This window comes from Paenibacillus sp. FSL P2-0173 (assembly GCF_038008045.1).
Taxonomy (GTDB): Bacteria; Bacillota; Bacilli; order Paenibacillales; family Paenibacillaceae; genus Paenibacillus; species Paenibacillus polymyxa_B.
Map to the genome: position 1 here is coordinate 230,686 of NZ_JBBOYK010000003.1, position 115,343 is coordinate 346,028.

Below are 115,343 nucleotides of genomic sequence, written 5' to 3' on the forward strand. Positions count from 1 at the left end.
ATAATACTCGGCGAACGCCTAATATGCCAGTGCTATTTCTGTTTTTAGGACATTTATTTCGACAAAATGTGATTAATCACTTCTGTTTCGTGAATTTAAAAGGTACTAAATACCTAGCAGCCGGGCAAGAAATAGGACTGTACATTTGGTAATAACAGCTAAAAAAGGGCCCGATCACAGTGATCGAAGGAAGCAAGGTTCTCCCTCACCTTCTACCGGACATTCTTTGGCAGAAATTATGAAGTGGTCTCCTTGTCGTTCCATCCGTATACTATGCCGAACCCTTTTAAAATTCCACTTAAAATCCAATATTAATTCTTATTGGTTCTGATGCTTGTAGCATTTAAACGGTTAAGCGCCCGTTGCAGAGCTACTTCCGCCCGATGATGATCTATCTGTTCCTGCTTGCTCTGGAGCCGCAGTTCTGCCCGCTCCCTTGCCGCACGGGCACGCTCCACATCAATTTCTTCGGAACGTTCCGCACTCTCAGCCAAAATGACCACTTTATCCTTGCGGACTTCAAGAAAGCCCCCATTGACCGCGATCACTTCGGTTTGACCACCGATTTTAATGCGTATCGGTGCAATCTTCAAGGGAGTGACCAAGGGAAGGTGTCCAGGTAAAATCCCAAGATCGCCTTCCGAGCCGCGAACACTGATGCTGTTTACCTGTTCTGTATAAACCAGGCGCTCCGGCGTCACAATCTCTAGTAAATACGTGCTCACTTGAATCCCTCCTGGAAGCTGTCCGCAGACAGCTCACTTCGTAAGGCTCGGCTATTCTTTGCCTGTTGTTTACAACGTTTTAGCTTTTTCAACTGCTTCTTCGATGGCTCCTACAAAAAGGAAAGCCGCTTCTGGAAGATGGTCATACTTGCCTTCCAAAATTTCTTTGAAGCTTCGTACAGTTTCTTTAACCGGCACATATTTACCTGGGAAGCCGTTAAATGCTTCGGCAACGTGGAAAGGTTGAGAAAGGAAACGCTGGATTTTACGTGCACGTGCCACCAACATTTTATCTTCTTCACTCAGCTCGTCCATACCCAGGATGGCAATGATATCCTGAAGCTCATTGTAGCGGGCCAAAATTTGTTTTACCCCTTGTGCTACATTGTAATGCTCTTCACCCACAACATCTGGAGCCAAAATACGGGAGCTTGATGCGAGTGGATCAACCGCCGGGTAAATACCCATTTCGGAAATTTTACGTTCCAGATTCGTTGTAGCATCCAAATGGGCAAACGTTGTAGCAGGAGCCGGGTCAGTGTAGTCATCCGCAGGCACATAGATCGCCTGAATGGAAGTAACAGAACCTTTTTTAGTAGAAGTAATCCGTTCTTGCAATTGACCCATCTCAGTAGCCAGCGTAGGCTGGTAACCTACTGCTGAAGGCATACGTCCCAACAGGGCCGAAACCTCAGAACCTGCTTGAGTAAAGCGGAAAATGTTATCAATAAAGAGCAACACGTCACGGCCTTCTTGGTCACGGAAGTATTCCGCCATCGTCAGACCTGTGAGAGCTACACGCAAACGTGCACCCGGAGGCTCGTTCATTTGTCCGAACACCATCGCTGTTTTGTTGATAACGCCGGAATCTCTCATTTCATGGTACAAGTCATTTCCTTCACGTGTGCGTTCACCTACACCCGCAAATACAGAAATACCACCATGCTCCTGAGCGATATTGTTAATCAATTCTTGAATGGTTACGGTTTTACCTACACCAGCACCACCAAACAATCCGACTTTACCACCCTTAGCATAAGGAGCCAGCAAGTCGATAACTTTAATACCGGTTTCGAGCATCTCTGCTTGAGTTGTCAGCTCATCGAAAGAAGGAGCTTGACGGTGAATCGGATTTCTAGCCGTTTCACTCATATCAGCACCATTATCAATTGGCGTTCCAAGCACGTTAAATACGCGTCCAAGAGTAGCTTCGCCGACAGGTACTGAAATAGGTGCTCCCAGATCTATGGCTTCAGCCCCACGAACCAAACCATCTGTGGAAGACATGGCAATACAACGCACACGGTTGTCACCTAGATGTTTTGAAGCTTCGAGCGTCAGATCAATTTTGACTCCGCTCTCCAGCACAGTCCCAATATGAATGGCATTCAGGATTTCCGGAAGTTGTCCACGTTCGAACTCAACGTCGACAACCGGACCCATGATGCTCACTACGCGTCCTTTGTTCATCTTTTGGTTTCCCTCCTACAAGCTTGCACAGCCGCAAATCGGAACCACTCTGATTTGTTTTGCGCCCGCAATTTATCATAATAGTGTAGACCCTGCTATAAAACAGTCGCAACAAGCCTGATTAAGACTGAGCGCTTGCCCCTGCAACGATTTCCGTAATTTCCTGGGTAATAGCCGCTTGACGAGCACGGTTATAGGTCAAGGAAAGCTCACCAATTAACTTGGAAGCATTCTTCGTAGCAGATCCCATCGCCGTCATCTTCGCTCCCAGTTCACTAGCTTTACCATCCAGCAAAGCGCCGTAAATGAGCGTTTCCGCGTAACGCGGCAGCAATACTTCCAGCACTCCTTCTGGTGAAGGCTCATACTCATAGTTAATTGAGGATGAAGCTGTAGCTGAATCCGGTGTTGCCATTGGTAACAGACGGTCAACTGTTGGAATTTGAGTCAATGCGTTGACAAAGCGGTTATAGCATAGATAAAGCTCATCAAATTCTTTAAGTTCAAAGCCTTGTACAGCCTTGCTTGCAATTGTTTTGATATCTGCAAAAGCAGGTGTATCCGACAGATCTGTTACCGATTCAGCGATAGGAAATTCACGACGTCTGAAATAATCCCGTCCTTTTCGTCCAATGATGAAAATCACAAATTCATCCTGTGAACGGTGACGTTCAGAAATCGTCTGCGTAACCTGTCGTAAAATATTGGCGTTATAACCACCAGCCAGACCACGATCAGATGTAATGATGAGATAAGCAGTCTTTTTAACCGGACGCGTTTCCAGCATTGGATGCTTGATGTTATTCGCTCCAGAAGCAATACTACTCACAACTTCCTTAAGCTTTTCCGAGTAAGGACGAGCCGACTCCGCTTTCTCCTGAGCTTTTCTCAGCTTGGATGCAGCGACCATTTCCATCGCTTTCGTGATCTGCTTCGTACTCTGCACACTTTTAATCTGACGTTTAATCTCGCGCATACCTTTTGCCATGATTTCACCACCTTTAAGCTCCAGCAAAGCCAAAGCTAACTTCGTAAGCAATCCCTTAGCTTGGGCCAAGTCCAAGCACTTCGTAAGATTCAAATCCAGCCGGACATATGTTAAAGGGCCTGTTATTGAGGGTAAAACATGCCAAGGAAGCCAAAACCCGGAGGGCACGCTTCCTTAGTACATCTTTCATCATAAACAGGCAAATTCCAATGTATTAAACCGACGTGGCGAATGATTTTTTGAATTTCTCGATAGCCGCCTTCAAAGCCGCTTCGTTATCAGCAACCAGGTCTTTCGTGTCGCGGATAGATTGAAGCACGTCTTGATGGTCAGACACCATGAAAGACAGGAAGTCTTTTTCAAAACGTTTTACATCCGCTACAGGGATATCATCAAGGAAGCCTTTTACAGCAGTATACAAGCTCACTACTTGTTGCTCTACAGCAAGCGGTTGGTTAACACCTTGTTTCAAAATTTCCATCATGCGTGCGCCGCGATCCAGACGGGCTTTTGTGGATTTATCCAAGTCGGACCCGAATTGGGAGAACGCTTGAAGCTCACGATATTGAGCAAGATCCAGACGCAGGGAACCTGCTACCTTTTTCATCGCTTTAATCTGAGCTGAACCACCTACACGGGATACAGAAATACCTACGTTGATCGCCGGACGTTGCCCTGCATAGAACAAGTCAGCTTCCAAGAAGATCTGTCCATCCGTGATGGAAATAACGTTGGTTGGAATATATGCAGAAACGTCGGAAGCCTGTGTCTCGATGAACGGCAATGCGGTAAGTGATCCGCCGCCCAACTCATCATTTAGCTTCGCTGCACGTTCCAGCAAACGAGAGTGAAGATAGAAAACGTCACCCGGATATGCTTCACGACCCGGTGGACGACGCAGCAACAGGGACAGTTCCCGGTAAGCTGATGCTTGTTTAGTCAAGTCATCATAAACTACAAGGACATGCTCGCCTTTGTACATGAAATACTCACCCATGGCGCAGCCAGAGTAAGGAGCAATGTACAGCAATGGTGATGGTTCGGAAGCAGATGCCGTAACGACAATCGTGTATTCCAGCGCACCGTGACGACGCAATGTTTCAACAACTTGAGCTACCGTGGATTGTTTTTGACCAATAGCGACATAAATACATTTCATGCCGTTACCTTTTTGGTTCAAAATTGCATCAATTGCGATAGAAGTTTTACCTGTTTGACGGTCACCGATGATCAACTCACGTTGACCACGACCAATCGGAACCATCGCATCAATAGCTTTAATCCCCGTCTGCATAGGCTCATGTACCGATTTACGGGCCATAACGCCTGGAGCCTGACTTTCAACCGGACGGAATTCTGTTGTAGCAATCGGTCCTTTACCGTCTACTGGTTGTCCCAGTGGGTTAACTACACGTCCGATCAATGCTTCCCCTACAGGGACCTGCATGATTTGACCTGTACGTTTTACTTGACCGCCTTCACGAATGTCGGAGAATTGACCCAAAATAACAACACCGACATTGCTTTCTTCCACGTTGAGCGCCAAGCCCAATACGCCAGTGTCGAATTCAACCAATTCACCGGCCATAACTTTTTCCAGTCCGTAGACGCGGGCAATACCGTCGCCGACTTCAACAACAGTGCCGACTTCAACGACCTCGATATCATTTTTATATTGTTCAATCTGACTTTTAATCAATGAACTGATTTCCTCAGGTTTGATACTCAAGTGTGTTCACCCCTATCTTCTATACTCGTCTGTTAAAGGATTTCTCGAGACGATCCAGCTTGCCGGCCAGACTGCCGTCGTACAGTGTATCGCCGATAACCACTTTCAATCCGCCCAGTAGACTCGGGTCCACTATATTTTCCACACGGATTGTTTTATGTTCACGGGTTCCGAATTCCTCGGCTACCGCTGTTTTTTCCTGATCACTTAAAGCATAAGTCGAATACACCTTTGCATGAGCAATTCCCAGCTTGTATGCCTGAATATCGAGGTATCCGGCAAGGAGAGATTCGAACAAATCTGCTCTACTACGCTGAATCAACAGCTTGATCGTGTTAATTAGCGAGGCAGAAAGCTTGCCTTCAAAACTGTTAGCCAGAACTTGAAGCTTGACCGCTTCCGTAATGTTAGGAGAATTAATGAATTTACGGATTTCAGCATCCCCCGATACAGCCTCTACAAAAGCACGTAGCTCCTGCTCGGTTTCCATAATGGTCTGTTCCTGCTCTGCCACTTCAAACAAAGCTTTCGCATACCGTTTGGCTACTACCGTATCCCGGCTCATGCTTTGCCTCCTACCTCTTTAAGGTATTGGTCGACAAGCTCTCCCTGGACTTGGTCTTCCTTGATTTCCTTTTGAATCAGTTTGGAAGCAATTTGTACCGAAGCTTTACCCACTTCGCTGCGCAGTTCGGCAACCGCCTTATTACGCTCGCTTGTGATTTCACGAACAGCTTCGTCTTTCAGGCGGACAGCTTCGTCTTTAGCCTGAACAATAATTTGCTCCGCTTGTTTGTTACCTGTTTGTTTTGACTGCTCGATAATGTCGTACGCTTCCTTACGTGCCTGCTGGAGAGCCTGCTTTTGCTCCTCAACATAAGCAGCAGCCTGTTCACGCGTCTGTGCCGCTTCATTCATTTGCTGTAATACAAGCTGACGCCGCTTCTCCATAACGGAAAAGAGAGGGCCGAATGCATAACGCGTCAGTAACCAGTACAAGATCAAAAATGCAATGATTGTGAAAACGATACTTGTCCAATTTAAACTCAATTGAAGTCACTCCTTTCCGGTGAACGTCGGTTCTGGATCTTTCATGTTCAAACGAACAAAGAAGGCGCGGATGGCTGTGCCTTCCCCGCCAAACCTTGCTTCCATTCAATTAAGCACCTGCGTAGAAAATGAATGCCAGAACGACCCCGATGATTGGCAGGGCTTCGACCAGACCTACACCGATAAACATTACCGTTTGCAACGTTGCTTTTGCTTCAGGCTGACGAGCGATACCTTCAACTGTTTTACTTACGATCAGACCGTTACCAATACCTGCGCCCAAAGCGCCCAAACCTACTGCGATTGCAGCTGCGATATATGCCCAAACTCCCATTTTAAAAATCCTCCTTAGTGATGTGTATTTATATTGTACATGTATTTGCAGTTAAGAGCGAAGCGTACTCCTGAACTTAACTAAAAACCGGAAAACGAGCTTGTCTAATGCTCTTCTTCATGCGTGTCAATGGACTGCGAAATGTATACAAACGTCAGAATCGTGAAGACGAACGCTTGAATACTGCCGACAAAGATACTAAATCCTTGCCAAACAACGAGTCCCAATACGGAAGCAATCCAGCCTCCTACACCAAGTGCTGTCAATTTCAGCAGAACACTGATCAAAACTTCGCCGGCAAAAATATTACCGAATAGACGCATACCATGTGTCAACAGTTTTGAGAACTGCTCAATCAAGTTAATTGGCAAAAAGAATGGAAATGGCTGAACGTAATGCTTGAAGTAAGCTTTGGTATTGCGGAAGATTCCCAGGAAATGAACCAGGACAAAGATCATTAAAGCGAGTCCAATAGATACCCCTGCATCTGCAGTAGGTGATTTCCACCAGCTGATGCCTACATGGGCAGCTTCGCCTGGGTGAGACGCCTGTGCTTGTTCTAATGCTTCTTTGACTGGAATGATTTCATGTCCAAATACTTGGGCACTTTGCGCATTATCGAATTCGGTCACAATCCCGAACGGTAAGCCCAGCATATTCCCCACGAAAATGAACATGATCAGCGTCATCCCCAAGGAGAGGAATGGCTTCCCTTTTTTCAAATCCATCGTGCTGGTAATCAGTCCTTGAACGAATTCTACGACCCATTCCATAAAATTTTGCAGCTTGCTTGGATTGTCCACAGACAAATTGCGCGTTGCAGCAAATGCCAGTCCAAATACAATCGCACAAGTCACAATAAGCATAATAATGACGGACAAGTCAATGTTAAACCCGCCCAATTGGATAATCGGTGATTCATGCAACATGTTTTCTCACCCCTTTCTCAGTTGAGCCATCATTTTTCCTGAAGCGCGAATATGATGCCTATAATTAACAGAAGAAATTGCCCAGTCACCAGGCTTGCCATTACAGCGATCTCATGGAAATAGGCCGGAAATTCTATCGCCAGCACCACTGCCAAAATCGAGGTCCCTAATCGAACGCCAAAGCCAATACCAAACACTCTCTTCTTTCTTTCACCGGCGGCCGCACTCGCAACCTGTCGAATTTTGTAGGCCATATACAGCACATTTAGACAGCTTACTCCCGTTCCCAGAATGATTCCGTGAGCAATGTCACGATGTTGGGGCATGAAGGCGGAGACCAGGAAACACAGAGCCATAATACCAAGCGCTACGATCCATAACATTTTTTGCATACGGGTCATCTCATTCATGGTTATCCCTCAGTACCTTTCCGATCACAAGGGCAATACTTATTGCGCCTACAACCAAGCCTGCGAGAACGCTTACGCCAATCCAAATTCCGGAGCCACCAAGTTTGGCATCAAGCCATTTTCCTGCATAGAAACCACCCAGTGTGCATATCGCCAAATCAATGCCGATCGCGCTCACCAGTCCTATAGCCTTAAAGGCATTTCCGGTGTTATTTCGGTTGTTGTTTTGCTTGGAAGGTTTGACCACTTTTCCATGTCACCCCTGCAATTCCAGTCCATTTTACTTAAATATAAGATACTTTGTCAATTGAGATATTTTAGTGCCCTAAAGTATAAAATCAAACGACAAAGCATCTTAAATTGCTGTATCCCTTGGTAACCGTACAGTTTAACTGTATGCTTGCCTTGTAAAGAATAATTATATCGGACGAACACCTTTTGTGAACATTGTGTGAAATTCTTCAGGACGTTCGGATTGAACACCATAATGGTGCAAAATCGCATTGACAATTCTTACTGATGCTTGGCCATCGCCGTAAGGATTCGCTGCTTGGCTCATAGATTCGTACAACGCGGAATCTGTCAAAAGTGCCTTGGTCCGATTGTACACGTTCTCTTCACTCGTACCCACCAGCTCCAAGGTGCCCGCTTCAATTCCTTCCGGTCTTTCAGTCGTATCACGCAGCACCAGAACAGGTACTCCGAACGAAGGCGCTTCTTCCTGAAGCCCACCGGAATCCGTAAGGATCAGATGTGTATGTGGGTAAAAATTGTGCAGATCCACAACATCCAGCGGATCAATCAGCTTAATACGCGGATGGTTGCCTAAAATCTCAAATGCAGGTTCCTTCACAGCCGGACTCGGATGAACCGGGTAAACAATAGCGATATCCTCAAACTCATCCGCAATTCGCTTAACCGCATTAAAAATCTGACGATGCGGTTCCCCTTGGGATTCCCGGCGATGTGCTGTCATAAGAATCAGGCGTTTGCCCTGAGCCCAGTCCAGTACGGGGTGCTCGTAATCCTGGCGAACCGTATACTGAAATACGTCAGTTACTGTATTGCCTGTAACATATATTCGCGATTCAGGCTTATTTTCCTTCCGCAAATTTCCAGCCGATAAAGAAGTAGGCGAGAAATGCAGATCAGACAGCACGCCTGTGAGCTGACGGTTCATTTCTTCAGGATATGGAGAAAGCTTGTTCCACGTCCGCAAGCCTGCTTCCACATGCCCTACTTCAATCTGCTGCATAAAGGCTGCATAGCTGGCGAGGAAAGTGGTCAGCGTATCGCCGTGAACCAACACGATATCGGGCTTGGCCTCACGCAATACAGGTTCCAGACCTTGAAGTACCCGCATGGAGATTTCATTAAGTGTCTGGCGATCCTTCATTACGTCCAGATCATAGTCAGGGTGAATATTGAAAACTTCCAGAACCTGATCAAGCATCTGGCGATGTTGAGCCGTAACGCATACCACGGACTCGATATGCTCCGGGTGACGCTGAAGCTCCAAAATAAGAGGAGCCATCTTAATCGCTTCCGGACGCACACCAAAAATTGTCATCACTTTGATTTTGGACATTTTCTGTTGAACCCCTTTTCATAATAAATGTCCGCTTCACAGATCTTCCTTATTCAGAAAAACGACCTGTCATAACGTCCATAGATTTTGCCGAACCGCCAAAGGCAGTCTACTTGGTTCCGTACAAGCGGTCTCCCGCGTCACCAAGACCTGGAATGATGTATCCATGATCATCCAGACGCTCGTCCAATGCAGCGACGTAGATGTCTACATCAGGATGCGCATCCTGCACAGCTTTGACTCCTTCAGGAGCAGCAATCAGATTCATCATTTTAATTTGAGTGCAACCTCTCTTTTTCAACACATCAATCGCCGCAATTGCCGAGCCCCCCGTTGCAAGCATCGGATCAATCACGATCAATTCACGCTCAGTTACATCTGTAGGCAGCTTCGTATAGTATTCTACGGGTTGCAGCGTCTCAGGATCGCGGAACAGTCCCACATGGCCTACCTTTGCTGCAGGCAGCAGCTTTACTACGCCATCCAGCATACCCAAGCCTGCACGCAGAATCGGAATAAGACCCAGCATACGTCCTGAAATCACTTTACCTTCTGTCTCAGCAACCGGTGTCTGCACCGTAATGCTTTCCAGCGGGATATCCCGTGTAATTTCATAAGCCATCAATGTTGCTACTTCATCCACCAGCTCGCGGAAATCCTTGGTGTTTGTCCGCACATCGCGGATAAATGTAAGTTTGTGTTGGATCAAAGGGTGATCGCAAACCACCAGTTTCGCCATAATATATTCCCTCCGGTATTATCGTCACGTTCTTTCGCGCCAGCATATCGAACTATCCTGAGTCGAAAGGATCTATGTAACCTATTTGTACAAACCAAATAAGCACAGATGCAATGCGTGCCTGTAAATCCTGTTTATTATAACATTCCCTTGATTGATTTAACACCTGCCACCGCAACCTTTTGTCAAGGGAAAGATATGACATGTAAAATACTTATTAAGACCACTTCACGTGTGACTTTCGTCACATAAAAACACATCAAAAAGGCCCTGACGGCACTTGACCGTCAAAGCCTGTGGACTTTAAGCTTCCTGCCCGACCTATCCCCTTTGCATCCTCATGCAGCGCTATTCTTTTATCTATACTTCAAATTGTCCCATGCTCCCTGAAATTGCTGAAGCATTTCATCCTTCGTGATAACCCCTGCAATATAGGCTTGCATACTACTGCTTAAATCCTGATTCAGCCCCTTCGGGAAGCGTTGGAAGTTCCAGCTCCATATCTTGCCTTCCCTCACGTGCCGAGATATTTCTGCACCTAGATCGCCTGTCGTCTCGTCACTGGACGTGATACTTTTGAAGGCGGGAACAAACTTAAATTCCTTGGTGATATAATGCTTGCCTGTTTCTGATGTGACCAACCAATTGAGGAATTCTTTTGCCTCCTGCTTCACAGGCGAATTTTTGTTGACCACCCAGTTCGAGGCTACTCCGACAGCGAGTCTACCTCCTGTGGAGGGATCATTGTCTATAGGCGCAGGCAGAATACCCAAATTCAAGTTAGGATTAATTCCATCCATTTGCGGTTGCGTCCAGTTCCCCTGGTGCATCATAGCAGCCTTACCTGTCGAAAACAGTGTCACTTGTGTATTGTAATCCGTCGTGAGCGGATTGCGGTTTCCATATTTTATAGTCAGGTCAAGCAACTTCACCCACTGATCGAACACGGGGTTACCGGGGATGCGAGCCGTTCCTTTGTTTAAATCCGCAACATAACTTTCCGGGTTCGGCTGTCTGGCAAACGGGATATTGATAAAATGGTTCCCCAGAACCCACCATTCCGCATACCCGTTAGCAAAAGGTATAATCCCTGCCGCTTTCAGTCGCTTGGCTGCTTCTTCCAGTTCATCTATCGTCTGAGGCAGTTTGGTTATGCCCGCTTTTTTGAACAAATCCTTGTTATAAACAAAGCCAAATCCTTCTAGATTCATAGGCTGTCCATAAATCTTACCGTTAACCGTCATCGGCTTACGAGCAAAATCGTCCAGGTCCTTCACCCATGGCTGATCCGACAAATCCTCCAAGTACTCCAGCCACGTATCGCGGTCCTGGTAGCCCTCATTTGTAAAAATGTCCGGCTGATCGCCTGATGCGAATTTAGCCTTCAACGAAGCACCATAGTCCGTACCACCACCGACAGATTGGATATCCAGCTTGATGCCAGGGTGGGTCTTTTCATATTCAGCCTTCAGCTTGTTTAACGGTTCCGAAATTTCTACTTTGAATTGATAAATGTGTATCGTTTTCGTCTCACTCTGTTGAGCCTTCGTATTTCCACAACCTGCAAGTGTACATGCGAGCAGCACCATCAAGGAGATGACAAGTAACGCTGTTTTTTTCATCGGTTATCCCTCCCATCAGCCTTTGACCGCACCGGCTGCAATGCCAGAAACGATGTATTTTTGCATCACCAGAAAAAACACAACAACTGGCGCGATCCCCAATACCAGTGCTGGCAGCGCCAAGTCCCATTGCTTGGTGTACTGACCAAACAACATATAGGTTGCAATCGGAATGGTGCGCAGCTCAGGATCATTCAAAATGAGTGAAGGCAACAGATAGTCATTCCAGATCCATAAGGTGTTCAAAATAAGTACGGTTACGAACATAGGCAGCAGCAGTGGACAAACGATGCGAAAGAACACCCCGTACCGGGATGAACCGTCCACCCTTGCCGCCTGCTCGATCTCAATAGGTACCGTTTTAATAAAGCCATGAAAAAGAAAAACGGACAAAGGCGCTCCAAAACCCAGATAACATAAGATCAGTCCCGGTATACTGTTGTTCAAGCTCAATACGTTGGACACTTCCATAAGCGGCAACATAATTGATTGAAAAGGGACTACCATCGCAGCCACAAGCAAACCGAATAGGCAACGATTAAAAAGAGTGTCATGCCGAACCATCTGGTAAGCGGCCATTGAGCTGATTAGCAGCAAAAGCGCATTACTGACGATCGTGACAATCAGTGAATTCCCCAGTGCTGTGGGAAAGTTTATTTTATTCCAGGCGTTAGCATAGTTTTCAAAACGGAAGGTTGTCGGCCACGAAGCGGAATGGGCCAAAATGTCGCCAAAGGATTTAACGGAGTTTACGAGCAAAAAATAGAACGGAACCAGAAAGATTAACCCGATCACAATAAGCAATAATTCAGCAGCCCATGTGCCCAAACGATAGTTTGACGTTTTTCCCATTACATTTCGACCTCCTTTTTCTTCGTGAGACGCACCTGAATGCTGGTAATGATCGCAACGACCACAAAGAAAATCATAGCTTTGGCAGTCCCTAATCCAAGTCGATTATTTGTAAACGCTTCATTATATATGTCCAACGCTACAGACTCTGTCGACTTGAAAGGTCCCCCCTTCGTGAGAGCCAAATTCAACTCAAATACTTTAAAGGACCAGGATATCGCCAGGAACAAGCAGACGGTCACCGCTGGCATAATAAGTGGTACTACGATATGACGCAAAATCTGTCTTCGGCTTGCACCGTCGATTTGGGCCGATTCAATAAGGGCATGCGGGACATTATTTAACGAGGATATGTAAATAACCATGAGATAACCTGCATATTGCCATACAAACACAATGACAGTCCCCCAAAAAGCAGTTGGCCCATCACCCAGCCACGGCAGTTTAAAAAAGGAAAGCCCTGTCGCCTCTCCTACCGCAGAAAAGCCTCGTACAAAAATAAATTGCCAGATAAAACCGAGCAGCAAGCCGCCAATCATATTGGGCATAAAAAATACAGTTCGCAGTGCATTACGGGTACGCAGCGGTTTGGTAAGTGCATAGGCTAGGAAAAAGCCAATCAGGTTTGTCAGAATGACACCACATACGGTAAACCGGACCGTAAACCAGAACGCATTACGGAAATCTGGATCATCCCTAAAAATATGAACGTAATTCCCTAGTCCGAGCCATCGGATATTTTCAGATACTCCATCCCAGTTCGTCATGGAATAATACAGCCCCAGCAGGAACGGAATGACCATAATCAAGACGAAAAACAACGCCATCGGTCCCACAAATACGAGTTGCTGCAATAATTGCGCGGATTTTCTTTGACTCAATGCAATCACTCCTTTGTCGTAGATCATGAAGGAAAGCGCGCATAAACCCTTACTGTAATCGCTTATTACCCAAAAATGTATGTTTCGAGTCGTTCGGAAGCAAAAAAAGGCTGTTCTCCTCCGGCTTATGGAAGGAAAACAGCCTTTAACATAAAGATTATGAATATCGATGAATTAGTATTGAGTTCCTGGATAGATCGGGAACTTGTCTGTCAACTCGCCAACCGCTTGGCTTGCTTTGGACAATACAGTATCATCTTTCGGGTTTTTAAGGGTTTCAGCAATGATTTTACCGATTTTGACCATAGCCTCTTCATCCATACCACGAGATGTTGCAGCAGGTGTACCAATACGAATTCCGCTTGTTACGAATGGACTAGTCGGGTCAAAAGGAATCGCATTTTTATTGACCGTGATGCCCACGGAATCCAATACATGCTCCGCTTCTTTACCTGTGATATTCAAATTGCGCGTATCCAACAGCATCAGATGGTTATCCGTACCATCCGATACAATGTTAATCCCCTCAGCCAGCAGTGTTTCAGCCAGCACCTGTGCGTTGCGGACTACGTTTTGCGCATAGGTTTTGAACGATGGCTGGAGCGCTTCACCCAAAGCAACCGCTTTGGACGCGATCACATGCATCAGTGGCCCCCCTTGAGTACCAGGGAAAATAGCTTTATCAATCGCTTGCGCCCATGCTTTGCGAGTCAGAATCAGACCCCCACGCGGACCACGCAGCGTTTTGTGTGTCGTTGTTGTTACAAATTGGGCATGCGGAACTGGACTTGGGTGAATTCCCGCTGCCACAAGACCTGCGATATGTGCCATATCCACCATGAACAAAGCACCTACATCATTGGCAATGGAAGCAAAAGCTTCAAAATCAATAGTACGCGGATATGCACTCGCGCCAGCTACAATCAGACGAGGACGGTGCTTGAAGGCTGCCTTACGCACTTCATCGTAGTCGATGCGGAAGTTGTCTTCGCGTACACCATAGGCAGCAAAGTTATACAACAAGCCGGAAGCGTTAACCGGACTTCCGTGTGTTAAGTGGCCACCATGCGCCAGATTCATACCCAGTACAGTATCTCCAGGTTTGAGAGCTGCCAGATACACCGCCATGTTGGCTTGTGCTCCAGAGTGAGGCTGCACGTTAGCATGCTCGGCGCCGAACAGTTCTTTCGCGCGGTCACGTGCGATGTCTTCAACGATATCTACATGCTCACAGCCACCATAGTAGCGTTTGTTCGGATAACCTTCAGCATATTTATTCGTCAGCACGGAGCCCATGGCTTCCATTACTGCTTCACTGACAATGTTCTCGGATGCGATTAGCTCGATATTGTGGCGTTGTCGTTTCAGTTCAAGTCCCATTGCTTCCATCACTGCCGGGTCACTTTTACGCAGGTGTTCCATCATGATTGATTACTCCCTCTCCATAGTCAATTGTTGGGTATACAAGCAAACGCCTGCTCCTCTGTTGGGTACCTCATCATCAATGCAAAAAAGATTAGTACAAACATGCCGCCATGCCAAATGCTAATCGCAGTTTCCGCCGACTTCTTGCTCCAGACTGTACACCGCCCGTTGTCCGCCAATAAGTGGAGGACGGGTGAACGCTGCTGTCACACGTGCTTCGCCAATCCAGCGAAGGCTTGGGCGAAACGGAACAGCAATGGGTCGCAGATGCATGCCAATCAGCGTTTCGCCGATGTCTATCCCGGCATGAGCCTGCACGTTCGCCGCCAAACACGCGTCGCTCATAGAACGATAGGCGACGGTAGCCATAGAGCCTCCTGCTGTACGAACAGGAACAGCTGCAACCTCCATCAGTCCCAATCGCTCCAGCACAGCCCGTTCAACGACCAGCGCTCGGTTCAAATGCTCACAGCATTGAAACGCCACATCAAAGCCATACTCCCTGCGAACAGACTCTACTCCAGACAACAGTTGCTGAGCCACATCGAGCGCTCCCGCCGTACCAATCCGACTTCCAGCCACTTCACTTGTGCTAACGCCGATAACCAGCAGGCGACCAGCCTTGAGACTGGCTGCTTCTGCGATTTCCCGCACGACAGAAGTGGTCTGTGCTTCCAACGGAATCTCATGATCTAATTGTTCCACCATTGGAACCTCCTTTGGTTGAACAGCCTCTCAGAGACTAGGCACGGTCTCATGCCCCAAGTTCAACACACTCTCTCCTGATCACAATCTGACTATATTATAGCCGATGTTTCAGATTTCGAGCAGAAAAAATGGAAGAATCTTTAATGGAATCAACTCTCAGCTAAAAATCTGGCATAACTTGTATATGAAAAAAAGAGCAGTCCACACCTATGTGGAATTGCTCTTTTGCCCAGGCGACCGGCCGTATATCCGATGCTCCATCGTGGTTAATCCCACTTTTGTCGCCAGTTACATCGGATTCTCATTTTTCCACCTTATCTTAACGGATTAACCGCCAAAAATCAACAGATTCCGTACAAAACAGATGAGTAATACCAATTTTATTCGGAAGATGCCTTTAGCTTGTCCAGCAGCTTATGCAGTGCCGTACGGATTTCCGCAGCTGTGACATCGTAATCTTCTCGCGAACCGCCAAACGGATCAGAAATATCAAAGCCCGGAATCCGTTGGTGTAATTCAATCATTCGTTCACGCTCCTGCGCCGATAGCTCTTGTCCGAGTGAAGCCATCAACTGCTGTGAAGCATATAAACTATCCAACTCCTGTACATCATTCAACACCGCATCCCGGTTCTCCACATATTCCTTAAGCGTAAATACTTTGCCCGCCGTTTGGGGAAAGCGCTGAATTAAGTGCTGTTTATGTCCTTGCGTCAAGGTTAAGATCAGATGCGCCCACCCGGCAAGCCCGTCGCTCAAAGGGGTTGAAGTGATCTGATCGGATATATCATGATCACGTAGAACCGCCTCTGCATGTCGGGATATCGGCGTGCCTTCCATCGCGGCTACTCCCGCAGAACGTACTTCCAGTTCTAGCCCATGCTCAGCAGCCAACTTACGCAGCATCCCTTCAGCCATTGGACTGCGACAGGTGTTCCCTGTGCATACGAATAAGATATTCTTCAACGTTTTCACCCCCCGTATGTTAAAAAATATATAAACAGAGGATTACTATAATTCTAATCCCTTACTATAATCCTGCATTTATTTTACACTGTCTACGCTAAAATCAAAACATAAACATAAAGCCGAATGCCAGCAAAATGGCACCGCCCACTGCTTCTCCATAATCTCCTAGATTGCGGCTGACCTTGCGACCCAACAGCAGGCCCAACATCGCCATTGCTCCCCCGCAAAAACCAAACGCCAGAACGGACAGCACCAGATCACTTTGGAACATACCTAGTGACACTCCTACAGAAAATGAGTCAACGCTCACCCCAAGTGCAAACAGCAAAAGGCCTAAAGGCGAACGATGATCCAATACCTGTACGCCGTCCCCTTTAAAGGAATTATACACCATATGCCCGCCCAAAAGGATGAGTAACCCCCCTGCGAAGTAGGCCGTCACATGACCTAATAAAGAACTCATATAATGGCCTGTGAACATTCCCAGCAATGGCATCAGAATGTGAAAAAAGCCAATAACAGTACTGATGCGCAGCACGTCTCGCAGGCGTATCCCCTTCATGCCGATCCCTACGCCCAGCGATAACGCATCCATTCCTAGCGCTACCGCCATGATCAGAATCGTTACAACCTGCCCGGCATGGGCAGAGGCTGCCAGCATACTCCATCCCTCCATTATCCGTCTGTTCTTGTACACGTTATGCGGACAAGGGGCAAATCAGTACAAGCATACACTGAAAGTGCCCAATACCAAGACGAGGAGAGGAGAAATTTAATATAAGAGGCTCTGATTCGACAGAAGCTACAAGCGGACGATTCGGTGACCTGCCGCTTTAAGCAGGCGGTTCATGACGGCGTCTCCCAATCCTTTCGGCGGACAGGATTCCGCCAAAATGTAGGTGACGCCGTCCTCGTCGCAGCGGCGCAGCACGCCGTACAGGCGCTGCGCTGCCTCATGGAGCGCGTCCAGCTTGCCTAGCGTGTAGACGCGCTCTCCGGCGTAGCCGGCGGCATGCTCGTCGAACGCGAGCACTGCCGTGCGCTCCCCGCGCGCGGAAGCCTCCGCCAGCGCGGCGCTAATCCAGCCCGTCACCTCAACGGACGACGGGCCTTGTACCACGCTCAAGCGGCCTCGCGGCGCGTAGTGCGTGTACTTCATGCCTGGCGAGCGCGGCGCCGGGCTGTCCGCGTCTTCCCCAGGCGTAGCGGCCAACGCCGGGTCCAGCACGACGGCGCGAGCAACCGCAGCGAGCTGCTCGGCCGTCACGCCGCCGGGGCGCAGGATGGTGACGGTTCCGTCGTCACCCGCCTGCACTACCGTGGACTCCAGTCCCACCCCCGTGGGACCTCCGTCCAAAATGCCGCCGATGCGGCCCTCCAGATCCTCCCGCACATGCTGTGCAAGGGTGGGACTGGGTCTTCCCGACCGGTTGGCGCTTGGCGCAGCCAGTGGACAACCCGCTTCAGCGATCAAACGAAGCGCTATCGGATGATCCGGCATGCGCACACCAACCGTGTCCAGCCCGGCTGTCACACGCGATGACAGTGCCTGCGGCACTACCGGCAATACGAGAGTCAGTGGTCCCGGCCAGAACATATTCATCAGCGCTCGGGCTGTATCGTTTATTTCTGCTACCATACCCTCTAATTGATCAACATCAGAAATATGTACAATGAGCGGGTTATCGGAAGGGCGTCCTTTGGCAGCAAATACCGCCTCCACCGCTTTTGTACTACGCGCATCGGCCCCCAGGCCGTACACGGTCTCCGTAGGAAAGGCTACCGTCTCTCCAGCTTGGAGGAGTAAGGCGGCCTCGCGTATGCCCTTTTCCGCCGCAATCCGAGCCTGTTCATCCCAAATTTCGTCAGAAACATCCCCGTCAGTGTTGCTCACAGGAACCAAACATCTTACATCCCACCATTGTGTATGGGAAGACTTCAATGCCTGCTTCAGCTCGCGAATCCCCTGTTCATCTAGCTTTTGCTCAGGTTTTTCCTTTTGCACAAATTCTCCGCGCAAGTCTTGCATTTGATTCGATTTATCGCTCATATCAGATCATCCCATATCTTATTGTCATATACAGGCCAGTGATTTCGCCTGATCCTATAAGGCTACTTTGTAAGATCAGTTCATTTGGCTCTGCCATGTGTATATCTATCGTAAGCTCCATTATAGCATATGGGGAAACTTACACTCCTCAACGTTTAGGCAAACAAGCCACTCACCCAGCTACACAGTCCCGCAAGTGCATCCCACAGAAAAAAACGTACTTCCGGCTCCTTGTCAGCGGCATTCGTCCGACTTTCTCCGTGATCCGTTTTTGCTGATACCGTTTGTGCCGCTGCTTCCCCACTGCCTGCATCAATAAAACATAGCGGAGGAAACAGCACGCACCACCAATTTTGACCTTTTCCTTGCCCCAGCGTAACCCGAAGTGCCTCATAATTCCCTGCCGGGTAGACAAGACCACCGTACATTTTCGTTGGGAAAGGTACGCTCGCCAGTTCCACCTGATGATCATACGCAATGCCGCGACGAGCCAGTTCCATACCTACCAAACGGTCAATTTCAGGTAAATGAGCATCAATCAATGATCTCGCTTGGTCTAAGCTTTGCGGGTTTTCCAGCTCACCCACCCAGGCATTCATCTGCTGTACAATAGCGTCCCGTATTTCGCGTTTAACCAACTGATCCTCCGGGCGATCCGAATTGGCCAAAATACGCAGTCGAATGGAGTCATGTGGAATCACTTCCAGCCCTGCTGTTGCCACTCCTGATGCTAAGGTTCCTCTTGTTCCAGTGGTCATAGCAGCATCCGTCTTTTGACCTTCCCAAGACATCATTAATATCGAAATACAAAATAGTATCATTGCGGCTTGCTTTACCCAACTTCTCATTTTCGTCCCCCCAAACCCAAACTCTATCATGTCTATCAGTCTGTCCGGTTTGGGAGAGTCTAAACCTATGATTCTTGTAAAAGATTCAGGACCACTTTACAGATTTTTTTCAATAATACCCTCAAATCATGCTACACCAAGCTTCTGACCCTCACCGAGGAATATGAAAAAGCCCAGATTTCACAATCTGGACTCTCTCGTTGCACCGTTTCAACTCACACAAATACCAATCATTATCTAGCCACATTCCACCTGTACTAGGCTTTTTTCGCCTTCGTCAAGCTTAGTCTGGAAGGCTGTGGCAGATCATCCTCCAGCTCTTGGCCGTGCACCTTAATACTCATAACCAAGCCGATACTAGCCATGTTAATAAGCAACGAGGTACCACCATAACTTATGAACGGGAGCGTAATCCCCGTAAGCGGCATAATGCCCAGAAACGCACCAATATTCTCAAAAATCTGGTACAGCAACATGGACACAATCCCGACAATAATATACGGTCCGGCGCGATCCCGGCATTCCAGCGAAATCAGGATCATGCGGTGAATCAAAATAAAATATAACAATAGCAGCACTGAAGAGCCTACAAAGCCAAATTCCTCCGCTACGACCACAAAAATAGAATCCGCGTACGTATAAGGAACACGCCCGGACTGTACCGAGGTTCCTTGCAAAAAGCCCTTGCCCATCATCCCGCCAGAGGCTATCGCCAGCTTGGCATTTTTGGTATGATAAGACGCCTTCGCGGTTGCCTCTTCCGGTACCAACCAAGGGTCCAAACGCTCAACCCAGTGACTACGGCCAATCCCCTTCATAAAGGAGTCAATCTCATCGTGAAACGAAATATAAGCTTTGATCCCGCCGCCAACAGCGACTGCAAATACGATGAATCCGATCAACGCATGGGATGCCTTCACATTACCAATCCATAGCATACCGATGACGATGACAATGTAACCGAGCGCATTACCCAAGTCATTTTGTGCCATAACCATGGCAAACGGGACAAAGCTCACCAGTGCGACCGGAAGAACATCCTGAATAAAATACAGCTTGCTCTTGCGCTTTTTGATCAGCATATAAGTCAGAAAAACGATAAGGACCAGCTTGAATACCTCAGCAGGCTGAAGATTCAAGCCACCAATTTTCAAAAAGCCCTGAGAGTTGTTAACCGTCCCGCCAAAAAATCCGAGACCCAACAAGAATATTCCGCCTCCATATACGTACAAGGCTTTTTTAATGAATATCCGAAAATCGACCATCGCTAAACCCAAAATCGCCACAAAACCCAATATATAATACCCGATCATCTTCTGGTAGTCATTGCCGTGCTCTGCCAAGTTCGTAGGGCCCCTACCTGCGCTGTATACCGTTATGATACTAATCGCCATGAGCAAAACCAGAATAAAGATAACCGGACCGTCAATTTTTTTCAATTTCTGAAGCATGATTTCCCCCTGAGCCGTTTCTCGGTCATACTCCTCTTATTCTAAAGGAAAGACTCGCAAAAAGAAAATGCAGCACTACTCCGAGACACCTAGGACATGTCGCTCGATCCCTGCAAGGTCAGGAACGATTATAATGTTCTTCCAATGACCTGCCTGTGCCAGCAGACCAGCCACGTCTCTGGCCTGTCCCATCCCCAGCTCAAACCCGATTAGCCGCGGCGGAGCCTGAAGGAGTCCGAGCTGCTCCAGCATTGCCCGATACGGGCCGAGCCCGTCAGGACCACCATCCAACGCCATCCGCGGCTCATGGTCGCGTACCTCTGGCTGTAAACCAGCGATGTCAGCAGCCGGGATGTACGGCGGGTTGGACACGAGAATGTCCACCGCCGTTCCCACGAACGGCGCCAGCAGATCGCCCTCGCGGAATTCTACGGCTGCGCCGTTCGCAGCAGCATTATGAGTCGCTACTTTTAACGCGGCAGCCGAAATATCCCCTGCCGCCACGCGCCAGCTCGGTCGCTCAGCCGCCAGCGTCACGGCAATCGCACCGCTGCCTGCGCCGATGTCGAGCGCCTGCGGAGCGCCGCTTGGCCACAGCCGATCGCCGTGCTGGAGTATCGCCTCGACGAGCAGTTCTGTCTCGGGGCGCGGAATCAGCACCGACGGCGAAACCGCGAACGGGCGGCCATAAAATTCCTGCCGTCCGATAATATACTGCGCCGGTTCACCCGCAGCTTTGCGGGCTATAATCCGTTCCCACTCCTCCCTGACGGAGGAAGGGAACGAATCACCCAGAGCAGCGTAAAACGCCGTGCCTTCCAACCCGAGCACATGCTCCAGCAGTAAGCGGGCATTGTGCTGCGGCTCCAGAACACCACAGCTTCCTAAAAAAGAAGAAGCCTCAACTAAGGCTTCTCTGACACTCATGTTCCGTTCCGGCGACATCCGATACACACAATCGCGTTCGTTCCCCAAAACTTAAACCTCTTGTTCCATCAAATCAGCCTGCTCTGCAATCGTGAGCGCTGATACGATTTCTTCGATCTCCCCGTTCATCACCTGGTCCAGCTTATGCATAGTTAGTCCAATACGATGATCCGTTACACGGCTTTGCGGGAAGTTGTAGGTCCGGATACGCTCACTGCGGTCTCCAGTACCTACTTTGCTCTTACGCTCGCCTGCATATTTGGCTTCCTCTTCCTGACGCAGCATATCCGAAATACGGGCACGCAAAACTTGCAACGCCTTCTCCTTATTGGAGTTCTGGGATTTGCCGTCCTGACAGGTTGCCATAATACCTGTAGGCATATGTGTCACACGCACCGCCGACTTGGTCGTATTAACGGACTGCCCGCCTGCACCGCTGGAACAGAACGTATCCACGCGAATATCCTTGTCGGAAATTTCAATATCCACTTCTTCTGCCTCAGGCATAACGGATACTGTAGATGTCGACGTATGAATACGTCCACCTGATTCCGTCGTCGGAATCCGCTGTACGCGGTGTGCTCCGCTTTCGAATTTCATTTTGCTGTATGCACCACGGCCGTTAATCATGAAAATAACCTCTTTAAAGCCCCCGAGATCATTCATGTTCGCGTCCATCAGCTCTACACGCCAGCCTTGGGTATCGGCATAACGAGTATACATCCGATACAAGTCGGCTGCGAACAGTGCCGCTTCGTCACCACCCGCTGCACCACGAATCTCGATAATAACGTTTTTATCATCATTCGGGTCCTTCGGCAGCAGCAAAATACGGATTTTTTCATCCAGCTCCCGCTTGCGAACACTAAGTTCATCAATCTCCATTTTGACCATTTCACGCATCTCGTCGTCCAGCTTTTCACCCTGCATGGTTTTTGCAGCTTCCAGCTCTTCAACGACATTTTTATATTCGGTATATGCTTCATAAGCAGGCTGTAAATCAGACTGTTCTTTGGAATAATCTCTAAGTTTTTTGCTATCGTTCGCTACATCCGGATCGCAGAGCAGTTCGCTCAGTTTATCGTAGCGGTCCGCCAATGATTGCAATCGGTCCAACAAGCGATTCACCTCTTCAGTTAAATTAATATGAAACCAGCTTCAATTTCACTGGCTACAGCTCTTTATTATACCAACTAATTCATGAATTAGCTACAAGAAATACTGACTAATTTAGGATTTTGCAAAAATCCACACAACATGCAATACAATAAAAAGTCGCCGCCCTAATATAGGCAGCGACCACATAATCTAGCACATTTCAGAACACAAATACATTGAGTTATCGTCTTTTATATATCCGAATCGAGCATTGTACTCTGGAAATTATATATTAAACATTAAAACGGAAATGCATAACGTCTCCGTCCTGCACTACATATTCCTTACCTTCCAGACGAAGCTGACCACGTTCCTTAGCCCCGTTCATCGAACCAGCAGCGACCAAATCGTTGTAGGATACAACCTCGGCACGGATAAATCCGCGTTCAAAATCCGTATGAATTACGCCCGCAGCACCCGGTGCTTTCGTTCCTTTGTGAATAGTCCAAGCGCGTACTTCCTGCACACCTGCTGTGAAATACGTATACAGGCCCAGCAAGCGATAAGCTGCTTTAATCAGACGATTCAATCCGGATTCAGCTAATCCTAGCTCCTCAAGGAACATCGCCTTGTCTTCGCCTTCCAGCTCAGCAATTTCAGATTCTACCTTGGCGCTGATCGGCACCACTTCTGCATTTTCATCTATGGCAAAATCGCGTACCTTTTGCACATATGGATTGCTGTCAGCTTCCGTTACGCCATCTTCGCTAACATTAGCTGCGTAGAGTACAGGCTTCATCGTAAGCAAATGAAGATCGCGTACAATCAACCGTTCTTCATCCGACAATTCTAAGCTACGCGCAGGTTTATCAGCATACAGCGATTCCTTGATCCGCTCCAACACTTCAACCTCTTGGGTGTACTGCTTGTTGCCACCCTTCATGTTTTTGCGGGAACGTTCAATACGCTTGTCTACGCTTTCGATATCCGCCAGAATCAGTTCCAAATTAATAGTCTGAATGTCGCTGATCGGGTCAATTTTGCCGTCCACATGGGTAATGTTCTCATCTTCAAAGCAACGTACTACATGTACAATCGCATCCACTTCACGAATATGAGCCAGAAACTTGTTACCCAGACCCTCGCCCTTGCTCGCACCGCGCACAAGTCCTGCAATATCAACAAATTCAAATGCCGTTGGCACCGTTTTATTCGGCACAACCAGTTCGGTCAGCTTATCAAGCCGTTCGTCTGGTACTTCAACAACGCCTACATTGGGGTCAATCGTACAAAATGGATAGTTTGCGGATTCCGCACCCGCCTGCGTTATTGCGTTAAAAAGTGTTGATTTGCCCACGTTCGGCAAGCCCACAATCCCCGCTTTTAAAGCCATAATCAGAACAACTCCCGTTTATATAAAATATGCGTTATGCCATCCGTTAGTTTACCAACCCACATTATATATGAGAACCTATACACGCGGCAAGCATACGGTTATGAAATTCAGGATTTTGCTATATCCCTATTTAGATTTCTTTGCTCATCTGGATATCCGTAACCCGGTATCCCGATTTGCGATATACATGCAAAGCTCGCTCATTATGCCCAAATACATGCAAACCGATGCGGACAGCTCCCAGTCTGCGAGCCTCCTTTTCCAAAGCCTCCATCGCCAGCGTACCTAGACCTCTCCCCTGGTATGAATCGTATACAAGAATATCCAGTAGAAAAGCTTCTTTTCCTTGCGCGCCGTCCGTAATATTGAACCAGATATAGCCAGCTTCCTCCTGACTCTGCCCCCCGGCATCGGAAAACATCAACATATACAGGTGAGCATGAGGTGTGTCTAGCCTCTGTGGCAGGTATCGAGCAAAACTTTCTGCCGCACGTTCTGGTGCTTCTTCTACCGTCCATGTACCTGCTTGGATTTTCTCATCCGCATAGTCGGCAAGCGAGCGTTGTTCAAATCGATCATATTGCTCCGCATTCATCGGAACCAATGTAATAAGTCCGCTCATCCGTTTACCTTCTTTCTTAGTCGAGTCGTGTCTTTAAGCCCTTCTATTCCATCTACCCCAATCCCAAACATGACCGTTCGGAGTTCCAGCTCCACCTGCTCCAGGCGTGCTTCCAGTGCTTCGCTGGAGGCAACCGCCGAACCGAGCAAAGAACGCCCGAAGCCTGCCATGTCAGCCCCCAGAGCGAGCGCCTTCGCTGCATCGACACCGTCTCTCAGTCCACCGCTACCGATCAGAGCACCATGTGGCTGAGCAGCTCTAACTTCCACGATACAATCAGCGGTTGAATTTCCCCAATCCGCAAACGCCTCCGCTGCGGCACGACGCACAGGATCAGGATTACGAAATTTCTCCACTTGGCTCCAGCTTGTCCCACCTGCGCCAGCGACATCAATAAAGGCAGCACCCGCATCATACAGTCTCGATGCCGTCTCGCCATCTATGCCCCAGCCTACTTCCTTCACTCCTACAGGCACTGAAAGCTGACGACACAACTCCTCGATGCGCTGAAGCAGGCCGCTAAAATCCAAATTCCCTTCGGGCTGGAAAATCTCCTGCAATCCGTTCAAATGCAGCACCAACATATCTGCTCCGGCAATTTCCACTGCACGGCGACAATCGTCCACGCCAAATCCGTAGTTCAGCTGCACCGCGCCCAGATTGGCAAGGACCGGGATGCTGGGTGCTAGACGGCGAACCGCAAAGGTTGAAGCTAATTCTTCCCTTTCCACCGCAGCCCGTACCGAACCGACGCCCAGCGCCCAGCCGCGTCTCTCCGCTGTCTCTGCTAATCGCTCATTAATCGCTCCTGTCTCGGCGCTGCCGCCTGTCATGGAGCTAATAAGTAGCGGTGTTCGTACAGCCTGTCCTAAAAAGGTAGTATCCAGACGAACCTCGTCAAAATGCAACTCCGGCAGAGCGCAGTGCTTAAAGGCATATCGCTCTAGCCCGCTGGTGATGCCTTGTCCGGCCACATCTTCTTGCAAACAAAGGCGGACGTGCTCAATCTTCCGTTCGCCTGTCCGTGCGGCAGGTAACAAAGAGCCGGATCTATTAAAACCGTCAGGTGCTCCTTTTTCATTTTCTGTACTACTCATTTATGTTCCACCTCATCCAAAGTCACTCTGTTTATTGTATCAAGTTCAAGAAGCACAAATAAGACCGTTCCCGAACACGGTAACCGATCTATTTATCGTCTCTTATATCAAATATCGTAGCCCTTAATGTGGCTATTTTAAGATACTTTCATTGTATCATGGATGGAAAAATATATACACGATCGTGAACATTTTTTCTTTCGGAAACTCTACAGAAAAGCCGCTCCTAATTGAGCTGCCGCTTTTCTGCAAAATGCCTATTCGAAAGGACAATCCCTATCCCAGCAAGATAAAGGTCTTTACAATCTCCTTTATCCCTTCATCGAATCAGGTACAGATGAAATGCTTTCTGCTTGCTCCTTCGTACGCCCATGTCCAAATTTGAATACGAGAATACCACCGATAATGACCAATACTCCGATCAACTTATTAAAGGTAAACGGAATCTTTTCTAATCCCAGCCATCCTAACGAATCCCACAACAGGGCGGTACCTAATTGCGCCGTCAATACAATGGAGATCGCATAGGTCGGGCCAAGTCGCTTCATTCCTTGTACCAGACAGAACACAACACCGACACCAATCATGCCACTGAACCAGTACCACGGCTGCATATGCTGTAAAGCAAATGTATTTTTCCCTTCAAAAATAAGACTCCCGAGTAAGGAAGCCAAGAACCCTGTTCCCAGCACCAATGTTGTTGTGGCCCACGATCCTGTCCGTTCATTCACCTTATTATTGAATATCGTTTGCAGACTGACCAAGGCACCTGCGATAATCGCCAATACAATTCCTAATAACATATTTTAACTCTCCCTTGATGATCCCTGATATTCTTCTGCCTTTATCCTAAATGCTCCTATTACAATGATTCATAAATATTATGTCCTGCCAGTTCACTCAAACCTTTTCTGTCCCGAATGACAATGTAACCTTTGGTCCGTTCAACCCATCCATCTTCAATCATTTTGCGAATGACACGGTTGAGATGTCTATAGCTGGTTCCGATCAAATTCGCCACATCTACCAGACTAGATGCACGTAATTCCTCATGAAAAGCCGTATTCGATTCGTCAAAAGAAACCGATAGCAGGTAGCTCGCCAGCCTGACTTCCACCGGATACATGAGATTGAAACTGGAAAAGTCGGAGTCCAGGCAAAACTTTCGCGTGACAATATCCAATAGAAATTGCAGCAAAGGAGCATAGTCTCTGCCGTATTTGTTCATCCATTGGTGGTGAATACCGATCACATAGATCGGAGACACTGCCTCTACTGTGTTGATAACGTGACTACTCCGAATATATTCAACATCTCCTATGACCTCGATCGGTGTTTTGAAGCAAAGGATCAGGGTCTTCCCTTCTGTAGAACTGGTATAAATCTTGACCTTGCCCTGCACCAGTATATATAGATGTTCGATGGAGTCTCCCTGTGAACAGAGCCTTTCCCCTTGCTCCAAACGATGCAACGACAAATAAGGATGTAGTGGCTCGTAGAGTATGGATTCCAACTCATGCAGCTGCAAAAAATATTTTAGCTGCTCTTGATCCTGAATTTCTCTCATTCCTAAGCTCACCTTCAATTTCTACATACTAAGCTTTCTTTACAAGTTAAAATTCTATTTTAGAGCTTCAGAATAATTACACCCGCGATCATCATACCAATACCTATAAATTGTGGCAGTTTCATCTTTTGCTTCACTATACCGAACCATCCCTTGATATCTACCAAGAAGGTTAAACACAACTGCGCAATCAACAACGCCGAGATCGTGAACGTAACCCCAATATGTTGGATTGCCGTGACTTCACTAAATATAATAATAGCTGCAAAGGCACCGCCCCAAAGATACATTGGCTTTACCTGTTTCATTTCAGCTACATTACCATCCCTTGTAAACATCCAGACTAATGCTGCCAAAATAAAGCCTATTAGCTGAGTAACAGTGGCCGCCGGCCATGTACCGATATCCTGACTAATCCGTGTATTCGCTACCCCCTGTAGCGTAATACAAGCTCCTCCCAGAAAAGCAAACAAGATTCCTCTCATAAATCGTTATTCTCCCCATGTAAATGACTTTTCTATATATTAAAGTATAGGGCAGACTCTCTATAAAGGACATATGTCCTCAATGAATAGTAAAACATACTCCATTTCATTCCATTCAGTATCCGCGTCAATCCTGCACACTTGCGTTAATAACTTGACAGTATCCCATCATAAAACTGCATGTTCCGGCACGATAAAATGGAATGCAGTATTCAATTGAGGAGTTGATCGTCATATGACTACACGTGATCCGCTGCATTCTGTGCCGGAATATCAAAGAAAAACCGGGAAAAAGGGCCGTACTCTTAAAATCGCCATTCTGGTACTTATCCTCTGGCTGATTGCCGTCATGCTGTATCAGACCCATAAACCATTGCCTCCGTTCGTCTCTTATGAGAGTCAGGAGTATTCAACCCATGAGGTAAACTTCTGGACGGATTTGACCTATCCGACCGGGGATGGAAGCACTGCACAGCATGAAGGACAAATTTTGAATCGTATGCTCGGGATCATTGATGAAGCCCAACAATTTATCGTCATCGACCTGTTTCTGTTCAATGACTATAAGCATAAAGGTCAGCACTTCCCCCAAGTCAGCGCACAAATGACCGAGCATCTTATTGCCAAAAAGAAAGCTCATCCGGATATGCCTATCTTTTTCATTACAGATGAAGTCAATACCAACTATAATTCTGCCCCCAATCCTTTGTTGGAGAATATGAAGCGAGCAGGGATTCAAGTCGTGCAGACCGATGTAGACCCGTTGCGGGACTCCACCCCCATATATTCGGCAGTGTGGCGTACCTTTTTCCAATGGTTCGGGCAGCAGGGCACAGGCTGGATTCCCAACCTGATGGCCAGTGACGGACCTGATGTAACGGCTCGCTCCTATCTTAAGCTGTTAAACGTCAAGGCCAATCACCGAAAATTGGTTGCCAACGAACAGACAGCGCTCATTTCTACAGGCAACGTGCACGACGCGAGCGCCTATCACTCCAATGTAGCGCTGGAGGTGAAGGGGCCTATCATCGGAGACATTTTACAAACAGAGCAGGCGGTGTTGGACTTTTCGGGCGGTGGGCAGCTTCCTGCCTATACACCACAAGCCGAACCCAAAGTTCCATCGAGTAAGGACAGCTACCGGATCAAATATCTAACTGAGGGCAAGGTGTACACCTCAGTTCTGGATGGCATTGCGCAGACGAAAAAAGGTGACAGCATTCATATGGGCATGTTTTATTTGGCTGACCGCAAAGTATTGAACAGCCTGCTGGATGCCTCTGCGCGCGGTGTAAACATCCAATTGCTGCTGGACCCCAATGAAAACGCGTTTGGTCAGGAAAAAATCGGCATCCCCAATCGTCCGGTTGCCCAGGAGTTGTCCGATAAATCGGGCGGGAACATTCAAATTCGCTGGTATCATACCACCCATGAGCAGTTCCATACCAAACTGATTTATATCGCCAAGGCACAAGGAGAGCATATCATTTGGGGTGGCTCTACCAATCTGACCCCCCGTAATCTGGATGATTTGAATCTGGAAAATGAATTGTGGGTGGCCGCTCCGGCGGACAGCAAGCTGACCCGACAGGTTGCGGCCTATTTTGATAAGCTATGGAATAATCAGGGGGCTGAATACAGTTTGGATCTAGCAGCTTACGAGGATCATTCAACATTTTGGAAAGATATTATATACCGTCTACAGGATATTTTAGGCTTTACTACATTTTAACTACGGGATACTGCTGCAGCGAATTCGTTTATGCTTACAGCAGCGGTGAAAGCAGCCGCGCGAGAGATTCCATCAAACGTTTGAACAGACGTTTTTTCATGAATTCTTCGCGTACGATCAGACTGGCAGAGTGCAAATCTCGTTCGTAGTCTGTTACCATCTGCTGCACACTGTGCGTTTGAATTAACAGAGCGTTAACTTCAAAATTCAAATGAAAGCTACGCATATCCATATTGGCTGTCCCGATGGTCGCAACTTCCCCGTCAATGATGAGGAGCTTGGAGTGGAGGAACCCTTTTTCATATTCATATACCTTGACTCCAACCTCCAGCAACGACTGGAAGTACGAATGAGACGCGAGAAACGGTAGCCATTTATCCGGTTTTGCGGGAAACAGAATACGCACGTCCAACCCGGACAAGGCAGCCATCCGTAAGGCAGTCAGGATATCTTCATCCGGGATAAAATAAGGAGTGGCAATCCAGACTGATTTTCGGGCGGACGTAATCATGGAGAAAAAGAGATTTTTAAGTACTCTCCGCTCATTATCCGGGCCGCTGGCAATAATCTGCACGCCTCCATCCGTAATGGGTTCAATATTGGGAGACAGATATTCGCTATCGAGCACCGACTCGCCCGTCATGTGAAGCCAATCCTGTAAAAATATAAGCTGCAACGTCCGCACAGCTTCGCCCTTCACAATCATATGCGTATCACGCCAAAAGCCGTAGGCTTTGTTGCGGCTGAGATACTCATCCCCTACATTTAGTCCACCAATTAATCCGATATTACCGTCGATAACTACAATTTTACGGTGATTACGATAGTTTACCCGGCTGGAGAAAAACAAGATCCGAGCACCACCGTATGCAACGACCTCTACTCCTGCATCTCTCATTTCCTTCAAAAATGACTTCGACAACTGAATACTGCCCACCGCGTCGTACATAAACCGAACCTTAACACCCGCTTTGGCCTTTTCGATCAAAATCTTCTGAATGCTGGTACCGATATCATCCGACCGGAAAATGTAATATTCCATATGGATATGATGCTGCGCCTTGCGCAGTTCTTCCAGCAAAGTGGAGAAGGTTTCATCTCCATTGTTCAGAATTTGAGTTTCTGTCGCAAAATAAATCGGGGAGCGGGCCAGTCTGCGGGCCAAACGCATCAACTGCTGCTGCTCATCTGTAAAGCAGGTCAGATCCCGTTTGACTCGCAAAGCATCCTTTTCAATGCGGTCGTAAGCCTGTTGGTCACGCAATGCCTTTTTGTCATACTTGCGACGCTTGAATACATTTTGCCCAAACAAAAAATAAAGAGGAAGTCCAACGACTGGCAGCAATGCCAGCAGCAAAATCCAGGACATCGTGGTGGAGGGATTACGATTCTCCGTAAAAATAATCAGACTGATGGAGATCACTGTCAGAGTGGAAAAAATACTGATGACAGTTCCTTCATTTTTGCCGATGTAATTAAACAAGCCAAAATAATAAATAATAAACACCATAGCCGCGATCAATACGGCCAGTAAGCTTCGCCTCATAACTAACCTCACTTCCAGTGGACTGCATTTGACAGGTATTCTTCATTATATTGTACATGAGCCCCTTATTTCTTCCCACTTTTTTATTAAAATGTTGATAAAAAAATCCAAAGAAAAGCTTTATACAAAACGCAATGATGCTGGGTTGACACTTACTTTTTTTCGTGTAAAAATAAACTAACGAACGTTAGGTAGGTGAAAATAATGGGGATGGAAGAGATTCGAAAGGCCGCTCTTTTTCAGTTTGCCACCAATGGGTATGAGGGAGCCTCCTTGAGCAGTATTGCCGCTGAGGTCGGTATCCGAAAACCGTCTATATACGCGCATTTCCAAGGCAAGGAGGATCTGTTTCTACAGGTGGCGAGGTACGCTTTTCAAGAGCAGAATTTACGTATTTTCGAATACTTTACGGAACGTAAAGATCAGCCGCTTAAGCATACCCTGCATGACTTCTTGTTTTGGATGGGACAGGAATATGAGAGCAACGACTCAGCCAAGTTTATGCTTCGCTTTTCCTTCTTTCCGCCTGTATCGTTGTATCACGAGGTGCTGGATATTGTTAATCCTTTTCTGGATAAAATGGAGCGAAAATTAACTCGCCGCCTCCGGAATACACGGGATCGGGAACCCTTTGGGCATATGGAGCCAGTGGATGTGGCTTTAGCCTTCATGACACTGGTGGACGGAATCATGGTGGAGCTACTGTACAGTGGAAGCATCAACTACCACCGAAGACTGAACGCTGCATGGCCTATTTTTTGGCGTGGGATTACGTTAACCTCACCTCATGAAGCGTGAAGCCGTCGAACTTATAAAATCTATTTTTGAGGAGAACATTCATCATGAATCGCAGTTGGATTTACGTTTTTGTTGGCGGCCTGATTGAGGTCGTATGGGTATCGGGTTTGAAGCATGCGGATTCTGCACTCGCCTGGGCTGTAACCGTGCTGGCTGTGGTAGCCAGCTTTTATTTGATCATGAAGGCTGCGAAGCGTTTGCCTGTAGGCACGGTATATGCTGTATTCACCGGACTGGGGACAGGGGGAACGGTCGTAGGCGAAATGCTGCTATTTGGGGAACCGTTTCAATGGTCCAAAACGCTGTTAATTGCCCTTTTGCTGGCAGGTGTGGTCGGCCTGAAGTTAGTTACCGACCGTGATGTTCAGGAAGGGAGTGGCGCATAATGGCTTGGATTGCATTGGTTATCGCGGGATGCTCGGAAGTGTTAGGAGTCATCGGTATGAAGGGCGTTACGGTGGGCAAAGGCTGGAAGTCCTTAGTGCTTATGGTCTTATCCTTTGTTCTTAGCTTCTCTCTACTCAGCTATGCCATGAAAAGTTTGCCTATGGGAACTTCCTATGCGGTATGGACAGGCATCGGAACGGTTGGCAGCACGATTACAGGCATGTTCTTGTACGGTGAACAAAAAAGCGTACTGCGTGTTTTATTCATCGCCATGATTCTTGCCGCAGCATTGGGATTAAAGCTGATATCTTAGCATGAGCGAATGGCATCAAATGTTGCAAATTGCTGATCTTAAAGGAGTGATGCCTTGTGATTACCACCGTAACGCTTAACGCGGCTGTGGATAAAGTCTACACGGTTGCAGGCTTCGGTTTGAATGCCGTCCACCGCATTAAAGGCGGCCTGACGGTACCGGGCGGCAAGGGCGTGAATGCCGCTCGCGTCATTCGCACGCTAGGCGAGCCTGTACGAGCGACCGGGTTTGCTGCCGGACACACCGGACGGCTGCTCATTGACGGGTTGAGCGCAGAAGGCGTAAGTGCCGATTTCATTGAAACGGCACATGGGGAAACCCGTCTCGCCATTACCGTGCTCGACCCGTCCGCGCGCACGCAGACCGAGCTGATTGAGAGCGGACCGACCGTTGGTCCGCTTGAATTAGCCGCACTGCGGCGCAAAATCGAGACCCTTGCCGAGGATTCGGCTTGGGTCGTATTCTCCGGCAGCCTGCCACCCGGCTGCCCGCCCGATCTGTACGCCGAGCTGTGCACGCTAGCGAAGGCGCGCGGCGCGCGGGTGGCGCTGGACGCGAGCGGGGAGGCGCTGCGCTTGGGGCTGCGCGGAAAGCCCGACCTCGTGAAGCCTAACGAGGACGAGGCCGCCCACTTCGCGGGAATCGACGCTGCGCGCCCGGATGCCGCTGAAGCGGCGGCAGCAAAGCTACTGGAAGCCGGAGCGCAGCTGGCCGTCATCTCGCTCGGCGCGCGCGGGGCGCTGGCGGTAACGAGCGATGCGCGCTACCTCGTGAGCCTGCCAGACGCGGACATTGTCAGCGCGCTCGGTAGCGGTGACGCCATGGTCGCCGGACTGGTCACCGGCGCGGCGACGGGGCTGTATCTCCCTGCCATGCTACGGCAGGGAGCGGCCTGCGGCACAGCGGCAGCTCTGCACGCCATGGCTGGGAAGATCGAGCTCCAGGACGTGAAACGTCTGGAGCAAGGCATTACGGTGACGCTGTTGTAATTCAGCGTCACTTTTTTTTTATTTCATCCAAGCATTCGCTTATCTTTATTTCACAAATACAGTTATTCCGAATGCTCTATATTCCAAATGTTCGGTTCTCCGATTGGCTTACAACAAAACCCTGTTTTCCAGTATATTTTTCATACAAATATGCGACTTCGAAGGACCCAGCTTGACTAGTGAATCCTGAAGCTCTGCAATTTCCTCTACCGACGCGGTTTGTACCTTAATGAGATAATTAAATTCCCCACTAATGCGAAATAAATCGGTGACTTCCTTCGCCTCTCTACAAAATTCAACCAGCTCTTGGCAATGTTCTGTCTTTATTAGAATAAATGTAGTCGTCCCTCGATTCATTTCCCGTAAATTAAATACGGTACTATATCCGGAAATAATCCCTCGTTCTTCAAGCTTGGTTATCCTTTCTTTAACAGACGGCTGTGACATCGAGATTTCTTTACTGATTTGGGAAATAGTTATCCGAGCGTCATGCTGAAGCAATTTCATGATTTTGTGATCTATATCGTCAATGTGATGCTGCATATCGAGTCCCTCCTAACCTGAATTTAAAAAATAATATTTTTCACCCAAATTAACTTTTTTTCAATAATTAATATAGTATAAAAACCTTACTTTAATTATATAAGCACCACATAATTATTCATATAATAAGGTTTACTTACATGAGGATTTTGCAAAAATCTCATAAGCGACTTCCAATGAACAATATATAGAACGAAATGGTTTAGTTCGTCTATATATTGCACTTCGGAGCGACTGGAATCGAATTTTGCAAAATCCTGAATCAAAAGGAGGATCTGAAATGAGCGTAAAGGGACTAGCGCATGTTGCCATACAAGCTCGTGACTATCAAGCGACCATTGCATTTTATACCAAGGTATTGGGATTTAAAAGAGGACATCACTGGAGTCTTCCGTCTTTTCGAATTCAAGAGGCTTCCATGCTGATCTCACCCGATCAGAGAACCTGTCTCGAAATTTTTGATAATGATGCTGTCATTCCTGCCCAAGGAAAAAAAGCTTCATCCGAGCAAGAGATTGCTCACGGGGCTTTATTACACTTGGCATTTTACGTAGACAATGTAGATGAAATATATCAAAAAGCCCTTGCCCACGGAGCAAGAACCTTTGTGGAACCCAATCAACTTACACTTGGGGAACCTCCTCTGATTGTAACAAATGCATTAGTCCACAGCCCTAATGGTGAGGTTATCGAATTTATCAAGGATGTTGATTTTGATATGTCCCTATCGAGCAAAAAGTAATCCTCGCAGCTATTAAAAAGATCCACTTCCCGGTGAAGTAGGATCTTTTTATATTCCATACAGCTCTGCCGTTATCTCTATGGAAGAATTAAACTGTTCCTAAAAACGTCCGATATATTGATTATCGCTTATTTAAAGGAGTAGATTATCATCTCAATTGATTTCAATGTGTATTGGTTTCATTTTAGCTCCGATCTGCTGATGCCATTGTTCAGCTTGATTGGACTGCTACTCATCTATTTGGGATTCAGAACGATCCGTCGTCATCGTTATCGTAAACGCCACTGGGTCCGTACCAAGGGGCAAATCGTTGATGCGCATATCGAAGTAGATATTGATGTCGTTCCCTTTGACCGAGATGATCCGGTAGATACTAGCTACACCCGCCGATTAAAGGTGCGCTTCTATACAGCTTCAGGTGAAGCCGTAGAATTCTGGAATCCTTATAGCACCAACCTAAGCCTCAACCGGGTTGGCAGCAAGATTAAGGTATTATACAATCCATCCAACCCTCGGGACGCCCAAATTGCAGGCGGTGTAAATGGTGCTGGCTGTCTGGCCTTTATGCTGTTTTTGATCGGTGTTCCCTTTGCTTTGAGCGGGGTATTCGCTGTTTTGAAGTTTTTCCTCTAACTAGGCTTGGATCACATACTGGTAATAAAATTTATCGCCATATACATCGCCAGGCCTAAAATAATCAGTGCCGATATTTTGTTGAGCACAGTCCCAAACTTCCCTTCTGAATCCATACGTCCCACGAGACGCCCCGCCGTTGCCAGACCGATAAACCATATCCAAGATACGGACACGGCAGCCAGACCAAAGGCCCAGCGTTCCCCGCCGTCATATTGAAGGGAGCTGGTTCCAATTACCCCAACAGTGTCGAGTATGGCATGTGGATTCAATAGCGATACCGAAGCGGCAAAAATCATCTGTCGTTTCGGGCGCATCGGCTGACTTTCTCCCGAGGAAGCTGCCTCCGATCTCCATAGAGTCCAGGCCATATACAGCAGAAACAAACAGCCCGCTGCATAGAGTACATTCGTGAGCCATAGAAATTGCTGCAAAATAAGAGACACGCCCCCAACCGCAAGCGTGATCAGGATTGTATCACAGACACCCGCTGTAATGACAGCAGGCAGTGCATTGCGAAACCGCGACTGGGACGCCCCTTGATTAAACACAAATACATTTTGTACCCCCAAAGGCAAAATCAAACCCAGCGCCAATAAAACGGCATGGATAATAGCTTCCAACATGTTATGTACTCCCCTCAAAATCATTACACTTCTTCTCTCTCATCTCCTGTTATTTCCTTCTGTTCTTGATGTGGTTATCGTTCTGGTTTTTCCAGGTTCTGTGCACGTTCGGTACGTTTTTGTATATGCTCCAATTGCTCCACTGTAGTCTGATAATCTTGCGGGTAGTTCATATTAAACACAGCTTGCCGCCACATCTCTAAGCTCGCACCTGGCCAATCGCCCGCTGTCTCATAACGAACGTTCAATGAATCTAGCCAGTCGATCAGACGAAGACGGTCACTACGCAGACATTGCTCGGCAGACGGCAACACACTTTGATGGTATATGCCTAGCAGCGGATGTATACGTCCATCCACCGAGGCGATCACTGCCTGTAACTCAGGTTGTGCTGGCTGGGGCAATGAGCCATTTCCTGTCACGGTTGTATGATCTCCTTGTACTTGTTGCTTTCCTTGTTCACTATTTGTCTCTTGCGCCGCTGCCCAGTTCGTTGCGTGAGTAAGCAAAGCACACAATATCTCTGGCTGCACGAAGGGCATATCGCAGGCAACGACAATGCCCCACTCCGTTGTGGAAGCAGAAAGCCCCGCATGAATGCCGCTCAAAGGCCCTAAGCCGGGATACAGGTCTTTTGTCGTTTCCAGATCAAGCTCCCTATACTGTTGTGCATCCCGGGTCACTACAATAACCCGTTTTGCTACCTGCCCTAGCACAGCAGCTATTCTCTCCAGTACCGTAATCCCTCCCAGCTGAAGCAGCGCCTTGTCCTGTCCCATTCTGCTGGAGCGTCCGCCTGCCACGATAATTCCAGTCACCTCCACCATCACCATCGCACCTCCTTTTTGCTAGACAAATTCTATCATTAAACACGAATAAATCTAATAATATCATCTATATAAAGTATAAAAAATGGCGATCCACTGGATCGCCTAAAAAAGAGGGTGCCTATTCGTCTAGTTCATTACTTTTAATTCGTGAACTTAATAAGTTGCAAAAATCGTTTTATTATGGAAGTAGCCTCCGCCCGGGCCGCCTGCTGTTTGGGCGCAAGCAAGTCGGGAGAGACACCCTTAATTAAGCCTTGCTCTGTAGCCTGCGCCATAGCATCTTGAGCCCAAGGAGAAACAGTAGATGCGTCGCTGTAAGTCTCTTTATATTTCTCATTAGCAGGACCAGCATTCAGTGTTTGAGCGTAGTGTGCAGCCTTTTCGGTAATAACCACGATCTCCTCGCGAGTAATCAATCTTTCTGGTCCAAATGACTGATTCCCGTAACCACGGATCAGACCAGCTTCCACCGCAGCTCCAACACTACCAGCATACCAGGCATTTTCTTTCACATCTGTAAAAGACTTTGTTAACGGCTTCTCCTGCATACCAAGTCCGCGAACAAGCATTGACACAAATTCAGCTCTTGTTACAGCCCGATTTGGTTCAAAAATATCAGACTGAACACCTTTGACAATCAGCTTGTTTGCCAGCATCTCTACATCTTTCTGCGCCCAATGATTTTCTAGATCCTTAAACTTTTTGTCTGCTGAGACTACAGCATAAATGCTGTTATGGTTTGATTTGACGATTGCCTCTAATTGTCCATTCACATTCCGAATCAATACAGGAACAGATGACAACACACCTGTCTGAGGATCAAACCATACGGCCGCTACATGCTCAGGATCAACTTCATGATCGAGAATCAATTTCCGTTCCACGTAATGCCCGAAAAATTCAGTGATCTCTTGATCTCCAGCCATAAGCTTGAAATCAACCGGGTTTACGACAACATTCGCTAAACCCGTGTCTGCAATAGCTTGTCGCACTTGTGCACCGTTTTCGCCTGACAGCGCTGAAATTTCGACGATCAGGTTGTCTTCAGGATATAATGAGACCAATTTGCCAACCAATTCAGCAGAAAGAGTAAACTGGGCTACTGCTGTGTGAATGCTAATCGGCACCTTTGTATTTTCTTTCTCATATTCCTTTAAAAAGGTAGAAGGTATACTCACTTTTGCTGCTTTATTGTACCCCGAGGCGTTCACGACCAACTCTTTCTGCTCACCGATTGTAACATTCAGGGCTTGGCTGACGTCTCCATCGTTCAAACCAATAAGTTGAATAGTGCGGCTCTTATCGGCTACTGTCTTAGCGTCTGTTGATACGACACCCGTCTTGGTCTCTGTTTGGGAAGTCGCTGACGAGGTATTCTGAGCTGACGTTTCTTTATCCTTAGAACGATGTGAGCGCTCATCTAGCGTACGGAACGTCCAATCCTCCGGCGTATGCATACCCACATACGGATTCATCGCCAAATCCGTCAGTGCTCCCGAGGTGATTTCCAGATAGTAGGACTTTCCTTGTTCCAGTCCACCCGATAACCCAATGTACGCTATATTTTCCTGGCCTTTTAACGTAAAATTCGAATTCCCAGCTCCGGATACCCGCAGCTCTCGCACTACAGCCCCACCCGAGACTTCACGGAGTCTTACATAACCACGGTTCCACTTCATCGGCTCATTGAACTCCAGCATAAAGTTCGCATCTGGACCCGCTCCGCTTAGCTCTGTACCTTCCGGCAATATTTCCCTTACCAGCTTCGGTGCAGTGGTGTCTGCTGTCCGGAAGCTCCACGTGTTCTTATCCCAAATGGCATTTGTTCCCTGGCCCGCGCTATCTACAAACATTCCCGAGCTGACCTCTACATAGTACCCCGTACTATCCGTCAGCGGGTGATCCAGTTTCATCACCACATTATGACCACTAAAATGGATATCTCCCCCTGTGACTGTTCCTCCGCTTATGTTTATTCTTCCCACTTCACTTCCATCTTCCTGATGCACCACCAGATGGCCTGCTCCCAGTTGCACCTCTTCGCTGAAGCTCATATACAGGTTCGGTGTGAGCGTATGTGCATATTCACGGGGGTATGTATAGATAGAATATGGGCGCTCATCTCGTACGCGGAACGTCCAATCCTCAGGCGTATGCATCCCCGCATACGGGTTCATCGCCATATCCGTCAGTGCTCCCGAGGTAATTTCCAGATAATACGACTTCCCTTCCTCCAGTCCACCCGATAGCCTAAAGTACACTACATTCTCTTCGTCGTTGATCGTATAATTCGCATTCCCGGCTCCGGATACCCGCAGCTCTCGCACCACGGCTCCACCCGAAGCTTCATGGAGTCTTACATAACCACGGTTCCACTTCATCGGCTCATTGAACTCCAGCATAAAGTTCGCATCTGGACCCGCTCCGCTTAGCTCTGTACCTTCCGGCAATATTTCCCTTACCAGCTTCGGTGCAGTGGTGTCTGCTGTCCGGAAGCTCCACGTGTTCTTATCCCAAATGGCATTTGTTCCCTGGCCCGCGCTATCTACAAACATTCCCGAGCTGACCTCTACATAGTACCCCGTACTATCCGTCAGCGGGTGATCCAGTTTCATCACCACATTATGACCACTAAAATGGATATCTCCCCCTGTGACTGTTCCTCCGCTTATGTTTATTCTTCCCACTTCACTTCCATCTTCCTGATGCACCACCAGATGGCCTGCTCCCAGTTGCACCTCTTCGCTGAAGCTCATATACAGGTTCGGTGTGAGCGTATGTGCATATTCACGGGGGTATGTATAGATAGAATATGGGCGCTCATCTCGTACGCGGAACGTCCAATCCTCAGGCGTATGCATCCCCGCATACGGGTTCATCGCCATATCCGTCAGTGCTCCCGAGGTAATTTCCAGATAATACGACTTCCCTTCCTCCAGTCCACCCGATAGCCTAAAGTACACTACATTCTCTTCGTCGTTGATCGTATAATTCGCATTCCCGGCTCCGGATACCCGCAGCTCTCGCACCACGGCCCCACCCGAAGCTTCATGGAGTCTTACGTAACCGTGGTTCCACTTCATCGGCTCATTGAACTCCAGCATAAAGTTCGCATCTGGACCCGCTCCGCTTAGCTCTGTACCTTCCGGCAATATTTCCCTTACCAGCTTCGGTGCTGTGGTGTCTGCTGTCCGGAAGCTCCACGTGTTCTTATCCCAAATGGCGTTTGTTCCCTGGCCCGCGCTATCTACAAACATTCCCGAGCTGACCTCTACATAGTACCCCGTACTATCCGTCAGCGGGTGATCCAGTTTCATCACCACATTATGACCACTAAAATGGATATCTCCCCCTGTGACCGTTCCTCCGCTTATGTTTATTCTTCCCACTTCACTTCCATCTTCCTGATGCACCACCAGGTGGCCTGCTCCCAGTTGCACCTCCTCACTGAATGCCATATACAGATTTTCATAAAAAGAAACACCGCTTTCCTGAGGTGAAAGCCATGTATAGTATGGAGGCTCGTCCATTTGCGCCTGCATATAGACTGATAAGGCCACGGGGGATGAGGAAGCGTCTTGTATGAACCCGTCCGACACCGACACATTCTCCGTCGTATTGTCGCTTACGCTCTCCGATGCAAACGTCGCTGAAATATATGGGTTGGCTAGGTTGAGCACCTGTGTTGTCAGTACACTTACCTTAATCATTCGATTTACATGATTCTTATTTCTTTTCTTCTTACTCATATACGTGCTCCTTTTTATCTAGATGTGAATGGAATGGTGAAATTCATGAATCTCATTCTTGATTTCCATATAATCCTGCTCGCATTTCCATATGAAATCCCCGAAGTACAGCAGAATTTGCTCCCCTCTGATTAGAGGATTCCTACTGCTCTGAATGGCGCCCATTTTACTGTACAAAAACTCATACAGCATACGATGGCGAGGAAGAACATATACTTTGAAAAAACAATTACCTAATAATGAGGCAAATAAGTCATCAAACTGTCCAAAGGACACGTTCAGCATATTGGCCTGCTTCAGACTGAGCTTATGTTTGATGCCGAGCAAAGCATGATGAATCTGTTCCATAATGGTTTGAAAAACCTCTTCATCCCGCTGAAGCTCTTCAATGCGTGACCTCAGAAACATGAGATCGTATTCCGAATTACTGCTGGTTTGCAGCCACGCATCGTCAATAGCACCTTTTAACCGCGTCTGGATTACCTCTTCCAAGTTCTGAAAAGATGTTCCTTTGATAACAGCGCCTTCACGCGTTGTGTTTATAAATTCAGTTCCCTTCACTGTACTAATGTAAAACTCCATCTCTGTTTTCATTTTGATAAAAGAATGTCGTGTAACTACCTGTTCGCCATGAACGCCCTGTACACGCGGCAAATCGGCACTAGCTGGAACACCTTGGGCATGAGTAATCCCCTCAGCATAATATTGTTCATCCCGATAAGCTAAATTTTGCCCTACCAACACAACAGGGTCTGCTTTCATATGGATCAGACATTGGAGTGCAATGACCGCTACTGAAGGAGCATCGTTAATAATCGTTGGTTTATTTCCCTCCGGTGTACGCAATACGTGTTTGGAGAGTTCATCCTGAGAAATGATGATATGCATAAGACGACCTGGATAATGATCGAGTGTGTGTTTACCGACCGTACTGCCGAAAATAAGTGGAATTGAATCAATTCGTTTGTCGATCACCTTTTGAATTACATTTACGTTGTGTTCGTTCGGGTCATAACTGAACGTGCCGTGCGGATAAATGCCATGCTCCACCAGCGTGTTCACTGCCGATCCTACTGTAAACAGATAAGCAAGATTATTCTCACGAATATGTCGCAGGTGCTCAATTTCGTCGTTAAGCGAAGGGCCAGCGGATATTACTAAGGCTGGCTTACCCCTAATATGCTCTGAGCCCGCCTGCAGAAAATCCGAACTATGTAAAATATAAGGTAAATTATGAATACTGTTTAATGCCCATTTTTTTTCGTACACGTTATTGATAGCCATTTTGTCCTTCTTGTTAGAGACCATTTTATACAATATTTCATTAAACTTCTTCAGTTCCGCAGCAAATAAGGAGCGATACGGGAGCCATGGAACAACTAGCACTCCAGATACACGGTCGATCAACCTATGCAGTGTACCGATTGTCTCTCCTGTCATTCCTCCTACCATTACCTCTTCGATCATCTCATCAGCCAGCCAATCGTTTTCATTCAGATGCTGCAAAAAAATATTCATCAAACCAGTGTCTGGCTCGACGATGGAGAAGCTGGTATTCGGGTACTTGCGTAGAAATTCACGAATATGATACCCAAGTCCTACACCAAAAAAGATCACGTGCGCTTGAGGTTTAACCTTGTTAAAACCCAAAACAAATAATTCTGCTTCCCGCCCAGGCTGCTCAGGATCATGCAAATAATATGATTGTCCCTCACGAGTCAGTATTACATTGGGCTCGTTGGTTTCAGAAGTCACCAACTCACCTCCTTCTCCTGCCTGAAGCAAAAGAAGCCGAGGAAATCGGCGGTACAAGGAATTGTCTCTATGATGCTGTAATGCCATTTTCCATCCCTTTCCACCCGATATTTCATAAAACCAACTATACAGGCCAGTCGATTAAACCTATATCATTTCTTATGAAGCATAGTATTCTGATTTTATGTAATATCTGCGACAATGTATTTTTATTCAGAAAAAAATAATCCTAAATTCTCCTGATTATGGATTAAGTATCGGCTATTCTATGTATAAACTTTAGGTCTTAAGAACCTATTTATAAATAAAGATTTTGTAACTAACCAAGCATTTACTTGAACTAACCATATATAGTCTTAAACCCTGTAGTTCGTCTACATGTCGCCCCTTAGAGCTACAAAAACAATAACTAGTAAAATAGCGAAATAATCATTAAGTTTGCATAAACCAATATCAAATTAGTATCTTCTAATAATTATTACATAATTGTTAATTTATTGGTTTGTTAACCCTTTCAACACATGATACATTGGAATAAAGAACCTCCCACAGATCGGCATCGATGCGCAATTCTCTATCGGGCTAAGAAAGGAATGGCTTGTCTTGCAAAAGAGAGAAATTCAAGAGACTCCTCTATATTCCTTAAAACTGTATAATTTTTTTCTATATGGAGCTATGGTCATTTTCTCCAGCTTCTTCCCGTTGTATCTGCAAGATATCGGCATGGACAAGCTGGAGATCGGGAGTCTGATGGCTATCGGACCTTTTGTATCCGTATTCGCGAACCCTTTTTGGGGCTATACAAGCGACCGGAGCCGTAACCTCCGACGTATTCTACTATTTATGATTATAGGTACCTTGTTATTGCTACAAGCTTTATTTCATGTCCATACGTATATCATGATTTATGTGGCGATGATTGGTTTTTATTTTTTCCAAAGCCCTTTATTTGCGCAAAGCAACAGCCTAATTCTCAGCTATATTGAGGGCACAGACCGGAAATTTGGTTCATTCCGTATATGGGGCTCCTTCGGTTGGGCTGTGACAGCAGCAGTTGCTGGCATAGTTATTGACCAAACGGGGATATCCAGCATATCCACCATCTTTACGGTACTTCTTCTGGCTGCATTGATCTGCACCTTGTCGATTCCACCACTGAAAAGCACTGTGGAGACAGCAACTATTCATTTGCGTGGCTTTGGCAGCGTTTTAATGAACGGATACTTTATATCCTTTATTTTATTGGGCATCCTTGTATCCATCCCGAATTCGATCAACAGCGCCTTTATGTCCCTGTACATCACCGAGCTGGGCGGGTCCAAACAGATGCTTGGTTTTGCCGTTTTTATGTCATCGGTATTCGAAATTATTGTCTTTTTGCTGTTTGATCGCTTCTTGAAGAAAAAAATGACTGTGATGGTCGGCTGTTTGGCACTCGTCAGTTTGCTGTTTGCCTTACGTTGGGAACTGATGGCTCTGGCCACAGACCCGATTCAGATTGTGTTCATTCAGGCTCTTCATTGCGTCACCTTCGGTGGATACTTCTATGTAGGCACCCAATTGACCGTCCTGTTCACCCCTGCAGCTTACCGATCATCCGGACAGGCCGTATATACTTTGACCTGGAGTGGTATATCCGGTATCGTAGCAGGTTTTGCGGGAGGTTGGCTATTCCAGAACTTTGGCGGAGAAATGATGTACCATGCAGGGGTCTTTTTCGCCCTACTTGGCTCTGTGGGATTCGCTATCATGTGGTATATGCTGTACAAGAACGGTTATCAGCCAGGACTGCCAGCGGGCACAAACGAATAGAAGAAGCCCCTTAACAACACTAAAGGAATGAGCTATCCCCTCTTCCCTTCTGGCTTGTTAGCAAAGACAATAGAGTATCGTCAAGTCAATGATCATGTATAAAGAGTGTGCATGCGTAAAATAAAGGAGTCTGCCGTCGGCAGACTCCTTTTCAACTTGGTCGCACGAAGCTACCATCTGTCCCACACTTTCCAACAACCTATTGCTTAGGCAATTGGAAAGAGCTTTTCAACGATACAACACGGTTAAATACAGGCTCACCCGGCTTGGAAAGCTTCGGATCGACACTGAAATAACCATGACGGAAAAATTGGAACTTGTCCTGCGATTGAGCTTCTTTCATGTTCGGCTCGACATAGCCATGAGCAATTTCCAAAGAGTTCGGATTCAATTGGTCAAGGAATGTTTTTTCCGATGCATCCTCTTCAATCTCTTCCGTGTCCTCTGCGTTAATCAAAGGCTCATACAAACGGAATTCGGCAGGTACAGCCTGAGTAGCCTCCACCCAGTGGATCGTGCCTTTCACTTTACGTCCTGTAAAGCCTGATCCGCTCTTGGTTTCTACATCATAGGTACAGTGAATCTCCGTTACATTTCCGTCCGCATCCTTAATCACATCGTTGCATTTAATGAAGTAAGCATGTTTGAGACGCACTTCATTACCAGGGAACAAACGGAAGTATTTGCTCGGCGGATTTTCCATGAAGTCCTCACGCTCGATATAAATTTCACGGGAAAATGGAATTTGGCGTGTACCAAGTTCAGGGTTTTCAGTATTGTTTTCCGCCTCTAGCATTTCAACTTGTCCTTCAGGATAGTTTGTGATAACCACCTTCAACGGATCTATGACTGCCATGGTGCGGGGTGCCTTAAGCTTCAAATCCTCACGTACAAAATGCTCCAGCACCTGCAAATCAATGACTCCGTAGGCTTTGGAAATGCCTGTCTCATATACGAAGCTGCGGATGGCCTCAGGCGTATAGCCGCGACGACGTAAACCGGATATCGTCGGCATACGCGGATCATCCCAACCATCTACATGCTTTTCATCCACCAGAAGCTTGAGCTTACGTTTGCTGGTTACGGTTTGAGCCAGGTTCAGCCGTCCAAATTCGTATTGATGCGGTACCTTTTCCATCTCGCATTCAGCTACAACCCAATCGTACAGCGGGCGCTGATCTTCGAACTCCAGCGAACAGAGCGAGTGCGTTACTCCCTCAATCGCATCTTCCAGCGGATGAGCATAGGAGTACATTGGATAGATGCACCATGTGTCGCCTGTATTGTGATGTGCTGTGTGTGAAATGCGGTAAATAACCGGATCACGTAAATTAATGTTTCCTGAAGCCATATCAATTTTGGCACGCAGCACCTTTTCACCATTTTGGTATTTGCCTGCACGCATCTCTTCAAACAGCTTCAGATTGTCTTCAACACTTCGATCCCGATAAGGGCTATTTTGCCCCGGTTCGGTCAGTGTGCCACGAGTTTCGCGGATTTGGTCCGCGCTTTGGTCATCCACGTAGGCTTTACCCTTTTGGATCAGCAGGATGGCACGCTTGTACATTTCTTCGAAATAATTGGAGGCAAAATGTTTTTCCTCCCATTCATAACCGAGCCACTTCACGTCCTCCTGGATGGAGTTCACGTATTCCGTGTCTTCCTTCGCCGGATTGGTGTCGTCAAAACGCAGATTGGTGCGTCCTCCGAATTCATCTCCCAGCGAGAAATTGATCCAGATAGCTTTGGCATGTCCAATATGCAAATATCCGTTAGGTTCAGGCGGAAATCGTGTAACAACCTCCTTTACCTTACCCGTACGTAAATCCTCTTCAATAACATTTTTAATAAAATTGGGGGGAGTGATCGGCTTCTCCACGCTAATCAACCTTTCTTCCGTATAATCTGTGTAAAACCTGTTCCCTTAAATATACCCTTTCACACCGCATAACTCAATAAAATGAAAATCCTTATGCTCGCTTCAGCAAAAAAAGTGACAAGTTATGAAAAAGAGTTAACATTTTCGGCAAATAAATTCGTTATAGTGTATATATCTTTTATTTTGCCCGGAAAAGGAGACCCACCCGTGTTTAAGCTGCTCATTGTGATCCTGCTGTCTATGCTTTTGTCCTCTTCCGTCATGACTTCCGGTCATCCTTCACCGGACCCGGTGAACGAAACCGTACAATCTCGTCCGCTAGCCAGCGCTCCAGAAGACTCATCTGTCCGCTTATATGTTGTTAATCCGTCACAGGGATTATTCCATTCGGCTGTACTGGAAATCGGTCAGCAACGCCGCACATTCCGATGGTCGGGCTCGGCAGATATCTCCACCGCACCACAATTATATTACAGGGATGTGAACGGGGATGGTGTCCGTGAAGCCGTCGTAATCCTCACGCGTGCCTCGGGAACGGGTGTCGAATTGCAGGAGTTGCATATTGTTAACGCACGCACGATGGAAGAATATGCGGTCGAATCGGCAGCAGATGCTGTGTCCCAGCGCGTACACAGCTCAGTGGAGCTACGTGATCACAACCGCCAGGTCCATATTGCTGTTACGATTGACGGTGCTACACATACGATGGACCCTAAAGCATCAGTATTTTACGATGATCCAGCCCAATTTACAAAGCATCTCGATTTTAGCTCTGTCGTAATGTATGATGCCGAACAACTTCCTCTGCAAGCCACTGTATCTGGCAGTGTATCCCCAAGCGAATTTGTAGGGGATTTGGATCTGAAATATGTATACGAGCATGAACGGTTCCGGGTGGGACCTATAGAATTTGAAGCCTCCTCTCCCTTTTGACGACTCTCGCAGAATAAGGTAGCATGGGATTAAATGCTAGACTGGCTGGTTTAGCGATTTTCCGAGTGAAAGAGGGGATCAATCATGTTTACATATGCGTTGGACGAACGCACAGTCCTTCGGCCGCTCACCAAGGAGCATGTGCAGCCTCTGTTTGAGCTGATCGAAATGTCCCGTGACCGCCTGCGTCAATGGCTTCCATGGGTAGACTCTACCACGGAAATCAGCCACACAGAGCAGTTCGTGCAGGGCGCCTTGAAACAAGCCGCAGAGAACGGTAGTCTGACCGCCGGAATTTGGATAGACAACGAGCTTGCTGGCATCATTAGCTACCATGAGATCAATTGGACTCACCGCTCCGTTAGCATCGGATACTGGCTTGGACACGGGTACGAAGGACAAGGTCTTATGACCAGCGCCTGCCGCGTATTCGTTGAATATGCTTTGATGGAGCTGGACTTGCATCGGGTCGAAATCCGTTGCGCAACTACGAACCGCCGCAGCCGCGGTATTCCAGAACGTTTGGGCTTTGTGCTCGAAGGCATTGTACGCGAAGCGGAATTGCTGCCCGACGGCTACATGAACCACGCAGTGTATGGTATGCTCCAAAATGAATGGAAGCAACTTCGGTAATATTGATGTACAACAACGCCGCAGACCTGATCAGGTCTGCGGCGTTGTTTGTTTAGGCCGGGCATAAAACCGAATATTACTGTCTGTAGCCTTCCGCCTATTTTAAGAAATAGGCCATTAACACATCATCCACAAATTGGCCTGCTATGTAAAACTCCTCATGCAAACGTCCTTCAATCGCAAAACCGCTTTTTTCATAAAACATAAGGGCTTCCGTGTTGCATGAGAGTACACGCAAACTCAACTTGCGTATGCCCTCGGCAGCTGCAATGTCCTTCATGGAGTTCATGAGCGCCGTCCCAATACCTTTACGATGATAAGCTGGATGTACAGCTATATTTATTTCGAGTACATGACAATTACTAGCCAACAGCGTTGGAGAACGAAATCCAATATACCCGCAGAGTACTTCCTGTTCGATGGCGACCAGTTGAGAGCCTGGAGGCGTATTGCGCAGAAACTCTCCGCGCGACTTCCAGGACAGCGAAGCGGGAGCCGTGCGTTCATTCCATACCAATTCATCCAGCGCAATCAGATCAGGAGCATCCTTCATCTCCGAATGACGTATTGTCAAGGGTTGACTTGTAAACAATTCCTTTCAATCCTTCCTGTGAAGGCTTTCCTGAAGCAATAACTACAACCATTCGTCACTTATTGTACCATAATTACAGCATATTACTGCACTTTTATTAGGACTTAAGAACTGGGAGCATCTACCTTGGGTGTCGTAGTATCCAAAGTATCCGAATGATGCCGGAAACGGTTCAACCAGCTATGCAGGACGAAAAACAGGATCGACAACACCGCTACGCCTGATGCCAGCCAAAGTGTAGGCGGTAACCCACCGCCATCATACAACTTCCCCATAATATAAGGCCCCATTACCCGTCCGGCTGCGCCAATCCCCCCCACAAGCCCAATGTAAAAGGGTGCACCCCGACCTCCATGATCAGACAGGAATGCTGGAACCGCAGGTGCAATCAGCATTTCTCCCAGGGTCGCCAGAACCATAGCGAATATCATTCCAGTATAGTTCTGTGTGCCCAGCATGACAATATAAGCCGCCAAATAAAATCCTCCGGCCCATGTCATTTGCGCTGAAGCGTGATGAGCGTACAGTCGTTTTATCCAAAAAATAATGGGTTGTGCGGCAAAAATAAGGATACCATTCAGCGTCCATAGTAACCCATACATCGTTTTAGGCAAGCCCTGCTCAATAATATGGGGAGACACTCCTGTATTCCAGATCGAATTGCCGAACCATAAAAAAAGCGAGCCTACCCCCACAAAGAGATACAATCTGGTATCACGAAACAGCAAACGAGCTGGTATTTCCTCTCTTTTCTTCACGGACTTGCTGAGCTGTACTTCTCCCTCTTCTCGATCTACCCTGCTTAGATAAGACCAGAAGAACCCGGCAAATACCGCAGAAGTCACCCCGTTCATCACAAAGCTGAGCTGATAGGAAAGGTCAGCCAGAACGCCACTCAATCCCGTACCCACTGCAACCCCAATATTGTTAGCGACATAAATAATATTAAACAGCTCTCCACGACGGTCAGCGAAACGAAAACCTACAAAGGCCTGAATCGCAGGCACAGATACGACATTAAAAAAGCCGATAAAGCCCATCATGATGACAAACGCTACCCAATGACCACTGGTAAATGGAAGCGTGAGAAGTCCCAGCGCGTTCATCGCCAGTGAGCCAACAATCAATTTTTTGGCTCCAATACGATGATAGAGGGCTCCGCCCAGCACTTGACCAAAAATTCCGCCCAGAGACTGCACTAAAATCGCAATCCCTGCATCTCCCATACTACGGTTCAGTTCGTCAAACACATACATGCTAACCAACGGCCACATCAGGGAACTTCCAGCAGAATTAATCAGGCTAGCAACGAGAAACACTTTCACTTCTTTCGGATAAGACTCCAACCATTTCATATCTTTTGTTTCTCCTTTTGCATCTGACGCCATAAATGGCATTATCTCATTGGGGCTTCACATTCACCACCGTTGAGAAGAAAGTAGCCCCCTGTCCCATATCCGACAGCCGATCAGAGGTTAACACATTGGCACGCTGTCTGCGTCCTTTGCCTTCCCACCATAATCCCTGGCTAATCACTGTACCTGGCAGCATCAGATCGGTGACTTTGGCTTTCAGCTCATACGTCCCCCGATCATTCCATACGGTAACCGGTTCACCATCCGCGATGCCTCTTGTCTGAGCATCCTCCGGGTGAATTTGTAGCAAGGGCTCCCGCTCCAGCCGCTGATGCTTGGGTAAGTTAGCGAAAGTAGAATTCAGAAAATTATGGTTTGGCGGTGAAATAAACATTAATGGAAACCGCTCGTCCGCTTGCGGTCGATGCTCTCCATCATACCCCTCAATCAGCGGCACATATGAAGGCATCGCGGGCAGACCTGCTTGTTTCATTTTTTCCGAATATAGCTCAATCTTGCCTGAAGGCGTGGTTAGACGATCCAAATAAGTGGCCTTTGGCGACATATCGAGCTTTACAAAAGGTGACTTCTTTAAGGCTTCCAAGGTTACACCGTTGAGATAAGGGTTCGTTGGATTATCCAGCGCGCCTGCGATCATGTCCGCTTCACTTTCCGTAAAGGCAGCTTCGTCAAAGCCCATAGCCCGTCCGAGCAGGCTAAACAGCTCATAATTGCTTTTGCTTTCCCCGAGTGGAGCAATGACGGGTTCCTGCATCTGGACATAGTGATGCCAGTAGGATTTATATAGGTCTGTACCCTCAAAGGAAGACGCTGCAGGCAGCACAATATCGGCATAACGGGCCGTATCCGTAAGAAACAGGTCATGTACGACTGTGAACAAATCCTCTCGTTCAAATCCTTCAGTCACCCGTTCCGAATCGGGAGCTACAACTACCGGGTTACTGCAGTATACAAATAACGCCTTAATCGGCTGTTCCTTCTGTAGCAGCGCTTCTCCGATCCGGTTCATGTTGATCACCCGGGCATCCGGGTTCTGTCGCAGATCAGGACGCGCCAGATTGGCGCCGTTAAATTTGCCATAAGCGCCATTAGAGCGTGACGCTCCCCCGCCGTGCTTTAGCCATTGTCCAGTGAGCGCAGGCAAGCATGTAACCGCACGTACGTTCATACCGCCATTATCATGATGCTGAAGCCCATTACCTATATTGATATACGCTGCTCGCGCAGTTCCGTACATTTCCGCTAAACGGATAATATCTGCTTCCGGCACGCCGGTAATCCGCGAAACTCGCTCTGGTGTATATGTCTTAACATGCTCGCGCAGTTCCTCATGGCCTACCGTGTAGCGATGTAAAAATTCGTCGTCCGTCAGTCCCTGAGCGAACAGCACATTCATAACACCCAGCGCGAGCGCCGTATCCGTCCCCGGATATAACGGAATGAACCAATCCGCCCATTGCGCCGTCCGGTTGCGATGAACGTCAATAACGACCACCTTAGCACCCTTTTTACGTGCCTTCTCAGCCAAAACGACCTGATGCATGTTGGTGCTAATGACATTTCCACCCCACACAATAATGAGGTCTGCATCCTCCGTGTCCTCCGGGCTGGTGCCGCCCTTAAAGCCCATAACGGATGCCCAGCCTTCATTCCCAGCCACGCTGCAAATCGTCTGATCCAGTTGGCTTGAACCCAGCGCATTAAAAAATCGGCGATCCATTCCATCCACACTCAATACGCCCATATTGCCATAAAAGCTGTAGGGGAGAATAGATTCCGATCCGTCCGTACGTATCAGCTCCTTGAATCGACCTGTAATGGTATCGACCGCTTCCTCCCAGCTAATTCGTTCAAACTTCCCTTCTCCTTTGGGGCCTATACGTTTCAACGGATAGAGCACCCGATCAGGATCATATACCCGCTCCGTCATATTGCGAACTTTGTTACAAATAGCGCCTTTGGTAATAGGATGATCCGGGTTCCCAGTGACCTTGACTATCTTTCCATTTTCCTTGTGAAGCAGGAGCCCACACGTATCCGGGCAATCTAACGGGCATACAGCCGGAAAAATACCGTCCTGCTGCTCCGTCATCCGCTGTCCCCTCTGTAAGTCTTGTTGAAGCGTGGCCTCAGGAGGCGCGCTATTGCGATGATCCATAGTGTTGATGCTCCTTTCCGTTACCGTTTCCAAAAATTACACTGATCTTATCATATCCACAGCTTTGGCCTATGGCAAGAGAAGGATTTTCCCACACAGCCGCTCTCCAAAATATTAAAAAAATCCGTCTGCTGCATAGAGCAAAACGGATTTTTTTAAGAATCATAATTTTTTTCGACATCCTGTTTCATCATATCTTACCGAGGGTAAAAGAGATCAAGGCATTATGGGACGAGAGCACACTCATCCTCCATGCCAAATCATGGACCACTCCCAAAAAAATCCGCCATGACAGGTTTCGTTCCCCCGGGCCTGTCATGGCGGATTTGCTTTGTTTATTGCTGTTTAAAGTGCCGTAATTAAGCAGGATCACTCAACGGATTTGATGTGCAACCGAAGAAGTGGTTGGAGATTCATTCACTGGATGTGCGTTGGCTTGAGGCTTTTTTAAATAGGCCAACCAGTAGGCTCCAGCCACAAACAGGCTACCTCCTACCAAATTCCCCAGCCAGACCGGAATGAAGTTCATAACATAATCTGCCCATGAAAAGTGGCCTGCAAAAATAGCCGCCGGAATGAGAAACATATTGGCAACAACGTGCTGAAATCCAATAGCGACAAAGGCCATGGTCGGGAACCAAATCCCCATAATTTTGCCGCCAATTGAGTCTGTGCTATAAGCCAGCCATACAGCCAGTGCTACGAGCCAGTTACATCCTATACCCGATATAAAAGACTGCAAAAAGCTTTCATGTAGCTTATGTCCTGCCATATCCACCACTTTGTCCAGGTAAGGGCCCGTTTCTGTCAAACCCAGCACATGGCCAAAGAAAAATGCAACGAATAACGCACCCGCAAAATTACTGAGCGTAATAATCGCCAAATTACGAAGCATGGCCCCTGTCTTAATCCGTCCTGCCCATCTCGCCAAAGGGACCGCCATCATATTGCCGGTCAGCAATTCTCCGCCGGCGATCAAAACTAATACCAGACCTACAGGGAACACCGCAGCTCCAATAAAGGTGGCAATGCTCCCCCATTCTTTAGGCGCACTTGCAATAACACGTATATCCAGCAAAAACCCGAGTGCAATAAATGCACCTGCCAAAAATCCCAGTACCACCGCCACAGTCCACGGGTTGTTCGCCTTGGCCACTCCTGTTTCCACCGTCTTTTCGGCAATTTGCCCCGGTTTATAGCTCGCCATATGTCCCCGCTCCTTTAATATCTTTTCACTAAAATGTTCTTCTTTCATATTTTATTTAAAATCAGTGATTATGTTTGTGAAAAAAATCACTTTATCAAGCATTAAAAAAACAGCCCTTGGAAAAAGGACTGTCTTTTCTGTATTATTACATCTACTGCGCTACTACGCGCTTTGCATTTAGTTGTATTCTTCCTTTTCAACTGCTCTCAAGAACCAAATAACTCCACCGAGGCCTACCAGCGCTACGACTACAAGAAAAAGGATATAAAACAAATCCATAAGCTACTTACCCCCTAATCCTTATGCTACTCTATATTGTACTATAAGGATTCGTCCATACGTCTCAGATTGTTGACAAACTTATGAACAATGTCACAGACAAACCGAATTATACAGTAACTGGGTTCCGTTCGGATATTGTAGGCAATGCTTGTAAACCTGCTGCGTTCAGGAAATTCCAAGGCTTGTTATAATGCGGCTGGAAGAAGAAATCGACAAAGGCCAACTGGTCAATAGTCATATGATTTTGAATGGCTACGGATAGCGTGTTAATGGATTGCGTCAAATCCACCTTCGACATAATTTGTGCCCCCAAAATTCTCCGTGTCTCCTGCTCATATACCACTTTCAGTAATACCTTTTCGGAGGTTGGCATAAATTCAGGCCGGTAGCTGTCTTCAATGGTTACAGCTTCTACAGTCATGCCTTCGTCCGTTGCCGCCGCTTCCGTCATGCCTGTTCCTGCAATATTGTCTTCGTAAATTTTGATACCCGAAGTTCCTTGGGTTCCCATGTAGGCAATGGTTGGTTGTACCAGATTACGTGCTACCAGCGTACCCATACGAACTGCGTTGGTTGCCAAAGGGATATAAGCCGTTTTGCCTGTCGGATTATAGCGGATTGCACAGCTGTCACCTGCTGCAAACACGTCCGGGCAGCTACTTTGCATATAGTTATCCACAATGATCGCACCGTTAGGCAACATATCTACCTGACCTTTGAGCAGATCCGTTTGAGGTCGGAAACCGATGCAGAGAATAACAAGCTCTGTTTCATATTCTCCTTTAGAGGTCACGACTTTACTTACCTTACCGTTCGTACCCTCAAAACGACTCACCGTCTCGCCAAGTACCAGCTTAATGCCATGCTCCTTCAGGGAACTTTCAATCCGGTCTGTATACTCATGGTCCAAATACTTATTCAATATACGATCAGCACTGTCGATCAGTGTTACATTTTTACCGTTCATTTGGAAAGCTTCTACCAGTTCAACACCAATGTATCCAGCTCCGACAACTGTAATGTTCTGTACATGCTGGGCTTTCTCAATGATATCATTCGAATGATTATAGTTTTTACAGAGCAAAATATGATCAAGTTCAATGCCTTCCAGCTTCGGAATAATAGGCCATGATCCTGTGGTCACAATTAATTTATCAAATGTGTCTGTAAATTCTTCACCTGTTTGGAGATTACGTGCATGCAGCGTCTTGCCTGCCGTATCCACACTCGTTACCTCATGAAGCATCTTGGTCTCTACACCCAAGTCAGCCAGTTGATCTGGAGACGAATAAAACAGTCCGTGCGGATCTTTGACGACACCACCTACGTACAGAGCAATACCACAAGATAAGAATGAAATATTATCATTACGCTCATAAACGGTAATTTCGGCATCTGGATAACATTTAGCTGTGTTGACGATAGCTGCCGTGCCTGCGTGTGTACATCCGATAACTGCTACTTTCATGTTAAATTCCTCCTTGGTGTGTGGGCATAAAATGTATAATAATTGTGAATAGTTTCACGTAAACAGCTCGTTAGTGTTTGTGATTTATTTCACTTCATGTGCTTATTATAGTGTGATATTTTTCACATTACAATAGCTTTTTAAGATATTCACAATTTGTCCACATTTAAAAAAGAAAGGATATACGAGTTCAGTCGTTTGCTGAAATGTTTCTTTGCTCCATCCAGTTTTCCCTGTAAGCCTCCTGATTATGCCCTTGGAATCGACCTTCACATGATGCAACACACCTTAGACAAATGCATATGTAGAGAACAAAAAAGGTCCGTTTCCCGGAGACATTCCGGAAATCAGACCCTTTTTAAACATATACGTTGGAATTAAAGCGAAGCTACTATAGCAATTGCTCAATAGCTGCTTTCATCGCTTCTGGTGACTCCTTCGGTTCAAAACGACCCACAGGTACACCTTCACGATTCACAATGAATTTCGTGAAATTCCACTGAATTGTCCCATCTTCCTGTTCTCCAGGTTGTTGCTTTTTTAAATATTCAAACAGAGGCGCTGTATCCGGTCCGTTGACGTCCACTTTGGCGAATATCGGGAAACTAACCCCATAATTCAATTGGCAAAATTCAGCCGCTTCCTCGCTGCTGCCCGGCTCCTGACCGCCAAATTGGTTGCAAGGAAATCCTAATACAACTAATCCCCGATCCTTATATTCGTCATAAAGCTTTTGCAAATCCCCATATTGCGGGGTAAGTCCACATTTACTGGCGGTATTCGCAATAACCAGCACCTTACCGGTGTAAGTATCCAGAGAAACCTCCTGATTCGCTGGTGTTACGGCATTATGTGAATAGACAGACATACAGCATCCTCCTTCGTGTCGCTTGGTTTAGGTTACATAACCTATTTTAACCAAAACGTGACGGACATGCCAACATCCACAGTGACTTTACCGTGATGCCATCACTTCGAGTCTGCGTTCTTCGCGTTCGGAAGCGGACATTTTTGGGCAAGCATAACAATACCGCTGGCCTCCACCTGTCTTGTAATATTGGCAACAGGACGGTTTCATGTAGGTATTTTCACCGGGGCGGTAAGGATTGTCTAATTCAATGAGACGAACCGTAAACGGATTTCTTTTACGCCCGAATACCTCTCCCTCCAGCTCACGTGTCACATACATATAATCTTGTTCAAAGCGCTCCACATCCTGAGGATCAGTCAACGATGGCTGTACTCTATCCTTAAAATACAGCAATGTCAACGGAAACTGTCCCCACATTTGCCCAATAGATGCGCTCCCCACTGCAGCTATTGCCTCCAATATGGGCCGCATCTGCAAACTGTAAAAGTCACGTAACGCTTGCTGAGCCTGTCCGGAAGAATGGTCATCCCCATTGTTCCGCGTATTGTCCAGCTCTGTTAGGTCGATGACCTGGAGGCTAATAGAGGGATATTGACCTTCATAACAAATATGAAATCTGAGATTGGAAACGGACAGGTCCAGACGGCGTTCACACAGAGACACCATAAAATGCTGCGCAAACACGAGGCCACGCAACTGGTTCACAAAATAAACAGCTGCGGTCAAATCGTCTTCAGCACGCAGAAGATCGCTATAGTACTCCATTACAGAGCGGAGCTTCTCTGGTTCAAGCCATTCCGCCACTGGGCCGGAATATACTGCATCCTCCGGCGTGACTCTCACTATTTTCGCTAATTGCTCAAGCTGATTGTAATCCAGTGGTCTCATGGTATGTCCCCTTTAACCTCTTGCCGCTACTTGTGGTCTGGCATCACGTCGCTCGGCAACAGAACCCACGGGTTGCTTCTCTTCCACATTCATTTCCTTTACTGCTTGGCTTACCGCTGGCTGTCCAGCCAAAGCATATGGAAGACAGAGCGGTACACCCGTACGAGGATCTGTTACAATATCCGCCTCAATCCCGAACACCTCGCGCAGCACATCAGGAGACATAACCTCAGTTGGAGTTCCTACCGCCTCGGCCTTCCCTTTTTTGATCGCAATCATATGCTGAGCATACCGGGCCGCATGGTTCAAATCATGTACGACCATAACAATGGTGCGCTCCGCCGAAGTATTCAGATACTCTAGCAAATGCAGCACTTCCAGTTGATGCGCCATATCTAAAAATGTCGTCGGCTCATCCAGAAACAAAATATCCGTATCCTGCGCAAGCGCCATAGCAATCCAAGCACGCTGACGCTGACCGCCAGAAAGCTGATCAATCGGACGATCGTGGAACTCACTCATTCCCGTTACTTGAATGGCCCACTCTACCATTTTGCGATCTTCCGCTTTCATGGAGCCAAAGCCTTTTTGATAGGGAAAACGTCCGTAAGATACCAGTTCCGTCACGGTTAATCCTTCCGGTGCAGTCGGATTTTGTGGCAAAATAGCCAGCTGTTTAGCTACTTCCCGGGTGGATTGCTTATGAATGGATTTACCGTCAAGCAGAACACTGCCGCCCTTAGGATTCATGATGCGAGCCATCGTCTTCAGAATGGTGGACTTGCCAGAACCATTTGCGCCCACCAAGGCTGTGATTTTCCCTTGCGGTATTTCTACGTTCAGATCTTCTACAATCAATCGATCTTCATAAGCAATATCCAGATTTGCCGTTTTCAGACGAAACATTTGGAATCATCCCTTTCCCTTATCCAATATATATAGTCACGGGCTTAACGCACGACTTTCATCAAAACTTCATTCTATCTTTATATAATAAAGATATTGATAATCATTATCAAGTGTTAACTGGTTTATTTCCTATATCATACAGTGCATATCATCCAATATTCTCTCAAAAAATTCAAAAAAAGATCACAGCTCCTCGAAGCTGTGATCTTTTAAATCCGGCGAATCGCATTATGACTATACAGAAGACAGTCCAAATGCTTCAGCCATGAGACGTATAGATTTCATTTTGGCATCAAAGTCGTGAATAATGCTCGCAACCATGATCTCCTGTGCATTATAGTCCTTACTTAATTGCTCAATCTGACGCTTCACCTGTTCGGGCGAACCGACCACCATACGTTTGCGATTCTCACGAATACGCATCCGGTCAAACGGCGTATACGGATACGCCAGTGCCTTTTCGACGGAAGGTGTTCCAGCGGAGCGCATTCCCTGCTCTAATAGTACAAGAGACAAGTCCATACTGGAAGCCAACCGATTCGCCTCCTCTTCGGTGTCCGCACAGATCGCAAATACGGCAACAAGCGAACGCGGTTGGTCACTATGCTGGGAAGGCTGGAAGCTTTCCTGGTATTCCTTCATAGCCCCTGTGCCGCCTTCACCATTAATGAACTGCGCAAACGCAAAGCCCACGCCACGCTCGGCTGCCAGACCTGCGCTATCACCGCTGGAGCCGAGCAACCACATTTCCGGTACAGTTTCTATGAGCGGCATCGCCTGTAGCGAACCGAAACGGTGATCATTGCCTGTGCTGTCATGTAAATAAGCTAACAGGTCATCCAACTGCTCAGGGTATAGATCTACGCCACCTCGCATTTTGCCTTCTTGCAGTGCTCTGGTAGCAATGGGCATTCCTCCAGGCGCTCGTCCCAGACCCAGATCAATGCGTCCCGGATACAACCCCTCCAGCACACGAAAGTTTTCCGCTACTTTATAAGCGCTGTAATGAGGCAGCATCACACCACCCGACCCCACTCGAATGGTTGAAGTCCGGGCGGCCAGATGTGAAATCAGTACCTCCGGACTGGACCCTGCAAGATTTGCGGCAGAATGATGCTCTGATACCCAAAAGCGATGATAACCCAAGCGTTCCGCCTCTATAGCAAGCTCAGCGGTCTTTTGTAATGCCTGCGCATGCGTCATGCCTTCCGATACCGGAGATTGGTCAAGAATGCTGAGTTTTATCATAAAAGTCTGACCTTTCTATTTTGGAATAAGGATAGGCATTAATTATAGCACGCGTAGCCACAGTTACCCAAGAGGGGGCCATATCAATTTTATAGTGGAAAATTTTATTTCTCGTAAAGACTTGCGTTCTCTTTATCCGCCTCATAGAGATGCGAACGCTTTTTAAAGAAACTATACAGATGTGTAACGATTACTTTCAAGACAGCATATCCCGGAACCGCCAGTACAATTCCCACCACACCAAACAAATTGCCTGCGGTCAGAATAACGAAGATAATCGTGATCGGATGTACTCGAAGAGATTTGCCCATAATTTGTGGAGAAATAAATTTACCCTCAATGAGCTGTACGACTGTCCATACGATAACCATCTTGAGCAGCATAATCGGTGAGGTGACCAAGGCTACAATTAACGCAGGTGTAATGGCAATGACGGGACCTAAGTAGGGGACAACGCTCGTAAAGGACGCAATGACTGCAAGCGTCAGAGAGTAGTCTAATCCAATGATTAGATAACCAATATACAACAGCGCCCCAATACAGAAGCTGACAATAATCTGCCCACGAATATAGGAACTGACCTGATGGTTCATTTCAGTCATAATGCGATCTGTTTCTTTACGAAACATAGGCGGGAGCATTTTCAGGATAAACTGTGGCAGCTTGTGTCCATCTTTTAGCAAGTAGAACAGAATAAATGGAACCGTGGCAATCGCAAGTACCGTTTCTGTAACCACGCCCAAGAAGCTGCCCACGCCCGTCCATGCATTATTAATAAAGCTAGATAACTTTTCAGAAGCTTTGGAGGCCAGCTCAGATGGATTAATTTGAATGGTGTTCTGGAACTGGTTTACAAAATCGCTGCCGATCAGTTTCTCGAATTGTCGTTGTACTTGCTCGCTATAGGCAGGGAAATTCTGGATAAGCCCCTGTATTTGATCGCGGATTACAGGTACCACCGATGTAACCACAATCGCAATAACTCCTATAATGAGCAAAAACAGTACAATAATGGAGTATATTCGTTTTACCTTGTTACGCTCCAGTACATCAACCAACGGATTGAACAGATAGTACAACACGCCGGATAAAATGACAGGGAGAATTATCGTTTTAAGCAGCACCATGACAGGTGTGAATATGTATGAAATTTTGGTAAGCACCAAGATATTCAAGCCGATCAGCAGCAGTACCAGCAGGAATAACACAAACTTGTTGTTCAGAAAAAACTTCTTGAATCGGTCTTTCCATGCCGGAGTTATTTCCACACCACATTCCCCTTCTCTTTACACAATTGAGTATACGTTCTTCATAGATACGATATATTTTTGGAACAAAATATACAAGGTTATACCCAAATAAACACAAAAGCAAACAAAGTTGTACGTCATCGTACGAACTTCGCTTGCTTTCGAGGGTTATGGAGTATCATTTATCGTGGTTGCAGCATCCACCGTCGTGGTCACAGGTTTGTTCTCCTGTTCAAAAAGATTCTGTATGAAGCGCTTGAGCTTTCTTTCGTCCACACCCAACACCTGCGCACCCTTAATGGTTTCCCCGCGTACCAATTCATTCGGCGGGATTTGCTGCTTCGCTACTGTTGTTGCATCGATATTAAAGCCCAATGAAGCCAATTGCAGCATTTCCGTAGTACTGAGATTCGTTTCAATATAAGGAGAAATGCTATTTAAAATACTTGGCAGTTTAATTAGAGATGAGGTTGACTGAATTTTACCGCCAAGCTCGGTAATGAATTTGCGTTGCCGCTCCGTACGCGTAAAATCGGAAGTCGCATCATGACGGAAGCGCACATATTGCAAGGCTGTTTTACCGTCCATGTGCTGCATTCCCTTTTTCAAATCAATATCAAACTGGTGTTTATCTGCCTTGGAGGTATAGTGCATATCTTTTTCGACATCCAGGTCAATACCACCCACAGAATCAACCAACGCAATAAAGCCATTAAAATCAGTATATACATAATATTGAATCGGTATGCCCAACAGGTCGCTCACGGTCTGTCTGGTCAAATCCGGTCCACCGTAGGAAAAAGCAGCATTCAATCGACTTTGCCCATGACCTGGGATATTGACGTACGTATCACGAAGAATCGACATAAGTGTAGCCTTTTTCGTAACCGGATCAATAGAAGCAACCATAACGGAGTCAGAACGCCCTGAATCCTCTCCACGGGAGTCGCCACCTAGCAGCAGAATATTCACTCTTTCTGTCCCATCCCATTCTGGTGGGAGCGATACCTCTACTGGTTGTACATTGGTTTGAGTTTGTGCCTGCGGTTTGAATTTCGAATCCTGTCCCGAAGCAACCGAAATTTGATTCGTAAAATGATATATAGAATACGTATAATATCCGCCCACTAAAAGAACCGCCGCAGTCACAGAAATGCCTAACCATTTTAAAAATTTTCGCATATTTTCGGGTAACCTCGCTTTTATTCATCATCGTTCGGCTTTTAAAAGCATACCCTCCCTGCAAGTTATCTGTCAATTCGCGTCGTCTGTTCTAGTGGTCGTCCGGATACCATGGATTCAAATGGACAAGCACCTCATAAACCCGCGGTTCCTGCTTCATGACAGCCCCCTTAATCAGTCGGATAATATCGTGTCCCTGCTGAATCGTCAAAGAGGCATCCACTGAAGCGCGGATATCCACGATAATATAATGGCCGTGCTCACGGGCACGGATACGGTCAATACGTTGAACCTCGGCTACACTCAGTGCGGCTGCGGCGTAGCTTTCAATTTCCTCCGTGGCAATCGCTTTTTCCATAAGCACATCTATGGATTCACGGCCCATTTCCCACGCTAATTTCAGAACTAGCAATGCCACTACGAATCCCGCAATAGGGTCACCGTAGGATAAGATTGAAATGCTCCAGTGCTCCCCAATCAGCCCCAAACCGATACCCAGTACAGCAGCCCCAGAGGCGTACACATCAGCGAGATGATCTTTTGCCGTTGCGATAAGACCCTGACTATTGGCCGCTCTCCCGATACGAATCGTGTAGATATACAACCACTGTTTCCAGAGCAAGGAAATAATGGCGGCCACCAATGCCAGTATATGCTCCTGTGGCATCGGTTCGAACAGTGCTGCAATCGAATGATAGCCGATAAATATGCCCGCTCCAAACAATATGACCGCCACCACGCTTGCACCGATCACTTCTGCTTTGCCGTGACCATAAGGATGATCCTCATCCGGCGGCTGGCTGGATATGCGCATCGCTCCCAGTGCCGTTGCAGAGGCAATCACGTCCCCGGCATTATGCACACCATCGGCCACCAGCACCTTGCTGTTGAACATAAGTCCTGTAATAATTTTAATGCCGGTTAATAGGATGTTGCTAATCAGGCTGATCCATGCTGAGACCATGGCGCGCTTGCCCATATCCTGTTCCTGCATGATGTATAACCCCTCCAAATTTATCTTTTGAAAGATGTATCCTGAACGCTGATCATTTATTTCAAGGTAGCTCCGCTACTCATGTCATCTTATGGTGCTGCTCCTTCAAGCGGTATGGGTGAAGATTACAATAGCCCCGGAAGATGAGCCTCCCCGGGGCTATTATGATAACCATAGTGGAGTATTCTATGAGAATACTCCTGTTTTATCTATCTGGACCGTCCGCGACGGCCGCCTTGTCCTTGACCACCACGCGGGCCGCCTTTGGCTTGTCCACCACGCTCGCTGCTTTGTCCTGCCGAGCGACCTTGGCCTCCGCGTGCAGAACCGCCGCTGCTGCGGTCATATCCACCACGCTCGCTGCTTTGCCCTACCGAGCGGCCTTGGCCTCCGCGTGCGGAACCGCCGCTACTGCGGTCATATCCACCACGCTCGCTGCTTTGCCCTGCCGAGCGGCCTTGGCCTCCGCGTGCAGAACCACTGCTGCTGCGGTCATATCCGCCACGCTCGCTGCTTTGTCCTGCCGAGCGGCCTTGGCCTCCGCGTGCAGAACCACTGCTGCTGCGGTCATATCCGCCACGCTCGCTGCTGCCGCGGCTAGAACGACGTTCGCCGCCTGTGGCATCACGACGACCCGCCTGTTCGCGGCCGCTGCCCCGGCGTCCGCCGCCGGAGTCGTTGCCGCCGTAGGAACGGCGGTCGTTTCTGCCCGAACGGCGTTCTCGACCCTGTCGATCAGCCGTATCGGAAGCAGGTCTACGCTGTCCGCCGCCCTCACTGCTGGTGAATGTGACACCAGCAACTTTCTGGATGTTCCGAAGCTCTGGAACATCTCTTGGCGTAGCGAGCGTCACTGCCACGCCTTTGCCTCCGGCACGGCCGGTACGCCCGATGCGGTGGATGTAGCTTTCGGCATCCTGTGGCATGTCATAGTTAAAGACATGCGTGACGCCTTCTACATCCAGGCCGCGCGCAGCTACATCAGTCGCTACGAGCAATTGGAGTTTCGCTTCCCGGAACGCCTTCATCACTTGCTCCCGCTTGTTCTGGGACAAATCTCCGTGAAGCTCACCGCTCTCAAAGCCCATCTCTTGCAGCTCTTCGTTCAGTTTGGCAGCCCGGCGCTTCGTACGGCAGAAAATAACAGCCAAGTACGGGCGATCCGTATTCAGCATATCCACCAATGCCTGTTGCTTACCACGGTCTGTTGTTTGCACAACGACCTGACGGATTTGGCTCACCGGAACGGAAGAAGCGGATTTCACTTTGACATCTACGGGTTCGTTCATATATACACGAGCCAGCTTGCGAATACCGGCTGGCATCGTAGCGGAAAACAGCATCGTCTGTCTCCGGTAAGGAACCTCCTGAAGAATCGTCTCCACATCGTTCAAAAAGCCCATGTGTAACATTTGGTCGGCTTCGTCCAGGACCAGCATTTTAATGCCACCCAGATCCAGCGTGCCACGTCTCAGGTGATCCAGCAGTCGCCCAGGTGTACCAATAATCAGTTGTGCGCCGCCTTTCAGTTTACGAAGCTGACGCTCTACGTCCTGTCCTCCATAAACAGCCAGTAAAGACAAACTTGGCTCCGTCGCAGCCAATATGTTGGCTTCCTCTGTAATTTGGAGCGCCAATTCACGCGTAGGTGCAATCACGAGCGCCTGCGGGTGTCGCTTATCCAAATTCAGCTTTTGTAGAATCGGCAGTAAAAACGCAAGCGTCTTCCCTGTTCCCGTATGTGCCTCGGCGATAACATCCTGACCTTCCATCAACAGTGGAATCGACTCCTGCTGTACAGGAGTTGGGGATGAAATTCCCTGTTCTTTCAAGGCTTCTACCCAATGCTGCTCTACGCCTAATGCTGCAAAATTCTTCAAGTGGTATTCACTTCCTTTTTCTGTATTCAATATGTGTCACGTAAAATAGGTTCATGTGCCATATGACATCTATCGTTCCATAGTTCAGAATTCCCATTTTTGTATCGGTTCTCATTCTCCCCTTTTCAGGAAGGGAGCTTATCCGTTATCGTTGAATCTGTTCATGTAACCAACATACGGCCGCAATGCGGCTCAGGCCCGTTCCATCTATGACTTTCCTAGTATACGCGAAGTTGAACTGGTTTCCAAACGATTTTAATGAACAGTACCACAGTCAATGTAAAAGGTGAATTCGATCTTCATGTCATATATTATGGTATATGAATTGGTAATTCATGAATAAAGGATGGATGCTTGTGGTTAACAACCTGCATTATAATTTCATAATGACCGGTTCCTTGTCGGAGAAGCACACTTTGTTTGCCGAAGAGTGCTTTACTAACCTGTTCGATTGTTTTGAAACGCTCCTGAATATATCAGGAATCCGCAATACCCGTGTGTCAGTCTATCAAGCCGGGGCTAAAAAGGCCAAACACGGTAAGATTCGCTGGGACAAGCAGGAGTTGCTTCGTATTGTTACCGATGATGAATTGATTCCGTTGATGCTAGCTATCGAGGCTCCCAGTATCAAATCATCCTATAACAAAGGGACAACGCCGGAAGTGTACATTCTTTTGTCCAATGACCCCATGTGCCAATCTTCTAATCATTGCGGCATGCTCGTTTCAATCCGTCAGGACGTTTATGAAAGTATCGACCAAGCAATCGTCGAAGACGTTATGATGAAGCTGAGCCAGTGGTTAAAGGCAAACAAGCTGCTACACAGCTCGCGTAACTTTTATGCTGGCAGTAAAGCACGCGCTATTATGGATATTCTTCCATTTATGCTCGAACAGGATACCCCGGATATGAAGTATGTTTTTCAAACGTGGACTCCGTTCCCTTTACCACACACTTAAACAATCCGTCATACCATTAACCCCAGGAGGCTGCAATTTATGCAAATTCAAATTCAAAAGGTTGAAAAAAAAGAGAACGAATATCTCATTCATTATCAAGCCGGGGGGGCGTTGCCGTTCGTTCCGCATGATATTGTTTTGATCCATGGCAAACAGTATTTTATAGGCACGATTTTAAAAGTAGAGCCGGAACAAGCCCTTGTACGTATCAATCCAGAATATGAAGACCAACTGGCAGGGTCCATCGGACTGGAACTGGCTTTCTCTCCAACCGTTTCTATTCAAGGAGCAGACAGCATTGTCGAGAAGCTCGGCTATTTCCCTCCCTTTCATTATGACCGAATTACAGCTGCTAATATGACGAAAGACCAGATTACGCTGACGATTGAGCTATCCTACGCTAGCGTGCTTGTCCCTAAATCACCGGATCTGGAGCCTTCGGCTGAGGCACCTGTAATCCCTGAAGCTCCAGTAAAAGACGTCCCACGCTATGCAGTGACTTTTACATTTCTGGAAACCAAAGAGCATGTATTAACTCCTGTAGAAACAGAAAACATCATCTTGCAGCTTGATTTCCGCTATGAAGAAGCAGACATGGTCGTTGATATCGATGCCTTGTCGGGACTGTCAGGTAGCTTTCTGTGCAGAGGTATCCGCGCAGAGATTAAGGAGCTGAATGAATAAACAGGAGGCTCGCGAGCTGTTACGTTGTCATTCTTTTATTCACGATGATCTGGAGCATCCCAAAATGCAAAACGGATTTCTAGGGATGCTCCGCCCCTTTCAGGGAGAACTGATCGAGGACAACTTCCATGAACTGATGACCATCATTGAAGTTCTCGCAGATGAGTTGGAGAAACCATCCGTAGAACGGGAGCTGATTGCCGCTCTGTGGGGGATTTGCCAATATACACGGGCATGGGCATTGTATCCTGATAGTATGCTGCAGCGAAACAACCTACTGACCGTAGAGCAGATCAACACCCTCGACGATTGGATTGATACGATCTCCTATGCGGTTATGGTGCTGCTGGAGGGTGGCGGACCGGAAGAAGCTTTATCGAACTACAGACATGAGAGTTGATCCGCAGTGATACATATATCTTAGTCAAGGAGGCCGCTTGTGCACTGCTTCGCGCACATAAAAGTATGCCTTTCGCACAACATGCTCTGAAGCAATTATCGCAGCATGAGAATTCGGTGCATCTGCCAAACGGGAGCTGTCCACATAATCGACAACCAAAGGAGAATCACTCTACTTATGCGTGTAAGAATATTTATATTCATATTGATTATCGGGATTATATGTGTGCCTGCCTATTTCATCATGAGCAGCTTTGGATTATTTCAAAATGAAAAGGTGCTTGTACATTACAAGCTTGCCATTGAGGTAAAGGATAAAAAGTATGATGCCTGGCCTTTAATCAGCAGCTATACCGCTATAGATAAAAAAGGGGACAATCGTCAGCTCTACTATCAGGCGGAGGGCTCAGGCATAGAGTATCTGTTTCAACTGGCGTATGGACAATATGAACTCCGACCCTCCAAGGAAAATCCTTTTCTGGACGGGGGAGTCCACTACACCATGGACCATCCTGAGTATGTGCGTGAGGAAAAGCAGTATGAGAATGCTAACGACTACACGGAATTAACCCATTATTACAATCAGCAGGAACAGATTATTTATACCTATAATCCCAAAGCCAAGCTCGATAAAACATACGTCCGTTCCATCATCACCGCTGGGATGACTCGCACGACCGGTAGATCAAGCCGTGCGGTAAAGGATGACTATATCAATATCAGTAAGCTGTTTAAGGACAAGCTGGGAGTGAATGTGAAGGTAGATGTGGATGAGGACAACAAAATCGTCACCCTATCCATGACATGATCTCACAAACGATGCACCGCTGCGTCTTCTCATTTCCAAAAAGAGGTCTATGGTTTACTAGGATCAAGGAGGCTGGTTGTTGATGTCATTCGCAATTGAATCAGGGCTTTCGCCTGCCCAGATCGCGGCATTGGAGGAACAGATACAGCATATATTGCCCGCTGGCTATACACGTTTTCTTTCACAATATAACGGTTTTTATGTAGCCGCCCCTTTTTATTGCAATGTGCCCTTCGATCGCGTGGATAACGGAGACATTGATTTGACTTGTTTTTTCGGATATGAGGTATCCAACAAAAATCATGACCTTCTAGCGATTAATGATGAATTTCTGGATGAAATCAATCATGTCCAGAACGCTTTGTTGATTGGTGCAGATGCGGGCGACAATTTTTACGTTCTAATATGTAATGAATACACCCCGTATGTGTACTACTGGGACCGCACACATCTTCATGCTTATGATGACAAACTGAACTATGATATTGCAGAGCAGGACGAATGTGGACATTTGTATCTGGTGGCAACAGACTTTACAACGTTTTTTAATCAGGTAATTGAACGACTCAACGAGCAGAAAGGGAGGCCTACTGATGACAGAAATACATAACCCTAATTGGGGACCGGCTTATTTAGAAGGTTGGGTTGTACCCGAAAACCCAGAGGCATGGGTCGAGCAGGAGTGGACAGGTACGCTTCGTTCACAGGCAGGACATACGAAATTCCACATTTTTTATTATGGAGAACTTATGGACGAGCTGATCACTGGAACTGAATTTGCCCCCCAACTCATTATTGCAGAAGAGGCAGTCACAGGTGAACAGATCGTGATTTTTGACGGAACCCGCCATGGTTACGATGCTCTGCTATGCGAAGTTTATACCAAGGAACAGCAGAACAATCGTACTCCCCTGCTGCCCTATCTGGACGAAGATGGTGAAGATACTTTCGCGGTAAGCTTGACCACTTTTTATAATGTTGATTGGGATGACGAGTTTGCAGACGATGTGGATGAGAATGGACAGTTAGAGCTGATCAACGGCGAACGATGCGATTTTGAAGATGCGAAGCGGAACGGCTATGATGCGATCAGCATTACGATTACCAACGCTAAAGGTCTAAAAACAGAGATCATTCAGGAAGAGCTGGCCTGACGATGGTGTTCAAAAGAATCAAACATCGGGAAGGCGATATTTTTGTTATCCCCATGCATGACGGCCGATTTGCGGTATGTCAGGTGATCTGCGCACTGTATGGTAGATTCAAAAAAGCGTTCTCCTTCGGGGTTCTATCCATAGGCCAGAATCAAGCGTACAAGGGTGAAAAGACATATCTTCCGTTCACAAATTATCGCGGCCGATTTGAAGTTATATTCACCGCCACCCAAAATCTGACGAAGGGAGTATGGCCTATTATCGATCAGCGCCCTCTATCCGAGGAACAACAGCAGCTAAAATATTTTAATTGTGCGGGCCATCTGTATTGCGGGGATGAATATATACGCAATCTGGAACTGGAAGAATATAATCAATATACTGTAATGGGCGTGGCTGGATATGAGTTGGTACAGCGATATTTAGCCCAATACGAAGACCACTAGCAGAAGAATAGCAGCACAAATAACCACCTTGAAGTTTGATACCAAGGTGGTTATTTACGCTGCTAAAAGGGCTCGAACGTATAAGAGAATGGTGTACGCTCTGTCCCCAATACCGACTTCACGCGCTCTTCATCCACCAACGCTTCGACGAGGCTATATAAATCCGAGGCTGCATACCGAAAATTGCCCCATGTGCATAGATTCAAAGCATAGATTGGGAATTCTCCCCGTTCATCAGGCGATTGAATATCCCAAATCAGCAGGTCATTCCCTTCACTGGAAGCGAAGGGAACCGCATGCTCCAAAAGCTCCGGAAAACCATCTGGCTCCAGCGCCGCTTCTTGTAGAACCTCTTCCGATTCCAGTAAATCATCAAACCAGGCCCGCCAGTTATGATAACGATGAAGCCATGAATCCGGGTGATCGCCAAGAGGAATATGAATGTTCCATAAGCCACATAGTCGCCCGTAACCAAGAGTTTTGACATAATCTATATAAGAAGGCGGAAAGCCCATACCATTTTTAAAACGATGCTCTATTAGAAAAACCTCATCATAATAAGCCTGAAACTGCGGACGTTGCAGCCCTGTAAAAATGCTCATGTTCGCCCTCTCCTTTTGCACGTCCTATTCGCCTTTTCACCCTTCGGCGCATTGAAAAGGCCATTTTCAAGTGTTAAAATGGGAATAAGATGTATATTCTAAAAAAAGAGTGAAGATGCGTCAACATCCTCACTCTTTGGCAACAGCCGCTTTTAAGGGCGGTAGCCGTGTCAAAGGATGATCATTGAAATAGACCGCTTGCCTTTGTCGAGGGCGGTCTATTTCTTTTTATGGAAGGAAAGAATTAGGATCACCAACGTTGCGAATTGAATCATCAACATTAGGGTGTCTTTAACCTCCACAGGCCTCACCTCCTTTACAGGAGACTAGCCGACCGCCCATCTAAGCCATTCTGTTGTTGAGGAATATTATAACATAAGACTCGTAAAACGTACGTTTTTACGCTCTTTTCGAAAAAGGAGGAACGAATATGGAGCAAAAGCGCTTCAAAGATGAACATGGATATAAATATGACTTTAGCGCCGTGATCAGGAGAGGAGAACAGGTAGCTGTTCATTGCCCTCGTTGTCAGGGCCAGGCTTTTATTTCCAACTCAAAGGAAGACTGTCATTACGTCGTTCGATGTTCTCATTGTTACTACACGTATCAGCAGCCAGAATCTTATACATTCTATGCACGCGGCGTATGCAACCATTGCGAGCGGTATTTTAATATCGAAATCCATGATGACCGAACGAAACTCCATAAAAATACGAATATAAACTGTCCGCACTGTGAGACACGCAATCAGGTTCCGGTGCATCGTGTTCAATCACACGAATGGCATACAGACGTGGTCCAAAACGGAAAAGACCCTATTTTCCAGCTTCAGCTGTACTTCCTTGATTACTACCGGGGGAAACCTGTCTGGGCTCTTAACCGGATACACCTGAATTACCTGCTATCCTATATCTCTGCCGAGTTGCGAGAAAAGCCTACATCCGGTATGATGCGTACGGCTTCCCATTCCATTCCCAAGTACATTAAGGATGCGAAGAATCGACAGGCCATCTTGAGAATATTACAAAAGCTACAGCATAAGCCAGCGACTAAGGGAGGGGCCTCCATACATGAGCATACAAACTTTTGACAGCCTTGAAGCATTGATTCGTGCCGTTGGCCAAACAGAGATCAATGAATGGGTATTTGCCAATCTGGAACGTGTTCAAAGTAATCCGCTCAATTCTACCTATTACATCATCCCCGAGGAAGAATTGTGGGAACTGGAGGATGCCGGTCTCACCGTCACCAATCATCGTGATGAAAGTATACCTGCATCTCTACCAGACCATCACGTGCAATCTTGGTTGGAGGTGGCGACTGTACAGGATGTCATTGAAGTGTTACGCCACAGCGGAAGCGAGCCGGATATTGAACGCATTGCGCAGGGACTGCGATATTATCATGAATATGATGCTTTTATGGAATAAGCGTTTCCAGCAGCTCTTTTACCTCAGGGACAGCCTGCTTCAGGCTGTTTTTTAGTTTCTTCGCGCCACCCCATATACGATAAACAAGCACCTCTTGTTCATAGTCCTCCAGCTTCTCAAGCTCCTCCACCAGTACCTGTGCCTGCTCTACAGTTTCGATTCTGGATGACTTCAGTGGTTTGGCAGACTCGTTGCCTGCCAGTAGAACCCTCGTCCAAATGGGGATCGTGTCCGGTGTCAGTCCGTGTGCGTCAGCAAATACAGCGGCGTAACCGTCCTGTACGGACTGATGTTCACTGTCCACCAGCTTCATATAACGATTCACTAATGGGAAATAGTTCTTTCCTTTTAGGCCCAGTCCCATCACCGCATAGGTTCCCGGCATCGCCGACTTTTCACCGGGCTCTACATCGTTATACCACTTGAACTCTTCCATCACGACCTCAGCATATTCAGCCAGCAACGGATGCAGCGCAGGGTATTCAAGTGCATTGGCGAAGAAACGATGTAACGTAGATTTAGCCAACTTGGGTACAGGCAGGTAGTTTTTCACCTTGCTTTTGAACTTCATCCGATATTCCTTGGTAAAGCCCTTTCTTAAAATATCGCATAAATATACGAGTGCTTCTCTATAGCTCTCTTCTTCCTCTGAACGAATCTGAACCTCCAGCGTTTGCAAAATATCATTGGCTTGGCAGATGACTCGCTCACTTGTATATAACGCTGGGATGCTTCCTGATCCGCTCTCAAGCCACACGGAAGCCTGCTCCGAGCCTAACTGTGCAGCAATCTCCAAATACTTCTGCCGTGCATCGGCATCGGTCGAGCCCACCCGCATCGCGGTAAGCAGGAACATCTCCATGGCTGGCGCAGGAATTTCCGAAGGGAGAATATCGGGCTTCACTTTATAATCCAGCCCATAGCTTTTTTCCCGATCTGTATAATTGGCCAAAAATTCATCCTCTGCCCAATGCTTCAAGCCACTGCTGAGCTGATACCTCCATGCTTCCTCACGCTTGCGGCTGACCTTCACTTTGGCATCCATTCGATTCAGCAGCTCATTCATCCACTGGGCGTTTACAGGGTACAAATGAGGATCAAGCAAGTGCCTTACTAAGAAAAAATCGTCCTCTTCCTTCGGCACAGCTTTACTAGAGGGGTTGAGTTTCTGCTCTACAAACTGTTGGATAGTGGCTAACAGTTGCTGCCGCTTATCTTCGTTCAGGAGTGAGAATGTAAAATGACTAGCCTTATTCTCCAAGACTACTTCCAGATGAAATTTCAGCCGATAACGAAAGAACATGGAACTAAATTCTTCCGACTTAAACAGAGCCTCTATCCGTTCCCTAAACACAGGCATCCATTCGTCCTGTACCTGCTGCAATGTTACCCCATCTGTAAACCCAGAAATTTTCGTATCCGGTCTACGATGATCCCAATCAAACGGTTCGTAGGTATCCACCCACAGCCCATCCTTCTTACAGGTAACTTTTAAGTATTCATGAATCCCTTCGTGAAGGACACTTTTGATTTGGAATTCGGCGATGCGCTTTTGCTCAGAAGCGTACGCCTCATCAATCGCCTCAAAAATTGGATCTATGTAGGCTTGTACCCCTGATGTCATAAGATGTGTTCCTCCTTCGTCCCCTCACAAATTGTAGTTCCTATGAAATTAAGATAGACTAATCTATAACTATTTTATTTCCTGATTATAGCATATCTCTCATTTACTTTTGGGCTCTATCCCTATAGATAGAGTGCCGGGAAGCAGGTGTATTCTACATGTATTGGGTTTCCACACAGCACACACCGATGAACTGACAAATATTGAGCATACCTATGGAATAACTTTACCACCTCCCTATGTAGCATTCCTCACCCGCTACGGGCCGGGCACCTATTGTGGCCTGCTGATAATTGAAATGCCTGATCCTCAACTATTGCAATCCTATACGGATTACGAACTGTGGACGCATGATGATAACTGCCCAATTACAGCGCGGCAGCTGGGTGAGTGCGTGGTCATTGGCAGCTCCATAGATGGTGACTTCCTAGCGATTCACCCTCAGGTTGAAGGCTTAATGTGGCTGCCACGACACTCGGAGATCATTACTACGAAGACTTTAGATGTTCAAGTTCCATTCACAGAGACATTAGGACATATACTACAGGATGAATTTGGAAGAATGGAGCCATTCCCCCGTTATTTCGAACCTGTCAGCCAAGACAAAACCGCTACATTCCTACTGTTTAGTCCCCTGGATACGGCCGAGGCCTACAATCCAGCCAATCCGAGCGATCAGGCGCTGAATTTTGCTCCGGCATCCTTACAAGCATTGGCTCAGCGATTTAAACAGCATTTTAACTCAAATCTATGGATTGAAAATGAGCATATCTGCATGGCTTTTCTTCAGACTCTTGGCGGATACGTGCGTTTTAACTATGCATATGGACGCGAAGTGGCGATCATTTATGAATCCAAAGCGATAGCACTTCGTGATGAAATTTTATCATTCTTGCAAAAAGAACATTGCCGGGTTGTAGAGTAAGAGGAGGGCGAATACGAATGACAGTACATTTTGCACAAACCTTAGAAAAACTGGAACAAGTCGTTGATCGTCTGAGACAAAGTGGGATGCCTGATGTGGTATACCAATGGACGGAAGGGATTTCTACAGGTGAACTAACTGAGCTGGAGGAACGGCTGCAGATGCATTTGCCTGCCTCCCTGTCTGAATTGATAAAGCGGTGTGGCAGCTTAAATTTACTATGGTGCCTCCCCCAACACTGTATTGTAGCTGATGGACCAGAGTGTTCATATAAAAACAGCAATGATCTTGAACAAGAGCAGTGTATCCTAGACGATATCACAGGAGAGTTTGGATGGAATCATGAGTATATTGGCTATTTTACATCCTATGGGGAAGATACCGACTCAGCAGCGGACGAGCAACGATATCTGATCCTTAATTATAATGGTGCGGGTGATCCGATACTGCTTGATATGGCAACATCCGCAACAGAGCCAGCGGTTTTCTGCTATCATCACGAGCTGGATCAGTTCACGCTGCTCGCGGAAAATCTACCCGCCTATATAGACACCATGCTCACCTTGCACGGGCTATGGCTATGGGATTGGTTTAAAGTGGCCGATGAGCATGGCATTCAGCTAAACAGCCCACCACTGCAAATGTGGCAACGCTGGTTGAACATGTTTTGCACGATGAATCTGGAGGATGCACAGTCGTTGGAGACGCTAATCCATTACACCACCATGCATGGCGTAGATTATCCTGCTGTGTTGCAGGCTTTTCAAGCCTATGATCCAAAGGATATTTTTCTTGCCTGGGAGCAGCACTGGCAGAACATTCAACATAGCCAGGTTCCATTCTCTACTTGGGCCGTTTTGGTAGGGGAGACTGCGGGGATTGGGGCTGCTGATTGGGTCCGCTCCTTGTGGGAACCGGAAACCGCGCAAGCATGGACATCTTTAGCGCAAAACAATACCCTACATGCTAAGGGTGCATTTGCGTCCACACGTGCTTATCTAAGCGCCCGCTGCCTACCCGAGCAGGAAGGCTTGGTATGTGTTTGCAATCACCTGCTACAGCATTCGGTCGCAGAAGACAAATTAGAAGGATACACCGCTAATGGGCAGCTACAACATTTTCGTTCACCACAGATCATTAACTGGATGCGGGATAAGGTCAATCATCCGGTGGATGGCTGGGCAATACTTTTCGCTCACTCCCGTCCTACAGCTGAGCAGTTGATTGAATGGCTATCCGATAGCGAGCTTCATCAAAAAATTGCAACCGAGGCGCTGGATATTATGATTCATCGGGATCCTCTTCCCGCTCTGGAAGCAGACGCTTGGGCCAATATCTCAGATCTGCTTCTTGCTTCTTTGCAGCTCGTTATGCTCAAAAAAGATAAACGTCGTATTGAAGCCGTGCTTAAGCAGCTTTCAGATTTGGAACTTCGTTAATCTTTCGGAATGGTTGTATGCGGATTCGCATGTACAGTGGTGTGAGGTAAAGAAAGTTAGCCGCTGCGTCAGCGGCTTAACCCCTTGAGGAAAGTATCTATAGTGAATGCGATCAATTCATCATTGGATTTTGCCATAGGAAGTTCAAAATTCAGGAGCAAAGAAGTCAATCCGTGCAGCATGCTCCATACGGATCTGGCGATCAGGTGCTCATCTCCTTGAATGATGCAGCCCTCCTCCATAGCAGCTTTGAGCCCCGCTTCAAGCAGCTCAAAGCCTTTAAAACTCCCACTGTCTATAAGGCTGACCAAGCTTACAGATTCCAGGTTGCTGATAAACAGGATGTTGTAATATTCCGGGTTAGTCGTCCCAAAACGAACATACGCATCAGATACCGTTTTCAGTGTGTCCAGCGCATTCGATCCCGCTGCCTGTGCTTCATCCACACGCTGCTGAAGAGCCTGTAGGAACAAGGTATTTCCTTCTATCAGCAGTTCACGGACAACGGCTTCCTTATTGGCAAAATAATGATAAATAGTCGTTGGTGAATATTCGATCTGATCCGCAATTTTGCGCATGGAGACTTCGGCATACCCTTGATTCAGGAAAAGCGACCGGGCGGCCTCAATGATTTTTCGGCGGATTTCACTGCTTTCACGTTCTCGGCGTTTGATATGTTTCATGAGTAGATGTACTTGCCCTTTCTGCCTACCCCAATTTGGCGGCGATACGATCAGCTTCCATTATACCCGAGTTCATAGCCCCTTGAAACCCGCCCCCAGGCTGTGTCCACGCCCCTACCAATGACAGACGGTCTACTGCTGATTTGTGCTTCAGTCTTTTTATGCCGGACTGGCGGACCGTTTGTGCGTAGCCATAAACGGCCCCGTCGGGATTAGCGGTATAACGCTGCATCGTGCGCGGTGTGCCCAACTCGGCCACCACTACCTTGCTGCGAAAACCAGGATACAGCTGTTCTAGGCATCCCAGTATCTGCTCTGTCACGGCTTCTTTTTTGGCTTTATATTCGGGACGTGCGGCAGGCCAGTTCTCCAATCTGTCCAAAAATGTAATTGCAATGACACCCTTCCCCGGTTCATTGAGCTTAGGGTCCATAGCGTTATAATTCGTGAGCATCCAGTTGCCTTTCGTGTACTGGCCGCTCATCATAACTTCATAATCTGTCTCCGAATCCGGCTCATTACGTAGGATTAAGTCTTCTTCGGTGATGCCAAGCTTATGGGGTTCACATGATAATCCCAGATATAGCTGGGTGAGAGACGTGCCAGTCTCCAAACTGCTGACAGCTTCCAGCTCACGACGGGCAGCATCATAGTTTTCCAGTAGGCGGCCATAGGTATGATGGGGACTGATACCAGACACAATCCAGTTGGCTTTATATACATCCCCTTTTTTCAGACGGACACCAGCTGCTTTACCGCGTTCGAGCATAATCTCAGATACCTGACTGCGCAGATGAACTTCTCCTCCCGCTGACTTAATAGCGTCAACCAGTGCATTGGATAAAGCCTGTGCGCCTCCCTCAATGTAATACGTCCCCTCCATGTGGTAGCCGATCCAGGGAATGAAAAAATACACGGCAGCAAGCCGTTTTGGAGGCAATCCATAATAGGCCCACAGCGCGGTGAAAAATTCCGTGAATCGGTCAGACAACCCGAACTGGCTTACAGCTTCCCAGGTAGTCATCTGCGTCCAGCGGAAGAAGGTTCCTGCTTTGAGCAGGCCAGCCGCCCTGCGCCAGGAAGTGAGGGAAGAAAAAGCAGAGAAGCCTGTTTCAAAACGGCGAATGCCCGCGAATAGACTATCGATGGCTACCACCTCAGCAGGAAACATGTTTTTGAGGAGCTGCACATACTCCTGAACATCGGACGGAATATCAATGGTCTGCCCTTCCCAACGAATGGAGTAAGGGTGCTTTTTGCGGAGAGGAACAATTCGCTGGTCCGCATTACAGTCCTTTAACATCCGACCGAAGCTGCCTTCCCCGAGTCCACCGACACCATGCAAGGAGACATCAAAAGTGTAGCCCTTTCTTGTAAATTCAGTTGCGAAACCGCCAGGCAGAGTGTGGCTCTCAAAAACAGCTGTTCGGTAACCGAGCGCGGAGAGTCTTGCTGCACAGGACAAGCCACCCAGTCCTGCACCGATGACAATAGCATCATATTGGTTCATGATTTCATCTCCTTTATTAACATTGTTATATAAGTTAACGGTGTTAAGTTAAGAAGATTATATACCACAACATTCCCGTTGGAAAGCCTCGGTTTCTTATCTTCCTGTCATAGACGAATACAATCTTTTCGATCTATCTATTTGCTGATTACAAATCCCTTCAATGGATTTTTGCAAAATTCTAAGTTGCGAAAGTAGAATTTTTTATAAAAAACATCCAAAATTGTAGCGCTTTCACTTGTCAGATTCCAATGAAGGTGCTATCCTTCAAGTGGGATTGTTACTGAAAAGGCAAAACCCGAGTACACTTGTGTACCCGGAGTTTGCCTTTTTTTTGATTTGTATGAATTCCACAGCAAACAGTCAACCATCCCGAACATGTAGTAAGCGCTTTAAAAAATGACACCAAAGGAGATTAATCTCATGCAAAGAAGACGTTTTGCCCTTGTTTTATTATCTTTCGTGTTCCTGCTTACGATCTTTTTCCCATCCTCCAGCTCTGCCGCAGCAGCCGATGTCCCAGCGCCACAGGCTACCCTGCTTACGCAGGTACAGCCCTTGGGTGAAGTTGTTTCTGCTGTTGTACTGAAATACAGCACTAATATTGACGGGGCATCCTTATCCACTTCCAGCTTTCAGGTTCAATCTGTACTCAATGATGTATATACAGACAGAACCGTGACCGGTGTATATACCAATGATACCGGAGCTATCACCAACCGCAGTACTCATGGTAAATATGTCGTGATTGAGCTGGATACGCAAGATAAAAATGCAAGTACCCTTACTTATGATGCAACAAGCGCAGTTAACCGCATCAACACGTTGAATTATACGATTAGTCAAAAGAAAGATATTGCAACTTCAAAGAAAACAGTCATTCCAGCCTCTGCACAGACTGTAAAAGCAACGGATAAAATTACACCGATCGTGGACGATTTCCAAAAAAACACCTTTGAAAATAAAGAAGGCTTCAAGCTGAACTACTTTACGTTTGAGCCTAAAGTAGAGCCCGGCAAAACCTACCCTCTGGTTGTGTTTCTGCACGGAAACGGCGAACGTGGCGACGGAAACGGAGTAAACCTGCTGGCAAATGCCGGAGCTGTTACTTGGGCTTCTCCTGAGCAGCAAGCCAAACACCCATCCTTCGTAATCGCTCCACAAAGCCCGATTGACCTGGAGCATAAATTCATTTGGGCGGATGAGCCACGCAACAGCGCTGTAGCCGATTTGGTACGTGAAACGGCGTTAAAATACCCGATCGATACCAACCGAATCTATATTGTTGGTATTTCTCAAGGAGCCATGGGGACGTGGAGATTGTTGGAGAAAAATCTTGACTTGTTCGCCGCAGGTGTGCCGATTGCCGGTTTGACCAACTATGAAAAAGCCGTTAACATGTACGCGCCTGTTGAACCTACACACGTCGAGGTATTGAAAAACGTTCCTATTTGGGCCTTCCATGCTGCAGACGACACCACAGTAAGTCCTAAAAACTCGCAAGAAATGGTCGCTGCCATTAAAGCACAAAACGGAAACCTCATTCACTTCACTGAATACGAAGCAGGGATTATCAAACCTACAGGACACTTCTCCTGGGTTCCGGCTCTGCAAAATCAGGATATGATTGAATGGCTGTTTGCACAAAAGAAATAAGTGTAGTTTTTGTATTAAAACCGAACTTAAAAGTTTCATATTGTGCCACTACGCAGTCGGATAGTGCTTCCCATCGCCATCGCCCCCGGATTTCTTGAACAAAGCCTTGTATAGAGTAGTAATCCGGGGACAAAAGCGATCGCTTCGCTTGTACAGCACTATTCCGTCTACTCCGTTTTTATGTTCATTTTGAGTTTGGTTTTTTTATATCTCCAAATAATGCGCCAGAACGGTTCGATACCCGCCTGGCGCTTTTTTATATCTATAAAAAAGGCACCTGCCTTCCTGTGTACCACCATCAGGAAAGCAGGTGCAATATCAAAACGAGGAGACTGAAAAATTTGACACTGGTATTGCCATTTGCAGTTAACTTGGAACCTGCTACTTCGCGCGTTTCGCAGCTTTGATCGTTTTCAAAGCTCGTCTGCGAGTTACCTTGTTCGGACTCCGAAGCTGTCTTCTGGCAGTTGCCACATCTGCTTTAGCCATGTGCACATCACCATCCTATTCACTTAGGCTCATATTGGGAGCATGCACCTAAAGACTGTTAGTAATGATTATGATTCTCATTATCATTTAAGATTATATAATGAAATCTACTAGCATGCAAGAGCTTTTGGGGGAGTATGTATCTTTATTAGGACGGTGTTCATTTCACCCTTTTACGCTTCTGTGTTACATTATATAAGTAAAACGAGAACAAAAATTCGAATCAGATTTACGTTCGCCATTTTCATAGTCCTTTATTCCGAACTAAATCAAAGTCTATATCTTCCCGACATGTGTTCCATAACAATTCATCTGTAAGAAAACTTAATGCATCCATGTTGCGCAATCGTTCGACCAACTCAGTAATCACATCTATGTCTTCACGTTGTACATGCCTTGCAAGAGTGAATTCCTCCCGTGTCACCATCAACATATAGATGCGAATAATGCTTTTCCTTTTTTACATGTCGAAGAGTAAGCACGCTATTGTCGATCATCATGACGTAACGGTCCTTGATCAGATAGCCTTCAAAAAGCTCATACATATGCGGAAGATCACAGGGACCAAGAATGACACTTACTTTTTCAAAATTACTTTTGTTCATTTAGATTTAGCTCCCTCTTATGATTTTAATTATTCAAAGCAAGAAAACTAACAACTATTCACTCGAAAAACCGGAATTCAAACCACGAGTTTTACTTCTGAAGTTCTATTTTATTACTTATAAAGTAAAACTTCAATAGATTTTATGATTTTCTTGTACTAAGAAACAAAAGGAGAATCTAAATTATGGAGATTCAAAATAGATATCATTTTAAACTTGGCGATATTCTAGAAGAACTTGATATTTCCCGAAATAAACTGGCCGTAGAAGCAAAAATACGTCCAGCTACTGTAATAGATATGGTAAATGGCAAAACCAAAAGACTTGAATTAGAAACACTTGTCCATATCCTTGATGCTTTGAATAGATTCGCCCGCCAGCGTAGATTTACAAGGACTATTACTCTTGCTGATATTGTAGAGTACATTCCCGAAGATGGAATTGAGGGACATTGAGACTACCAAGGCATGACCTCAATTATTTTTGTAATTCGTTAGAACACGGGGGTTCTGTTCAACATGAAAATGTCAAACGCACAGGGAATTGCTTTCAAACTTGAAGAATTGCTTCGAGAAATCGGGATTACTAAAAATGCCCTTGCTCGTGAGGCTAAAATCAGACCCAATACTATCTACGAAATGTGTAACAATACATCCAAGCGGATCGAGTTTAAAACGTTTAATACAGTGATGGAAACGCTGATTCGCCTTTCTGGTCGCCCGTTAACCCTGCACGATGTTCTCGAGTATATACCTGAAGATGAAGTCCATGAATATTAATTCTGCGTAGAGAGTGGCGTTATTTTCAATAAACCTATACAAAGCAAAAAGACCCATTTTTTTCTAAGTTCGGGTCTTTTTGCTTTAAAGGAATCCATTATGAAAATATATAGATTTACAGCACTTAGAACTTAATCACATTCCAAAATGGTCGTATAAACGTGTCAAATACTCTTTACCCAACCCTTACAATTAATCCACTTTGCCGCCCTCTACAACCAATTGATCTGTAAAGCCTTCTCCATAAACAGAGGTCAATGTGTCCTTGTAGGCTTGATGCACAAAGTTTTCCTTGCCTAATGTAGCCAGCTCATTGTTGATCCAGTCTAACAACTCCTTATTTCCCTTTGCTACTGCGGGTGCAATTGTATCTTGACCACCAAAGGCCGGGATGGTTACGGTAAAGCCGGGGTTGGCCTTGGCCCAGGCGATCAGCTCTGTATTATCGTTGGCAATGGCGGCACCGCGTTTGTCTTTGAGGGCTGAGAAGATTTCTGTGTATTGATCGAATTTAAGCAGCTTGATGTCAGGATAATTTTTCGTGAAATAGGTTTCAGCCGTCGTTCCCTTTGCGACAATCAGCTTCTGGTCCGAATTCTTTAATTGGTCAATCGTGGTGATTGGAGCGCTGTCAGGTGACACAATGCCAAAGGATAATTTCATATATGGATTGGCAAAATCGACTTTTTCTTTACGCTCATCCGTCACCGTAAAGTTAGCCATGATGATATCTACCTTGTTGGATTCCAAATAGGCGACCCGGCTGGCAGCATCCACCAGGACAAATTCCACCTTGGACTCGTCACCCAAGAGATCTTTGGCAAACCGCTTCGCAATGTAAACGTCAAAGCCTTGATTCTTCCCTTCCGAATCCACGTAGCCAAAAGGCGGCTTATCTGCAAATACACCTATTCGAATCTTGCCATTCTTTTTAATGTCCTCAATCGAAGCAAATTTAGCCGAACCTGAACTACCGTTGGTATTTCCCCCTCCTGCACATCCCGTCAAACCAACAAGCAGCAAGCTCAAAGCCAGTAATAACGTCGTGAACTTCATTCCTTTTCTCATCTGTATTCATCCCCCTGTTTATATCGTTTCGTACTGAAATATATCCAGAAAGTGCTGGGCACGCTCTGTTTCCGGTTGGGTAAAAAATTGCTGTGGCGTAGTCATTTCACATATTTGTCCTTGATCCATAAAAACGATACGATCTCCTACCGACTTGGCAAATCCCATTTCATGCGTCACGATAATCATGGTCATGCCCTGTTGTGCCAGCTCTCGCATGACATCCAGCACCTCTCTGACCATTTCCGGGTCCAAGGATGCGGTGACTTCATCAAAGAGCATAATTTCCGGGTTCATACACAGGGCGCGCACAATCGCAATCCGTTGCTTTTGCCCGCCTGATAATTGTCTCGGATACGCATCTTTGCGATCCAGCAGACCCACTCGCTCCAATAGCTGCTCCGCTTGCTCAAGTGCCTCCTGCTTGTTTCTCCGCTGAACTTTAAGCGGGCCGAGCAATATATTTTCTAAGACCGTCATATGCGGAAACAATTCGTAGTTCTGGAACACCATTCCGATATGCTGCCGCACCTCACGCCAATTCACTTTCTTATCCGTCAGGTCCTGCCCTCTATAACGGATATCTCCACTCTGGACTGGCTCCAGACCATTGAGACATCGGAGGAGTGTGCTTTTTCCACATCCCGAAGGACCGAGAACGACCACAACTTCCCCTTTCGTTACGTCCAGATTAATCTGTTGCAGTACTTTTCGGTCTTCGAAGCTTTTGTGCAGCCCTCGAATTTCGAGTAAAACCTCCACAGCCTCTCCCATGACACCCACCCCATCCTGCTAATTTTGCCATCTGCGTTCAAATCTTTTGGAAAGTCTGGATAACGGATAGCATACGAGAAAATACAATATGAAAATAAAGCCGTACACCCAGAAGGATGCCGAGGGCGCTTTGATTACACCAAGCTCAATAATCTGCTGTCCGACCTTGACCACTTCCACTACACCGATCAGCACCACTAATGAAGTGGTTTTGATCATCCGTGTCGCCAGATTAATAGAACCGGGAAGCATTCGGCGCACCGCCTGGGGAATGAGCACATGGCGGTATAACTGTCTATATGTCAGTCCCAGTGCCTGCCCGGATTCCACCTGATGCTTGGGCAGTGATTCCAATGCACCACGAACGATGTCACCAATCTCGGCCGCTCCCCACAGGCTGAATACGATAATTGCTGTCAATTCCCCGCTGATATTCACATTCAACAAAGGAGTAAATCCAAAATATACGACATACAACCACACCAGAATTGGAATAATACGGAATGTCTCCAAATATAATTTCAGCACAAACCGAATCGGTCTTGATTTTAAGGTGCGCAACAACCCCATCAAAATGCCTAATAGAGTACCGATAATAATGGAAAGTAGCGCAATCTCCAGCGTAACGAGTAATCCCCCTAATAGACGCTCGAAATTGGAACCTTCAAAGAGTACATTAATCCCCGAATTCAGCATATCGCACCTTCCTTTCCACCCACGTCAGCAGTATCGACAAAGGTAAAAGCAGGACGAGATATGCCAATACCAGCAGAATTAGCGATTCTGTTGTTTTGTAGTACATGCCGATCAGGTCTTTTGCCACATTCATCAGATCTAATAAAGCAATGGCGCCAACAATGGAAGTCTCCTTGAGCAAAAAAATCGCATTCGCTCCCAGAGACGGAACGCTGATGGCAAAAGCCTGTGGCAAAATAACATATCTCGCCAGTTGTATCTTGGACAGTCCGAGACTCAGCCCGGATTCCGTCTGGGTTTTACTCACTGCTTCCATTCCCCCACGGAACGCCTCAGCCATATACCCCCCGCCCAAAAAGGTCATGCCCACAATGGCACACGTCATTTCGCTCATATGCAGACCTATTTTCGTAAACCCATAATACAGAAAATATAACTGTACAAGCAGCGGCGTATTTCGGGAAAGCTCAATATAGGCAACAATGATGCCGCTAATTCCCCTTACCTTGTAATACAGTACTGTGCTGCACAGCAAACCGACGACTAGTGAAAATAGAATAGCAAAAAAGGCGATCTTCAACGTCAGCCACATAGCTTCTCCATATAACGGCAAGCTCTCTACAATAAACTCCCAGTCTAAGTTCATATGTGCATACCTTTCGATTTTCAATTATTCCTATGTATTTGCTCTGCTTAATAACAATGATTGTATTCCTGCCCAATTATTACGTCAATACTTTGACGAAAATTTGTCATAATTATCTATGATTTAGGAAGAAAAGTGTTGTTTTCTTTCAGAAATAAATAAAAAAAGCTTGAAATGAATAAATTTCATTTCAAGCTTTGATTTATGCTATACGATTCATCACACGAGTGGCTCTGTAACTACAGGACCGCCAAGCTTCTCTATAATTAAACGGCTTTCCTCATTTAACCCTTGCAGGGTAATAGATTTGCCGGATTTCGTATACTTTTGCAGCACCTTGCCGATGGCAGTAACCGCGGAGTGATCCCAAATATGAGAATGGCTAAAGTCCACAACGACACGTTCTGGATCATCCGAAGGTTCGAAATGATCGACAAAATGAGTCGTTGAAGCAAAAAACATCGGCCCCCTGACATGGTACACCTTCTCATCGTTGTTCTCCGTTGCGCTGATGCGGATTTTAGCCATTTTCCAGCCAAAATGCAGGGCACTCAGCAGTACGCCCACGATCACGCCCTTGGACAAATCATGCGTAGCCACCACGATGATCACCGTGACTACCATAATTAACGTATCTGCTTTCGGAACCTTGGCAATGTTTCGGAGCGATTTCCAATCCACAGTTCCGATACACACCATGAACATGACTCCCACCAATGCGCCCATTGGCACTTCCTTTACAACCCCGCCAAGCACGAGCAGCAGAAAGGCCAAGAATACCCCAGCCGTAAAAGTGGACAAACGCCCTCTTCCGCCTGAGCTGACATTAATGACGGATTGTCCGATCATGGCACAACCACCCATACCACCAAAAAAGCCATTTACAAAGTTGGCAATCCCTTGGCCGCGGGCTTCCCGGTTTTTATTGCTTTTCGTTTCGGTCATTTCATCCAAAATACTGGCTGTCAGCAGCGATTCCAGCAGTCCAACCAGTGCCATCGTAAAGGAATACGGCAGCAAAATCCGCAAAGTATGCCACGACCACTCAATTTGCGGCAAATGGAATGAAGGCAGCGAGCTGGTTAGCGTACCGATATCTCCTACTGTTTTCACATTCAATCCAAATACATACGTAATGATCGTCATAATGATGATTGCCGTCAATGGAGCAGGAATGCTTTTCACAAATCTCGGTAAAATATACACAATGAGCAGCGTCCCCGCTACCATCGCGTACATGATCCAATTAGCTCCATGAAAGTGGGTGAGTTGCGCCATAAAGACGAGGATGGCCAGCGCATTCACAAATCCGGTCATGACTGGCTGCGAAATAAAGCTTATAAAACGACCTATTTTCAATACACCCAGCAGCACTTGTATGATTCCTGCCAAAATGGTAGCTGCAAACAGATATTCCACGCCATGATCCTTCACCAGGCCAACGACCAGCACAGCTACAGCCCCGGTCGCTGCCGAGATCATCGCCGGACGTCCACCTGCAAAAGAGATGACAATTGCCATCGAGATGGAGGCGTACAGTCCGACCATGGGATTGACCCCTGCAATGATCGAGAAGGCAATCGCCTCGGGAATTAGTGCTAGCGCCACAGTCATGCCCGCAAGTATATCGGCCCGGATATTACCGAACCATTGTTGTCTAAGATTCATACTGTCTCGTTCCAGCCTCCTATATTTACAGAGAGTAGCGTGTTGACTCGCAACCCGTGTGTTTCGGGCATCCGTCCAGCTGCCAATCGCCAAGGCTCTCCTATCATTCAGCTCGTCTCTCTCAAACGAACCCGGTCCGTTACATTCAGTCCATCATTATAACGTAAGGAATTCGCAGAGACGAATGAGTTAAAAGGCTGTTTACAGAAAGAAATCATCTATTTCCTTGAAATATCGATCATTATCTCCATCTTATTCGTTTTCTTATAATTAAAATTTTCGCAATTACTAAGATTCTAACCTGCTAAAGTTTATCACCTTAACTTCATACTCAGACTCCGCGAACTGTAAATCTTGATCCGCCGTAACCAGTACCAATTGGTTTATAATAGCTGTCGCAAGAATCAATGCATCTGGGGTCTTGAGCTTTCTTGCAAACTTATCTTTTTGTTCTCTTCTGATACGCCCCGCTTTAACTGCGATCTCTGAATTAACTGCAATAAATTCCCCGCCAAGAAAAGGTATCGAATCTAAGTCAGTATCAGTGGGCAACCCGGCTATAAACTCGGACTGAGTTATAACAGAAAAGAAAATATTTTCTTTATCTTCCTCAGCTTGTCGTATCACTCTATCCAAAGATGAGTCAAGCCTATGAAGGGCAATAGCTGCATTCGTATCAAATAAATACCCCCTCTAATCCCAATCCTCTCTGGATTGTTTAACACTCTCTTCGATCTCAAGTAATTGCTCCTTACTTAGGCTGCCTCGGGAATTTAAAACAGCTTGCAACCCTTTCGGTAACGGGGACTCTAAATCAATAACCTCAGTTTCCCCCTGTTTATTTTCTATAGTAACTTTTGATGGTTCAAACCCAATATCACGAAGGAGACTTAGGAGACGTATTCGATGTATATCAGTTAATTTTTTTGCCACTAAAATCACTCCTTAGCAAAAGATTAGTTTCCAGTCATAGCTCGATTGATTCGTTTTTTTATTATTTTAAAATCCCCGCAATTTCTGTACAAGCTCCGATAGGGTTTCAGCAATCTCCGAGTCCGCATGGTGCTGAAGTAGGCTTTCAAAGTCAGGCAGTGCTTTCTTCAATAATCGATAGCTATAGTCATAATAACTCCAAAAAGCTACCGGATCATAACCGCGTGCTTCTTCCTCTTCCCACTCCAGTTCATCTTCTTCTGGATCGCTGTCTGCCGGCCATAGATATTTTTCGTCCAGCAGCATGGTTAGAGATTCCACAGACTTCTGTGAATCCTCCTGTGCATTTTCCATGTCCAATGCTCCAACAACCGCATGGTACAGTTCCAACTCACTCAGCGTGATATCATCCGAATTTCTCGTATGCATATTACGCAATAAGAAAAGTAACACCCATGGCGTAACCTGCCACAGTGTGCCTTGATGCTCTATCAGATCAGCAATTGCTGCGTACTCCCCGTTGGATATCAATTGTGGCAACTCCGTGCCCCTACCATAAGGAGTAGTCAGGCGGTGCCATGGCACATCTGCAATTAGGAGATTATTCATCTTATGTGTATCCATAACCCCTCCTTCCTGGTCGGTATCTAAAACCTTCCCGATTTAAAAATGGAATACAGTAAAAAGGCAACCATTAAGAGAGCTACAACAAAGCCGATTTCAATGGCAGGTACATTCCACAGCATGGTCGCCTGATGATTCAGCGATGAACCGATAATCAGTCCGACCATAATAATGCTGAACGCTAACAGCACGATACTGAATGAGAGGCGGTTGCTGATCTGATCCAGCCTGCGCAGAAGCATTTCCAGCTCCGGCACAGTAACCTCCAGCTTAAGCTTGCCCTTGCTGATAATCGAGGCCAAATGTCTCGCCTGTCCTGGCAGTTCCATCAGCGTCTCCACCAGCTCGGTTGCACCACCCAGTAGCTTGCCACGGATACGACGACCACTGAAGCGTTCCTTCAACAGCTTGTTACCAAAGGGCTCAGCCAAAGCAATAATACTGAGATCAGGGTCCAGATGCTCCACGACCCCCTCCAGTGTCAGCAACGCCTTGCCTAGCAACAGGACGTCCGACGGCAAACCAATCCGATGGCGCTGTGCTGCGCCAAACAGGTCGTTCAAAGCGTCACCAATACTGACCTGTGAGAAAGGAACGTCTGAGTAATCTTCGCGTATCTTGTCCAGATCGGCACGCAACGCATTCAGGTCAGTGTCCGGTTCGACCAGACCTAACCGTTCGATAGACCGAACCATGGCATCGGTATTTTTGCGCATCAGGGCAATAATGAGGGAAGCGAGATGATTCTTCATCTCTTCGCTCAGCCTTCCCGTCATACCAAAGTCCAAATAAGCGAGACTGCCATTTTTCAGAACGAGTAAATTCCCCGGATGGGGATCGGCATGAAAAAAACCCTCCATAAAAATTTGATGCAGCATGCTGTTCACCAGCCGCTGCGCCAGTTCTTTCAAGTTATATCCACGGCGTAATAGCTCTTCACGACTACCCAAGTGAGTTCCGTCTAGAAACTCCATGGTCAGTATACGGGAAGAGGTATGATCCCAGTATATTTTCGGAATATAGATATGTGGGTCCTGCTCAAATTGGAGCGCAATCTTCTCTGTGTTACGGGCTTCATGGTTGTAATCCAGCTCCTGAATGAGCGATCTCCCCAGCTCCTCTACCATCTGGCGAAGCTGATACCGCTCTACCCATTCCCAGCGCTTGGCTGCCATAGCGGTCAGTTCCCGCAAAATGTCCAAATCTCGCCGAATAATGCGATTAACGCCAGGACGCTGGATTTTAATGGCGACCATTTCGCCGCTGTGCAGCTTGCCCAAATGCACTTGCCCGATCGAAGCAGCGGCCAGCGGAACATCGTCAAAACGAACCAGTATGTCCTCTAATGACGTGTCCAGCTCCTGCTCTAGAATGCCACGCGCCGTTTCAGATGAAAACGGCGGTACCTGATCCTGAAGCTTAACCAGCTCACGGATAATAGGCTCCGGCAGCAGGTCAGCACGTGTGCTCGCCAACTGTCCAAGCTTGATGAATGCAGGCCCCAGATCCTCCAGCACAAGTCGAATCCGTTCACCTAGCGTTTTGGACTCGGGAGTTTCTCTCGTCAGCCACTTGCGAGGCAATGACAGCAGCTGGAACAGTCCCATTTCTTCCACCATATAGCCAAAGCCATGACGCGCCAGCGCCATGGCAATTTCCCGGTAACGACCGGCGTGCTTCATACGAACCGCCATTTTAATCCAGCCGGTTCGCTTCTTCAGCGTCGCTCGAACCCGTAAGCGCCGCCTTTTCTTTTTCCAGCTCCGCTACCTGTTTTTCCAACAATGCCACACGCTGCTCCAAACTTGTAACATCATTTTCGGTAGGTACTTCCAGCTCCTGCAAAATGCGGCTAACCTGTTCGCGGATCACTGTTTTGAATTGTCCCTGTTCCTCTGCCCCTCGTTCGATCAGACGATCGACCAGCGCTTTGGATTCCGAGGGCGCAAGTTCTCCCCGGTTTACGAGATCCTCGACGGCTTTCTCCACCTTTTCTTTGCTGACAACGGTGAGGCCCCACCCCAATGAGATGGCTTTTTTGAACAAATCGCTCATAATATATCCTCCCCTACCTGTGATTACCTATAGTATAACCTGAAAAGGGGAGCCGCATAAAGCTCGCAGCTCCCCTTCCTCAATGAATGGAATGATCTATGTTTAACCTGGAAAGCGTCCAGCCCACTTGGCAGCCTGAAGCAGCAGCTTGCGGTATCCCTCGTGCTGGAAGCTTGGCTGATTATGTCCAGGCATCAAATAGACGACCCGACCCAAGCCATAGGACAGTGACCATGCCGCCGGCCACCACTCGCCCTCGTGTTCATATTCCATCAGTAGTGTTTTTTCAGTGAATGGATCAAAGTCAAAACGATACGGTTCCTCTTGGATCTCAAACGGCTCGATTCCTTCCATAATCGGATGATCCGGCGCCGTTACTTTGAAGGAAAGTGGTCCGGCAGCCGGATGCCGCAAGAAACGCGCCCCCATTAATTGTGCAATCTCATACCGTCCTTGCAATGTGATTCCGTTATGCAGCACAAGCAATCCACCCCCGCCGCTAACATAGGACAGCAATCCTGCTGTTTGTTGAGGAGACAGGACCTCCTTGCGGCTATCACAGTACGAGATACATAGATCGAATGGGGTTAGATTTTCCTTGAGCAGCATTTTACGATTCTCACTGCATTGTACGGTCATCCAATCCTGTAAAATATGGCTAATCTCTTCGTCCACCCCTTGCAGCGGGTGAAACTCCGGATACGAATAATCTCCTAACAACAATGCTTTTCTTTTTTCCATGATAAATCCTCCTTGCCTGACTTGTATATAAGGACTTTAAAGGCGGGACCCGTGTCATTTATTCTTGTTTGTGGGGTCAAAACGCTCAGAAAATTCCGTTTGGCCCTCATCCATTTCCCATAACACCGCCATCATTGTCCGAGCTACGGCATATATAAATAATTCTACAGACGGCCTATTAAATCCTTTAGCAGAAGATTATAGCATATATGTTCGCTCGGGATAAACTTATTCAAAATTTATAAATCTGAACGATGGCGATTCGGCCTGTTTATGGTATACTCGTAAGAAAAAAAGTGCGTCCATGCTTGATTAACAATAAAGGGCCGCTTTTTGTAAGAATTTATGCTTGCGGTTATAGAATTGATAAGAATTGCCTCAAACCTTATACATTCTATAAATCTTAAAAAACCGGGGAGGTTGCATGAATGAAAAGGACTGGAATGACCCGGCCCTTGGACAGCTTGGGGCGAATTGTGCTACCTAAAGAGTTGCGCATGACGATGGAGATTGACATCGGCGATCCATTAGAGTTTTTTATTGAAGACCAGACACTCATGCTCCGTAAGTACAAATCAACCAACTGTATTTTTTGCGGTGCGGTTGATACCAACACCTACTTTAAAGATCAGTTTATCTGCGATGAATGTGCAGCCTCGATGAAAACGGAAGATTTACTTCCGGTCACAGCGACTGAAACCCATTCATCCCCACTTAAGCAAAATATGCATATGAAAAAAATTTATCAGCGCACGGACGTTATTTTGGAGAAAATGAGAGAGCTTATGGAAGAACATCCAGCATCTTCACAAAAACAACTCGCCTCCATGCTTGGTGTGAGTCAGGGAAGGATTTCCCAACTGAAAAAGCTCATGTAAGCGAATCACCAAAAAAGTAATGTATACGCTTCCAAACTATGTAAGGTTTAAGTCTATTGATATTTAGAAAAGCCGGACCCTTTAGGGGAATCGGCTTTTTTTCGTTTTTATGAAGTAGTGGACTCGTTTGCAAAACTATTGACCGTAAGCCCGGCATTGTTCAACCCAGCGTGCTGCCGCTTTGGGAAGAGAAGCGAGATGAACATGCGTGTAGGCTGCCAAAAGGTTCCCTTTCGCATAGCCCTCGCTCTGGAGACCACGCATCCCCTTGGTTTGATAGGCATAGAAGTAGGGGGCGGATGATTCATCATAGTGCATGACAGAATAATGAAATTCATGTCCCCGAATGGTCTCTCCAGCCTCCAGCAGCAAGCAATCCTGCAAAGCGGTTGCTTCCCGGTATCCCAGTGCGGCCCGTTTCTCCTGCATGCGGACGTCCGACGGAATAACCCCGGCCATGTGATGGGCATTACCCATACGATCCGTAAGTGTCCGTGCCAGTACCATATAACCGCCGCATTCGGCGAATACTGGCATATCCCGGCTCACCGCGTTGCGGATATCTTCCAAAAAGCCTGTATTTGCAGCGATATCTGCGGCAAACTCTTCGGGGAAACCGCCGCCCAGATATATGCCGCTTGCCTGCTCAGGTACGCGTTCTCCCGCCAGAGGACTGAAATAGACAATCTCCGCTCCCGCCTGACGTAGCAAATCCATATTTTCCGGGTAGTAAAAATTGAAAGCCGCGTCTCTGGCGACGGCGATGACGGGACGTTCCTCGGTATCAGCTTCATGCCCTGCTGATGGAAGCCAATCCGGGGAAAACAACGGTTGTGCGGGCAGAGACAACGGCGGAGCCGAATCTGCCAATGCCCGCAGTGCATCCAGATCCGTACCCGCGCGGATCAGCTCTGCCGCCCGTTGGAAAAGCGGCTCCAGCTCGCCGCGTTCCACAGCAGGCACTAATCCCAGATGACGCTCGGGAATATCCAGCCCGTCATCACGCTTTAACCAGCCGAGCACGGGGATGCCGCACTCCTGCTCAATCGCCTTTTTGACGATGCCATAGTGCCCTTGGCTACCGCAGCGATTCACAATTACGCCCACAATGCGCAGCTTGGGCTCCAAGCGCTGAAAGCCGAGCACAATAGCGGCGGCGCTTCGTGCCATACTGCGCACGTCGACCACCAGCAATACAGGGCTGTCCGTCAGCATGGCGATCTCAGCGGTCGAGCCGGTGTTGCTGAGCGGGTCCTTGCCGTCATACAGCCCCATGACGCCTTCAATCACGGAAATATCCGCGCCTTCAGAAGCACGGATAAAGATTTCACGCACCGTATCTGGTGAGGTCATCCATGAATCCAGATTACGGGAAGAAGTCCCGGTCGCGGCAGTATGATAGGTCGGATCAATATAATCCGGTCCGCACTTAAAACCCTGCACTCGCAGGCCGCTATCGGCGAACGCCTTCATCAGCCCGAGGGTAACCGTCGTTTTGCCTGCACCGCTGCCTGTGCCAGCAACAACAATACGGCTTCTGCGCGTAGCGGCAGATGGATCAGACTGTACAGCAGCCTGCTTCATGACGTCAGTCATAGGAAACCCGCGCTACAGACAACGTCATATTGCCGCTTTTTTTCTTCTCCAGCAGCCAATGGTCTGCACCAGAAGACAACAAGGCTGAAGGTTCGCTGACCCCATATGCGCCAGTGTATTTGAAGACGGTTTCCGATGGATTGGGAAGCTGCACCGTATTCAGCTCTGACGGAGTATACGTCACCAGTTCCCAACCGTATTTGGCGCAAAGAGCAAGTAAGCCCTCTTCGTCCTTTTTCAGATCAATAGTGGCAATATTCCGTACGCTTTTCACGGACAAACGCAGCTCCTTCAAGGTGTCCAGCACACCCGCCTCCAGCTCCTCTAATGCAGTCCCACGGTTGCAGCCGATGCCAAGCACCAAGCTTTTCGGACGGTACAGCACGCCATTAGAAAGAAGCTGCTCCTCTTCCTCCGGCTCCAATAAACGGTCACTCACGACCAACGCGGCGTTAAATGGTTCTTGTAATGCTTCTGCCGTCGAAGCATATACCTTGATATGTCCAGGTACAGGCTTGTCATAACGCCACCAGTTCCGTTCGCCTGTCTCTTGTATGAGCGCAACAGGCTCCTCGTTCACAACAGCGGCGCTCACAGGAGTGGCCTTGTCGAAGCTATCGACCACCCAACCCAATTCCCGACCAAACATGTCCACCGGAATCGTGCCCTGCACGTCTGATGCAGTCGTGATTACAGCACGTGCGCCTAGTACAGTCGCTACATGGTGGGTCAATTCATTGGCGCCACCCAAATGGCCAGACAATACGCTAATGACATGCTCGCCGCGATCATCAATGACAACTACCGCTGGGTCTACCTTTTTATCCACCAAAATTGGTGCAATCATACGAACTACTGCACCGAGAGAAATAAACAAAATAATACCGTTATATTGTTTAAATAAATCCGGCAAAATCAGCTTGACCGAGCCTTCGAACAACTGAATGCCACGCTCCTGCTCGTCGCCACGCTCAAACTTGGACATGTAATACACATCCGTGCCCGGAAAGCTGGCTCCCAAATTGCGGACCATTTCCACTCCATGCTTCGTGATCGCCACAGCGGCAAATGGATTACTCACTGGGCTTCACTCCCTTCCGATAGCCATGGGTGAACGACTTATCGTACAGCTTGGAACGATGCGCGTCCTTGTCCACCAGTCCCGGGTCCAGCGCCCAGCCTGCCAGAATCATGGCATGCATCGTAATACCTGCTGCACGCAGATCAGCTGGCAATTGGGCAAGCGTCGTGCGTACGATCTTTTGATCCGGCCAGGTCGCTCGCTGTACAACCGCTACAGGTGTGTCCTCGCTCCAGCCTGCCGCCAGAAACTCAACGACTACCTTCTTCGCCAGCGTTGCGCTGAGGAATAAGGCCACTGTGCAGTGATGGGATGCCAAATCACGCAACTTTTCCCGATCTGGTACAGGTGTACGGCCTTCGGCACGTGTCAGAATGACGGTCTGCGTCAGGTCAGGCACAGTTAGCTCTGCACCCAACACGGCCGCAGAAGCAAAGACCGAGCTGACGCCCGGCACGATTTCGTATGCTACTCCGCGCTGCTTCAGCAACACCATCTGCTCCAAAATGGCTCCGTACACTGCCGGATCGCCTGTATGTACGCGAGCTACGCTGCGTCCAGCCTGCACAGCCTCGCTCATGATCTCGACCTGCCGCTCCAGATCCATGCCTGAGCTTTGCAGTACCTGCGCCTCTGGTTTGGCCGTGGCAATCAACTCGTCGTTCACGAGTGAATCCGTGTACAATACCACATCGGCCGTGCGTAGAATCCGGGAGCCTTTGACAGTAATCAGCTCCGGGTCGCCGGGACCTGCTCCTACGATATATACTTTTGGCTCCAACGTCATTTGCTCACCACCATTAAACTCAAATATTCAAGTTCCTGTCCGCGCAGCTCACGTGCGTTGCGCCATACCATTTCATAAGGAGAAGTGACCTTGGTAATGACAGAAGCACGGTCCCCAAGATGGAGTTCATCCAGCACATCCAAAATCAAATCCAGCACCTTGGCAACCTTGATAAACACGACCGTATCGTGATTCTCAATCGCCCGCTTCATCGCTTCCCGATCATCCGTAGCCGGAATAATACCGACCTGCTGATCTCCGTCTGCCAAAGGCAATTCCAGCGCTGCCGCCGCCCCCAACACAGACGAAATGCCCGGAATAGATACAATCGGCACCTCAGGATGGAGATCCTTCATGAGCCGTGCCAAATGAATAAAGGTACTGTACAGATTAGGGTCTCCCTCTGTGACAAAGGCTACATCCTTGCCTTGACTCAGTGCCTCCCAGCAAGCAACCACCGTTTTGTTCCATTCACGCTCCAGTACAACCGGGTCCTTGGTCATTGGAAAAATGAGTCCCAGCATCTCCTTTTCCTCCGGGTTGACGTACAACTCCACGATCTCGTGAGCATACGACTTACCTCCCCGGCGTTTCTTCGGATAAGCCACAACTGCACATTCCTGAATCATGCGATACGCCTTGACTGTAATCAGCTCGGGATCACCCGGCCCCACGCCTACGCCGTAAAGTGTTCCTGTTGCCGCTGTATTCATGCTGTCTCTCTCCCCCTCTTGAATTACCAGCTTACTCCCCTGAAACTTCATCAGCCACGTCCACCACCGGCTGTCCTGTAATAACATATATCGGATTGAGTCCATCAAAACGAGTCATATTCAAAATCGGCTTGCTACGCGCTGTTTGCAGTAACGTCACCGAAGTATCGAGTCCTGCTGCTTGCATCGCCTTCATACCGTCATGCAACGTCTCAATCGTTGCAGCATTCACTACAATTCGTCCATCCTTACGTAGACGGGAAGCACACAGACGAATCAGCTCAGCCAATTCTCCCCCGCTCCCACCGATAAACACCGCATCCGGGTCTGGCAGATCTTCCAATCCGGCAGGCGCTTTGGCATGAATGACCGGGAAATCGGTACGGAATTTGATTTTGTTTGCTTCGACATTAGCCAGATCGCCTTCATTCTTCTCAATGGCAAATACTTGCCCATACCTGGCCAGCCGCGCACATTCCACCGCTACAGAGCCGGAGCCTGCGCCGATATCCCATACGATGCTTCGTTCGGTCAGACGCAGCTCGGACAAGCTGAATACGCGTACTTCACGCTTCGTGATCAGCCCTTTTTCCGGCTTGCGCTGGTGAAATTCCGCATCCTCGAAGCCAAATCCCCGACGAATTGCAGGCACGTCTTCTCCCTTACGGCGGCGTAAAATAACCACATTCAATGGTTGGAACGTTCTCTGCGCCATCTCTTCCAGCGTATAATGCCGATACGCCTCATCCGGTCCGCCCAAATGCTCGCCGACAAAGGCATCATATTCCGTCATACCATAATGCAGCAAATAGGCAGCGACTGTGGCGGGATGATTTCGGTCATCCGTCAGCAGCGCGACCTTGTTCTGTCCGTCGATCCGCTGCGCCAATCCGGTCATCGGACGGCCGTGTACGCTTTCCAGCACCGCATCCTGCCAGCTTTCACCGAGACGCGCAAACGCCAGCTGAACCGAGCTGAGATGCGGCAAAATATCCAGATGTTCAGCCCCCAGCTTGGCAGACAAATAACCTGCAATTCCAAAAAAAAGCGGATCGCCTGACGCAAGCACGACAATATCCTTGTCATTTCGCAACCGTCCCAATTCTTCTACCACGGCAGATAAGCCGCTCTTTAATGTTCGTTTTTCCCCTGCGAATGCCTTGAAAAAGGCTAGCTGGCGTTCTCCACCAACCAGCAGGTCGGCACGCTCAATGTGCTCCAGCGTCTCCTGCGACAGACCTGCCGCTCCATTTTCACCGATACCAATGACACGAATCACTCTACTCACCGACTCTCGCCCTCCCCAGCACGTTCCCTTTCATCGTTACCAGTACCATTTCCACGACAATTCCACCACCTGCATGGTCCAGACAATGCTGACATCCATAGGTACACAGCTTTTCAAAAAAGCTCAGCGCATTCGCTTCGGTCATCATATCTGCCACCTGCGTAGCTGTATTCGCCTCTGCCACTGCCGCTGCAAGCGACTCGTCCACACCTGCTTCACGCGCGACCTCAGCCAAAAAGCCAAAGTCCACCGGTGCGCTCTTGGAGTGAACCATCATGACACCTTGAGCTACCTTCGACAGCTTGCCGGGCATACCGACGAGAATAATCTTTTTCATTCCCAGCCGTTTCCCGTGCTTAATGGCAAAGCCGACAAAATCCCCCATCTGAATAAAGGCCTCTTCCGTCAGCTGATCGTACATTTGCATGGCATATTTTTCACTGCTGCCACCTGTGGTCAGGACTATTTCCTGGCAGTTCATCGCTTGCGCAACCGATATGGCCTGCACGACACTGGCTTTATAAGCTGACGTGGAAAACGGAACGACCACTCCACGCGTACCTAGTATGGAAATACCGCCAAGAATGCCAAGTCGCCCGTTCAACGTTTTCTTGGCAATTTCTTCACCGTCCGGTACGCTGATGACGACACGGACACCTTTGGCCGATCCGTGCTCTTCAAGCACGCCTGTCACAGCCTCCGTAATCATCCGGCGCGGCACCGGATTAATCGCTGCTTCCCCGACAGGCACAGGCAGACCGGGCTTCGTTACCCGCCCCACGCCGATGCCACCGTCCAACTCAATGCCCGGCTCCTCGCGCCAGCTAACAGAGGCGCTAATTCTCGCCTGATGCGTGGCATCTGGGTCATCGCCACCGTCCTTGATCGTCGTGCAGGAAGCTTCGTCCGCGTCCAACACAGGCTCAATCAGCTCAAACGCATGATCAAAGCCCGCGGGCAGCGATATCACTGCTTCCTTCGGCGGAATGCCCGTGATGAGCAGTTGTACCGCTCCTTTGGCCACTGCAGCCGCACAAGCTCCAGTCGTAAAGCCTGACCGCATCGGCTTGTCCGGTGCGGGAGCTTCACCGCTTTTCATCCGTTTGGGCCTGTCGACGGACGCCGCTTCCTTTTCCATGCCAATTCCTCCTTAACCTCTTCTGCTGATCATGTTCCAATTCATTTCATGATACAGCAAACGGACAACCGCATCTAGCGGACAGCCATTAAGGAGATCGCATTCAATGCTGCTACGACAATTGTACTGCCGCCCTTGCGTCCAATATTCGTAATGAACGGAATATCCAGCTTGCGCAGCTCGTCCTTGGATTCTGCCGCCGAGACGAAGCCTACGGGCATGCCAATTACCAGTCCGGGCTTAGCCGCTCCTTCTTTCACCAGACGAATTAACTCCAACAACGCTGTCGGTGCATTACCAATGGCATAGATACCGCCTTCGCCCGCCTGAATCGCTTTGCGCATCGAAATAATGGCGCGTGTCGTATTCAGCCTTTTCGCTTCTTCCATGACGTCAGGGTCAGATATGTACACATGCACATCCCCACCAAATTGACGGATACGATCCTTGCTCAGCCCCGCTTGAATCATTTGCACATCCGCCACTACCTGCTGTCCTGCGCGAATAGCTGCAACCCCGGCTTCAATCGCTTTTGGATGAAACACCATGCTGCGGCCCAGCTCAAAATCAGCAGATGCATGAATGACACGCTGTACAACGGGATATTGCTCTGCTGTAAAAGGATGCTCTCCCAGTTCTTCAGTGATCATCTCGAAACTTTTGCCTTCAATCTCCTGCGGCTGTACCGTTAGCGGTTTGAAATCTGTTTTAAAATCCATCGTATCGACCACTCCCTTATGGAAAATTAGAAAATTAAATTAGCTTAGAACATTAAAGTTACCTATTGTTCCACTACGCAGTCGGATGGTGCTTCCCATCGCCACCGCCCCCGGATTCCTTGAATAAAACTTATGATCAGCGTAGAAATCCGGGGACAAAAGCGACCGCTACGCTTGTACAGCACCATTCCGACTACTCCGTTTTATATTCATTTTTCAAGTTCGTCTTATATAGGGAAAATGACATTCATGTTAAGGAGTTACAAACACCTCTACACAAAAACTGCACATTTTAAGATGACTATATTTTAAATACACGCCAGAAATCGTTCTGAATTCATCGGATTGACTGGACCGACCAACTTCATAGGCTTATGTCTTAAAGCACAGACTCCTCTTTGTCTATACGCAATGCGTCGATGACTCCGTCGAAATGATCAAATACTGTGCCAAATTCCACTTCCGGCCTGGAAATCAAAAGTACGTGAATCCCCAGCTCCAATGCAGATTGAACCTTTTCATCCACTGCTCCCGTGCGTCCGCTTTCCTTGGTGACCATCACGGTCGTGCCATAGTGCTTGTACAATGCTTCATTCATCTCGCGGGAAAAGGGTCCCTGCATGGCAATAATATTCTTTTGCTCCATGCCCAGTTCGCTGCATTTCTCCATATTGTCCAAGCGCGGCAGCATGCGTGCAACCAGACGAATCTCCGGGTCTCCGAGTAAATGCTTGGTGAACGTGCCGAGCGTCTTACTGCCTGTCGTAAGCATTACAGAGCCTTTGAGTTGCTTCGCTTCTAATGCGGCCTCTTCATAGGAAGACACGATGTGGAGCAACGGATGATTGTCATACACCAGTCCCGCCCGCTCGTAGCGAATATAAGGAACTCCAGATACGCGAGCGGCTGTCATCGCATTCGCATGTGCTTCTTCTGCAAAAGGATGACTGGCATCAACGACGGCCAGTATTCCCTGCTCCCGAATCATTGCACTCATTTCATCGGCTGTCATTCGGCCTGTACGTACGTCTAGTCCCACTTCGGACAAGCTGGCTGCCGCGCTTTCGGTTACGACCGAGGTCAATACGTTGAAGCCATTGTCACGGATTTGCAGCGCCAATTCCCGAGCGTCGCTCGTTCCGCATAGCATGAATATCATGAGCCCTTCACCTGCCCGCTTCCGTTCACTACAGATGGCGTATGTGAATGCTCGTGATGGTGATCATGGTCATCATGGCTGTGAGCATGGACATGCTCATGAGTGTGATCGTGGCTGTGTGTATGGTGATCATGATGATCGTGCTCATGTGCATGATGATGATGTTCATGGTCGTGCTCATGCTCATGATGGTGATCATGATCGTGATGGTGATCGTGGTCATGATCGTGGTGATGATGGTGGTGCTCCTGCGCCTCCAGACGGAACTGGCAGTTATCACAATTGGCCGTAACCTTGCCAAACAAGCCTTCCTTAGCTCGCTCCAGCACCAGTTCAATCAATTGGGGATGGAAACCAAAATATCCGCCCATCTCCACTTGTAATGCAGGGTGAGCCTCGGCAAATTCCTGGGTCATTTCTCCGATGCGCTTAATCAGCACACCCGTGAACAGAAAATAGGGAAGCACAATAATCTTTTTGGCCCCCAATCGTACACAACGCTCCAATCCATCGGGAAAAGAAGGCTGCGTCACACCGATAAAGCTGCTCTCTACCCACGTATAAGAAAGCTGCTCCCACAGCATACGGGTGATTTTGAAAAAGTCACTGTTCGCATCTGGATCGCTACTTCCGCGTCCTAACACAAGTACCGCCGTTTCTTCGTCGGATACCTCGGGAAATGCCTCTACAGCGCTATTCATTCCCGCTGGAATCGCAACCGGACGGGCCTCTTTCAAGCGGCTTTGCAGAATGCTGACGATTTTCTCGTGAACGCCAATCGGGCGTCCGTATACAAATTCCACCTGCGGATATTTTGCTTTTGCCCGGTCAATAGCCATCGGAATATCAATTTTGGCATGTACCGCTGCAAACAAGATAATCGGAATAAGAACGACACGCGTCGCCCCTTTCTCCACACATGTTTGCATCCCTTCAGCAATGCTGGGACGTGCCAACTCCAAGAAACAGGTTTCCACGCACATATCCGGTACCCGGTCTGCCACTGCCTGTGCAAATTCCAGCAGCTCCTGGTTCCCCTCCGGGTCCCGACTTCCATGTCCAACCAACAATATTGCATCCACTGCTGTTTTTTCCTCCTCTTTAATAGGGATAACCTGCATGACGCCCTATTTTATATATATGCTTGTATCCAGTTCATCAGGCCTTCATTCCATTAATCACCACAAACCGCATTCACTTCTACCGTTGCTGGTGCATCTTCATGCCGGAAACCCGCAACGACGCCTACACGTTTAAAAAATTTATGAAAACGCTCATTCGGATGCCCTTTTTCCTTATATTCAGCAATGACGTTCTCCACGATATCAGTAATCTGATCACCCGGAATTCCTTCCGCTACGGGCTGAGCGGCATGAGCATTGCGACCGAATTTTTTGCCACCGAGGAAGAGGTCGTATCCTCCCTTGCGATAGACGATTCCGATATCCTCCAGCACCGCTCCATAGCAGGCCATACCGCATCCGTTCAAAGCAATACTCGTTTCCTTGGGTGCCTGTAACCCGCCAAGTACAACCTGTAGATGCTCAGCCACAGGCACAGCGTCATCCTTCTCCATATTGCAGAAGTCGCACGCCTTCACCTTAAACACATCGCCAATCGGCATGACAATGAATCGTTCATCCCGCAGCCGTCCGACCAGTTCCTCGGGGTCTGCACACGGCACGCGCAGCACGATCTGATGATCTGGCGTGTATTCCAGCTCGCCGTCATCACCCGCTACCTCGGCGAGCAGCGCCATCTGACGAGCGGTGAACTTCTTGTTTCCCACACCCGGGGAAACGCCCACCTCAAACAGCGCAGGCTTGCCAAAGCCGCCTGTCGCCATTCCAGCCGTAGCCCCCGCTCCGGCCACCGCTGACGTTCCGGCGGTGCTCTCGGCGGTAGGCGCTTGCCCGCTCCAGCGAGCGTTGGCTTCGCCAGGCAGCTTGCCGCCGACAGCGAGACGGCTTAGTGCCTCTGCTGCCAGCGATGCCGGGGCTGCGCCGGTTTGCACAGTAGTCGTTGCCTGCACGGCAGCCATCGCTTGCGGGCGTGCCTGCGTCGCAACCGCAGCGCCGCTCGCGGAGGGTCCAGCGGGCGTAGTCGGGGCTGCGCCTGCTTGCAGTGTATCCTCTTGTGCGCCCAGCGACCACGGCTCCGCTTCCGTGCGGAGACGCTGATGCGGCTTGAGTGCCTGCTCGGTCGCATCTAATGTGTATTTGCGCTGATATCCGCGCGGAGTCACGATCAAGCCGTCATACACCGTCGTCGAGGAATTGCCGATGATTACAGTCGTCAGCATCCCAATGTCATGGTTCAGCATATCTTCCAGCGTCGTTACAATAACTTGCTGACGTTCACGATAAGCACTTTTCACCAACCCAACTGGAGTTTGCGGATCGCGGTAACGCAGCAAAATGGACTGCGTCTCCACAATCTGGCGGGTACGCCGACCACTGCGCGGGTTGTATAATGCAATCACAAAATCGGCCGAAGCCGCTGCTTCTACGCGCTTCACAATCGTTTCCCATGGGGTTAGATGATCACTCAGACTGATCGTGCACGCATCATGCATAACTGGCGCCCCCAACAGTGATGCACAGGACTGAATAGCCGAGATCCCCGGTACGACTTCTACCTCAACCCCGTCCTCGCGTCGCCAGCCTTTTTGCATCAGCACCTCATACACCAGCCCTGCCATACCATAGACTCCCGCATCTCCACTGGAAATGACAGCTACCTTCTTGCCCATCTCTGCTTGGCGAACCGCCTCCTGCGCACGGCTCACTTCCTCTGTCATTCCTGTGCGTACAATCTCCTGTCCGTTCAACAACGGACGGATCAAATCAACGTAGGTATTGTAGCCGATAATGACCTCACTTTCGGCCAGCGCATCCAGCGCCCGTTTTGTGATATGTTCCATATCTCCTGGTCCAAATCCAATCACCAGCAATTTTCCTAATGGGCTCATCGTGCTCCTCCTATTCATCCTTTTCAGGGCAGCTATGCTATCTATTTCAATGATTTATGCACATCGTGTAACTCAAAAAAACCCCATCCTGCCCGGATGGGGTTTCTATGTACGCATCTCTCATCAGACGAACAAACAGCGTAAGAAGACACTATTTGTCTTCCTCCAGCCTGCCGTTGTTTTCCATCTGACTGTTTACGTTTCAAACGCTGCTGCACGTTCATATCCACGCAAACCTCTAGCCAACATGGAAAAAGCAACGTGTGCCTGATTTCCTGATTTCGTACACCCATCCTCTCCGCGAAGGTTAACGGTGCATACAGATCAAGGTAGGTCTCCTGGCTTGGCATCAACGGATTCTTTCGTCTTCCCCGTTTTTCACGAGTGACCATTTTAAAAAATCCTCTTCCTTACAGTGGCGGGACCGCTCGGGATTTGCACCCGATTCCCTGTTACCCTTTGCTCAACCGCAAAGGCACCTTGTCTGTCCGCTATTTGATTATGGGTCTTATCATAACCTTGCCTCAATCAGTTGTGCAAGCACGAAAAACGCTTTATTTCAAGTTCTCTGCTTTATTTTTTAACATATGTAGCAATTCGTCCGGGTCCGCAGAGATACTTAATAACGCTGGATGCTCAGCCCCGGTAAACCCTTCTTGCACGCTATGACGCACCATTTCTACTAACGGGTCAAAATATCCATTCACATTCAGCAGCCCAATCGGCTTGCGATGAATCCCGATTTGCGCCCAGCACAATACCTCGAATAGCTCCTCGAAGGTTCCCAAGCCACCCGGAAGAGCGATAAACGCATCGGCCATCTCGCTCATTGCCGCTTTACGCTCATGCATGCTTGCTACCTCAATAAATTCGGTAACTCCCCGATGAATGATCTCTGCATCAAATAATAGGGTGGGCATAATGCCAGTGACCTGACCGTCACCCGCCAGCATTCCATCCGCCACCTCTCCCATCAGCCCCCTGCTAGAGCCACCATAGATCAGACGGATATGATGACGAGCCATGGCTTCCCCCAGCTTGCCTGCAGCCTCAACATATACCGATGAATGTCCAGGTCTGGACCCGGCAAATACGCAAATAGAATTCATTAACGTCTCAGCTCCTGTCCTAAGTATCATGCATCGAAACTTATTCATTATATTAGATAAACATTTTCGCTATAACAAAAATCTTTGTCGATGCATGTCCAACAAAAAAAGATAAAGACCTCGTAGGCCCTTATCTTTATTTTACTCTGTATCCCAAAATATAAGTTCATTTTTTAGCATACTGCATTTATAATTTCTATCTCATTTCAATGACCATTCACGATCTTCAGACCACAGCCATGCACCGAATCGTTATGTTCAAAATATTTACCCAGCTCCACCATCATCGCGCCCATGCGCTCTTCGGTTGGAAACACGACTCGGTCAATCCCTTCTTCCACAATGGACTGTGCAGTCACCTTCCCTACGGATACAGCAATCACATCCTCACGAAAAGCTTCCAGTAACTCCTCGATTCGATTTTGCTCTCTGGCATATTGGGCCAAAAATCGGATTTGCGGACCACTTGTAAACGTAACAGCATCAACATTACGATGGATAACATCCTCCAGTAACGCCTGCAATTTTGCTTCCTCAGGTGGGATATGCTTATAAGGAAGTACCTGGCGGGTCACTGCCCCCTGCTCGTCCAGCCACTTTACCAACCGTGGAGCTGGATCGCCATGCAGTTGCAACAGTACTTCCTTCCCCTTCAGATCGTATGGGGCGAAAGCTCCTGTCAATCCGATCAAACTTCCGTCCTCGTCTCGTACTGCTGGCGTAAAGCCACGCTTTTTGAGTCCATTGACCGTCTTGTAGCCCCGCGCTGCAATGTTGGAGGATTGCAGCAACTCCATAATCTGCTCGGCCACGCCCATATCCTCTGCCATATCGAACAAGGCATCCAGCCCCATACCTGTCGTGAAGATGTACCAGTCCGGAGGGTGCTTCACCCACGATACAACAGCGTTGCGCAGCTCGATATCATCCAAAAAAACGGTGCCCTGGGCCGGGCGCTGTACTGGCTCACCCCCCATCTTCACAACTAGCAGCGCCATTTCTTCTGCTTTACGGGGACCAGCAAGAGCGACTCTCTTACCTGCCATGCGTTGTGCCATTCTGTTGCCTCCCTTGTAGAAGTCGTATTTCTTTCTACCAAGTATACAATCAGAGGGGTAAAAGACAAATAAGAATTACTTTTCCGATGAATACAGTAATCTTATAAGTGGCCGTGTCCTGTTCTGCCTTCATGCTGGCTTTCTTTCTGACTACTGCTATCCCGCTCTCCGTTAGATGCCCTATCATCTCCGCCTTTCCCTTTAGATTTGGGTCGGAGCAACATCCATAGCAACAAGGGCATGATAACAAAAAAAATGATCATCACCGCGGTCCACTCCCGGCTGAAATCATAAATTTGCACGATGTTGGAGAACAGCATAAACGAACAGACGTAACCCAACAAACCTACGGGCCAAACCATCAGACTTCCCCATGCATGGGCAAACATACGCTTTACTGCCAAACTGGTAACGTACAGGTCAACCCCAATCTTCGTAAGAAAGGTCGGTACGGTCAGTGCTGCCACGAACAAGTCGAACCGATCCAGAAAGTCCGTTAGCTGCAATTGACGCACTAGTTCATAGGATGGATAAAATAGCCGGGACAAGATAGGAACACCAATAACCAACTCCGACAGCAACATCAGCATGGTCAGAAATGCGGTTCCGAGCAAATGCCCATACCACGCACTACGCCCATTATAGCTCTTCCCAGAAATCACAAAGGGAACCATCATGATATCGGCCATATATCCCAGCATGCGCCAGCTGCCCTTGATCACTCCATCTACTTCCGGATGTAAATAGGGTCTCAGTACCGAAAAATCCATATTACGCCCGAAAAAAAGCGGCATGGTCAGCAGCGTCAGAATCAACAAAGGTACAAAAATCTCGGTCATATTCACGATGGTGCTTATTCCGCCTTTGGCCATAAACGCCAGAGTCAAAAGCAAAATAAGAGATACGACAACAATCGGAGTCAGCGGCAAAAGTACAACCTCCACCAAATCCGTGATAACTCTCAAATCCCGTGCAAAAATGATCAGAAATAAAATAAGGTAGACTGCAAGCAGCATACGTCCTAGCACAGGGTGAGAGCTCACCATGGCCTGCATCAGGTCCTGATCAGGAAAACGCCGCTTGAGTCTCAACATGGCCCAAATCGGCAAGCATAGCACGATAGCTGCAATTACACAGGTCCAGTAGGCATGTTGATTCGCGTAATCTGCTGCCTGCGCCGGAGCATGTATAAGGGTAATAGCGACCTCCATCAATACACCAAGCAGCACGATTTGTCTGGTTGTGAACTGTCTCATGCAGGTACATCCTCCTTTTGCCCGCAGGCATCCATTACACGATTTACAACGTAGGGGGGAGCCACATGTCAATAAAACGGGCCAGCCATGTAGCCACATAAACAGTGCTCTTCGTTGATGTTCCGTAAATCCAGACACCAATGCTAATGACATACAATACGCGTGAGATCCAGCGATTGACGGCAGGCGCATCCCTAATACTTTTGCGGTCAATCAGATACATGAAGAGCATAGCCAGCAATAAAGGTAATAGAAATACTTTATTCATTCTGGATTTGCTCCTTTTTGACCCCGAATGGTTTGGTGACCGCACCGATATTTTCAATATGCACGACCGGATCTATAGTGACCTCCACCTTGGGATACAGTTGATCCCATTGAGGTTTAATCCGTTCCCATTCATCCGGATGACTCGTAATAATAGCCCGGCCCAAACCAAGTACGTCTGAGTGATATTTTTGCTGGATCACCTTGACACCCTCTCCCAGCTCCCTCTTAATTTCCTCGGCTGTCTGTTGTTCCAGCCACTTCAAATTTTCCTCGTTGGAAATATCGAAATCCGTCTCATTTTCCTTCACATTCCCGTTACAGTTCATATGAACGGTCATGCGAATATCGTTCCCACGAATATATGGCTTGATATGGACATTATTTTCGATGAGGTGTACAGATATGTAGCCTCTACCTTTGGGAGGGTGGATAAATATTTCTGTCTCCTTGGCTTGCTCCATACCCAACAGCAGGAATCGACTGAGGTGGTTATCTATAATCCCTGTTAACCTGTCTTTCCGAAATACAGCTAGCCCATCGACCTGAATATTTGTCTTCTTGTCTTTAAGATTAGAGGGGCCATTCTTCACCAGAGACATCACCGGCACCACCGGGTCAATACCATCCAGTAGGACGGAATTTATCAGCAGCTTAACAGAACGAGGTTTTTTCATATAGGAATAGTTGAGCTCACGCACCATTTCTGCCGGATATTGCTCAATCGGGGCATCTGCCTGAAGCACTTCCATCGCTGATCCCTTCGTAATAACAACCAGGGAAGACAGACGGTTTTGCGGAATACGCGCCAGTACATCCATCATTTTGTTAATCCCTTCCCGCGCCAGCGTCTCACCGAACAGCAGCACCCGTCGATGGGAGTAATTCAGCGTTCGCGAAACCGCACGCTGTTCCTCGGTGCTTGCTCCCCGGAAGCTTGGGCCTGTTTTGGACTCCAGGTAGTAGGATTTCGTACCACTTGTACCTCCCCCTCCTCCTGTACTGCCCGAAGATCCAAGTTGTCCGGGCAAAGCGATTTGCATCGTTACCCGATATTGATCGCCTTCTTTATCCAGACCCGTACCCATCACAAAGGCCACATCGTTCACTTCACGGCGATCCCAGCATCCTCCCAAAAGAACAGAACAAAGCAGCAAACAACAGAGCACAGCCGCTTTACGTATTTGTTGTGCATCGGATTTGGGCTTCATCACCATCCCTCCTCGGTTGTAGGCGATCCATTCATCTTTTCCTTCGCTCGTTTGTTGTTGTCTTTACCAATCCAGGAAGGACGTTTAGTCATTTTCCACCAAGGCGCACGAACGACGATATCCTTTTGATCCATATGTTTGTATGGGCTATATCCGCTCATATAAGGAACACCAAACGATGTTAGCTTGGTTAGATGCGTAGCAATCAGCGTTGTCGCAATAATGATCCCAAACAATCCGAATAATCCCGCCATCAGCATAATTGGAAATCGTAGCAGACGAACTGTGATGGCAAAGTTAAAACGCGGGATGGTAAACGACGCAATACCTGTGAGCGACACAATAATGACCATCGGGGCCGATACAATCCCTGCTTGTACAGAGGCCTGACCGATGACTAGCGCTCCAAGGATACTGACAGCCTGACCGACCGTTTTGGGGAGACGAATCCCCGCTTCTCGTAACGCTTCAAAGGAAATTTCCATCATTAGTGCTTCCACCAAAGCGGGGAAAGGGATAGACTCACGCGCTGCCGCAATACTCAAAATAAGCGTCGTCGGCAGCATATCATGATGATAGGTCGTCACCGCTACATATAATGCAGGCAGAAAGAGAGCCAATATGAGAAAAAGAAAACGAATCCAGCGCACCATATTACTGATAAAAAAGCGCTCGTAATAGTCTTCGCTCGCTTGCATCATCTGCCACATCGTGACTGGCCCAATCAGGGCAAAGGGCGTTCCGTCTACAAAAATAGCAAAACGTCCTTCCAATAATTGCGCAGTGACGGTATCCGGGCGTTCGGTGTATTCCATTTGCGGAAACGGCGAAAACGGGTGATCCTCAATCAGTTCCTCAATATATCCAGTCTCCAGAACACCATCAATTTTAATATCGCTAAGCCTTTTTTTAACATCCTCCACCAGTTTTGGATCTATGATCCCTTCAATATAAGTAAGGACGACGCTCGTTTGAGTTTCTGTTCCGATGGTCATGCTGTACATCTTGAGCTTGGAGGTTTTCAATTTGAAACGTAACAGTGCCGTATTGACGCGAAGTGTCTCTGTGAATCCTTCACGCGGTCCACGAATAACCGATTCGGTCTGCGGTTCCTCCACTCCACGGCGGACACCCCCCTTGGCGCTAAAAATATACGCACGAGGCGTGCCATCTACAAACAAGGCGGCATTGCCGTCCAGTATCGCTGCCGATACCATCTTCCATTCGTCCATCGTTTTGGTCTGGGACATGGAGATACGAGTTTCATCCAGCGGCTCCAATTTGCCGTTCACTTCAGGGTCCTTGAGCATCATGCCCAGAATGACAGGCCGCAGAATATGGTCCTGCAAATCCTCCGATTTTACCGTACCTTCAAAATAAGCCAATAACCCTTTGCGTTCAGGGGAAATCATGAGCTCTCGATAGACGATATCAGAGCAATCCTTGAAAATATCACGCAAAGCAATCAAATTGTCTTCCACACTGCTACGCAGCGGCTGTTCCAGCCATGAAGACTCAGGCAGTCCTTTAGGCACATTGAAATTTCGTGTCTTGCGGTCTGCGGCTGGAATCGCTCGCCGGCTCCACGGTGGCTTCGGCAACTTGGGAAAGCGCCCTTTCTTCATCGTTATTCCCCCTTTACGAATGAGCCGAACAGATAATATGACATATAGGATGTACCAGCCTGCAAAGGATTATGTATCCAATGAACTCAACATGTTGAACAGATAACAAAAAGACCCTGCACTGATGCAGGGCCTTCGAAAATCCATTATAAATCTGGAAATTTATGATAAAGGAATGATTAATCTCCCCAATACTCCTCGGGATGGTATTCAATCTCAGAACTAGCTTTGAACGTAAGCTCATCTGTCTGATCATGATATTCCACGCTTTCCGGGGTGACGTAATACCAATGCTTCACCACGGGTCCATCGTCTACCGGCGTTACAAAACGAAATACGTTCAACTCCCCGCTATAACGCACAATCGCCTCCGCCGTCTCATGCGGCAGTCCTTGAAGCGTAAAGCGAAACACGCCGTCCGCCGATTCCAAATGGCAATCGAAAACCTGCTTGCGGCTGTCAGCAAAGCTACGTCCCGTGACGGCATGCTTGATCAGCCATGTTTCCTGCTGCGCCATTGTGCGCACCTCCTTTTAGGGCAAATCAATCAACATATAAAAAACAGAATCTTCTGCTTTCAGTGAGAGCTTCGGCTCCTGCTCAATACGAGCGGAATCGCGTCCTTGCAGAATATGTTCACCGTTCACACGCAGCGAGCCTTCGATGACGAATAGGAACACGCGCCGACCCTCGGCCTGTGTGAATTCTACTTGCTCTCCAGGCTGAAGCTTGCTTAAATAAATCGTTAAATCCTGATTGATTGCAGCTATTTCACCCTCTGTGCCTGGTACGCGCTTTCCGGCAACGACAGGCAGAAGCTGACCGTGAAGACGCTCAGGATTGAACGCTGTAGCCTCATATGACGGTTTCAGGCCTCTCGTATGCGGGCTAAACCACAATTGCAGTAGACTGACATCCTCCGTTTGTGAAGCGTTGTGCTCCGTATGAATGATGCCGTGGCCCGCTGACATTCGCTGAATGCCTCCAAAACGAGTCACCGCTACATGTCCACGGTTGTCTTCATGACGCAATTCCCCATACAGCACAATCGAAACAATCTCCATATCACTGTGCGGATGCGCCCCAAAGCCCCGTCCCGGTGTGATGACATCGTCATTACAGACACGCATAGGACCAAACGCTGTATTGTTCTCATCCTGATACTCCGCGAATGAAAAGCTGTGACTCCCCCGCAGCCAGCCCTTATCGAAGCTGAATCGGGAAGCCGCCGGATATATTGTAAACATAATAGCCCTCCTTCAGGAAGAAAAATGAGATCAAATCCCTCTCATTGTAACCGAGCCCCAGCGATAAAGCTACGCCTCTGTCTGAGTGATAATTTCGTCTATAAAAGACTGCAAAGTACTGGTAACAAAGGCTTCCTTACGCCGGATAAACACCGTTGTTACTTCATTGTACGGCTCAGGCATCGCATGACCGCAGACAAGGCCTTGAGCCACCAGCCCACTGATCGACGATTCGGGAAAAACAGTCATTCCAATACCAGCCGCCACACTGCCGATAATTGTCTCAAATGTCCCAAACTCCATAATCTGCTTGGGAATAATCCCCTCCATCTTGAGCCAGGTTTCCAGCCGTCCCCGGTAGCCGCAACCTTTTTTATACAGCAGGAGTGGACGGGTTGTAAGATCCTCAACAGAAAAGTCATCTCCTTGGGATACGAGGACCAGCTTTTCCTGAAATACATCAAACTGTTCAATCAGCGGATGCTTCACCGGCCCGGTCACAAAAGCTCCATCCAGCCGCATTTCTGCAACCTCCTGCACCAGAGACTCTGTAACCCCGGCCTTGAGGGACAACTCGACATCCGGGTACTTGCTATAGTAAGCATGTAAAATGGCCGGGAGGGCAATGACAGTCTCCACAATGCCAATCTCCAGCACCCCCGAAGGTGCAGAGGTATTCTGAAACGCATGTTTCATTTCCTCGAATTGCGATAAAATGCTTTTCGTATATTGCAGCAGACGCTTGCCCTCGGCATTGAGGATCATTCCCCGCTTATGTCTATTAAATAAAGGCGTTTGCAGTTCCTTTTCGAGCAGCTTGATTCTGGCCGTTACATTGGACTGGACATAGCTAAGCTCGGCTGCAGCCTTGCTGACACTGCCATTCGCAGCCACCGTCTGGAAAATGTTTAAATCGTTCAGATCCACTACTGCTCCCCCTTATTGTGAAGGACAATGGGCCATCAAAATTGACGCGCCTTGTCACTTATTATCATTTTAAATGATCATAATGTTTATTTTCAATCATTTTACCAACAGCTTCCTATCCTTTATGATGTGTCCATAAGATATGTCCGCTGAGACCGGCAAGGAGGAGCTTTTGTACACCATGAACAGACAAATCATGACCGGATCTTTATTATGCCTAATCGCCAGTATGTCCTGGGGGGCGATGTTTCCGGTTTCGCACATTGCATTACAACATATCAATCCACTGTACTTTTCATTTTTGCGCTATTTATCGGTTACACTCATTTTAGTCGTGCTATTGTGGCTCAAAGAGGGACGGACTGCATTTCGCTTTGAGGGCAAGGGTAAGACGTTGTTATTCTTCGGGACCATGGGATTCACCATTTATAATATGGCCGTTTTCCAGGGGCAGCACGCGATGGGGGCAGCAGGTACTCTCGTAGCCTCTATAATGGAAGTTCTAATGCCGATGATTTCCATTGCGATGGTGTGGATCATGACCCGTAAAATGCCTCCGAAATATACACTAATCAGCATGGTGATTGCGCTGGCTGGGGCTTTACTAGTGATCACGAACGGAAAATGGACCTTTTTCACGCTTGCCGGACAACATTTACTGCCGCTGCTGCTTATTTTCGTAGGCGTCGTCGGATGGGTCGTATATTCCATGGGAGGCAGCCATTTTGCAGGATGGTCTACTCTTCGGTATTCAACTCTAACCTGCCTGCTCGGAACTCTCGTCTCCTTCGTAGTCGTCACATTTGCCTCTGCGTTCAACTGGATTGTGGTACCGGACTGGCAGGCTGTGTGGTCAGTTAAATACGAAATGAGCTTTATGATCCTGCTTCCAGGGCTAGCCGCCCTGCTTAGCTGGAATGCCGGAATCCGAAAGCTGTCTCCACTGAACGGAATTCTATTTATTAACTTTGTACCGATTACCACGCTGGTACTCATGTACTTCCAAGGTTATGCTATTAGCCGTTTTGAACTATATGGTACAGTGTTAGTCATTTTCGCACTGATTCTGAACAATATGTTTCAGAGAAGTTCGCTGCGTCCTTCCGACAGCTCACGGGATGTCCGTTTCCGCCTGGATCGCCGCAAGTCCTTCCAACGTTAACTTCTAACTCTGCAAACCAAAAATTATGCTAAAACATTTAAAAAAAGCGCCTGGATACAGAGTACAATCTCCTGTATCCGGGCGCTTTTTATCATTTCAGGATTTTGCGAAATCCTCATTTTAAGATTTTCCTTCAACCTGAAAACGTCCAACCAGTTCGCGCAATTCCTCTGCCATTTGGCTCAGGTCCGCTGTAGATGAAGCAATTTCCTCTATAGAAGCGAGCTGTTGCTCAGCTGCCGCTGAGATCGACTCGGTGTTGCTCGCTGCCTCGTCCGAAATGTGGGAGATATCGCTCATAATATCTACGACACCTACAGTCCCCCGTGCCATTTCCTGAGTCACTCCGGTAATGTCATTGATATGCTCCATAGCTCGTTCCACGGCCTGGCTGATTTCCGCAAAGGATTGCTCAGACGTGGTTACCGAATCAATGCCTTCCGTCACCCGTGTCCGCGCTTGATGCATAGCACCCAGAGCATGATTCATATCCACCTGCATCGCTTCAATGCGCTCCGAGATCAAGGTAGCCGATTTGGCGGATTCCTCAGCTAGCTTACGCACCTCCGTAGCGACCACGGCAAATCCCTTACCATGATCCCCAGCGCGTGCGGCCTCAATGGACGCATTCAGAGCTAACAGATTGGTCTGTTTAGCGATACCGGATATAACGCTGATAATATTCACGATTTCACCGGAGCGCTCATTGAGGGAGTCCATGGCCTGTCCGAGATCGTTAACGGTCTCGTCGATGTCATGCATCTTCTGTACAGCCTGCGTAGCAGCCTTGCTACCCTCCTGAGCCGACTCGGCGTTCATCTTCACATGTTCAGATACGCCCAGCATACGCTCGGATACGTTCGCTGCTTGCTGAGCAAGCTCCTCCATATGTACAGAGCCGTGCTTGACGCTCTGCACCTGACGTTCGCTGCCCACAGCTACTTCCTGGATAGCAATGGTGACATGCTCAATCGCTTGGGTCGTCTGATCTGCACCCGCAGCCAGCTCCTCCGCTGAAGAACTTACCCGATCTGTCGTTTCGTGTACGCTTCGAATCATCGTGCGCAAACTATCGACCATAGTTTGGAAGTGAGAAGACAATTCGCCTACCTCATCCGTTTTTCCAGTTTCCAAATCGCCCGTCAAATCTCCTTCACTGATTCGTTCTGCTGATTTTTGCAGCTTACGAATCGGTACCAGAACAGAACGGGTGATCAGGAAAATCGCGATAAGCGCAATCACCAATGAGGCAGCCAACACAAAAATGGTTACATAACGTATGGCAGCGGTGGCATCACTAATCTCGGATTGATAGAAGGTACCTGCTATTTTCCAGCCGGTATCTTTATTCGTTACATAGTTCAGGTACTTCTCTTGGCCTTCATACACATATGTATACTGCCCGCTCTGCGCAGCATACATATCATTTATAAAGCTTGCATCAAGAGATGTACCCGGCTTAGCCGTAGGGTGGACTACAAATTTTTTCGTATGATCCAAAATGATGATATACCCCTCCTGGCCGACTTTGATGGAGGCCAGTTTGCGTACACTTTCCAGATTTAGAGAAATCCCGATAACCCCGGACTGGTCGGAAAGCGTCTGAGATACCACCACAACAGGAATACCCGATGAATTGATGATAACAGGGGTGATCGCTACCTTACCGGGTTGCTTCATCGCTTCGATGTACCATGGCCGTGTGCGAGGATCAAATGTCCCTTCGTCCTCCTTGGGCACCCCCCGAATCATCAGCCCGTCCGGTGTTCCAACAAAAATATCCGTCGCATCTTCGTGCAAGCCCTTGTATTGAATCAGTTTGGGCTGAATCAATGGGCTGTTTCGACCATCTATCATTGAGGCGTCCAGACGCTCCGCCAAATACTTCGCATCTTTAATTTTACTGGCGATTGCGTATTCAATAATCGAGTTAGCCGTCGCTACACCCTGATTTGCACTGCTGTAGAGCTGTTTTTCCATAGCATTATATGATGATTTATAGGTCGCAATGGAAATACTTAAGCTCGGAATCAGCAAAACAAGCAAAAAGCCTAAACTTAGCTTGTTCCTGAGTGTCCATATAGTTTTTCTCTTTCGCGTTGTTCCCATGTTTTTTCCCCTTTGCTCATAAAACGATATATTTGAATTACATTCAGTGTTAGTTATATCGGTTGAAAGTAACAAATGATTTACAATAAAATTTCACAAAGGAGAAAAACAAAAACCGCGCCCTATGAGACTAAGGACGCGGTTATATGAACATTTAGACCTGTACGTTACTGTTTTCAGCCTTTTTACGGCCAAATAACTGATCCACTGCCAGAAAACGTCCACCGACAAGCGCTTGCTGAAGGCTGGTGAACAGAATCAGCAGATCAAATTCAATCGAGCCAAAAGGCTGTCCTTTTTTAGCGGTTAGCAATACACCAATCATAACAATGGTCAATGCCGCTCCAGCCACTCGTGTTCCGATACCCAGAACCAGTGCAATTCCTCCAACCAGCTCAACCGTAGCGACCACAGGGGCCATCCAAACAGGGAGTCCGATACTTTGGAAGAAGCCAGAGGTTCCGTCTAATCCCTGAAACTTTTGTGCACCGTGAACGATAAAAATAACCCCTGTAAAGATTCGTACCAACAACAATCCAATATTCATAAGCGTTTGATTCATTTGCTCATCTCCTTTTAAGTTGTATAAAAATCCTGTAACAAACTACATAGTGTAGTGTAGTGTATTGCACATCAAGTATCGGGAGCGCGAAAAGCGCCACCCGTAGGAAACATCTTACCCAACTAGATTAGCGCCAGTGCGAACATAAGTGTCAGCATCACTAGCACATAGCTGGAAAACATAATCGAACGCCAAGGCATTTGAATGACAGGTTCTTGCTGAGGGTCTAAAATACGAGAGATACGATAATTAATGGACGTTTCTGCAAACGAGGAACAAGCGGCGGAGTTTACCAGGCGAGTATTGGCAGGCGTCATACTCAGAAGCTTGAGCAATGCGCTCCCAATCCCAACTGGTGAACCAGCTCGATGAATCGCTTCGTTATCAGCCAAAATTTCACGGGCCGTCTTATAATGATTGGTAATGTGACGCAGCACCGGCAAGTAAAATAGCTGTTTAGCACACACTTGCAGCAACCAGGTCTTCAACGGATCATAATGTTTCATATGATAGGCTTCATGGTATATGACCGCCTCTTCCTCGTGCTTGTCCAGTACGGACAATAGTGCAGAGGACAATACAATACGTGGCTTCCATAATCCCATGGTGAAGGCGGCTGGCTTGGCATAATCAATGACCCATATCCGATCGGTCCCGAGTTCACGATATCGCTCACCCAGTGCCTCAGTCAGCGGCAGGTCACGCATTCGGTGCAGTCTGCGAAAAGCTGCCCTGGTAGCCATACACTGTCTGACTGCTTCTCCTCCGGCGATAGTGAAGGTAACGAGAACCAGCCCGCTGAGCGCATCCACCATGTAGCCGATTCCGTAGTGCTGCAACAAGCTTCTGCATATTTGAAACACGTTATAATTCAATTTCCAGCCGAAAACATGCTGCCCGGCGTACATACCCATCTGTA

Annotated in this window: 113 protein-coding genes, 3 pseudogenes and 2 riboswitches (1 of these 118 running past the window's edge); of the genes and pseudogenes, 26 read left to right on the top strand and 90 right to left on the bottom strand. The window is 47.6% G+C overall.

From position 1 onward, the window contains the following. Positions 1–311: 311 nt before the first annotated feature. From MKX30_RS17385 to MKX30_RS17530, 30 genes are all read right to left on the bottom strand, one after another. Entirely contained in the window at positions 312–725 is a 414-nt protein-coding gene (locus tag MKX30_RS17385) for a F0F1 ATP synthase subunit epsilon (protein WP_013312322.1), read from the bottom strand. A 69-nt stretch (positions 726–794) separates the two neighbouring features. Continuing rightward, a complete protein-coding gene (atpD, locus tag MKX30_RS17390) occupies positions 795–2,195 on the bottom strand; it encodes a F0F1 ATP synthase subunit beta (RefSeq protein ID WP_013312323.1) in 1,401 nt (466 codons plus the stop codon). Positions 2,196–2,316: 121 nt separating this feature from the next. Further along, positions 2,317–3,183 carry an ATP synthase F1 subunit gamma gene (atpG, locus tag MKX30_RS17395; RefSeq protein ID WP_023990707.1) on the bottom strand — a complete coding sequence of 289 codons (867 nt, stop codon included), beginning with the start codon at positions 3,181–3,183 and terminating at the stop codon, positions 2,317–2,319. Between the two features lie 214 nt (positions 3,184–3,397). Further along, positions 3,398–4,912: a F0F1 ATP synthase subunit alpha gene (atpA, locus tag MKX30_RS17400; protein ID WP_013312325.1), complete on the bottom strand. Its 1,515-nt coding sequence runs from the start codon at positions 4,910–4,912 to the stop codon at positions 3,398–3,400. Between the two features lie 19 nt (positions 4,913–4,931). Beyond that, the gene (locus tag MKX30_RS17405) at positions 4,932–5,477 is read right to left on the bottom strand and encodes a F0F1 ATP synthase subunit delta (protein ID WP_341063148.1); all 546 of its coding nucleotides are present in this window, start codon (positions 5,475–5,477) and stop codon (positions 4,932–4,934) included. After that, on the bottom strand, positions 5,474–5,962 hold the full coding sequence (gene atpF, locus MKX30_RS17410; protein WP_023990709.1) for a F0F1 ATP synthase subunit B: 489 nt from the start codon (positions 5,960–5,962) through the stop codon (positions 5,474–5,476). Before atpF ends, MKX30_RS17405 begins: the two co-directional genes overlap by 4 nt. A gap of 109 nt (positions 5,963–6,071) precedes the next feature. Further along, positions 6,072–6,296, bottom strand: coding sequence for a F0F1 ATP synthase subunit C (atpE, locus tag MKX30_RS17415; protein ID WP_007432750.1), 225 nt, complete (start codon positions 6,294–6,296; stop codon positions 6,072–6,074). A 104-nt stretch (positions 6,297–6,400) separates the two neighbouring features. Further along, the gene (gene atpB / locus MKX30_RS17420; protein ID WP_028542178.1) at positions 6,401–7,225 is read right to left on the bottom strand and encodes a F0F1 ATP synthase subunit A; all 825 of its coding nucleotides are present in this window, start codon (positions 7,223–7,225) and stop codon (positions 6,401–6,403) included. A gap of 29 nt (positions 7,226–7,254) precedes the next feature. Beyond that, positions 7,255–7,635, bottom strand: a complete 381-nt coding sequence (locus MKX30_RS17425; RefSeq protein WP_013312329.1) for an ATP synthase subunit I — start codon at positions 7,633–7,635, stop codon at positions 7,255–7,257. Next, complete coding sequence (locus tag MKX30_RS17430) at positions 7,628–7,882, bottom strand: AtpZ/AtpI family protein (RefSeq protein ID WP_341063149.1); 255 nt, start codon at positions 7,880–7,882, stop codon at positions 7,628–7,630. Before MKX30_RS17430 ends, MKX30_RS17425 begins: the two co-directional genes overlap by 8 nt. Before the next feature lie 171 nt (positions 7,883–8,053). Then, positions 8,054–9,223: a non-hydrolyzing UDP-N-acetylglucosamine 2-epimerase gene (gene wecB, locus MKX30_RS17435; protein ID WP_023990712.1), complete on the bottom strand. Its 1,170-nt coding sequence runs from the start codon at positions 9,221–9,223 to the stop codon at positions 8,054–8,056. Positions 9,224–9,332: 109 nt separating this feature from the next. Continuing rightward, entirely contained in the window at positions 9,333–9,962 is a 630-nt protein-coding gene (upp, locus tag MKX30_RS17440) for a uracil phosphoribosyltransferase (protein WP_013312332.1), read from the bottom strand. A 356-nt stretch (positions 9,963–10,318) separates the two neighbouring features. Further along, on the bottom strand, positions 10,319–11,584 hold the full coding sequence (locus tag MKX30_RS17445; RefSeq protein WP_023990713.1) for an ABC transporter substrate-binding protein: 1,266 nt from the start codon (positions 11,582–11,584) through the stop codon (positions 10,319–10,321). Between the two features lie 15 nt (positions 11,585–11,599). Beyond that, entirely contained in the window at positions 11,600–12,436 is an 837-nt protein-coding gene (locus MKX30_RS17450; protein ID WP_069080911.1) for a carbohydrate ABC transporter permease, read from the bottom strand. Beyond that, positions 12,436–13,317 carry a carbohydrate ABC transporter permease gene (locus MKX30_RS17455; RefSeq protein ID WP_068938929.1) on the bottom strand — a complete coding sequence of 294 codons (882 nt, stop codon included), beginning with the start codon at positions 13,315–13,317 and terminating at the stop codon, positions 12,436–12,438. The genes MKX30_RS17450 and MKX30_RS17455 overlap by 1 nt, the downstream gene beginning before the upstream one ends. A 174-nt stretch (positions 13,318–13,491) precedes the next feature. After that, positions 13,492–14,742 (bottom strand): serine hydroxymethyltransferase, encoded by a 1,251-nt coding sequence (gene glyA, locus MKX30_RS17460; protein ID WP_341063150.1) that lies wholly within the window; start codon positions 14,740–14,742, stop codon positions 13,492–13,494. 120 nt (positions 14,743–14,862) lie between these two features. After that, on the bottom strand, positions 14,863–15,450 hold the full coding sequence (locus MKX30_RS17465; protein ID WP_023990717.1) for a TIGR01440 family protein: 588 nt from the start codon (positions 15,448–15,450) through the stop codon (positions 14,863–14,865). 220 nt (positions 15,451–15,670) lie between these two features. Further along, positions 15,671–15,752, bottom strand: a riboswitch (ZMP/ZTP riboswitch). A gap of 78 nt (positions 15,753–15,830) precedes the next feature. Further along, the gene (locus tag MKX30_RS17470; RefSeq protein WP_069080908.1) at positions 15,831–16,415 is read right to left on the bottom strand and encodes a low molecular weight protein arginine phosphatase; all 585 of its coding nucleotides are present in this window, start codon (positions 16,413–16,415) and stop codon (positions 15,831–15,833) included. A gap of 103 nt (positions 16,416–16,518) precedes the next feature. Then, positions 16,519–17,079 carry a manganese efflux pump MntP gene (locus tag MKX30_RS17475; RefSeq protein WP_023990719.1) on the bottom strand — a complete coding sequence of 187 codons (561 nt, stop codon included), beginning with the start codon at positions 17,077–17,079 and terminating at the stop codon, positions 16,519–16,521. Positions 17,080–17,220: 141 nt separating this feature from the next. Beyond that, positions 17,221–18,468, bottom strand: a complete 1,248-nt coding sequence (locus MKX30_RS17480) for an L-threonylcarbamoyladenylate synthase (protein ID WP_254348497.1) — start codon at positions 18,466–18,468, stop codon at positions 17,221–17,223. A gap of 155 nt (positions 18,469–18,623) precedes the next feature. Next, positions 18,624–19,316: a stage II sporulation protein R gene (gene spoIIR / locus MKX30_RS17485; RefSeq protein WP_053326271.1), complete on the bottom strand. Its 693-nt coding sequence runs from the start codon at positions 19,314–19,316 to the stop codon at positions 18,624–18,626. A gap of 257 nt (positions 19,317–19,573) precedes the next feature. Further along, positions 19,574–20,767: an FtsW/RodA/SpoVE family cell cycle protein gene (locus MKX30_RS17490; RefSeq protein WP_028542184.1), complete on the bottom strand. Its 1,194-nt coding sequence runs from the start codon at positions 20,765–20,767 to the stop codon at positions 19,574–19,576. A gap of 75 nt (positions 20,768–20,842) precedes the next feature. Next, complete coding sequence (gene prmC, locus MKX30_RS17495) at positions 20,843–21,742, bottom strand: peptide chain release factor N(5)-glutamine methyltransferase (protein WP_053326272.1); 900 nt, start codon at positions 21,740–21,742, stop codon at positions 20,843–20,845. Between the two features lie 3 nt (positions 21,743–21,745). After that, the gene (prfA, locus tag MKX30_RS17500) at positions 21,746–22,813 is read right to left on the bottom strand and encodes a peptide chain release factor 1 (RefSeq protein WP_023990723.1); all 1,068 of its coding nucleotides are present in this window, start codon (positions 22,811–22,813) and stop codon (positions 21,746–21,748) included. A gap of 271 nt (positions 22,814–23,084) precedes the next feature. Next, complete coding sequence (gene ychF, locus MKX30_RS17505) at positions 23,085–24,185, bottom strand: redox-regulated ATPase YchF (protein WP_023990724.1); 1,101 nt, start codon at positions 24,183–24,185, stop codon at positions 23,085–23,087. Between the two features lie 133 nt (positions 24,186–24,318). Next, positions 24,319–24,810, bottom strand: a complete 492-nt coding sequence (locus MKX30_RS17510) for a GNAT family N-acetyltransferase (RefSeq protein WP_053326273.1) — start codon at positions 24,808–24,810, stop codon at positions 24,319–24,321. Beyond that, positions 24,807–25,907 carry a type 2 isopentenyl-diphosphate Delta-isomerase gene (gene fni, locus MKX30_RS17515; RefSeq protein ID WP_053326274.1) on the bottom strand — a complete coding sequence of 367 codons (1,101 nt, stop codon included), beginning with the start codon at positions 25,905–25,907 and terminating at the stop codon, positions 24,807–24,809. The genes MKX30_RS17510 and fni overlap by 4 nt, the downstream gene beginning before the upstream one ends. A 311-nt stretch (positions 25,908–26,218) precedes the next feature. Then, entirely contained in the window at positions 26,219–26,710 is a 492-nt protein-coding gene (locus tag MKX30_RS17520) for a DMT family transporter (RefSeq protein ID WP_023990727.1), read from the bottom strand. A 59-nt stretch (positions 26,711–26,769) separates the two neighbouring features. Continuing rightward, positions 26,770–27,474, bottom strand: coding sequence for a Crp/Fnr family transcriptional regulator (locus MKX30_RS17525; protein ID WP_053326275.1), 705 nt, complete (start codon positions 27,472–27,474; stop codon positions 26,770–26,772). A gap of 59 nt (positions 27,475–27,533) precedes the next feature. After that, positions 27,534–27,959, bottom strand: a complete 426-nt coding sequence (locus MKX30_RS17530) for a DMT family transporter (RefSeq protein ID WP_023990729.1) — start codon at positions 27,957–27,959, stop codon at positions 27,534–27,536. 235 nt (positions 27,960–28,194) lie between these two features. Between MKX30_RS17530 and MKX30_RS17535 the strand changes: the two genes are divergently transcribed. After that, positions 28,195–29,691 carry a phospholipase D family protein gene (locus tag MKX30_RS17535; RefSeq protein WP_053326276.1) on the top strand — a complete coding sequence of 499 codons (1,497 nt, stop codon included), beginning with the start codon at positions 28,195–28,197 and terminating at the stop codon, positions 29,689–29,691. 34 nt (positions 29,692–29,725) lie between these two features. Here the strand turns inward: MKX30_RS17535 and cls are convergent, their stop codons facing one another. Beyond that, complete coding sequence (gene cls, locus MKX30_RS17540) at positions 29,726–31,237, bottom strand: cardiolipin synthase (protein WP_023990731.1); 1,512 nt, start codon at positions 31,235–31,237, stop codon at positions 29,726–29,728. 204 nt (positions 31,238–31,441) lie between these two features. Here cls and MKX30_RS17545 point away from each other — a divergent pair, with 204 nt between their 5' ends. From MKX30_RS17545 to MKX30_RS17560, 4 genes are read left to right on the top strand one after another with little or no spacing between them, the layout of a single operon-like run. Then, on the top strand, positions 31,442–32,035 hold the full coding sequence (locus MKX30_RS17545; RefSeq protein ID WP_023990732.1) for a TetR/AcrR family transcriptional regulator: 594 nt from the start codon (positions 31,442–31,444) through the stop codon (positions 32,033–32,035). Between the two features lie 44 nt (positions 32,036–32,079). Beyond that, on the top strand, positions 32,080–32,421 hold the full coding sequence (locus MKX30_RS17550) for a DMT family transporter (protein ID WP_023990733.1): 342 nt from the start codon (positions 32,080–32,082) through the stop codon (positions 32,419–32,421). Then, entirely contained in the window at positions 32,421–32,735 is a 315-nt protein-coding gene (locus tag MKX30_RS17555; RefSeq protein ID WP_013312355.1) for a DMT family transporter, read from the top strand. Before MKX30_RS17550 ends, MKX30_RS17555 begins: the two co-directional genes overlap by 1 nt. Before the next feature lie 56 nt (positions 32,736–32,791). Beyond that, a complete protein-coding gene (locus MKX30_RS17560) occupies positions 32,792–33,724 on the top strand; it encodes a 1-phosphofructokinase family hexose kinase (RefSeq protein WP_053326277.1) in 933 nt (310 codons plus the stop codon). A gap of 108 nt (positions 33,725–33,832) precedes the next feature. Here MKX30_RS17560 and MKX30_RS17565 read toward each other — a convergent pair whose 3' ends face one another. Then, positions 33,833–34,267: an Lrp/AsnC family transcriptional regulator gene (locus MKX30_RS17565; RefSeq protein ID WP_053326278.1), complete on the bottom strand. Its 435-nt coding sequence runs from the start codon at positions 34,265–34,267 to the stop codon at positions 33,833–33,835. A gap of 280 nt (positions 34,268–34,547) precedes the next feature. Here MKX30_RS17565 and MKX30_RS17570 point away from each other — a divergent pair, with 280 nt between their 5' ends. Together MKX30_RS17570 and MKX30_RS17575 are read left to right on the top strand one after the other, a co-directional pair. Next, positions 34,548–35,009 (top strand): VOC family protein, encoded by a 462-nt coding sequence (locus MKX30_RS17570; protein WP_023990736.1) that lies wholly within the window; start codon positions 34,548–34,550, stop codon positions 35,007–35,009. A 168-nt stretch (positions 35,010–35,177) separates the two neighbouring features. Continuing rightward, a complete protein-coding gene (locus MKX30_RS17575) occupies positions 35,178–35,642 on the top strand; it encodes a DUF3592 domain-containing protein (RefSeq protein WP_341063153.1) in 465 nt (154 codons plus the stop codon). A gap of 11 nt (positions 35,643–35,653) precedes the next feature. Here the strand turns inward: MKX30_RS17575 and MKX30_RS17580 are convergent, their stop codons facing one another. From MKX30_RS17580 to MKX30_RS17595, 4 genes are all read right to left on the bottom strand, one after another. Then, positions 35,654–36,268 (bottom strand): LysE/ArgO family amino acid transporter, encoded by a 615-nt coding sequence (locus tag MKX30_RS17580; protein WP_053326280.1) that lies wholly within the window; start codon positions 36,266–36,268, stop codon positions 35,654–35,656. A gap of 74 nt (positions 36,269–36,342) precedes the next feature. Beyond that, positions 36,343–37,095, bottom strand: coding sequence for a molybdenum cofactor guanylyltransferase (mobA, locus tag MKX30_RS17585; RefSeq protein WP_193217062.1), 753 nt, complete (start codon positions 37,093–37,095; stop codon positions 36,343–36,345). A gap of 143 nt (positions 37,096–37,238) precedes the next feature. Continuing rightward, positions 37,239–40,847 carry an Ig-like domain-containing protein gene (locus MKX30_RS17590; RefSeq protein ID WP_341063155.1) on the bottom strand — a complete coding sequence of 1,203 codons (3,609 nt, stop codon included), beginning with the start codon at positions 40,845–40,847 and terminating at the stop codon, positions 37,239–37,241. A gap of 18 nt (positions 40,848–40,865) precedes the next feature. After that, entirely contained in the window at positions 40,866–42,602 is a 1,737-nt protein-coding gene (locus MKX30_RS17595) for a motility associated factor glycosyltransferase family protein (protein ID WP_245240378.1), read from the bottom strand. 603 nt (positions 42,603–43,205) lie between these two features. On the opposite strand from MKX30_RS17595, the pseudogene MKX30_RS17600 reads away from it, so the two are divergent. Then, a pseudogene (locus MKX30_RS17600) lies at positions 43,206–44,428 on the top strand (MFS transporter). Between the two features lie 185 nt (positions 44,429–44,613). On the opposite strand, the gene MKX30_RS17605 reads toward MKX30_RS17600, so the two are convergent. Beyond that, the gene (locus MKX30_RS17605; protein WP_028540719.1) at positions 44,614–46,293 is read right to left on the bottom strand and encodes a glutamine--tRNA ligase/YqeY domain fusion protein; all 1,680 of its coding nucleotides are present in this window, start codon (positions 46,291–46,293) and stop codon (positions 44,614–44,616) included. 207 nt (positions 46,294–46,500) lie between these two features. Between MKX30_RS17605 and MKX30_RS17610 the strand changes: the two genes are divergently transcribed. Next, positions 46,501–47,226 carry a copper amine oxidase gene (locus MKX30_RS17610; protein ID WP_338532923.1) on the top strand — a complete coding sequence of 242 codons (726 nt, stop codon included), beginning with the start codon at positions 46,501–46,503 and terminating at the stop codon, positions 47,224–47,226. An 84-nt stretch (positions 47,227–47,310) separates the two neighbouring features. Then, the gene (locus MKX30_RS17615; protein ID WP_028540721.1) at positions 47,311–47,859 is read left to right on the top strand and encodes a GNAT family N-acetyltransferase; all 549 of its coding nucleotides are present in this window, start codon (positions 47,311–47,313) and stop codon (positions 47,857–47,859) included. A 97-nt stretch (positions 47,860–47,956) separates the two neighbouring features. Here the strand turns inward: MKX30_RS17615 and MKX30_RS17620 are convergent, their stop codons facing one another. The 13 genes from MKX30_RS17620 to MKX30_RS17680 all read right to left on the bottom strand — a co-directional run bounded on the left by MKX30_RS17620 (position 47,957) and on the right by MKX30_RS17680 (position 64,164). Continuing rightward, positions 47,957–48,451 carry a GNAT family N-acetyltransferase gene (locus tag MKX30_RS17620; RefSeq protein WP_023990744.1) on the bottom strand — a complete coding sequence of 165 codons (495 nt, stop codon included), beginning with the start codon at positions 48,449–48,451 and terminating at the stop codon, positions 47,957–47,959. 104 nt (positions 48,452–48,555) lie between these two features. Next, on the bottom strand, positions 48,556–49,806 hold the full coding sequence (locus MKX30_RS17625) for an MFS transporter (RefSeq protein WP_341063157.1): 1,251 nt from the start codon (positions 49,804–49,806) through the stop codon (positions 48,556–48,558). A gap of 46 nt (positions 49,807–49,852) precedes the next feature. Further along, a complete protein-coding gene (locus MKX30_RS17630; RefSeq protein WP_076295256.1) occupies positions 49,853–51,985 on the bottom strand; it encodes a molybdopterin-containing oxidoreductase family protein in 2,133 nt (710 codons plus the stop codon). 373 nt (positions 51,986–52,358) lie between these two features. Continuing rightward, complete coding sequence (locus MKX30_RS17635; protein WP_023990747.1) at positions 52,359–53,192, bottom strand: formate/nitrite transporter family protein; 834 nt, start codon at positions 53,190–53,192, stop codon at positions 52,359–52,361. Positions 53,193–53,580: 388 nt separating this feature from the next. Then, positions 53,581–54,942 (bottom strand): FAD-dependent oxidoreductase, encoded by a 1,362-nt coding sequence (locus MKX30_RS17640; protein WP_013312369.1) that lies wholly within the window; start codon positions 54,940–54,942, stop codon positions 53,581–53,583. Positions 54,943–55,333: 391 nt separating this feature from the next. Next, a complete protein-coding gene (locus tag MKX30_RS17645) occupies positions 55,334–55,810 on the bottom strand; it encodes a glutathione peroxidase (protein ID WP_023990749.1) in 477 nt (158 codons plus the stop codon). 87 nt (positions 55,811–55,897) lie between these two features. Continuing rightward, a complete protein-coding gene (locus tag MKX30_RS17650) occupies positions 55,898–56,701 on the bottom strand; it encodes a hypothetical protein (RefSeq protein WP_028540725.1) in 804 nt (267 codons plus the stop codon). A gap of 12 nt (positions 56,702–56,713) precedes the next feature. Beyond that, positions 56,714–57,607 (bottom strand): ABC transporter ATP-binding protein, encoded by an 894-nt coding sequence (locus MKX30_RS17655; protein ID WP_023990751.1) that lies wholly within the window; start codon positions 57,605–57,607, stop codon positions 56,714–56,716. 237 nt (positions 57,608–57,844) lie between these two features. Beyond that, a complete protein-coding gene (locus tag MKX30_RS17660; protein WP_028540726.1) occupies positions 57,845–58,858 on the bottom strand; it encodes an LLM class flavin-dependent oxidoreductase in 1,014 nt (337 codons plus the stop codon). 104 nt (positions 58,859–58,962) lie between these two features. Continuing rightward, positions 58,963–60,126 (bottom strand): AI-2E family transporter, encoded by a 1,164-nt coding sequence (locus MKX30_RS17665; protein WP_023990752.1) that lies wholly within the window; start codon positions 60,124–60,126, stop codon positions 58,963–58,965. A 150-nt stretch (positions 60,127–60,276) separates the two neighbouring features. Then, positions 60,277–61,290 carry an LCP family protein gene (locus tag MKX30_RS17670; protein ID WP_013312376.1) on the bottom strand — a complete coding sequence of 338 codons (1,014 nt, stop codon included), beginning with the start codon at positions 61,288–61,290 and terminating at the stop codon, positions 60,277–60,279. A 91-nt stretch (positions 61,291–61,381) separates the two neighbouring features. Further along, positions 61,382–62,284 (bottom strand): cation diffusion facilitator family transporter, encoded by a 903-nt coding sequence (locus MKX30_RS17675; protein WP_023990753.1) that lies wholly within the window; start codon positions 62,282–62,284, stop codon positions 61,382–61,384. A 209-nt stretch (positions 62,285–62,493) separates the two neighbouring features. Then, positions 62,494–64,164 carry a DEAD/DEAH box helicase gene (locus MKX30_RS17680; RefSeq protein WP_341063161.1) on the bottom strand — a complete coding sequence of 557 codons (1,671 nt, stop codon included), beginning with the start codon at positions 64,162–64,164 and terminating at the stop codon, positions 62,494–62,496. A 350-nt stretch (positions 64,165–64,514) separates the two neighbouring features. On the opposite strand from MKX30_RS17680, the gene MKX30_RS17685 reads away from it, so the two are divergent. The 7 genes from MKX30_RS17685 to MKX30_RS17715 all read left to right on the top strand — a co-directional run bounded on the left by MKX30_RS17685 (position 64,515) and on the right by MKX30_RS17715 (position 68,614). Continuing rightward, positions 64,515–65,123: a hypothetical protein gene (locus tag MKX30_RS17685; protein WP_226887729.1), complete on the top strand. Its 609-nt coding sequence runs from the start codon at positions 64,515–64,517 to the stop codon at positions 65,121–65,123. 39 nt (positions 65,124–65,162) lie between these two features. Continuing rightward, positions 65,163–65,807, top strand: a complete 645-nt coding sequence (locus tag MKX30_RS17690) for an immunity 50 family protein (RefSeq protein ID WP_071558117.1) — start codon at positions 65,163–65,165, stop codon at positions 65,805–65,807. Beyond that, the gene (locus tag MKX30_RS17695) at positions 65,800–66,207 is read left to right on the top strand and encodes a hypothetical protein (protein WP_013312381.1); all 408 of its coding nucleotides are present in this window, start codon (positions 65,800–65,802) and stop codon (positions 66,205–66,207) included. Before MKX30_RS17690 ends, MKX30_RS17695 begins: the two co-directional genes overlap by 8 nt. A 177-nt stretch (positions 66,208–66,384) precedes the next feature. Continuing rightward, complete coding sequence (locus MKX30_RS17700; RefSeq protein WP_023990758.1) at positions 66,385–67,014, top strand: hypothetical protein; 630 nt, start codon at positions 66,385–66,387, stop codon at positions 67,012–67,014. 82 nt (positions 67,015–67,096) lie between these two features. Next, positions 67,097–67,624: an SMI1/KNR4 family protein gene (locus tag MKX30_RS17705; RefSeq protein ID WP_049828352.1), complete on the top strand. Its 528-nt coding sequence runs from the start codon at positions 67,097–67,099 to the stop codon at positions 67,622–67,624. Next, positions 67,608–68,168: a hypothetical protein gene (locus tag MKX30_RS17710; RefSeq protein WP_341063162.1), complete on the top strand. Its 561-nt coding sequence runs from the start codon at positions 67,608–67,610 to the stop codon at positions 68,166–68,168. Before MKX30_RS17705 ends, MKX30_RS17710 begins: the two co-directional genes overlap by 17 nt. Before the next feature lie 2 nt (positions 68,169–68,170). After that, the gene (locus MKX30_RS17715) at positions 68,171–68,614 is read left to right on the top strand and encodes an immunity 26/phosphotriesterase HocA family protein (RefSeq protein ID WP_068938959.1); all 444 of its coding nucleotides are present in this window, start codon (positions 68,171–68,173) and stop codon (positions 68,612–68,614) included. 62 nt (positions 68,615–68,676) lie between these two features. Here the strand turns inward: MKX30_RS17715 and MKX30_RS17720 are convergent, their stop codons facing one another. After that, on the bottom strand, positions 68,677–69,216 hold the full coding sequence (locus tag MKX30_RS17720) for a hypothetical protein (RefSeq protein WP_028540732.1): 540 nt from the start codon (positions 69,214–69,216) through the stop codon (positions 68,677–68,679). A gap of 218 nt (positions 69,217–69,434) precedes the next feature. Next, on the bottom strand, positions 69,435–69,527 hold the full coding sequence (locus MKX30_RS27420; protein ID WP_219727865.1) for a putative holin-like toxin: 93 nt from the start codon (positions 69,525–69,527) through the stop codon (positions 69,435–69,437). Positions 69,528–69,646: 119 nt separating this feature from the next. Between MKX30_RS27420 and MKX30_RS17725 the strand changes: the two genes are divergently transcribed. Continuing rightward, complete coding sequence (locus MKX30_RS17725) at positions 69,647–70,306, top strand: hypothetical protein (RefSeq protein ID WP_023990763.1); 660 nt, start codon at positions 69,647–69,649, stop codon at positions 70,304–70,306. Further along, positions 70,287–70,646: a DUF7716 domain-containing protein gene (locus tag MKX30_RS17730; RefSeq protein ID WP_023990764.1), complete on the top strand. Its 360-nt coding sequence runs from the start codon at positions 70,287–70,289 to the stop codon at positions 70,644–70,646. The genes MKX30_RS17725 and MKX30_RS17730 overlap by 20 nt, the downstream gene beginning before the upstream one ends. On the opposite strand, the gene MKX30_RS17735 is transcribed toward MKX30_RS17730, so the two are convergent. Further along, a complete protein-coding gene (locus MKX30_RS17735; RefSeq protein WP_341063163.1) occupies positions 70,636–72,270 on the bottom strand; it encodes a DUF6138 family protein in 1,635 nt (544 codons plus the stop codon). The two genes, MKX30_RS17730 and MKX30_RS17735, sit on opposite strands and share 11 nt — an antisense overlap. 163 nt (positions 72,271–72,433) lie before the next feature. Between MKX30_RS17735 and MKX30_RS17740 the strand changes: the two genes are divergently transcribed. Together MKX30_RS17740 and MKX30_RS17745 are read left to right on the top strand one after the other, a co-directional pair. Further along, the gene (locus MKX30_RS17740) at positions 72,434–73,195 is read left to right on the top strand and encodes an SMI1/KNR4 family protein (RefSeq protein ID WP_341063165.1); all 762 of its coding nucleotides are present in this window, start codon (positions 72,434–72,436) and stop codon (positions 73,193–73,195) included. Positions 73,196–73,212: 17 nt separating this feature from the next. After that, positions 73,213–74,634, top strand: a complete 1,422-nt coding sequence (locus MKX30_RS17745; protein WP_341063166.1) for an SMI1/KNR4 family protein — start codon at positions 73,213–73,215, stop codon at positions 74,632–74,634. Between the two features lie 68 nt (positions 74,635–74,702). Here the strand turns inward: MKX30_RS17745 and MKX30_RS17750 are convergent, their stop codons facing one another. Both MKX30_RS17750 and MKX30_RS17755 read right to left on the bottom strand, forming a co-directional pair. Then, positions 74,703–75,317, bottom strand: coding sequence for a TetR/AcrR family transcriptional regulator (locus MKX30_RS17750; RefSeq protein ID WP_341063167.1), 615 nt, complete (start codon positions 75,315–75,317; stop codon positions 74,703–74,705). Between the two features lie 25 nt (positions 75,318–75,342). Further along, positions 75,343–76,827, bottom strand: a complete 1,485-nt coding sequence (locus tag MKX30_RS17755; protein ID WP_341063169.1) for a phytoene desaturase family protein — start codon at positions 76,825–76,827, stop codon at positions 75,343–75,345. A gap of 423 nt (positions 76,828–77,250) precedes the next feature. On the opposite strand from MKX30_RS17755, the gene MKX30_RS17760 reads away from it, so the two are divergent. Beyond that, positions 77,251–78,483 carry a PHB depolymerase family esterase gene (locus tag MKX30_RS17760; RefSeq protein ID WP_075154869.1) on the top strand — a complete coding sequence of 411 codons (1,233 nt, stop codon included), beginning with the start codon at positions 77,251–77,253 and terminating at the stop codon, positions 78,481–78,483. 381 nt (positions 78,484–78,864) lie between these two features. On the opposite strand, the gene MKX30_RS17765 is transcribed toward MKX30_RS17760, so the two are convergent. Further along, positions 78,865–78,972, bottom strand: coding sequence for a putative metal homeostasis protein (locus MKX30_RS17765; protein WP_175405225.1), 108 nt, complete (start codon positions 78,970–78,972; stop codon positions 78,865–78,867). A 244-nt stretch (positions 78,973–79,216) separates the two neighbouring features. Next, a pseudogene (locus MKX30_RS27425) lies at positions 79,217–79,577 on the bottom strand (hypothetical protein). Positions 79,578–79,762: 185 nt separating this feature from the next. Here MKX30_RS27425 and MKX30_RS17775 point away from each other — a divergent pair. Next, the gene (locus MKX30_RS17775; protein ID WP_010347197.1) at positions 79,763–80,032 is read left to right on the top strand and encodes a helix-turn-helix domain-containing protein; all 270 of its coding nucleotides are present in this window, start codon (positions 79,763–79,765) and stop codon (positions 80,030–80,032) included. A gap of 63 nt (positions 80,033–80,095) precedes the next feature. Continuing rightward, positions 80,096–80,356 carry a helix-turn-helix domain-containing protein gene (locus MKX30_RS17780; RefSeq protein WP_053326298.1) on the top strand — a complete coding sequence of 87 codons (261 nt, stop codon included), beginning with the start codon at positions 80,096–80,098 and terminating at the stop codon, positions 80,354–80,356. 192 nt (positions 80,357–80,548) lie between these two features. Here the strand turns inward: MKX30_RS17780 and MKX30_RS17785 are convergent, their stop codons facing one another. The 11 genes and pseudogenes from MKX30_RS17785 to MKX30_RS17835 form a co-directional block, all read right to left on the bottom strand. Beyond that, a complete protein-coding gene (locus MKX30_RS17785; protein WP_341063171.1) occupies positions 80,549–81,424 on the bottom strand; it encodes a cysteine ABC transporter substrate-binding protein in 876 nt (291 codons plus the stop codon). An 18-nt stretch (positions 81,425–81,442) separates the two neighbouring features. Continuing rightward, on the bottom strand, positions 81,443–82,198 hold the full coding sequence (locus MKX30_RS17790; RefSeq protein WP_029518574.1) for an amino acid ABC transporter ATP-binding protein: 756 nt from the start codon (positions 82,196–82,198) through the stop codon (positions 81,443–81,445). A gap of 18 nt (positions 82,199–82,216) precedes the next feature. Continuing rightward, on the bottom strand, positions 82,217–82,894 hold the full coding sequence (locus tag MKX30_RS17795; protein ID WP_023990775.1) for an amino acid ABC transporter permease: 678 nt from the start codon (positions 82,892–82,894) through the stop codon (positions 82,217–82,219). Next, positions 82,875–83,540, bottom strand: coding sequence for an amino acid ABC transporter permease (locus MKX30_RS17800; RefSeq protein ID WP_023990776.1), 666 nt, complete (start codon positions 83,538–83,540; stop codon positions 82,875–82,877). Before MKX30_RS17800 ends, MKX30_RS17795 begins: the two co-directional genes overlap by 20 nt. Before the next feature lie 219 nt (positions 83,541–83,759). Beyond that, complete coding sequence (locus MKX30_RS17805; protein ID WP_028540738.1) at positions 83,760–85,208, bottom strand: SulP family inorganic anion transporter; 1,449 nt, start codon at positions 85,206–85,208, stop codon at positions 83,760–83,762. A gap of 288 nt (positions 85,209–85,496) precedes the next feature. Beyond that, positions 85,497–85,883: pseudogene (locus MKX30_RS17810) on the bottom strand (PIN domain-containing protein); the annotation flags it as partial. An 18-nt stretch (positions 85,884–85,901) separates the two neighbouring features. After that, a complete protein-coding gene (locus MKX30_RS17815; protein ID WP_016822811.1) occupies positions 85,902–86,141 on the bottom strand; it encodes a hypothetical protein in 240 nt (79 codons plus the stop codon). A gap of 66 nt (positions 86,142–86,207) precedes the next feature. Continuing rightward, positions 86,208–86,765, bottom strand: coding sequence for a hypothetical protein (locus MKX30_RS17820; protein ID WP_339201083.1), 558 nt, complete (start codon positions 86,763–86,765; stop codon positions 86,208–86,210). Positions 86,766–86,788: 23 nt separating this feature from the next. Continuing rightward, on the bottom strand, positions 86,789–88,459 hold the full coding sequence (locus tag MKX30_RS17825; protein WP_023990781.1) for an ABC1 kinase family protein: 1,671 nt from the start codon (positions 88,457–88,459) through the stop codon (positions 86,789–86,791). Between the two features lies 1 nt (position 88,460). Further along, positions 88,461–88,820 carry a phasin family protein gene (locus MKX30_RS17830; protein ID WP_013312404.1) on the bottom strand — a complete coding sequence of 120 codons (360 nt, stop codon included), beginning with the start codon at positions 88,818–88,820 and terminating at the stop codon, positions 88,461–88,463. Between the two features lie 102 nt (positions 88,821–88,922). Beyond that, a complete protein-coding gene (locus MKX30_RS17835) occupies positions 88,923–89,561 on the bottom strand; it encodes a ThuA domain-containing protein (protein WP_023990782.1) in 639 nt (212 codons plus the stop codon). 428 nt (positions 89,562–89,989) lie between these two features. Here MKX30_RS17835 and MKX30_RS17840 point away from each other — a divergent pair, with 428 nt between their 5' ends. Beyond that, complete coding sequence (locus tag MKX30_RS17840) at positions 89,990–90,439, top strand: AbrB/MazE/SpoVT family DNA-binding domain-containing protein (protein ID WP_071558108.1); 450 nt, start codon at positions 89,990–89,992, stop codon at positions 90,437–90,439. A gap of 135 nt (positions 90,440–90,574) precedes the next feature. On the opposite strand, the gene MKX30_RS17845 is transcribed toward MKX30_RS17840, so the two are convergent. The 19 genes from MKX30_RS17845 to MKX30_RS17935 form a co-directional block, all read right to left on the bottom strand. Continuing rightward, positions 90,575–92,035, bottom strand: coding sequence for a cobyrinate a,c-diamide synthase (locus MKX30_RS17845; protein ID WP_341063172.1), 1,461 nt, complete (start codon positions 92,033–92,035; stop codon positions 90,575–90,577). Then, positions 92,028–93,116, bottom strand: a complete 1,089-nt coding sequence (locus MKX30_RS17850) for a cobalt-precorrin 5A hydrolase (protein ID WP_069080888.1) — start codon at positions 93,114–93,116, stop codon at positions 92,028–92,030. Before MKX30_RS17850 ends, MKX30_RS17845 begins: the two co-directional genes overlap by 8 nt. Beyond that, entirely contained in the window at positions 93,109–93,903 is a 795-nt protein-coding gene (gene cobM, locus MKX30_RS17855) for a precorrin-4 C(11)-methyltransferase (protein ID WP_023990786.1), read from the bottom strand. The genes MKX30_RS17850 and cobM overlap by 8 nt, the downstream gene beginning before the upstream one ends. Further along, the gene (cobI, locus tag MKX30_RS17860) at positions 93,900–94,616 is read right to left on the bottom strand and encodes a precorrin-2 C(20)-methyltransferase (RefSeq protein ID WP_023990787.1); all 717 of its coding nucleotides are present in this window, start codon (positions 94,614–94,616) and stop codon (positions 93,900–93,902) included. The genes cobM and cobI overlap by 4 nt, the downstream gene beginning before the upstream one ends. 31 nt (positions 94,617–94,647) lie before the next feature. Continuing rightward, positions 94,648–95,904, bottom strand: coding sequence for a precorrin-6y C5,15-methyltransferase (decarboxylating) subunit CbiE (gene cbiE, locus MKX30_RS17865; protein ID WP_339201085.1), 1,257 nt, complete (start codon positions 95,902–95,904; stop codon positions 94,648–94,650). After that, complete coding sequence (locus MKX30_RS17870; protein ID WP_023990789.1) at positions 95,897–97,042, bottom strand: cobalt-precorrin-5B (C(1))-methyltransferase; 1,146 nt, start codon at positions 97,040–97,042, stop codon at positions 95,897–95,899. Before MKX30_RS17870 ends, cbiE begins: the two co-directional genes overlap by 8 nt. 74 nt (positions 97,043–97,116) lie before the next feature. Beyond that, positions 97,117–97,761, bottom strand: coding sequence for a precorrin-8X methylmutase (locus MKX30_RS17875; RefSeq protein ID WP_013312413.1), 645 nt, complete (start codon positions 97,759–97,761; stop codon positions 97,117–97,119). 379 nt (positions 97,762–98,140) lie between these two features. Then, entirely contained in the window at positions 98,141–98,920 is a 780-nt protein-coding gene (gene cobK, locus MKX30_RS17880) for a precorrin-6A reductase (protein ID WP_071558106.1), read from the bottom strand. Beyond that, positions 98,917–100,002 carry a sirohydrochlorin chelatase gene (locus tag MKX30_RS17885; protein WP_068938982.1) on the bottom strand — a complete coding sequence of 362 codons (1,086 nt, stop codon included), beginning with the start codon at positions 100,000–100,002 and terminating at the stop codon, positions 98,917–98,919. The genes cobK and MKX30_RS17885 overlap by 4 nt, the downstream gene beginning before the upstream one ends. A gap of 92 nt (positions 100,003–100,094) precedes the next feature. Continuing rightward, positions 100,095–101,891 (bottom strand): precorrin-3B C(17)-methyltransferase, encoded by a 1,797-nt coding sequence (gene cobJ, locus MKX30_RS17890; RefSeq protein WP_075154876.1) that lies wholly within the window; start codon positions 101,889–101,891, stop codon positions 100,095–100,097. 311 nt (positions 101,892–102,202) lie between these two features. Continuing rightward, positions 102,203–102,388, bottom strand: a riboswitch (cobalamin riboswitch). Positions 102,389–102,445: 57 nt separating this feature from the next. Continuing rightward, positions 102,446–103,000, bottom strand: a complete 555-nt coding sequence (locus MKX30_RS17895; protein ID WP_023990794.1) for an LOG family protein — start codon at positions 102,998–103,000, stop codon at positions 102,446–102,448. A gap of 206 nt (positions 103,001–103,206) precedes the next feature. Next, positions 103,207–104,058, bottom strand: a complete 852-nt coding sequence (locus MKX30_RS17900; protein WP_068938986.1) for a uroporphyrinogen-III synthase — start codon at positions 104,056–104,058, stop codon at positions 103,207–103,209. A 101-nt stretch (positions 104,059–104,159) separates the two neighbouring features. Next, positions 104,160–105,314 (bottom strand): GerAB/ArcD/ProY family transporter, encoded by a 1,155-nt coding sequence (locus MKX30_RS17905; protein ID WP_341063173.1) that lies wholly within the window; start codon positions 105,312–105,314, stop codon positions 104,160–104,162. A 43-nt stretch (positions 105,315–105,357) separates the two neighbouring features. Further along, complete coding sequence (locus MKX30_RS17910) at positions 105,358–105,582, bottom strand: hypothetical protein (RefSeq protein WP_023990797.1); 225 nt, start codon at positions 105,580–105,582, stop codon at positions 105,358–105,360. Continuing rightward, positions 105,575–106,792: a Ger(x)C family spore germination protein gene (locus MKX30_RS17915; RefSeq protein WP_028540746.1), complete on the bottom strand. Its 1,218-nt coding sequence runs from the start codon at positions 106,790–106,792 to the stop codon at positions 105,575–105,577. The genes MKX30_RS17910 and MKX30_RS17915 overlap by 8 nt, the downstream gene beginning before the upstream one ends. Next, entirely contained in the window at positions 106,792–108,417 is a 1,626-nt protein-coding gene (locus MKX30_RS17920; protein ID WP_023990799.1) for a spore germination protein, read from the bottom strand. Before MKX30_RS17920 ends, MKX30_RS17915 begins: the two co-directional genes overlap by 1 nt. A gap of 179 nt (positions 108,418–108,596) precedes the next feature. Next, the gene (locus MKX30_RS17925; protein WP_028540747.1) at positions 108,597–108,935 is read right to left on the bottom strand and encodes a hypothetical protein; all 339 of its coding nucleotides are present in this window, start codon (positions 108,933–108,935) and stop codon (positions 108,597–108,599) included. Positions 108,936–108,950: 15 nt separating this feature from the next. Then, positions 108,951–109,664: a pirin family protein gene (locus MKX30_RS17930; RefSeq protein WP_023990801.1), complete on the bottom strand. Its 714-nt coding sequence runs from the start codon at positions 109,662–109,664 to the stop codon at positions 108,951–108,953. 69 nt (positions 109,665–109,733) lie between these two features. Continuing rightward, positions 109,734–110,591, bottom strand: a complete 858-nt coding sequence (locus MKX30_RS17935) for a LysR family transcriptional regulator (RefSeq protein ID WP_053326314.1) — start codon at positions 110,589–110,591, stop codon at positions 109,734–109,736. A 181-nt stretch (positions 110,592–110,772) separates the two neighbouring features. Between MKX30_RS17935 and MKX30_RS17940 the strand changes: the two genes are divergently transcribed. Then, the gene (locus MKX30_RS17940; protein WP_226887718.1) at positions 110,773–111,753 is read left to right on the top strand and encodes a DMT family transporter; all 981 of its coding nucleotides are present in this window, start codon (positions 110,773–110,775) and stop codon (positions 111,751–111,753) included. Positions 111,754–111,873: 120 nt separating this feature from the next. Here the strand turns inward: MKX30_RS17940 and MKX30_RS17945 are convergent, their stop codons facing one another. From MKX30_RS17945 to MKX30_RS17955, 3 genes are all read right to left on the bottom strand, one after another. Then, positions 111,874–113,862, bottom strand: a complete 1,989-nt coding sequence (locus tag MKX30_RS17945; RefSeq protein ID WP_023990804.1) for a methyl-accepting chemotaxis protein — start codon at positions 113,860–113,862, stop codon at positions 111,874–111,876. 154 nt (positions 113,863–114,016) lie between these two features. Then, on the bottom strand, positions 114,017–114,424 hold the full coding sequence (locus MKX30_RS17950) for a DoxX family protein (protein WP_341063174.1): 408 nt from the start codon (positions 114,422–114,424) through the stop codon (positions 114,017–114,019). Positions 114,425–114,546: 122 nt separating this feature from the next. Continuing rightward, positions 114,547–115,343 carry the 3' portion of a M56 family metallopeptidase gene (locus MKX30_RS17955; protein ID WP_028540752.1) on the bottom strand. It continues 64 nt past the right edge of the window, so 797 of the gene's 861 nt are visible here — the last part of the coding sequence; its start codon lies off the right edge, out of view — the gene reads right to left on this strand; its stop codon occupies positions 114,547–114,549.

What these genes read in the sequence shown, in the direction of transcription:
- MKX30_RS17490 (WP_028542184.1), bottom strand. Translation starts at nt 20,767, where the DNA reads ATGCTTCAGAAATTGAAAAAAATTGACGGTCCGGTTATCTTTATTCTG.
- MKX30_RS17930 (WP_023990801.1), bottom strand. Translation starts at nt 109,664, where the DNA reads ATGTTTACAATATATCCGGCGGCTTCCCGATTCAGCTTCGATAAGGGC.
- MKX30_RS17630 (WP_076295256.1), bottom strand. Translation starts at nt 51,985, where the DNA reads ATGGATCATCGCAATAGCGCGCCTCCTGAGGCCACGCTTCAACAAGAC.
- MKX30_RS17445 (WP_023990713.1), bottom strand. Translation starts at nt 11,584, where the DNA reads ATGAAAAAAACAGCGTTACTTGTCATCTCCTTGATGGTGCTGCTCGCA.
- MKX30_RS17625 (WP_341063157.1), bottom strand. Translation starts at nt 49,806, where the DNA reads ATGAAATGGTTGGAGTCTTATCCGAAAGAAGTGAAAGTGTTTCTCGTT.
- MKX30_RS17910 (WP_023990797.1), bottom strand. Translation starts at nt 105,582, where the DNA reads ATGAATAAAGTATTTCTATTACCTTTATTGCTGGCTATGCTCTTCATG.
- MKX30_RS17895 (WP_023990794.1), bottom strand. Translation starts at nt 103,000, where the DNA reads ATGAATTCTATTTGCGTATTTGCCGGGTCCAGACCTGGACATTCATCG.
- MKX30_RS17900 (WP_068938986.1), bottom strand. Translation starts at nt 104,058, where the DNA reads ATGGCACAACGCATGGCAGGTAAGAGAGTCGCTCTTGCTGGTCCCCGT.
- MKX30_RS17655 (WP_023990751.1), bottom strand. Translation starts at nt 57,607, where the DNA reads ATGTTTCGTCTGAAAACGGCAAATCTGGATATTGCTTATGAAGATCGA.
- MKX30_RS17695 (WP_013312381.1), top strand. Translation starts at nt 65,800, where the DNA reads ATGAATAAACAGGAGGCTCGCGAGCTGTTACGTTGTCATTCTTTTATT.
- MKX30_RS17835 (WP_023990782.1), bottom strand. Translation starts at nt 89,561, where the DNA reads ATGGAAAAAAGAAAAGCATTGTTGTTAGGAGATTATTCGTATCCGGAG.
- cobJ (WP_075154876.1), bottom strand. Translation starts at nt 101,891, where the DNA reads ATGAGCCCATTAGGAAAATTGCTGGTGATTGGATTTGGACCAGGAGAT.
- wecB (WP_023990712.1), bottom strand. Translation starts at nt 9,223, where the DNA reads ATGTCCAAAATCAAAGTGATGACAATTTTTGGTGTGCGTCCGGAAGCG.
- MKX30_RS17950 (WP_341063174.1), bottom strand. Translation starts at nt 114,424, where the DNA reads ATGAATCAAACGCTTATGAATATTGGATTGTTGTTGGTACGAATCTTT.
- MKX30_RS17875 (WP_013312413.1), bottom strand. Translation starts at nt 97,761, where the DNA reads ATGGATTTTAAAACAGATTTCAAACCGCTAACGGTACAGCCGCAGGAG.
- MKX30_RS17715 (WP_068938959.1), top strand. Translation starts at nt 68,171, where the DNA reads ATGGTGTTCAAAAGAATCAAACATCGGGAAGGCGATATTTTTGTTATC.
- MKX30_RS17725 (WP_023990763.1), top strand. Translation starts at nt 69,647, where the DNA reads ATGGAGCAAAAGCGCTTCAAAGATGAACATGGATATAAATATGACTTT.
- MKX30_RS17565 (WP_053326278.1), bottom strand. Translation starts at nt 34,267, where the DNA reads ATGCAGCATCACATTGACGATATAGATCACAAAATCATGAAATTGCTT.
- MKX30_RS17780 (WP_053326298.1), top strand. Translation starts at nt 80,096, where the DNA reads ATGAAAATGTCAAACGCACAGGGAATTGCTTTCAAACTTGAAGAATTG.
- MKX30_RS17550 (WP_023990733.1), top strand. Translation starts at nt 32,080, where the DNA reads ATGAATCGCAGTTGGATTTACGTTTTTGTTGGCGGCCTGATTGAGGTC.
- MKX30_RS17705 (WP_049828352.1), top strand. Translation starts at nt 67,097, where the DNA reads ATGTCATTCGCAATTGAATCAGGGCTTTCGCCTGCCCAGATCGCGGCA.
- MKX30_RS17755 (WP_341063169.1), bottom strand. Translation starts at nt 76,827, where the DNA reads ATGAACCAATATGATGCTATTGTCATCGGTGCAGGACTGGGTGGCTTG.
- MKX30_RS17795 (WP_023990775.1), bottom strand. Translation starts at nt 82,894, where the DNA reads ATGCTGAATTCGGGGATTAATGTACTCTTTGAAGGTTCCAATTTCGAG.
- MKX30_RS17480 (WP_254348497.1), bottom strand. Translation starts at nt 18,468, where the DNA reads ATGAGCGATAAATCGAATCAAATGCAAGACTTGCGCGGAGAATTTGTG.
- MKX30_RS17750 (WP_341063167.1), bottom strand. Translation starts at nt 75,317, where the DNA reads ATGAAACATATCAAACGCCGAGAACGTGAAAGCAGTGAAATCCGCCGA.
- MKX30_RS17870 (WP_023990789.1), bottom strand. Translation starts at nt 97,042, where the DNA reads ATGGAAAAGGAAGCGGCGTCCGTCGACAGGCCCAAACGGATGAAAAGC.
- MKX30_RS17570 (WP_023990736.1), top strand. Translation starts at nt 34,548, where the DNA reads ATGAGCGTAAAGGGACTAGCGCATGTTGCCATACAAGCTCGTGACTAT.
- MKX30_RS17765 (WP_175405225.1), bottom strand. Translation starts at nt 78,972, where the DNA reads ATGGCTAAAGCAGATGTGGCAACTGCCAGAAGACAGCTTCGGAGTCCG.
- MKX30_RS17520 (WP_023990727.1), bottom strand. Translation starts at nt 26,710, where the DNA reads ATGTTATTAGGAATTGTATTGGCGATTATCGCAGGTGCCTTGGTCAGT.
- fni (WP_053326274.1), bottom strand. Translation starts at nt 25,907, where the DNA reads ATGAGTAGTACAGAAAATGAAAAAGGAGCACCTGACGGTTTTAATAGA.
- MKX30_RS17525 (WP_053326275.1), bottom strand. Translation starts at nt 27,474, where the DNA reads ATGAGAGAAATTCAGGATCAAGAGCAGCTAAAATATTTTTTGCAGCTG.
- MKX30_RS17615 (WP_028540721.1), top strand. Translation starts at nt 47,311, where the DNA reads ATGTTTACATATGCGTTGGACGAACGCACAGTCCTTCGGCCGCTCACC.
- MKX30_RS17635 (WP_023990747.1), bottom strand. Translation starts at nt 53,192, where the DNA reads ATGGCGAGCTATAAACCGGGGCAAATTGCCGAAAAGACGGTGGAAACA.
- MKX30_RS17535 (WP_053326276.1), top strand. Translation starts at nt 28,195, where the DNA reads ATGACTACACGTGATCCGCTGCATTCTGTGCCGGAATATCAAAGAAAA.
- MKX30_RS17720 (WP_028540732.1), bottom strand. Translation starts at nt 69,216, where the DNA reads ATGAGCATTTTTACAGGGCTGCAACGTCCGCAGTTTCAGGCTTATTAT.
- MKX30_RS17670 (WP_013312376.1), bottom strand. Translation starts at nt 61,290, where the DNA reads ATGCGAAAATTTTTAAAATGGTTAGGCATTTCTGTGACTGCGGCGGTT.
- MKX30_RS17840 (WP_071558108.1), top strand. Translation starts at nt 89,990, where the DNA reads ATGAAAAGGACTGGAATGACCCGGCCCTTGGACAGCTTGGGGCGAATT.
- atpE (WP_007432750.1), bottom strand. Translation starts at nt 6,296, where the DNA reads ATGGGAGTTTGGGCATATATCGCAGCTGCAATCGCAGTAGGTTTGGGC.
- MKX30_RS17830 (WP_013312404.1), bottom strand. Translation starts at nt 88,820, where the DNA reads ATGAGCGATTTGTTCAAAAAAGCCATCTCATTGGGGTGGGGCCTCACC.
- MKX30_RS17790 (WP_029518574.1), bottom strand. Translation starts at nt 82,198, where the DNA reads ATGGGAGAGGCTGTGGAGGTTTTACTCGAAATTCGAGGGCTGCACAAA.
- MKX30_RS17915 (WP_028540746.1), bottom strand. Translation starts at nt 106,792, where the DNA reads ATGAAGCCCAAATCCGATGCACAACAAATACGTAAAGCGGCTGTGCTC.
- cobK (WP_071558106.1), bottom strand. Translation starts at nt 98,920, where the DNA reads ATGATATTCATGCTATGCGGAACGAGCGACGCTCGGGAATTGGCGCTG.
- MKX30_RS17475 (WP_023990719.1), bottom strand. Translation starts at nt 17,079, where the DNA reads ATGCTGGCAGCCTCTGCCCATGCCGGGCAGGTTGTAACGATTCTGATC.
- MKX30_RS17465 (WP_023990717.1), bottom strand. Translation starts at nt 15,450, where the DNA reads ATGGTGGAACAATTAGATCATGAGATTCCGTTGGAAGCACAGACCACT.
- MKX30_RS17590 (WP_341063155.1), bottom strand. Translation starts at nt 40,847, where the DNA reads ATGAGTAAGAAGAAAAGAAATAAGAATCATGTAAATCGAATGATTAAG.
- MKX30_RS17945 (WP_023990804.1), bottom strand. Translation starts at nt 113,862, where the DNA reads ATGGGAACAACGCGAAAGAGAAAAACTATATGGACACTCAGGAACAAG.
- MKX30_RS17775 (WP_010347197.1), top strand. Translation starts at nt 79,763, where the DNA reads ATGGAGATTCAAAATAGATATCATTTTAAACTTGGCGATATTCTAGAA.
- MKX30_RS17450 (WP_069080911.1), bottom strand. Translation starts at nt 12,436, where the DNA reads ATGGGAAAAACGTCAAACTATCGTTTGGGCACATGGGCTGCTGAATTA.
- MKX30_RS17510 (WP_053326273.1), bottom strand. Translation starts at nt 24,810, where the DNA reads ATGAGCGGACTTATTACATTGGTTCCGATGAATGCGGAGCAATATGAT.
- cls (WP_023990731.1), bottom strand. Translation starts at nt 31,237, where the DNA reads ATGAGGCGAAGCTTACTGGCCGTATTGATCGCGGCTATGGTGTTTATT.
- atpG (WP_023990707.1), bottom strand. Translation starts at nt 3,183, where the DNA reads ATGGCAAAAGGTATGCGCGAGATTAAACGTCAGATTAAAAGTGTGCAG.
- spoIIR (WP_053326271.1), bottom strand. Translation starts at nt 19,316, where the DNA reads ATGAGAAGTTGGGTAAAGCAAGCCGCAATGATACTATTTTGTATTTCG.
- atpD (WP_013312323.1), bottom strand. Translation starts at nt 2,195, where the DNA reads ATGAACAAAGGACGCGTAGTGAGCATCATGGGTCCGGTTGTCGACGTT.
- MKX30_RS17710 (WP_341063162.1), top strand. Translation starts at nt 67,608, where the DNA reads ATGACAGAAATACATAACCCTAATTGGGGACCGGCTTATTTAGAAGGT.
- MKX30_RS17425 (WP_013312329.1), bottom strand. Translation starts at nt 7,635, where the DNA reads ATGAATGAGATGACCCGTATGCAAAAAATGTTATGGATCGTAGCGCTT.
- MKX30_RS17920 (WP_023990799.1), bottom strand. Translation starts at nt 108,417, where the DNA reads ATGAAGAAAGGGCGCTTTCCCAAGTTGCCGAAGCCACCGTGGAGCCGG.
- MKX30_RS17640 (WP_013312369.1), bottom strand. Translation starts at nt 54,942, where the DNA reads ATGAAAGTAGCAGTTATCGGATGTACACACGCAGGCACGGCAGCTATC.
- MKX30_RS17745 (WP_341063166.1), top strand. Translation starts at nt 73,213, where the DNA reads ATGACAGTACATTTTGCACAAACCTTAGAAAAACTGGAACAAGTCGTT.
- MKX30_RS17690 (WP_071558117.1), top strand. Translation starts at nt 65,163, where the DNA reads ATGCAAATTCAAATTCAAAAGGTTGAAAAAAAAGAGAACGAATATCTC.
- MKX30_RS17785 (WP_341063171.1), bottom strand. Translation starts at nt 81,424, where the DNA reads ATGAGAAAAGGAATGAAGTTCACGACGTTATTACTGGCTTTGAGCTTG.
- MKX30_RS17580 (WP_053326280.1), bottom strand. Translation starts at nt 36,268, where the DNA reads ATGTTGGAAGCTATTATCCATGCCGTTTTATTGGCGCTGGGTTTGATT.
- glyA (WP_341063150.1), bottom strand. Translation starts at nt 14,742, where the DNA reads ATGATGGAACACCTGCGTAAAAGTGACCCGGCAGTGATGGAAGCAATG.
- cobI (WP_023990787.1), bottom strand. Translation starts at nt 94,616, where the DNA reads ATGAATACAGCGGCAACAGGAACACTTTACGGCGTAGGCGTGGGGCCG.
- upp (WP_013312332.1), bottom strand. Translation starts at nt 9,962, where the DNA reads ATGGCGAAACTGGTGGTTTGCGATCACCCTTTGATCCAACACAAACTT.
- atpB (WP_028542178.1), bottom strand. Translation starts at nt 7,225, where the DNA reads ATGTTGCATGAATCACCGATTATCCAATTGGGCGGGTTTAACATTGAC.
- MKX30_RS17675 (WP_023990753.1), bottom strand. Translation starts at nt 62,284, where the DNA reads ATGCAGGAACAGGATATGGGCAAGCGCGCCATGGTCTCAGCATGGATC.
- MKX30_RS17405 (WP_341063148.1), bottom strand. Translation starts at nt 5,477, where the DNA reads ATGAGCCGGGATACGGTAGTAGCCAAACGGTATGCGAAAGCTTTGTTT.
- MKX30_RS17825 (WP_023990781.1), bottom strand. Translation starts at nt 88,459, where the DNA reads ATGGCGGTTCGTATGAAGCACGCCGGTCGTTACCGGGAAATTGCCATG.
- MKX30_RS17805 (WP_028540738.1), bottom strand. Translation starts at nt 85,208, where the DNA reads ATGAATCTTAGACAACAATGGTTCGGTAATATCCGGGCCGATATACTT.
- MKX30_RS17530 (WP_023990729.1), bottom strand. Translation starts at nt 27,959, where the DNA reads ATGAGAGGAATCTTGTTTGCTTTTCTGGGAGGAGCTTGTATTACGCTA.
- MKX30_RS17545 (WP_023990732.1), top strand. Translation starts at nt 31,442, where the DNA reads ATGGGGATGGAAGAGATTCGAAAGGCCGCTCTTTTTCAGTTTGCCACC.
- MKX30_RS17845 (WP_341063172.1), bottom strand. Translation starts at nt 92,035, where the DNA reads ATGACTGACGTCATGAAGCAGGCTGCTGTACAGTCTGATCCATCTGCC.
- MKX30_RS17905 (WP_341063173.1), bottom strand. Translation starts at nt 105,314, where the DNA reads ATGAGACAGTTCACAACCAGACAAATCGTGCTGCTTGGTGTATTGATG.
- MKX30_RS17940 (WP_226887718.1), top strand. Translation starts at nt 110,773, where the DNA reads ATGAACAGACAAATCATGACCGGATCTTTATTATGCCTAATCGCCAGT.
- MKX30_RS17660 (WP_028540726.1), bottom strand. Translation starts at nt 58,858, where the DNA reads ATGATAAAACTCAGCATTCTTGACCAATCTCCGGTATCGGAAGGCATG.
- MKX30_RS17645 (WP_023990749.1), bottom strand. Translation starts at nt 55,810, where the DNA reads ATGTCTGTCTATTCACATAATGCCGTAACACCAGCGAATCAGGAGGTT.
- MKX30_RS17800 (WP_023990776.1), bottom strand. Translation starts at nt 83,540, where the DNA reads ATGAACTTAGACTGGGAGTTTATTGTAGAGAGCTTGCCGTTATATGGA.
- MKX30_RS17820 (WP_339201083.1), bottom strand. Translation starts at nt 86,765, where the DNA reads ATGGATACACATAAGATGAATAATCTCCTAATTGCAGATGTGCCATGG.
- ychF (WP_023990724.1), bottom strand. Translation starts at nt 24,185, where the DNA reads ATGGCTTTAAAAGCGGGGATTGTGGGCTTGCCGAACGTGGGCAAATCA.
- MKX30_RS17685 (WP_226887729.1), top strand. Translation starts at nt 64,515, where the DNA reads ATGCTTGTGGTTAACAACCTGCATTATAATTTCATAATGACCGGTTCC.
- MKX30_RS17555 (WP_013312355.1), top strand. Translation starts at nt 32,421, where the DNA reads ATGGCTTGGATTGCATTGGTTATCGCGGGATGCTCGGAAGTGTTAGGA.
- MKX30_RS17650 (WP_028540725.1), bottom strand. Translation starts at nt 56,701, where the DNA reads ATGAGACCACTGGATTACAATCAGCTTGAGCAATTAGCGAAAATAGTG.
- MKX30_RS17700 (WP_023990758.1), top strand. Translation starts at nt 66,385, where the DNA reads ATGCGTGTAAGAATATTTATATTCATATTGATTATCGGGATTATATGT.
- MKX30_RS17925 (WP_028540747.1), bottom strand. Translation starts at nt 108,935, where the DNA reads ATGGCGCAGCAGGAAACATGGCTGATCAAGCATGCCGTCACGGGACGT.
- MKX30_RS17760 (WP_075154869.1), top strand. Translation starts at nt 77,251, where the DNA reads ATGCAAAGAAGACGTTTTGCCCTTGTTTTATTATCTTTCGTGTTCCTG.
- MKX30_RS17730 (WP_023990764.1), top strand. Translation starts at nt 70,287, where the DNA reads ATGAGCATACAAACTTTTGACAGCCTTGAAGCATTGATTCGTGCCGTT.
- cobM (WP_023990786.1), bottom strand. Translation starts at nt 93,903, where the DNA reads ATGACGTTGGAGCCAAAAGTATATATCGTAGGAGCAGGTCCCGGCGAC.
- mobA (WP_193217062.1), bottom strand. Translation starts at nt 37,095, where the DNA reads ATGGTGGAGGTGACTGGAATTATCGTGGCAGGCGGACGCTCCAGCAGA.
- MKX30_RS17735 (WP_341063163.1), bottom strand. Translation starts at nt 72,270, where the DNA reads ATGACATCAGGGGTACAAGCCTACATAGATCCAATTTTTGAGGCGATT.